Origin of the sequence: Xanthomonas sp. fls2-241-TYG-148 (genome assembly GCF_030208815.1) — a bacterium.
In the GTDB taxonomy this organism is placed as follows: Bacteria; Pseudomonadota; Gammaproteobacteria; order Xanthomonadales; family Xanthomonadaceae; genus Xanthomonas; species Xanthomonas campestris.
The window spans coordinates 1-114,598 of sequence record NZ_JARVTE010000002.1 but is presented as its reverse complement, the minus strand read 5'-3'; the positions used below and the strand labels follow the sequence as shown (position 1 = coordinate 114,598).

The 114,598-nt window shown below is 65.1% G+C and carries 95 protein-coding genes, 3 other RNA genes and 1 pseudogene; 53 read left to right on the top strand and 46 right to left on the bottom strand.

The window, feature by feature from the left end:
• Positions 1 to 537 precede the first annotated feature (537 nt).
• The 9 genes from QRM60_RS05290 to QRM60_RS05250 form a co-directional block, all read right to left on the bottom strand.
• Positions 538 to 1,068: a DUF4189 domain-containing protein gene (locus QRM60_RS05290; protein ID WP_285445756.1), complete on the bottom strand. Its 531-nt coding sequence runs from the start codon at positions 1,066 to 1,068 to the stop codon at positions 538 to 540.
• Positions 1,069 to 1,088: 20 nt separating this feature from the next.
• Positions 1,089 to 2,249 carry a type IV secretion system protein gene (locus QRM60_RS05285; protein ID WP_285445758.1) on the bottom strand — a complete coding sequence of 387 codons (1,161 nt, stop codon included), beginning with the start codon at positions 2,247 to 2,249 and terminating at the stop codon, positions 1,089 to 1,091.
• A 25-nt stretch (positions 2,250 to 2,274) separates the two neighbouring features.
• Positions 2,275 to 3,624: a DUF6792 domain-containing protein gene (locus tag QRM60_RS05280; RefSeq protein ID WP_285445755.1), complete on the bottom strand. Its 1,350-nt coding sequence runs from the start codon at positions 3,622 to 3,624 to the stop codon at positions 2,275 to 2,277.
• Positions 3,621 to 4,280: a hypothetical protein gene (locus QRM60_RS05275; protein WP_285445754.1), complete on the bottom strand. Its 660-nt coding sequence runs from the start codon at positions 4,278 to 4,280 to the stop codon at positions 3,621 to 3,623. Before QRM60_RS05275 ends, QRM60_RS05280 begins: the two co-directional genes overlap by 4 nt.
• On the bottom strand, positions 4,277 to 4,792 hold the full coding sequence (locus QRM60_RS05270) for a hypothetical protein (protein WP_343237646.1): 516 nt from the start codon (positions 4,790 to 4,792) through the stop codon (positions 4,277 to 4,279). The genes QRM60_RS05275 and QRM60_RS05270 overlap by 4 nt, the downstream gene beginning before the upstream one ends.
• A 366-nt stretch (positions 4,793 to 5,158) precedes the next feature.
• Positions 5,159 to 5,677: a DUF4189 domain-containing protein gene (locus tag QRM60_RS05265; RefSeq protein ID WP_285445752.1), complete on the bottom strand. Its 519-nt coding sequence runs from the start codon at positions 5,675 to 5,677 to the stop codon at positions 5,159 to 5,161.
• 47 nt (positions 5,678 to 5,724) lie between these two features.
• Entirely contained in the window at positions 5,725 to 6,849 is a 1,125-nt protein-coding gene (locus tag QRM60_RS05260; protein ID WP_285445751.1) for a type IV secretion system protein, read from the bottom strand.
• A 47-nt stretch (positions 6,850 to 6,896) separates the two neighbouring features.
• The gene (locus QRM60_RS05255) at positions 6,897 to 7,658 is read right to left on the bottom strand and encodes a hypothetical protein (RefSeq protein WP_192883985.1); all 762 of its coding nucleotides are present in this window, start codon (positions 7,656 to 7,658) and stop codon (positions 6,897 to 6,899) included.
• Between the two features lie 580 nt (positions 7,659 to 8,238).
• The gene (locus QRM60_RS05250; protein ID WP_285445750.1) at positions 8,239 to 9,495 is read right to left on the bottom strand and encodes a 6-phosphofructokinase; all 1,257 of its coding nucleotides are present in this window, start codon (positions 9,493 to 9,495) and stop codon (positions 8,239 to 8,241) included.
• Positions 9,496 to 9,654: 159 nt separating this feature from the next.
• Between QRM60_RS05250 and QRM60_RS05245 the strand changes: the two genes are divergently transcribed.
• The 4 genes from QRM60_RS05245 to QRM60_RS05230 all read left to right on the top strand — a co-directional run bounded on the left by QRM60_RS05245 (position 9,655) and on the right by QRM60_RS05230 (position 13,554).
• Positions 9,655 to 10,218: an adenylate kinase gene (locus QRM60_RS05245; protein WP_115540971.1), complete on the top strand. Its 564-nt coding sequence runs from the start codon at positions 9,655 to 9,657 to the stop codon at positions 10,216 to 10,218.
• A 355-nt stretch (positions 10,219 to 10,573) separates the two neighbouring features.
• The gene (gene mpl / locus QRM60_RS05240) at positions 10,574 to 11,932 is read left to right on the top strand and encodes a UDP-N-acetylmuramate:L-alanyl-gamma-D-glutamyl-meso-diaminopimelate ligase (protein ID WP_228418407.1); all 1,359 of its coding nucleotides are present in this window, start codon (positions 10,574 to 10,576) and stop codon (positions 11,930 to 11,932) included.
• 14 nt (positions 11,933 to 11,946) lie between these two features.
• A complete protein-coding gene (locus QRM60_RS05235; RefSeq protein ID WP_228418789.1) occupies positions 11,947 to 12,528 on the top strand; it encodes an LON peptidase substrate-binding domain-containing protein in 582 nt (193 codons plus the stop codon).
• Between the two features lie 141 nt (positions 12,529 to 12,669).
• Entirely contained in the window at positions 12,670 to 13,554 is an 885-nt protein-coding gene (locus tag QRM60_RS05230) for a bestrophin family ion channel (RefSeq protein WP_116923224.1), read from the top strand.
• A gap of 477 nt (positions 13,555 to 14,031) precedes the next feature.
• Here the strand turns inward: QRM60_RS05230 and QRM60_RS05225 are convergent.
• Positions 14,032 to 16,014 (bottom strand): annotated as a pseudogene (locus QRM60_RS05225) (VTT domain-containing protein); the annotation flags it as partial.
• A gap of 160 nt (positions 16,015 to 16,174) precedes the next feature.
• Here QRM60_RS05225 and QRM60_RS05220 point away from each other — a divergent pair.
• The 3 genes from QRM60_RS05220 to QRM60_RS05210 all read left to right on the top strand — a co-directional run bounded on the left by QRM60_RS05220 (position 16,175) and on the right by QRM60_RS05210 (position 19,357).
• The gene (locus tag QRM60_RS05220; protein ID WP_115001814.1) at positions 16,175 to 16,834 is read left to right on the top strand and encodes a serine/threonine-protein kinase; all 660 of its coding nucleotides are present in this window, start codon (positions 16,175 to 16,177) and stop codon (positions 16,832 to 16,834) included.
• Between the two features lie 125 nt (positions 16,835 to 16,959).
• The gene (locus QRM60_RS05215) at positions 16,960 to 17,775 is read left to right on the top strand and encodes an NAD(P)-dependent oxidoreductase (RefSeq protein ID WP_115556697.1); all 816 of its coding nucleotides are present in this window, start codon (positions 16,960 to 16,962) and stop codon (positions 17,773 to 17,775) included.
• 634 nt (positions 17,776 to 18,409) lie between these two features.
• Positions 18,410 to 19,357 (top strand): YiiG family protein, encoded by a 948-nt coding sequence (locus QRM60_RS05210; protein ID WP_285445749.1) that lies wholly within the window; start codon positions 18,410 to 18,412, stop codon positions 19,355 to 19,357.
• A gap of 227 nt (positions 19,358 to 19,584) precedes the next feature.
• Here QRM60_RS05210 and QRM60_RS05205 read toward each other — a convergent pair whose 3' ends face one another.
• Positions 19,585 to 20,457, bottom strand: coding sequence for an ion transporter (locus tag QRM60_RS05205; protein ID WP_012437465.1), 873 nt, complete (start codon positions 20,455 to 20,457; stop codon positions 19,585 to 19,587).
• 72 nt (positions 20,458 to 20,529) lie between these two features.
• On the opposite strand from QRM60_RS05205, the gene QRM60_RS05200 reads away from it, so the two are divergent.
• On the top strand, positions 20,530 to 21,756 hold the full coding sequence (locus QRM60_RS05200; protein ID WP_115556695.1) for an acetylornithine transaminase: 1,227 nt from the start codon (positions 20,530 to 20,532) through the stop codon (positions 21,754 to 21,756).
• A 385-nt stretch (positions 21,757 to 22,141) separates the two neighbouring features.
• On the opposite strand, the gene QRM60_RS05195 is transcribed toward QRM60_RS05200, so the two are convergent.
• Positions 22,142 to 22,759 carry an HAD-IA family hydrolase gene (locus QRM60_RS05195; protein ID WP_115006858.1) on the bottom strand — a complete coding sequence of 206 codons (618 nt, stop codon included), beginning with the start codon at positions 22,757 to 22,759 and terminating at the stop codon, positions 22,142 to 22,144.
• Between the two features lie 293 nt (positions 22,760 to 23,052).
• Here QRM60_RS05195 and QRM60_RS05190 point away from each other — a divergent pair, with 293 nt between their 5' ends.
• From QRM60_RS05190 to azu, 6 genes are all read left to right on the top strand, one after another.
• Positions 23,053 to 25,332, top strand: coding sequence for a TonB-dependent receptor (locus tag QRM60_RS05190; protein WP_285445757.1), 2,280 nt, complete (start codon positions 23,053 to 23,055; stop codon positions 25,330 to 25,332).
• A gap of 132 nt (positions 25,333 to 25,464) precedes the next feature.
• A complete protein-coding gene (locus QRM60_RS05185) occupies positions 25,465 to 27,072 on the top strand; it encodes a flavin monoamine oxidase family protein (RefSeq protein ID WP_161962788.1) in 1,608 nt (535 codons plus the stop codon).
• Complete coding sequence (locus QRM60_RS05180) at positions 27,069 to 27,494, top strand: cytochrome c (RefSeq protein ID WP_115556692.1); 426 nt, start codon at positions 27,069 to 27,071, stop codon at positions 27,492 to 27,494. Before QRM60_RS05185 ends, QRM60_RS05180 begins: the two co-directional genes overlap by 4 nt.
• 25 nt (positions 27,495 to 27,519) lie before the next feature.
• Positions 27,520 to 28,023, top strand: coding sequence for a RidA family protein (locus QRM60_RS05175; RefSeq protein WP_012437470.1), 504 nt, complete (start codon positions 27,520 to 27,522; stop codon positions 28,021 to 28,023).
• A gap of 32 nt (positions 28,024 to 28,055) precedes the next feature.
• Entirely contained in the window at positions 28,056 to 29,255 is a 1,200-nt protein-coding gene (locus QRM60_RS05170) for a pyridoxal phosphate-dependent aminotransferase (RefSeq protein ID WP_285445748.1), read from the top strand.
• Positions 29,256 to 29,416: 161 nt separating this feature from the next.
• Complete coding sequence (gene azu / locus QRM60_RS05165) at positions 29,417 to 29,866, top strand: azurin (protein WP_014508852.1); 450 nt, start codon at positions 29,417 to 29,419, stop codon at positions 29,864 to 29,866.
• A gap of 69 nt (positions 29,867 to 29,935) precedes the next feature.
• On the opposite strand, the gene QRM60_RS05160 is transcribed toward azu, so the two are convergent.
• Together QRM60_RS05160 and hemL are read right to left on the bottom strand one after the other, a co-directional pair.
• Positions 29,936 to 32,701 carry a LuxR C-terminal-related transcriptional regulator gene (locus QRM60_RS05160; protein ID WP_285445747.1) on the bottom strand — a complete coding sequence of 922 codons (2,766 nt, stop codon included), beginning with the start codon at positions 32,699 to 32,701 and terminating at the stop codon, positions 29,936 to 29,938.
• Positions 32,702 to 32,929: 228 nt separating this feature from the next.
• On the bottom strand, positions 32,930 to 34,219 hold the full coding sequence (gene hemL / locus QRM60_RS05155) for a glutamate-1-semialdehyde 2,1-aminomutase (protein WP_014508850.1): 1,290 nt from the start codon (positions 34,217 to 34,219) through the stop codon (positions 32,930 to 32,932).
• A gap of 309 nt (positions 34,220 to 34,528) precedes the next feature.
• Here hemL and QRM60_RS05150 point away from each other — a divergent pair, with 309 nt between their 5' ends.
• The gene (locus QRM60_RS05150; protein WP_285445746.1) at positions 34,529 to 37,702 is read left to right on the top strand and encodes a TonB-dependent receptor; all 3,174 of its coding nucleotides are present in this window, start codon (positions 34,529 to 34,531) and stop codon (positions 37,700 to 37,702) included.
• 800 nt (positions 37,703 to 38,502) lie between these two features.
• Here QRM60_RS05150 and thiE read toward each other — a convergent pair.
• Positions 38,503 to 39,126 carry a thiamine phosphate synthase gene (gene thiE / locus QRM60_RS05145; RefSeq protein ID WP_285445745.1) on the bottom strand — a complete coding sequence of 208 codons (624 nt, stop codon included), beginning with the start codon at positions 39,124 to 39,126 and terminating at the stop codon, positions 38,503 to 38,505.
• Positions 39,127 to 39,149: 23 nt separating this feature from the next.
• Here thiE and QRM60_RS05140 point away from each other — a divergent pair, with 23 nt between their 5' ends.
• Positions 39,150 to 39,389: a rubredoxin gene (locus QRM60_RS05140; RefSeq protein ID WP_161962035.1), complete on the top strand. Its 240-nt coding sequence runs from the start codon at positions 39,150 to 39,152 to the stop codon at positions 39,387 to 39,389.
• A gap of 97 nt (positions 39,390 to 39,486) precedes the next feature.
• On the opposite strand, the gene QRM60_RS05135 is transcribed toward QRM60_RS05140, so the two are convergent.
• From QRM60_RS05135 to QRM60_RS05100, 8 genes are all read right to left on the bottom strand, one after another.
• Complete coding sequence (locus tag QRM60_RS05135) at positions 39,487 to 40,368, bottom strand: SirB1 family protein (protein WP_014508844.1); 882 nt, start codon at positions 40,366 to 40,368, stop codon at positions 39,487 to 39,489.
• A gap of 40 nt (positions 40,369 to 40,408) precedes the next feature.
• Complete coding sequence (locus QRM60_RS05130; protein ID WP_042597587.1) at positions 40,409 to 40,858, bottom strand: DUF192 domain-containing protein; 450 nt, start codon at positions 40,856 to 40,858, stop codon at positions 40,409 to 40,411.
• Between the two features lie 131 nt (positions 40,859 to 40,989).
• Positions 40,990 to 41,637, bottom strand: coding sequence for a ribose-5-phosphate isomerase RpiA (gene rpiA, locus QRM60_RS05125; RefSeq protein WP_014508842.1), 648 nt, complete (start codon positions 41,635 to 41,637; stop codon positions 40,990 to 40,992).
• 98 nt (positions 41,638 to 41,735) lie between these two features.
• Positions 41,736 to 42,206, bottom strand: coding sequence for an EVE domain-containing protein (locus QRM60_RS05120; protein ID WP_285445744.1), 471 nt, complete (start codon positions 42,204 to 42,206; stop codon positions 41,736 to 41,738).
• The gene (locus QRM60_RS05115; RefSeq protein WP_043921936.1) at positions 42,203 to 42,793 is read right to left on the bottom strand and encodes a 5-formyltetrahydrofolate cyclo-ligase; all 591 of its coding nucleotides are present in this window, start codon (positions 42,791 to 42,793) and stop codon (positions 42,203 to 42,205) included. Before QRM60_RS05115 ends, QRM60_RS05120 begins: the two co-directional genes overlap by 4 nt.
• 281 nt (positions 42,794 to 43,074) lie before the next feature.
• A non-coding RNA gene (ssrS, locus tag QRM60_RS05110) (6S RNA) lies at positions 43,075 to 43,258 on the bottom strand.
• 97 nt (positions 43,259 to 43,355) lie between these two features.
• A complete protein-coding gene (locus QRM60_RS05105; protein ID WP_042597594.1) occupies positions 43,356 to 43,652 on the bottom strand; it encodes a cell division protein ZapA in 297 nt (98 codons plus the stop codon).
• Positions 43,649 to 43,870 (bottom strand): TIGR02449 family protein, encoded by a 222-nt coding sequence (locus QRM60_RS05100; RefSeq protein ID WP_011038363.1) that lies wholly within the window; start codon positions 43,868 to 43,870, stop codon positions 43,649 to 43,651. The genes QRM60_RS05105 and QRM60_RS05100 overlap by 4 nt, the downstream gene beginning before the upstream one ends.
• A gap of 235 nt (positions 43,871 to 44,105) precedes the next feature.
• Between QRM60_RS05100 and QRM60_RS05095 the strand changes: the two genes are divergently transcribed.
• Together QRM60_RS05095 and QRM60_RS05090 are read left to right on the top strand one after the other, a co-directional pair.
• Positions 44,106 to 44,648: a YecA family protein gene (locus tag QRM60_RS05095; protein ID WP_011038362.1), complete on the top strand. Its 543-nt coding sequence runs from the start codon at positions 44,106 to 44,108 to the stop codon at positions 44,646 to 44,648.
• A 12-nt stretch (positions 44,649 to 44,660) separates the two neighbouring features.
• Positions 44,661 to 45,992 carry an aminopeptidase P N-terminal domain-containing protein gene (locus QRM60_RS05090; protein WP_119959067.1) on the top strand — a complete coding sequence of 444 codons (1,332 nt, stop codon included), beginning with the start codon at positions 44,661 to 44,663 and terminating at the stop codon, positions 45,990 to 45,992.
• Positions 45,993 to 46,229: 237 nt separating this feature from the next.
• Here QRM60_RS05090 and QRM60_RS05085 read toward each other — a convergent pair whose 3' ends face one another.
• From QRM60_RS05085 to rph, 8 genes are all read right to left on the bottom strand, one after another.
• Positions 46,230 to 46,628: an XVIPCD domain-containing protein gene (locus QRM60_RS05085; protein ID WP_103700353.1), complete on the bottom strand. Its 399-nt coding sequence runs from the start codon at positions 46,626 to 46,628 to the stop codon at positions 46,230 to 46,232.
• A 28-nt stretch (positions 46,629 to 46,656) separates the two neighbouring features.
• A complete protein-coding gene (pepQ, locus tag QRM60_RS05080) occupies positions 46,657 to 47,982 on the bottom strand; it encodes a Xaa-Pro dipeptidase (RefSeq protein ID WP_285445743.1) in 1,326 nt (441 codons plus the stop codon).
• A 208-nt stretch (positions 47,983 to 48,190) separates the two neighbouring features.
• Entirely contained in the window at positions 48,191 to 48,535 is a 345-nt protein-coding gene (locus QRM60_RS05075) for a PilZ domain-containing protein (protein WP_011038358.1), read from the bottom strand.
• Complete coding sequence (locus QRM60_RS05070) at positions 48,532 to 50,964, bottom strand: DUF1631 domain-containing protein (RefSeq protein WP_285445742.1); 2,433 nt, start codon at positions 50,962 to 50,964, stop codon at positions 48,532 to 48,534. Before QRM60_RS05070 ends, QRM60_RS05075 begins: the two co-directional genes overlap by 4 nt.
• A 67-nt stretch (positions 50,965 to 51,031) precedes the next feature.
• Positions 51,032 to 52,189 carry a radical SAM family heme chaperone HemW gene (hemW, locus tag QRM60_RS05065; RefSeq protein ID WP_115571816.1) on the bottom strand — a complete coding sequence of 386 codons (1,158 nt, stop codon included), beginning with the start codon at positions 52,187 to 52,189 and terminating at the stop codon, positions 51,032 to 51,034.
• Positions 52,190 to 52,205: 16 nt separating this feature from the next.
• Positions 52,206 to 52,805 carry an RdgB/HAM1 family non-canonical purine NTP pyrophosphatase gene (rdgB, locus tag QRM60_RS05060; protein WP_161962786.1) on the bottom strand — a complete coding sequence of 200 codons (600 nt, stop codon included), beginning with the start codon at positions 52,803 to 52,805 and terminating at the stop codon, positions 52,206 to 52,208.
• On the bottom strand, positions 52,802 to 53,194 hold the full coding sequence (locus QRM60_RS05055; protein WP_115556682.1) for a VOC family protein: 393 nt from the start codon (positions 53,192 to 53,194) through the stop codon (positions 52,802 to 52,804). Before QRM60_RS05055 ends, rdgB begins: the two co-directional genes overlap by 4 nt.
• Positions 53,191 to 53,916: a ribonuclease PH gene (gene rph / locus QRM60_RS05050; protein ID WP_115556681.1), complete on the bottom strand. Its 726-nt coding sequence runs from the start codon at positions 53,914 to 53,916 to the stop codon at positions 53,191 to 53,193. Before rph ends, QRM60_RS05055 begins: the two co-directional genes overlap by 4 nt.
• A 112-nt stretch (positions 53,917 to 54,028) precedes the next feature.
• On the opposite strand from rph, the gene QRM60_RS05045 reads away from it, so the two are divergent.
• The 4 genes from QRM60_RS05045 (at position 54,029) to QRM60_RS05030 (ending at position 58,509) form a co-directional block, all read left to right on the top strand.
• Positions 54,029 to 54,889 carry a YicC/YloC family endoribonuclease gene (locus QRM60_RS05045; protein ID WP_043921935.1) on the top strand — a complete coding sequence of 287 codons (861 nt, stop codon included), beginning with the start codon at positions 54,029 to 54,031 and terminating at the stop codon, positions 54,887 to 54,889.
• 152 nt (positions 54,890 to 55,041) lie between these two features.
• Positions 55,042 to 55,653: a guanylate kinase gene (gmk, locus tag QRM60_RS05040; protein ID WP_011038351.1), complete on the top strand. Its 612-nt coding sequence runs from the start codon at positions 55,042 to 55,044 to the stop codon at positions 55,651 to 55,653.
• Positions 55,654 to 55,896: 243 nt separating this feature from the next.
• Positions 55,897 to 56,196 (top strand): DNA-directed RNA polymerase subunit omega, encoded by a 300-nt coding sequence (rpoZ, locus tag QRM60_RS05035; RefSeq protein ID WP_002812428.1) that lies wholly within the window; start codon positions 55,897 to 55,899, stop codon positions 56,194 to 56,196.
• A gap of 141 nt (positions 56,197 to 56,337) precedes the next feature.
• On the top strand, positions 56,338 to 58,509 hold the full coding sequence (locus QRM60_RS05030) for a bifunctional (p)ppGpp synthetase/guanosine-3',5'-bis(diphosphate) 3'-pyrophosphohydrolase (protein WP_050911301.1): 2,172 nt from the start codon (positions 56,338 to 56,340) through the stop codon (positions 58,507 to 58,509).
• 58 nt (positions 58,510 to 58,567) lie between these two features.
• On the opposite strand, the gene QRM60_RS05025 is transcribed toward QRM60_RS05030, so the two are convergent.
• Positions 58,568 to 58,642: non-coding RNA, sX9 sRNA (locus QRM60_RS05025), on the bottom strand.
• 61 nt (positions 58,643 to 58,703) lie between these two features.
• Positions 58,704 to 59,573: a LysR family transcriptional regulator gene (locus tag QRM60_RS05020; protein WP_076053964.1), complete on the bottom strand. Its 870-nt coding sequence runs from the start codon at positions 59,571 to 59,573 to the stop codon at positions 58,704 to 58,706.
• Positions 59,574 to 59,869: 296 nt separating this feature from the next.
• Between QRM60_RS05020 and kdgD the strand changes: the two genes are divergently transcribed.
• The 11 genes from kdgD (at position 59,870) to QRM60_RS04965 (ending at position 73,727) form a co-directional block, all read left to right on the top strand.
• A complete protein-coding gene (kdgD, locus tag QRM60_RS05015; RefSeq protein ID WP_076053965.1) occupies positions 59,870 to 60,787 on the top strand; it encodes a 5-dehydro-4-deoxyglucarate dehydratase in 918 nt (305 codons plus the stop codon).
• A complete protein-coding gene (locus QRM60_RS05010) occupies positions 60,787 to 62,367 on the top strand; it encodes an aldehyde dehydrogenase (NADP(+)) (RefSeq protein WP_115556680.1) in 1,581 nt (526 codons plus the stop codon). Before kdgD ends, QRM60_RS05010 begins: the two co-directional genes overlap by 1 nt.
• A gap of 114 nt (positions 62,368 to 62,481) precedes the next feature.
• Positions 62,482 to 63,846 (top strand): MFS transporter, encoded by a 1,365-nt coding sequence (locus QRM60_RS05005; RefSeq protein ID WP_343237645.1) that lies wholly within the window; start codon positions 62,482 to 62,484, stop codon positions 63,844 to 63,846.
• A gap of 19 nt (positions 63,847 to 63,865) precedes the next feature.
• Positions 63,866 to 65,221 (top strand): glucarate dehydratase, encoded by a 1,356-nt coding sequence (gudD, locus tag QRM60_RS05000; protein ID WP_285445740.1) that lies wholly within the window; start codon positions 63,866 to 63,868, stop codon positions 65,219 to 65,221.
• Between the two features lie 77 nt (positions 65,222 to 65,298).
• Positions 65,299 to 66,570 (top strand): OprD family porin, encoded by a 1,272-nt coding sequence (locus QRM60_RS04995; RefSeq protein ID WP_050912061.1) that lies wholly within the window; start codon positions 65,299 to 65,301, stop codon positions 66,568 to 66,570.
• 33 nt (positions 66,571 to 66,603) lie between these two features.
• Positions 66,604 to 68,145: a galactarate dehydratase gene (gene garD, locus QRM60_RS04990; protein ID WP_228431145.1), complete on the top strand. Its 1,542-nt coding sequence runs from the start codon at positions 66,604 to 66,606 to the stop codon at positions 68,143 to 68,145.
• A 138-nt stretch (positions 68,146 to 68,283) separates the two neighbouring features.
• Positions 68,284 to 68,664, top strand: coding sequence for a RidA family protein (locus QRM60_RS04985; RefSeq protein ID WP_011038342.1), 381 nt, complete (start codon positions 68,284 to 68,286; stop codon positions 68,662 to 68,664).
• A gap of 18 nt (positions 68,665 to 68,682) precedes the next feature.
• Positions 68,683 to 70,824, top strand: a complete 2,142-nt coding sequence (gene recG, locus QRM60_RS04980) for an ATP-dependent DNA helicase RecG (RefSeq protein WP_115571811.1) — start codon at positions 68,683 to 68,685, stop codon at positions 70,822 to 70,824.
• Positions 70,825 to 70,954: 130 nt separating this feature from the next.
• On the top strand, positions 70,955 to 71,893 hold the full coding sequence (locus tag QRM60_RS04975; RefSeq protein ID WP_042597623.1) for a nucleoside hydrolase: 939 nt from the start codon (positions 70,955 to 70,957) through the stop codon (positions 71,891 to 71,893).
• Between the two features lie 72 nt (positions 71,894 to 71,965).
• The gene (locus QRM60_RS04970; RefSeq protein WP_011038339.1) at positions 71,966 to 72,208 is read left to right on the top strand and encodes a type B 50S ribosomal protein L31; all 243 of its coding nucleotides are present in this window, start codon (positions 71,966 to 71,968) and stop codon (positions 72,206 to 72,208) included.
• Positions 72,209 to 72,437: 229 nt separating this feature from the next.
• A complete protein-coding gene (locus QRM60_RS04965; RefSeq protein ID WP_016944651.1) occupies positions 72,438 to 73,727 on the top strand; it encodes a citrate synthase in 1,290 nt (429 codons plus the stop codon).
• Positions 73,728 to 73,849: 122 nt separating this feature from the next.
• Here the strand turns inward: QRM60_RS04965 and QRM60_RS04960 are convergent, their stop codons facing one another.
• Together QRM60_RS04960 and QRM60_RS04955 are read right to left on the bottom strand one after the other, a co-directional pair.
• Positions 73,850 to 74,500: a hypothetical protein gene (locus tag QRM60_RS04960; protein ID WP_042597625.1), complete on the bottom strand. Its 651-nt coding sequence runs from the start codon at positions 74,498 to 74,500 to the stop codon at positions 73,850 to 73,852.
• Positions 74,501 to 74,939: 439 nt separating this feature from the next.
• Positions 74,940 to 77,375, bottom strand: coding sequence for a penicillin-binding protein 1A (locus QRM60_RS04955; protein ID WP_161962784.1), 2,436 nt, complete (start codon positions 77,373 to 77,375; stop codon positions 74,940 to 74,942).
• Between the two features lie 215 nt (positions 77,376 to 77,590).
• Between QRM60_RS04955 and QRM60_RS04950 the strand changes: the two genes are divergently transcribed.
• The 13 genes from QRM60_RS04950 to tkt all read left to right on the top strand — a co-directional run bounded on the left by QRM60_RS04950 (position 77,591) and on the right by tkt (position 93,953).
• Entirely contained in the window at positions 77,591 to 78,649 is a 1,059-nt protein-coding gene (locus QRM60_RS04950) for a pilus assembly protein PilM (RefSeq protein WP_016944654.1), read from the top strand.
• Positions 78,649 to 79,419 carry a PilN domain-containing protein gene (locus tag QRM60_RS04945; protein ID WP_115556673.1) on the top strand — a complete coding sequence of 257 codons (771 nt, stop codon included), beginning with the start codon at positions 78,649 to 78,651 and terminating at the stop codon, positions 79,417 to 79,419. The genes QRM60_RS04950 and QRM60_RS04945 overlap by 1 nt, the downstream gene beginning before the upstream one ends.
• The gene (locus QRM60_RS04940; RefSeq protein WP_011038333.1) at positions 79,416 to 80,081 is read left to right on the top strand and encodes a type 4a pilus biogenesis protein PilO; all 666 of its coding nucleotides are present in this window, start codon (positions 79,416 to 79,418) and stop codon (positions 80,079 to 80,081) included. The genes QRM60_RS04945 and QRM60_RS04940 overlap by 4 nt, the downstream gene beginning before the upstream one ends.
• Entirely contained in the window at positions 80,078 to 80,611 is a 534-nt protein-coding gene (locus QRM60_RS04935) for a pilus assembly protein PilP (protein ID WP_011038332.1), read from the top strand. The genes QRM60_RS04940 and QRM60_RS04935 overlap by 4 nt, the downstream gene beginning before the upstream one ends.
• A 19-nt stretch (positions 80,612 to 80,630) precedes the next feature.
• Entirely contained in the window at positions 80,631 to 82,535 is a 1,905-nt protein-coding gene (locus QRM60_RS04930; RefSeq protein ID WP_115571808.1) for a type IV pilus secretin PilQ family protein, read from the top strand.
• Between the two features lie 274 nt (positions 82,536 to 82,809).
• The gene (locus QRM60_RS04925; protein WP_115575788.1) at positions 82,810 to 83,829 is read left to right on the top strand and encodes a MoxR family ATPase; all 1,020 of its coding nucleotides are present in this window, start codon (positions 82,810 to 82,812) and stop codon (positions 83,827 to 83,829) included.
• A gap of 20 nt (positions 83,830 to 83,849) precedes the next feature.
• On the top strand, positions 83,850 to 84,821 hold the full coding sequence (locus tag QRM60_RS04920; protein ID WP_285445739.1) for a DUF58 domain-containing protein: 972 nt from the start codon (positions 83,850 to 83,852) through the stop codon (positions 84,819 to 84,821).
• Positions 84,818 to 85,273, top strand: coding sequence for a DUF4381 domain-containing protein (locus QRM60_RS04915; protein ID WP_285445738.1), 456 nt, complete (start codon positions 84,818 to 84,820; stop codon positions 85,271 to 85,273). The genes QRM60_RS04920 and QRM60_RS04915 overlap by 4 nt, the downstream gene beginning before the upstream one ends.
• Positions 85,270 to 86,277 (top strand): VWA domain-containing protein, encoded by a 1,008-nt coding sequence (locus QRM60_RS04910; protein ID WP_011038327.1) that lies wholly within the window; start codon positions 85,270 to 85,272, stop codon positions 86,275 to 86,277. The genes QRM60_RS04915 and QRM60_RS04910 overlap by 4 nt, the downstream gene beginning before the upstream one ends.
• Positions 86,268 to 88,112 (top strand): VWA domain-containing protein, encoded by a 1,845-nt coding sequence (locus QRM60_RS04905; protein WP_285445737.1) that lies wholly within the window; start codon positions 86,268 to 86,270, stop codon positions 88,110 to 88,112. The genes QRM60_RS04910 and QRM60_RS04905 overlap by 10 nt, the downstream gene beginning before the upstream one ends.
• The gene (locus tag QRM60_RS04900; protein ID WP_285445736.1) at positions 88,109 to 89,848 is read left to right on the top strand and encodes a BatD family protein; all 1,740 of its coding nucleotides are present in this window, start codon (positions 88,109 to 88,111) and stop codon (positions 89,846 to 89,848) included. The genes QRM60_RS04905 and QRM60_RS04900 overlap by 4 nt, the downstream gene beginning before the upstream one ends.
• Positions 89,849 to 90,416: 568 nt before the next feature.
• Positions 90,417 to 91,697, top strand: a complete 1,281-nt coding sequence (locus tag QRM60_RS04895) for a dicarboxylate/amino acid:cation symporter (protein ID WP_192883978.1) — start codon at positions 90,417 to 90,419, stop codon at positions 91,695 to 91,697.
• A gap of 255 nt (positions 91,698 to 91,952) precedes the next feature.
• Positions 91,953 to 93,953 carry a transketolase gene (tkt, locus tag QRM60_RS04890; RefSeq protein WP_285445735.1) on the top strand — a complete coding sequence of 667 codons (2,001 nt, stop codon included), beginning with the start codon at positions 91,953 to 91,955 and terminating at the stop codon, positions 93,951 to 93,953.
• Positions 93,954 to 94,264: 311 nt separating this feature from the next.
• Here tkt and QRM60_RS04885 read toward each other — a convergent pair whose 3' ends face one another.
• On the bottom strand, positions 94,265 to 95,260 hold the full coding sequence (locus QRM60_RS04885; protein ID WP_115557477.1) for an alpha/beta hydrolase: 996 nt from the start codon (positions 95,258 to 95,260) through the stop codon (positions 94,265 to 94,267).
• A gap of 597 nt (positions 95,261 to 95,857) precedes the next feature.
• On the opposite strand from QRM60_RS04885, the gene fhuE reads away from it, so the two are divergent.
• Positions 95,858 to 98,053: a ferric-rhodotorulic acid/ferric-coprogen receptor FhuE gene (gene fhuE / locus QRM60_RS04880; protein WP_285445734.1), complete on the top strand. Its 2,196-nt coding sequence runs from the start codon at positions 95,858 to 95,860 to the stop codon at positions 98,051 to 98,053.
• Positions 98,054 to 98,344: 291 nt separating this feature from the next.
• Here fhuE and QRM60_RS04875 read toward each other — a convergent pair whose 3' ends face one another.
• Positions 98,345 to 99,256 (bottom strand): LysR family transcriptional regulator, encoded by a 912-nt coding sequence (locus QRM60_RS04875; protein WP_285445733.1) that lies wholly within the window; start codon positions 99,254 to 99,256, stop codon positions 98,345 to 98,347.
• Positions 99,257 to 99,359: 103 nt separating this feature from the next.
• On the opposite strand from QRM60_RS04875, the gene QRM60_RS04870 reads away from it, so the two are divergent.
• Together QRM60_RS04870 and QRM60_RS04865 are read left to right on the top strand one after the other, a co-directional pair.
• The gene (locus QRM60_RS04870) at positions 99,360 to 100,121 is read left to right on the top strand and encodes an SDR family oxidoreductase (RefSeq protein WP_273671473.1); all 762 of its coding nucleotides are present in this window, start codon (positions 99,360 to 99,362) and stop codon (positions 100,119 to 100,121) included.
• Positions 100,122 to 100,451: 330 nt separating this feature from the next.
• Positions 100,452 to 100,946: a hypothetical protein gene (locus QRM60_RS04865; protein WP_115556664.1), complete on the top strand. Its 495-nt coding sequence runs from the start codon at positions 100,452 to 100,454 to the stop codon at positions 100,944 to 100,946.
• Between the two features lie 167 nt (positions 100,947 to 101,113).
• Here the strand turns inward: QRM60_RS04865 and QRM60_RS04860 are convergent, their stop codons facing one another.
• The 5 genes from QRM60_RS04860 to QRM60_RS04840 form a co-directional block, all read right to left on the bottom strand.
• Positions 101,114 to 101,848, bottom strand: coding sequence for a M23 family metallopeptidase (locus QRM60_RS04860; protein ID WP_115556663.1), 735 nt, complete (start codon positions 101,846 to 101,848; stop codon positions 101,114 to 101,116).
• Positions 101,849 to 101,851: 3 nt separating this feature from the next.
• Positions 101,852 to 102,826, bottom strand: a complete 975-nt coding sequence (locus QRM60_RS04855; protein ID WP_285445732.1) for a L,D-transpeptidase — start codon at positions 102,824 to 102,826, stop codon at positions 101,852 to 101,854.
• A 302-nt stretch (positions 102,827 to 103,128) separates the two neighbouring features.
• Positions 103,129 to 105,843, bottom strand: a complete 2,715-nt coding sequence (locus QRM60_RS04850; protein ID WP_115556661.1) for a TonB-dependent receptor — start codon at positions 105,841 to 105,843, stop codon at positions 103,129 to 103,131.
• A 133-nt stretch (positions 105,844 to 105,976) separates the two neighbouring features.
• Positions 105,977 to 107,155, bottom strand: coding sequence for a phosphatidylinositol-specific phospholipase C1-like protein (locus QRM60_RS04845; protein ID WP_285445731.1), 1,179 nt, complete (start codon positions 107,153 to 107,155; stop codon positions 105,977 to 105,979).
• 133 nt (positions 107,156 to 107,288) lie between these two features.
• Entirely contained in the window at positions 107,289 to 109,238 is a 1,950-nt protein-coding gene (locus QRM60_RS04840) for an acetyl-CoA hydrolase/transferase C-terminal domain-containing protein (RefSeq protein WP_285445730.1), read from the bottom strand.
• 130 nt (positions 109,239 to 109,368) lie between these two features.
• Between QRM60_RS04840 and QRM60_RS04835 the strand changes: the two genes are divergently transcribed.
• The 3 genes from QRM60_RS04835 to QRM60_RS04825 are packed head-to-tail and all read left to right on the top strand — an operon-like array spanning position 109,369 to position 111,613.
• Positions 109,369 to 109,734: a BlaI/MecI/CopY family transcriptional regulator gene (locus tag QRM60_RS04835; protein ID WP_285445729.1), complete on the top strand. Its 366-nt coding sequence runs from the start codon at positions 109,369 to 109,371 to the stop codon at positions 109,732 to 109,734.
• Positions 109,724 to 111,025 carry a TonB family protein gene (locus tag QRM60_RS04830; RefSeq protein WP_285445728.1) on the top strand — a complete coding sequence of 434 codons (1,302 nt, stop codon included), beginning with the start codon at positions 109,724 to 109,726 and terminating at the stop codon, positions 111,023 to 111,025. Before QRM60_RS04835 ends, QRM60_RS04830 begins: the two co-directional genes overlap by 11 nt.
• Positions 111,026 to 111,028: 3 nt before the next feature.
• The gene (locus QRM60_RS04825; RefSeq protein WP_285445727.1) at positions 111,029 to 111,613 is read left to right on the top strand and encodes a hypothetical protein; all 585 of its coding nucleotides are present in this window, start codon (positions 111,029 to 111,031) and stop codon (positions 111,611 to 111,613) included.
• 21 nt (positions 111,614 to 111,634) lie between these two features.
• Here the strand turns inward: QRM60_RS04825 and QRM60_RS04820 are convergent, their stop codons facing one another.
• The 4 genes from QRM60_RS04820 to modA are packed head-to-tail and all read right to left on the bottom strand — an operon-like array spanning position 111,635 to position 114,334.
• On the bottom strand, positions 111,635 to 112,192 hold the full coding sequence (locus QRM60_RS04820) for a flavin reductase family protein (RefSeq protein ID WP_285445726.1): 558 nt from the start codon (positions 112,190 to 112,192) through the stop codon (positions 111,635 to 111,637).
• Between the two features lie 48 nt (positions 112,193 to 112,240).
• Positions 112,241 to 112,855 carry an ATP-binding cassette domain-containing protein gene (locus tag QRM60_RS04815; protein ID WP_285445725.1) on the bottom strand — a complete coding sequence of 205 codons (615 nt, stop codon included), beginning with the start codon at positions 112,853 to 112,855 and terminating at the stop codon, positions 112,241 to 112,243.
• Positions 112,855 to 113,541, bottom strand: a complete 687-nt coding sequence (modB, locus tag QRM60_RS04810; RefSeq protein ID WP_029217231.1) for a molybdate ABC transporter permease subunit — start codon at positions 113,539 to 113,541, stop codon at positions 112,855 to 112,857. The genes QRM60_RS04815 and modB overlap by 1 nt, the downstream gene beginning before the upstream one ends.
• Positions 113,542 to 113,557: 16 nt before the next feature.
• Positions 113,558 to 114,334 carry a molybdate ABC transporter substrate-binding protein gene (gene modA, locus QRM60_RS04805; RefSeq protein WP_285445724.1) on the bottom strand — a complete coding sequence of 259 codons (777 nt, stop codon included), beginning with the start codon at positions 114,332 to 114,334 and terminating at the stop codon, positions 113,558 to 113,560.
• Positions 114,335 to 114,458: 124 nt separating this feature from the next.
• Between modA and QRM60_RS04800 the strand changes: the two genes are divergently transcribed.
• Positions 114,459 to 114,537: non-coding RNA, sX9 sRNA (locus QRM60_RS04800), on the top strand.
• Positions 114,538 to 114,598: the final 61 nt, after the last annotated feature.

The window sequence follows — 114,598 nt, the reverse complement described above, 5'->3', positions numbered from 1 at the left end:
ATCCATTTGGCCTTCTTGGCACTATTACTCAGAAGATCGTGAACAGGTTCTCAGAACCTACTTGGTTATTGTTTGCCTCAATACGGGACGGCATATACGACCCAGCCGGCTGCCCCTGTGGTCCTGGGCTTGCTGCGGCACCAAACGCCGAGTAGGCCATGAACGTGCCCATATTGGCAGGCAATCTTGGGGGTCATTGGAGATGCTTCCCCTGCCTGCGCGAATTACACAATGAGATACGCGTTTTAGACGCGAATTGTGCGATACGCGCTACTCCTGACATCGCGCCAGCGCGCCAGCCTGAATTGACAAGATCAGGAGAGGCTCAAAAGCCACCCGTCGATCAACGTGCTACAGGCGAACCCGTCATGCCTTGGAAAGCGGCAAGGCCACGGATGCATCAGTTGCCAATTACTGTGCATTACGCCGGTTGGACTCTTCGGGCCGCCGCGCCGGAGATAAAGCGGGCGTATGCAACTATCTGAGCTGACGACGTATTGAAGCAGTGAGGGTTGGCGATAGTATGGTTGGTGCGGTTCAATAATATTTAAATATTGGTTCTGAGCAGGCGCTATAAATCACTTTGCACTGGTTTTCCGGGTTCCTGCGTTCACAGGCTGTCTGTGCGGATTCAGATGCTTTCTCAATTGTTTGATCTGCAAAGAATTGTACATTTCCCGTCAAGTTAGGTTTGCCTTTAATCTGTGGTTCCCCAATAGCAATGCATTGATTTCGATAAGATAAGCCAATTTTACAATCTTTTTCGCCGTGCTTTGCACAGCGAGCGAGTGCATCACTCTCCGCTTCCATTTTTGATAGCTTTCCGGTCGTCACCCCGAAATTCCGCTCCAAGTCCAGTGATCCCATTGCAACAGCACCCCATGTTTTAATCCACTTGCCAAGAGGGCGAGGTTCCGCCGGCTGCTGAGTATTTCCTTGTGGGATGGGCGCGCATGCTGCTACTCCCTGGCCTCCGATGGGATACTGACCAGGTGGGCAGCCTTGCTCTGCTCCGGCAGTCACCGGGAAAACTAAAAATAGAACGCATACATAGAAAAGAATTCTCATCGGGAGTAAGCCTATAGGTCTTAACCGAAGCTACCATCTTTAGGACCAGCTAAGCCACGTGATCCAGATGGCTGTGAGGTTATGCCTTGATCTGGATTTCGCGTTAGATTGCTGTTGCCAACGTTTCCGCCGCTGATTTCGCTAGAAGGTCTGTTGTTATCTCTTCCAATCTGTTGCGGCATATACGACCCAGCAGGCTGTCCCTGTGGACCTGGGGATGCTGCACTATTAAACGCCGTGTACGACAGGAACGTGCCCATATTGCCCTGCCATAGCGCGGCGGCGATGGTGGGTACGGTGACGATGAGCATGGTCATGATCAGGCCGATGCCACCCTGCTGCAGGGCCTGGCTGGATAAGCCTTCGGCGCTGGCCAGGGGGATGAACTTGACCGCCCAGTAGGCGGCGGCCACCTTGGCAGTGAACTTGAGCACCATGGCAGTCACCACCGACAGCATGGACATGGAGAACAAGGTACCGATGACGTAGAACAGCCACTTCTTGAACAGGTCCTTGGTCTGGTCGAAGACCAGCGCCAGGATGAAGATCGGCCCGATACCGATCAAGAAGGCCATGGTGAACTTGAACAGCAACAGCATCGCGCCTGCGGCCATCGGTGGGCTGGCGGTACCGAAGCCTGCCATGAGCATGGCGCGCCCTTTTTTCTCCAGCACTTCCGGCTGGGCCGGATCTACGCGCACCGCATCCAGTGTGGCCATTGCGACCTGTGTGTAGGCCAGGTTCTCGTCGATGGCATCGGCGGCGGTGCCCTCATCGCCGGTGAACAGGCGATGGATTTCCTTGTCCAGGTTCTCGGTCATGGTCTGGTGCAGCATGGCGCCGTTGACCCCGAGGGCCGAGGCGATGCTGATGATGATGGCGACCTTGGCGGCCTTGATCATGGTGGCCATGGCGCTCTCACGCGACTGCCCGGTGGCGATGCGGTAACCCAAGATCAGCACCCACAGCGTGGTGACGGTCAATGCGATGGTGCTGACCCAACGCATGGCCCGCCCCATCAACTCCATGCCGAACCCCTGGATTTCCCGGTTGAAGTAATCGTTGACCAGCTTGAAGAAAACGAAGTCGCCGAGGTTGGCGTCCGCAAGCGGCTGCAGCCAGCTTGTCGCACGCGGCGCACACCGGCCTGCAGCAGTGACAGTCTGTACCGGGGCAGTCATCGGTGCGATGCGCTCGATCATGGCCTTACATTACGCGTGCAGGCGATTGCTGGGTCATGTCGGCCTGCGACCGCTGCGTATCCAGTGCCTGCGACTGACGGATGCTCTCCTGCAGGGGAGGCACGCTCTCTGATAGATCCACCTTGACCCGGAAGCCGGGTGTCTGCCCGACGATCCAGACATTGTCTTGATGCGACGTCACGCTTTGCAGCTGATCGACGCGCAGGATGCCTGCACGCTTGGCCTCGACTGTGGCGTACATCGCCTCTGCCGGCGAAGTGCCTGCGGGGAGCTTGCTGTGGATGGCCTGGTAAAGAGGATCGCTAGGTACCGATGCGGGCGTGGGCTCAACGCAGCGCTCTGGCGACCCGCCTAACGGCATCTTCCAACCTGGCGGGACATACGTCGGTTCGTGCCCGGTTTGCATCCGCTCTTGCACCTCCTGCCAGCGCGCCGCTGCCATCTCCGCATGTCCGGCGCCCGGTGCCAGCGTGCCGCGCATGTAATCAATGCCATCGGCCAGGGTCATCGCTTGCATGCTACGTGCACCGAGAGTGGCGCCAAGTCGCATAGACCCAACATCGTCGCGATACTTGTCGATCATCGGTGCATATTGCTGGGCCAACTGCAGCGCTTTGGGGTCTTCCAGCACCGAGCGGTCTGGTACGTCGTTGGCATCCACCGGCAGGAAGTTGTGCATGCGGTGCGAGTCGCCCAACTCCTTTGCAACGATAGGATTGCGTACGTCCAGAACACCGCGTGTGTTGTCGTAACCGGCCTTTTCCAGCGTAGCAATCTCCTGCTGGGTGGCGTAGAGCTTGACCTGGCCGTAATGCTTGCTGGCAGCACTGACCGCATCGCCAGCCATCACATGATTGATCACATCGGTACCGCCCTCGGGAATACGCCGGTCCAGGCTGACCGCGCCATAGGCGTTGAAGGTCTCGCCCTTGAGGCCGAAGTGGTGGGCAGTCACCTGGGCCAGATTGCCGCCGAGGGAATGGCCGGTGACGGACACGTCGAGCGTTTCGCCGTCCTTGCCGAGTTTTTGTGCATAGACCAACGCATGCTGGGTCAACTCAATGGCTTCGGCGGCCTGGCGATTGTGACGTGCTGCGACCATGCCGCCATCGGTGTAGACACCATCCTGCTTGAGCTCACGCTCAGTCTCGGTGCCGCGATGGGCGACGATGATCTCGTTGGTGTCGATCCGCTGATAGATAATGCCTTGATAGCCTGAAGGACTGTCTACATACTCAAGTCGTTTATAGGTAATGCCACCGATATCGACAGGGCGACTGCTCGCTCCAGTTTCAGGCGGTTCATCGTAGGCATCTTTCGCAAGGGCTGCATATTGTTGGCTCGTCAGGCTCATGGCATTATCTCTTCCGTGATTAGCGTAACTTTAAATATGTTTCCTCGGGCATCATTGTTGAACTGGTCCAGTCTGACTTTTCCGCTGTCTGGGAAGTTGTCAATATCTTCTTTTGGATAACGGCCTTTCCAGAAATAAGTGACTTTAGGAGCTCTGCTATGAATCTCATTTTTGAATAGAGCTGGCTCAAACCTCGTGTCTTCATGCTTTCCGGTCGCCTTGAGCGAAATGCCGACACCATCCAGCTCGAAATTACAGGTGCCTTTCCCGTAATAATCTGCATCGACCATTCCGTCGGCATAAATCTTCGCCACGTATGTTGTGTCGTTGAGTTTTTCGAAAGTGATGGGAATTCCATCTTCTTTCTGCTTTGTCGACATGCCTAATGAGGGGTCGATTGGCGTACAGCTGTTACGGTTGGTCATTTCATAGAATGCAGTGCCCGAGATCCACTCAAACGGCCCGGGCGCATCCTCGATGGTCATCGTGATCCGGTATGCCTGCGTCGGATGCGGGTTCTTGCGGTAGACCGGATCGCCGTCGGTGGTGGTCGCGCCGGTATCGTGTCTTTCAGAAGCGGCATTCATGGGATTGCACCCTGCCAAGAGAATTAGGAAAAGGCAGCCAACAATCTTGATGTTCAGATGAGCGTTCATGCGGCCATTGTGCGCTGTGCAGACCGCTCTGCGGCGGTGATCGGATCACGCAGTCGGCGAGCGTTGCGGTTGATATTTGCGCTATGCGACACCAAGGCGATCAGCAGGAAGCCAAAGACCAATCCGAGCTTGGGCAGTTGCATCACCAGGCGCATTAAAAAGGGGATGCAGGCCGCACCCACTGCCAATAGCAGCATCAAGGCGGTCATGCCGGCTGTGTTGAAGATCGTCTGGAGCAATTGTCGTAATTCTGGCGTCTGTTTGCCCTGGCTGCGCAGCTTTCCCCAGACGGAAGTTGCATGTGTAATCCGGGCTGTCAGCAGAATTAAAATGGCAAAATGCAGCGCCGCACCGACAAAGGCAGCAGAGTGTGCAAGCAACGCGGTGAATGCTGTGCGATAAGCCAGGACGAGCAGGGTGGCGGTAAGCGCAAGCGTCAAGACAACGACGATCAGGAGATTCCGAAGGCTTTCGGTGGAGCGGTGCCAGCATGCATCATGAGGGGAAAGCACTCTATCCAATGAATCGCTCCTAATGAAGTGCGAGTCACTTACTGCGCAGCACATGAGGTGCTCTGGGGCGTACCATGCCGGTAAACGACCGGGCGAATGCGAGCTAACATCTGCGCCGAGACCGCGCTGGAACAGTACTGATGGTAAAAGTGAGGGTGCCGGTGGTCGGGTCGATCGTGGCCAACAATCAGTCGGAACGCCAAGCGTGCATAAGGTAATAGTAAATAGGTGGTTGTTGTAGTAGGAAATGAACTCATAGAGCCTGCCGGTTTGGGCAGAGGCTTAAAGGGTGCTGGAGTACAGAATCGATGTTGTGAGTAATCCACGTTTTTTCATGAGGCTTCACTTACCGTGAGCATTCAGTAACTAGTAGGGTTTGAAAATGGGTTCGGAGCAAGCTTCGTAAATCACGCGGCATTCCCCTTTATTCTCTGATGAGCAAATTTCCTCGGCTTCATGCTTAATATTTTCAGGTGAAGGACCAGTCCTAAAATGCAGTGTTCCTGCTACTGATCGTCCATCTCGATATGGCTCTGCAACTGCGGCGCATTGATTTTGATATGTCGTCCAATCTCGACAGTCTTTCCCTCCCGCTTTAATACAGCCGGCAATGGCGTCTTGCTGTGCTTCACGTTTGGAGAGCTTTCCGACCGATACACCCAACGCTCCTGCGCTGGATTTATCAAGCGAAATAGCACCCCAAGTCTTAATCCATTTGCCAAGAGGGCTTGCCTCTTGAGGTCCAGAACCCGTTTGAGGAATTGGTGCACATGCTACGGCGCCCTGTCCGCCAATAGGGAATTGGCCAGGTGGACATCCCTGTTCAGCTCCTGCAGAGAATGTAATATTTAATAAAAGTAATAAAAAAATTTTGGAAAATTTCATATTTTTATGTCCGCCGAGCTTGCTAACTGTTCGTGCCGTTACTCAGCTTAACTATCAATCTTGCCCGCATTACCGCGGTAGCCAGTTATTGGAGTTGAATCAGGAGCGCCTGTCGACCCAATTGAGCGAGTTGACTGATTTGGTGCTGCCCCGAATTCGCGTTCGCTGGCTTGATTGGAGTTGCGAGCCACCTGCTGCGGCATATACGACCCAGCCGGCTGCCCCTGCGGCCCGGGGCTTGCTGCAGCCCCAAACGCCGAGTAGGCCATGAACGTGCCCATATTGCCCTGCCATAGCGCGGCGGCGATGGTGGGGACGGTGATGATGAGCATGGTCATGATCAGGCCGATGCCGCCTTGCTGCAGGGCCTGGCTGGAGAGGCCTTCGGCGCTGGCCAGGGGGATGAACTTGACCGCCCAGTAGGCGGCGGCCACTTTGGCAGTGAACTTGAGCACCATGGCCGTCACCACTGACAGCATGGACATCGAGAACAAGGTACCGATGACGTAAAACAGCCACTTTTTGAACAGGTCCTTGGTCTGGTCGAAGACCAGCGCCAGGATGAAGATGGGCCCGATGCCGATCAAGAAGGCCATGGTGAACTTGAACAGCAACAGCATCGCGCCTGCGGCCATCGGTGGGCTGGCGGTACCGAAGCCTGCCATGAGCATGGCGCGACCTTTTTTCTCCAGCACTTCCGGCTGGGCCGGATCTACGCGCACCGCATCCAGTGTGGCCATTGCGACCTGTGTGTAGGCCAGGTTCTCGTCGATGGCATCGGCGGCGGTGCCATCATCGCCGGTGAACAGGCGATGGATTTCCTTGTCCAGGTTCTCGGTCATGGTCTGGTGCAGCATGGCGCCGTTGACGCCGAGAGCCGAGGCAATGCTGATGATGACCGCGACCTTGGCGGCCTTGACCATGGTGGCCATCGCGCTCTCGCGCGACTGCCCGGTGGCGATGCGGTAACCCAAAATCAGCACCCACAGCGTGGTGACCGTCAGCGCGATCGCGCTGACCCACTTCATGGCCCGCTCCATCAACTTCATGCCGAATGTCTGAATCTCGTTGTTGAAGTAATCGTTGACCAGCTTGAAGAAAACGAAGTCGCCGAGATTGGCGTCCGCAAGCGGCTGCAGCCAGCTTGCCGCGCCATGAAAAAAAACGTCCATTGCTGTTTGCCTGTGCGTCGTGATCTGGGCTTTGGTTGCCCGCTAATTCATTTGGACAGCGCAATCTTCAATGCTGCTGCTTGCACGACCTGTCCCAGCAAATTGCCCTTGTCGCCTTCAAGCGCGCGCTTGGCCAGCAGGGTCTGGTCATCCTTGAGTCCCGCAATATAGACGTCGTAGGCTTTCATCTTGGCTTCCCAATGACTCATTTCCAGTGCATTACGTGCCGTGAAACGCTTTACTTCGTTATCGTTGGCTGCCAATGCGCCTTGTTTAGTACCCACTCTACCGCGTTGGCGCTCAATGGCCTCAAATTCGGTGTTACGTTGCACCAAGCGCTTGAGCATGGTGACCGATTCGTTGTATTGGGCATTTTGCGCCATGACAATGCGGGCGCAGACCTTCAGCTGCTCCTCCGCCATCTTCCCGCTCATCGTGGGTGCGATGGACTTGATCTGGTCGAGAATGCCCGCGATGCCGCTGGCTTGTGCTCCCGGGCAGGCGAACTCAAGGCCATAGCCTGGTTCCCGCAAGACGAACTTATCGTCCAAGGGGGGGCGCAGAAAGTTCAAGCTCGTCAAATTGATGAGTTGCTGCTTGTAATGATCCAGCTCCTGCTGGTACTGCTTGATCGTCTCGGTCCAGCGCTTGGCCTGTTCCGCATACTCCGCAATATCCTTTCCCTCTCCCGTCGGGTTAACGATGACCACTTGCGCGTTGGCGGAGCCTGCGCACAGTCCAATGGTTAGCAGCAGGCCGGTGGCGAGGCGGGAAATCGGATGGCGGAGGCGGCGGGAGCGTGCGGTCATGGCGAGTCTCGTCGATCTTTTCGGTACAGGTGGGTGGCGGGAACAGCGATAACAGAAACAGCAATGGATGGCAGATGGGCGTTAAGCGGCACGGTGCGGCTTTATAAATCATGCGCTTGTCGCGAGTGAGTGAGGCCGTTTGTGCGGACACAGCGTCCCTGGCGGCACTGGCTGACCACCGGGGAAGACTGGAGATGATTGCCTGCTGGGCCATGATCCTTATGCGCGATGAGGCAGGTTTGGTGCGAACTGTGGCACACACTTAACCAAATTTCTACTAATTAGGTAGGGCTGTATTCCCGAGGGGAGTCGCCCAGGCGCGGCCTGGCTTGTTTTGCCAGTTCTTGTAAGAGAATCCCTACAGTCGATCGCGGCATTTGCCGGCCTAGCACTCTCCTTTGCCAGGCCCGGCTACGGTCACTAGCCAGCGGGCGTGGTCTGGCGCCAGCCGGAACCAGAAGGCATTCCGGTACACGCATTCCCTGGCTTCGGTAGCCGGAATCGGCTGCATCCCTGCGCAGCTCAAGCCCAGCGCCGGCGCTGTCACAATTGCACAGGCTGGCGGCCGTCCTCCCCCTGTTCAGCCCTCCCAAGCCGGCAATTTCTTCGCTACCGCCACATTCTTCAACGTCACATACTTCGGCAGGCCATCGCTGCCGTACGCCAGCGGGGCTTCGCCCTTGATCAGTGGGGCGAAGTAGCGGCGGGCGCGTTCGGTGATGCCGAAGCCGTCCTTGCGCAGGAAGCTGGGCGGCATCTTCTTTTCGTGGTTGGCCACCTTGTGCAGCGGGGCGGGCACGATCTTCCAGCGATAGGGGGCGTCGCTGACCCGCTCGATCACCGGGATCACCGCGTTCATGCCCTTGAGTGCGTACTGCACCGCGGCCTTGCCCACGGCCTGGGCCTGTTCCCAGTCGGTCTTGGAGGCGAGGTGGCGTGCGGAACGCTGCAGGTAATCGGGTAGCGTCCAGTGCACCTTGTAGCCGAGTTCCTGTTTGACCTGCGCCGCGAGGAAGGCGGCCACGCCGCCGAGTTGCGCGTGGCCGAACGAATCGGCCGCGCCGCCGGCATCGGCGACGAATTTGCCCTGTGCGTCCTGGATGCCCTCGCTGGCCACGACCACGCACCAGCCGACCCGTTCCACCACCTGGCGCACCTTGGCCAGAAACGCGGCCTGATCAAAGGCGCGCTCGGGCAGCAGGATGATCTGCGGCGCGTCGTCCGGGCCTTGGCCGGCCAGGCCTGAGGCGGCGGCCAGCCAGCCGGCGTGGCGGCCCATCGCTTCGTAGATGAAGACCTTGGTGGAGGTGTCGGCCATGGCGGCCACGTCCAGCGCCGCTTCGCGCACCGAGACCGCGGTGTACTTGGCGGCCGAGCCGAAGCCGGGGCAGGTGTCGGTCACCGCCAGGTCGTTGTCGATGGTCTTGGGCACGCCGATGCAGTGCAGCGGGTAGCCGAACGCCTTGGCCAGCTGCGAGACCTTCAGTGCGGTATCGGCCGAGTCGTTGCCGCCGTTGTAGAGGAACCAGCGCACGTCGTGCGCGCGCAGCACCTCCAGCAGGCGCTCGTATTTGGCGCGGTCTTGCTCCAGCGATTTGAGCTTGTAGCGGCAGGACCCGAACGCGCCGCCGGGGGTCTGCGCCAGGGCAGCGATTGCTGCGGCCGATTCCTTGGAGGTGTCGATCAATTCCTCGCGTAGCGCGCCCAGGATGCCGTTGCGTGCAGCCAGCACCTTGATCTTGCGTGCGCGCGCTTCGCCGATCACCCCGGCAGCGGTGGCGTTGATGACGGCAGTGACACCGCCGGACTGGGCATACAACAGGTTGCCGTTGGTCATAGGGGGACACACTCCTCAGATGGCGACATGGCGCGGGGGACATTGCGGGGACATTCCCCGGATGCGGTAAGCTGCACGACCATACGGTCAGCGCTGGCGAAGGCTTGAGTCTAACGCCGCCCACCGCAACGCGTTTTTATTCGAAAGTGGAGTCCACTGATGCGATTGGTTCTGTTGGGACCGCCCGGTTCGGGCAAGGGCACCCAGGCGGCACGGCTCAAAGACAAGTTTCAGATCCCGCACATTTCCACCGGCGACCTGCTGCGTGCCGAAGTGGCCGCCGGTTCACCGCTTGGCCTGAAGGCCAAGGAAGTGATGGCGCGTGGCGATCTGGTGTCCGACGAGATCCTGCTCGGCATGCTGGAAGCGCGGTTGGGCCAGGCCGATGTGGCCAACGGCTTCATCCTGGATGGTTACCCGCGCAACGTGGCCCAAGCCAATGCACTGGACAGCTTGCTCAGCAAGATCGGCCAGCCGCTGGATGCGGTGGTACAGCTGGATGTGGCCAGCGAATTGCTGGTTGAGCGGATCGCCGGCCGTGCCAAGGCCGAGGGCCGCGAAGACGATAATCCGGAGTCGGTGCGCAAGCGTCTGCAGGTCTATACCGATTCCACCGCACCGGTGATCGGTTTCTACGAGCAGCGTGGCAAGTTGGCGCGCGTGGATGGCGTCGGTTCGCTGGACGAAGTGCTCGAGCGTATCGGCCAGGCCCTGGGCCGCTGAGCCGTCGGGCCGGGCGGCAGCGCCCGGTCCTTCCTGCCAGTGGAACAGTCGCTGGCGGGGCACGTGGTCGGTACCGAACCGTGCAAAAGAAAAACCCCGGTCGTACATGACGACCGGGGCGGTAATGGCGCCAGTAATGAGCTTGCTCAAAGCCCCACAGCATGAGCTCCCTGGGGATTTGGCCTCTTGGGGAGTAGGACCAAAGGGGTGCTGCGACTGGCGTTCAGCATAGTGACGGATGCAGCTACCCGCGTGTATCGGGAAGTTCCCGACAGCCCGGTAGGGGTTTCCTGACGTTTGGGTGCGGTGCGGATTCGAATATCCCGCAACTCCGGCGATCGGCGACAATGAGGCCATGAGCAAACTCCACATCCTCGGCATTGCCGGGACCTTCATGGGCGGCGTTGCCGCGCTGGCGCGCGAACTGGGTTGGCAGGTGGAAGGCAGCGACCAGGCCATCTACCCGCCGATGTCCACGCAGCTGGAAACCCTGGGCATTCGGCTGGCGCAGGGCTATCTGCCCGCCAACATTTCCGCCGATGCGCAGGACGTGGTCATTGGCAATGCGCTTTCGCGCGGCAATGCGGCGGTGGAAGCGGTGCTCGATGCGGGCCGCCGCTACAGTTCGGGCGCGCAATGGCTGGCCGAGCAGGTGCTGCCCGGGCGCGACACCCTGGCCGTGGCCGGCACGCACGGCAAGACCACCACCACCACCATTCTCAGTTATCTGCTGGAGGCCGCCGGGCGGGCGCCGGGCTTTCTGATTGGTGGCGTGGCCGAGGACTTTGGCGTCTCGGCGCGGCTCGGGCAGGGCCGGGAATTTGTGGTGGAAGCGGACGAGTACGACACCGCGTTCTTCGACAAGCGCAGCAAGTTCGTGCACTACCGCCCGTTGGTGGCGATCCTCAACAATCTTGAGTACGACCACGCCGACATCTTTCCGGACGTAGCCGCGATCCAGCGCCAATTCCATCACCTGGTGCGGACGGTGCCGGCGCGCGGGCGGCTGATCGTCAACGGCGAGGATGCGCGGCTGGCCGAGGTGTTGGCGATGGGCTGCTGGACGCCGGTGGAGCGCTTTGGATTCGATCCGGCGCTGGACTGGAGCGCGCGGCTGCTGGCCGACGATGGCAGCAGCTTCGGCGTGCTGCACCAGGGTGTGGAGATCGGCCAGGTGCAGTGGCCATTGGTGGGGCGCCACAACGTGCTCAACGGGTTGGCGGCGCTGGCCGCGGTGCAGGCGGTGGGCGTGGACCCGGCAACGGTGATGCCTGCGCTGGCGCGCTTTCAGAGTGTGAAGCGGCGGCTGGAAGTTCTGGGGCAGGCGCAGGGCATCACCGTCTATGACGATTTCGCCCATCACCCCACCGCGATCGCCACCACGCTGCAGGGGCTGCGCGCCAAGGTTGGCACTGCGCGCGTGCTGGTGGCGATGGAGCCGCGCAGCAATTCGATGCGCCTGGGTGCGCATGCGCAGGCGCTGGCGCCGTCGTTGCACGATGCCGATGCGGTGGTGTTCCTGCATCGGCCGGAACTGGCCTGGGACGCGGCGCCGATCATTGCGCAGGTGCGCGGTCAGGCGCATGTCGCGCAGGATGTGGATACGTTGTTGCGCATGCTGGGTGAGATCGCGCAGCCGGGCGACCATGTGGTGTTCATGTCCAATGGCGGCTTCGATGGTGCGCCGCGCCGCTTCCTGGCAGGCCTGGCATGACCGTGCAGCCCACGATGCCGGCCGAGATCTCCTCGTTGCCGCTGTTCCCGCTGCACAGCGTGTTGCTGCCCGGTGCGGCGATCGGCTTGCGCGTGTTCGAGCGCCGCTATCTGGATCTGGTGCGCGATTGCGGGCGGACCGGTAGCAGTTTCGGCGTGTGCCTGATCCTGGATGGCAGCGATGTGGGGGCACCGGCGGTTCCTGCGGCGTACGGCACCGAGGTGCGCATCGAGGATTTCGATGTGGGCGCCGATGGCGTGCTGGTCTTGCGCCTGCGTGGCACGCGGCGCTTTCGCGTGCAGCGCTCGCGCGTGCGAGACAACGGCCTGGTGGTGGGTGAGGTGAGCTGGTGTGAGCCGGACAGCGACGACGAGCTGCGCCCCGAGCATGGTCTGCTCGCCACCGTGCTCGAACGCATGCTGGAGCAGGTGGGCGGCGAATTTGCATCCGCCGGCCCCGGCCTGCTCGATCAGGCTGCCTGGGTGGGTTGGCGCCTGGCCGAGCTGCTGCCATTGAGCGAAAGCCAGCGGCTGTCGTTGTTGCAGGAGGACGACCCGCATCGCCGCCTGGAGCAACTGCTGGCCTGGATGCCATAACCGCTGCGGAGTGTGATGTGCGCGCGTGATTCCTCACCGCACTTGCACCGCTGCAACGGCAGACTCCGCACGCTTGAGTGCGCCAGTGTGCATCCCGCAGGGAATGCGCTTGGCGCGGTTGATTAACAACCGGGGTGTGCCGTGATCATCGATGTAAAACCGCGTGTGACCGATGTCTTCCTGCAGGTGTGGCGAACGCTGGCGGTGCTGTTCGTGTGGGACGTGCTGGTCACCATCATTTATTACGTGCTGCCGTTCCGCGCACCAGCGCTGCCGCTGACGATCTTCGGTTCGGCGCTGGCGTTATTCCTGGGGTTTCGCGCCAATTCCACCTATCAACGCTGGTGGGAAGGCCGCGTGCTGTGGGGACAGATGATCAATGCCTCGCGCAATCTGGTGCGCCTGTGCGTGAGCGTGTTGTCCGCGCCAGACGCCGCAGCAGTGGGGCGCAGCATTGCGCTGCGCCAGGTGGCCTATGTGCACGCGCTGCGCTGTCAGTTGCGGCGGCTGCCGGTGGGCGTGGAGCTGGAGCCACGCCTGGGTGCGGACGAAGTGGCTGCTGTGGTGACGCGCACCAATGTGGCCAACGGGTTGCTCGACACCACCGGGCGCGCAGTGGAACAGGCGCGGCGTGATGGCTGGATCGACAGCATCCAGCAGGCCAGTGTGGAACGCATCCTGGTGGACATTGCCAACGCGCAGGGCGGCATGGAACGCTTGAAGAACACGCCTCTGCCGTATCAATACCGGTTCTATCCGAACCTGTTCACCCGCGTGTTCTGCATCCTGTTGCCGATCGGGCTGGTGGAAACCCTGCAATACGCCACACCGGTGGGCTCCACCGTGGCCGGGCTGATGTTCCTGGCGGTGCTGAAGATCGGCGACGAGCTGGTCGACCCGTTCGCCAACACCATCCACGACCTGCCCTTGGACAGCATGTGCCGCACGGTGGAAATCGATGCGTTGCAAGCCATCGGTGAGCGCGCACCGGAGCCGCTGCAGCCGGTGGATGGAGTGTTGTGGTGAAGGAATAAGGCGCCGAGCACGTGGCTGCGTGCTGTGATGCGTTGTCTTTGGCGGTGCGGATCGCTGAGCGATTGTGTGATGGCTGCATGCCGAGCGTGCCGCATGCATGTGGATGCCAACTACACGCGCACTGCCAAAGGGCTTCGCCGAGATAGACGCGATCGCTCGGCAGCAAACATTGGGTGTCACCAAGAGCGCGACGCGGATGCTTTAGCCCAGCGCTACGTCGCCGCGCTCAACCTGCGCAGTGCAATGCGCACCTCTTACCACAGTGGTGTGCGAGAAACATCCACACACAGTGGCTCTACGATGCTGCCATCAACGTGACGCGACTGCTCGCTCAGCGCCTCCGCCTGCTTCCCACGCGTCAGCCACGCATCAGCGCGGTGACCCATCGCGCTGTGCAGCAGTCTGTTCGGACTGAGCGGCGGTGGCGGGGTGCGCGGCAGAGGGCTCACGCCGCGGGCCGCCGTGCGGTGTTGCGTCGATCAGCATCACCGGCACCTGCGAGCGCCGACGTTGTTCCACCCGATACGGCAGCGGCCCCAGTGCATCGCGCAGGGCGCTCAGCGCCGGGTCCACGCCACGCAGCGGGTACCACAGCCCGACCAGGCTGAAATGCCGGCTGTAACGCAGCGTCTGGGTGCTGCCGACCCACAGCGGTTGCGCGTCTGGCAGCAGTCGCGCGGTGGCCGGCCAGAGCCGCAACACATGCACATGGCCGGGTGCGGCCGGGCGCACCATCAGCAGGGCTTCGACCTGCGTATCCAGCGTGGCCGGCAGGATCGGCACTTCATCCGGGCGCCCGCTCACATCCAGCAGATGCAGCGCCTGCTCCCAGCCGGCTTGCGGTTGTGCCCGCCAGCCGCGCGCTTCGAGCTGACGCTGCAGCGGTGCCAGCGGGCCGGCGAGTTGCACATCCAGCGGCCAGCGCTGGTCGTCGTCGAACTCATTGCGGCGGGCCGGCAGCAGACGCCACTGGCCGCTCCACCAATCGCTGGCCTGCAATTCCATCAACAGCGGCGGTGGCGGTTCGAACTTGGCGAGTTTGGCTACCAGATTGCGCGGCGCGAACGCGATCGCGCAGGCCAGGAACACGCCGTAGAACAGCCACGACACCGGCTTGACCCAGAACGCGCGGGTGGCACGGCGGCGATAGGCGATGCCCAGCACCAGCAGCCAGAAGATGCCGAACAACATGCCGCCGACCACGTCGCTGAGCCAGTGCGCGCCCAGGTACAGCCGTGCGAATCCGATCAGCGAGACGATTGCGCCGCTGACCAGGTACGGCCACACGCGCCGCCGCCCGGGCAGCTCACGCGCAATCAGCAGTGCGAAGAAGCCGAACCCGATCGTGGCCATGGTCACCGCCACCGACGGGAAGCCGAAGCCGCTGCTTGCTGCCGGTGGGCGCACCACCTGCACGGTGGCGCCCAGCAGCTGGGTCAAGGCGAGCCCGAACGCCAGCGCGATCACCCAGTGGGTCACGGCCATCCAGCGCCCACGCCAGGCCAGGTAGCCCATCGCCGCGGCGATCGCCGGCAGCAGCACCTGCCAATCGCCCAGCGAGGCCAGCGCCACCATCGGGTAGTCGGCCAGCGGGTTGCGCAGGGCCAGCATCAGATCGTGCACGGCCAGGTCCACGCGCAGCGGCTCGCCGTGTGCCAGCACCACCATCAACAGTACGAACCAGCCCCAGCCCAGCAACAGCAGCATCAGCGCCATCATCGCCAGCGGCACCGACTCGCGGCGGCGCGGGTCGAACACGCTCACCGACCAGTTGCCCAGCACCGGGTGACGGTGCGACCACTCCAGCAGCCGTGCCAGCAGCGCGTCGAGATGGCCGGCCGACCAGCGGTACGAATACAGCACCACCGCCCAGGCCAGGCCGATCACCGCTGCCAGCAAGGCCACCACCACAAACAACCGTCCGGCCACTGCGGCCACCGCGTCATACGCAGTGCCCAACACCCAACCGGGCACCAGGAACAGCAACGCCCACGAGATGCAGGCCAGCCCGCTGGCGATCAGATAGCGTTTGAACGGCATGTGCGACATGCCGGCGATGGCCGGCACGAACGGCCGCACCGCCCCCACGTAGCGCGCGATCACGATGCTCTTGAACGCATTGCGTCGGAACAACAATTCGCCGCGCTCCAGCAATTGCGGGTAGCGGCGAAACGGCCAATAGGTGTGCAGTTGGTGGCCCCAGCGATGGCCCACCCAGAAGCTCAGCGCGTCACCGATGAAGGCGCCCAACGTGGCGCAGATCACCGCATAGGGCCCGTTGATCTGGCCAAGCCCGATCAACACGCCAATGGCGAACAACAGCGGCAACGCGGGCACGATGGCGCCCAGCACGATGACCGCATCGCAGAAGGCAATCGCAAAGATCACCACGCCAGCCAAGGTGGGGTGGTGTCCGATCCACTCCAGCGTGGCGTCGATCCATGAGTTCATCCCCGAATTATAGGTGGGCCTGGCGGCGGCTGACTTGCGTGGTCCTCACATCGGCCGGCGCGCTTCACCTGCGGTTGCGACGCTGCGCGTGAAGGCGCGCGTGCTGCGCGCAGGTGTGAGGGCGTCGCTGTGATCGTGCGAGCGCCGCCTACAATGGGGGATGCATTCAGATCCTTCCGGCGAGCTGCCACTCAAGTCCGACACCTTCGGCCGCATCCTGCTGGTGCGCGAGGGCGAGCGCATGTTCGTGCGTCGTGATCTGAGCGCTGCGCCCTGGCTGCTACGCGGCGTGGCCTGGTGGCTGGCGCGGCGCGAAGCGCTGGCCTTGCGGCAACTGGACGGGATGGCGCGCACGCCACGGCTGCTGGGATGGAACGGCCGCCAACTGGATCGCAGCTATCTGGCCGGCGATGCGATGTACCAACGCCCGCCACGCGGCGACCTGGCGTATTTCCGCGCCGCCCGCCGCCTGTTGCAGCAACTGCATCGGCGCGGGGTGGCCCACAACGATCTGGCCAAGGAAGCCAACTGGCTGGTGCAGGACGATGGCAGCCCGGCGGTGATCGATTTCCAGCTGGCGGTGCGTGGCCCGCCGCGCGCGCGCTGGATGCGTCTGCTTGCACGCGAGGACCTGCGCCACCTGCTCAAGCACAAGCGCATGTATTGCCCGGCGGCCATCACCCCGGTGGAGCGCCGCGTGCTCAAGCGCCGCTCCTGGATCCGCGAGCTATGGTTCGCCACCGGCAAGCCGGTCTATCGCTTCGTAACCCGCCGCGTGCTGCACTGGGAAGACAACGAAGGGCAGGGGCCCAAGCCCTGAGGGGCTGGGAATCGGGAGTGGGGAATGGGGAATGGGCACAGCAGAGCGTGGGCTTTGATGATGACTTGCGCACAGGGCCGAGGCGCTAAGCTCTTGCCATTCACGATTCTCGATTCCCGACTCCCATGACGTTATCCGGCAAAACCCTGTTCATCACCGGTGCTTCGCGCGGGATTGGCCTGGCGATTGCGTTGCGTGCGGCGCGCGATGGCGCGAACGTGGCCATTGCGGCCAAGTCGGCGGTGGCCAATCCCAAGTTGCCGGGCACCATCCACAGTGCGGCGGCGGCGGTCAACGCGGCGGGCGGGCAGGGGCTGGCGCTCAAGTGCGACATCCGCGAAGAAGACCAGGTGCGCGCGGCGGTGGCCGCAACCGTGGATACCTTTGGCGGCATCGACATCCTGGTCAATAACGCCAGCGCGATCTGGTTGCGCGGGACCCTGGACACGCCGATGAAACGCTTCGACCTGATGCAACAGGTGAACGCGCGCGGCAGCTTTGTCTGCGCGCAGGCCTGCCTGCCACATCTGTTGCAGGCACCCAACCCGCACATCCTTACGCTGGCGCCGCCGCCGTCGTTGAATCCGGCATGGTGGGGCGCGCATACCGGCTACACGCTGGCCAAGATGGGGATGAGCCTGGTTACCCTGGGGTTGGCGGCCGAGTTCGGGCCGCAGGGCGTGGCCATCAACGCGCTATGGCCGCGCACCGTGATTGCCACCGATGCAATCAACATGCTCCCCGGCGTGGACGCGGCCTCCTGCCGCCGGCCCGAGATCATGGCCGATGCCGCGCATGCGGTGCTGACGCGTGATGCGGCCGGGTTTCATGGCCAGTTCCTGATCGATGACACGGTGTTGGCACAGGCCGGCATCACCGATCTGTCCGGCTACGCCGTGGACCCGCAGCGTGCGCTGCTACCGGATCTGTTTCTGGAGTGACCACGGCGGGTTCACGGCCGCGTTTGCTATCGTGAGAGGCTGAAATCGTTTTCAACAAGGATGTGTGCCGGTGTGCGTGCTTGGGAAAGGAGCCGTCGTTGGAGTGTCCGTGGGCGTCAAGGTTGCGGCGCAGCCAGGTCAGCGGCATGTCAGCCCGACGGTTTCTCCGTTCGGTAGCGCAACGCAGCACCGTTGCGCTTGCGAGCGCACGGTTGTAGCAGACGCAGCCGGTTCGTTCTTCGGTCAGGCTGCGGCGCGCCGAGCTGCTGCGCGAGACGTGCGCGCGGACGAGATGCCTCTGTTGAACCCAGACATTCACGGCAGATCTCGCCGCGGCCGGCCCATCAAGGGCGCTGGCGTTTACCTTGTGGCCGCGTCGGCCCTGACGACCTCGTGGATCGGCATGCGCTCGGCAGCCTGGGCCTGCAGCGAATCTTCAGCGCTCCCCTTTCGGCAACCCACCGGTCGGGCGTGCATGGCACTGCCGCACCGGCAATCCACATGCCCGCGCTAAACGCGTGCACGCCATGAAGCATGCACCGCCATCCAATCACGGCCTCATCGGTGGGGACACTACGTCCGCCCACTGTGGCCATCGCATCGCGCATTCCTACATCAACCCCATGGAGCTCTCATGACCCCGCACTCCCGCCTTGCGCCACTCGCCACGGCAATTGCATGCGCCGCGCTGCTCGCCGGTTGCCACAAGGGCGACACCGCCGCCGCTGCCGTGGAAGGCGCCGACAAGATCAATGCCTACATCGCGTGTTTCAACGCGGTGGAGCAGCCATTGCACGAGAGCTACCAGCAATACATCGGCTGGATGAAAGACCCGGAGGCGGGCCCGACCGGCAAGGAATCGCAGATCCGCGGCCCGGGCACGGTGTTGTCGCATCGGGTCGAAGCCTGCGGCGCGCCAATGACCGCCGCGCTGGCGCAGCAACCGGCTAATGCGCAGCTGGATCCGGCGGCCAAGGCCTACCAGCAGCGCTTCACCGCGCTCAACGAGCGCATCGAAGAGGCCGCGCGTTATTACGACCGCGAGGACTATCGGCGTGATAACGCCAAGGGCATGCAGGCGCTGCACACACCGCTGATGCAGGCCTATAGCGCGTTCTTCGAGGCTGGCGAGGCCATGGACGCAGCGCTGGAGCGCAACGAAGACCAGCGCCGCAAGCAGCAGCTCGATGCGATTGAAAAGGACGAAGGCCGCAGCGCTGCCTGGTACCACCTGAAGATCATCGGCGAAGGCAAGCAGCTGGTGAACACGCTCAATAGCGACACGCCGGACTTGGCCGCCGCGCAAACGCAGCTGACCAGTTACCAGGGCATCCTGGAAGAGGCGCAGAAGGCCAAGATCGGCGACGGCGACCCGATGTGGGGCCATATGGAACGCTCCGCCGACAAGCTGGTAAGCGTGGCGGCGCGCCGCATCGAACGCGTGCGCAACAACGAGCCGTTGAGCCGCAGCGACCAGATGCTGCTGGAAAGCAACAGCTCGCTGCCGCCGGCTGGCACGCGGCAGGCACTGCTGGCGAGTTACAACGACCTGATCGACATGAGTAACCGCATGACGCGCTGAGTTGGGCGAGGACGCGCCTGATGAAATGGGCGCGTTCTTTTTGTTGCACGCATGTCCACTTTTTCTGACCGGCGGCCGTCATGGATGACGGAGCAGCCGCGCATCCTCACAGGAAGTGGCGCGGCAATTGCGCTGGAGGAACAGCACACGCTGCCGCCAGTACAGCAGGCGCGCGCACGCAGATGTCGCCGCACGCGACGGCACACCTCACCGCGTGCGCGTTTGCCTCAGTGAGTGAACGCAGCAGGGAGTGGCCCGGCACATTGCCGGCAGAACCGTGCGTCGGGCTCGTGGCCTTCCAGCCCGCAGGCCGGGCAGCCGCGCGCATCGTGGTGCTGGGCGTCGTCCTTGCGCCGCAGATTGCTGGCCAGTTCGGCGGTGTAGATGCCGGTCGGCACGGCGATGATGCTGTAGCCGATCAGGATCAGCGCCGAGGTCACGAAGCGGCCGAGCGTGGTCTGCGGAACGAGGTCGCCAAAGCCCACCGTGGCCATGGTGACGATGGCCCAATACATGCTGGTCGGGATGCTGGTGAAGCCGTGCTGCGGCCCTTCGATCACATACATCGTGGCGCCGGCGATCACGGTGATGGTGAGTACCGTGAACAGGAACACCAGCACCTTGCGCCGGCTGCGCCACAGCGCATCGAGCAACTGGCCGCTTTCTTCCACGTAGCGGGTGAGCTTGAGGATGCGGAACAGCCGCAGGATGCGCAGCACGCGCACCACCAGCAGCGTCTGCGCGCCGGGCACGAAGAACGACAGGTAGCTGGGCAGGATCGAGAGCAGGTCGATCACGCCCCAGATGCTCAGCGCATAGCGCAGCGGGCGCCGTACTACCGCCAGGCGCAGCGCATATTCGATGGTGAACACCACGGTAAACGCCCACTCCAGCGGCACCAGCCAGTGCGCGGACTGCGCGTGGATGCGCGGCACGCTGTCGATCATGATCACCACCACGCTGGTGAGGATGGTGACCACCAGCAGCAGGTCGAAATTGCGCGACGGGCGGGTGTCGTGGCGGTAGATGATGTCGAACCACTGGCGACGCCAACCGTCGGTGGTGGCGGGATTGAGCTGGGGGTCGGAAAGCGGTCGCATGCGTGCATTGTGCCGCAGGCCGGCGAATGCGCGAGAATGCCGGTCTCCCTCCGCTTCCGCGACCCCGCCATCATGAACACCGCTGCCGATTCGCCCCTGTCCCTCGCGCATTACTACCTGCCGGTGTACCGCCCGCGCCAGGTGGTGCTGGAGCGTGGCCAGGGCAGTCGCGTGTGGGACGACCAGGGCCGCGAATATCTGGATCTGTCCTCCGGCATCGCGGTCAGCGGGCTGGGGCACAACGATCCGGACCTGATGGCCGCGCTCACCGAGCAGGCCGGCAAGCTGTGGCACACCAGCAACGTGTTCTTCAGCGCGCCGCCGCTGAAGCTGGCCGAAGAGCTGGTCACAGCGTCGCGCTTTGCGCAGAAGGTGTTCCTGTGCAACTCCGGCACCGAGGCCAACGAGGCGGCGATCAAGCTGGTGCGCAAGTGGGCCAGCAGCCACGGCCGGCCGGCCGACAAGCGCGTGATCGTCACCTTCCGCGGCAGTTTCCACGGCCGCACGCTGGCCTCGGTCACCGCCACCGCACAGCCCAAATACCAGGAAGGCTACGAACCGTTGCCGGGCGGATTCCGCTACGTGGATTTCAACGATGTGCCGGCGCTGGAAAGCGCAATGGCCAGCGGCGATGTGGCGGCGGTGATGCTGGAGCCGATCCAGGGCGAGGGCGGGGTGATGCCGGCCGCACCAGGCTTTCTGGCCCGCGTGCGCGCGCTGTGCGACCAGCACGACGCACTGCTGGTGCTGGACGAGATCCAGTGCGGCATGGGCCGCACCGGCAGCCTGTTCGCGCATTGGCAGGAGCAGGTCACCCCGGACATCGTCACCCTGGCCAAGGCGCTGGGCGGCGGCTTCCCGATCGGCGCGATGCTGGCTGGGCCGAAAGTGGCCGAGACCATGCAGTTCGGCGCGCACGGCACCACCTTCGGCGGCAACCCGCTGGCGGCGGCGGTGGCGCGGGTCGCGTTGCGCAAGCTGGCCTCGCCGCAGATTGCCGAGAACGTGGAGCGTCAGTCGGCCGCCTTGCGCGCCGGCCTGGAAGCGCTGAATGCCGAGTTCGGTGTGTTTGCGCAGATTCGTGGACGTGGCCTGATGCTGGGCGCGGTGCTGGCACCGGCGCATGCCGGCCAGGCGGGCGCGATCTTGGATCTGGCGGCCGCGCACGGCCTGCTATTGCTGCAGGCCGGCCCGGACGTGCTGCGCTTTGTGCCGGCGTTGAATCTCACCGATGCCGAGCTGGCCGACGGGTTGGCACGCCTGCGCCTGGCGATCGCCGCGTACGTTGCGCAGCACTGACAGCACTGACAGCACTGACAGCAGCGACTGCGCGTTCTGCACCATCGTGGCCGGCACCGCGCCGGCCAGCGTGGGGCACTGGCTCGCGTTCTATCGCGGTACGAGAGATTACTTAGATGCGAGCCTCAGCAGTAGCTGGGGCAGTGCCTGTTGATTGCATCGCGTCGTGCGTGCAATCCGTCATGCCTCTGGTCTCTGGCAACTGATGTCAAAACCGATGCGACGCAATGACTGGCCGCTGCCGCTGCGATCGGTTTGCGGCGATCAGCTCGAGTTGCAGTGAGTGGGAAAGCTGCAGCGTGTCGTGGGGAAGTTGCGACGCGGCCTAGCAGACACATTCAGAAGTGCTAGGTAGCACGATGACGCAGAGATACACCAACCGCGCCTACGCCAGCCCATACCGCTTCAACACCCGGCGCAGTCCGCGTGCATCGCGCACGGTGTCCGCTTCCAGGCCGGCCGCGCGTGCGCCGCGCACGTTGACGAACAAATCATCCACAAACAGCGTGTGTGCAGCGCGTGCGCCCAGCTGCGCGAGTGCGCGTGCATAGACGCGTGCATCGGGCTTGCGGCCGCCCAGGGCACCGCTGCACAGCACCCGGCCGCGCAGCAGCGGGAACAGCGCCGGCACGATCTGCTCGATCGCCTCGACCATCAGTGGGCCGTTGTTGGTGAGCACGGCAACCGGGGTGTGTGCAGACACGGCAAGCACCTGCGCCACCACCGATGTATCGGCGCGGCAGGCGGCCACGCGTGCCGCCACCCAGGCCGCAGGATCGATGCGCTGGCCCACTGCATCGCTCAAACGGGCCAAGTACGTGGGCGTATCGATGTCGCCGCTGTCGTAGCTGCGCTCCAGCCCCTGCGCGAACAACACGGCGTGCACCTGCGCCGGCGTGCAGTTGGCCATCGCAGCCAGCGCCGCCATGCGTTTGGGCCGCGCATAGCTGGCCAGCACGCCATCGAAATCGAGCAATAACAGGGAGGGACGCGGGGTGGGCATGGCCGTGCTCGATGTGCAACGCGGCAGCGTCGTCGATCCGCGCATGCGCTGGCAAGTCGTCACTACCGCAGCGCACCTCCCCGCATACGGGTAGGGACATTCCAGCTTCATCTAGTTGAATTCGATAGCAGCCTACCCACCTGCGCCGCCCCTACCCTCCGCGCGCGGCATGCGCTGCGGTGGTGCTGGGTATGGTCGAGCTGTACCGCACAGCGCGGTGTCAACCGGGTTGGGGAGCTCCCGGTCATCCAGCACGTCACACGACTCCAGGGGTGGATTGCATGCGCAAGCGCTTGAAGACCGACCATCTGGCGACCTCGGTCGCCGCCGCTCTCACCACGCTCACCCGCCGCCCTGCTGCGGCCTCCATGGCACTGTTGCTGGGTGCCTCCAGCCTGCCAGCCATTGCACAGGAAGCACGCACGCTCGATGCCGTCAGTGTGGTGGGCACCGGCTCCACCCGCACCACCGCCTCCATCTCGGTGGCGGAAATCCAGGCGCAGGTGCCCGGTGTCGCCCCGCAGCAATTGCTGGCCAGCCTGCCGGGCGTAAATGTGCAGACCACCGACCCGTTCGGCCTGTACGAGTTCGGTGATTCGATGACCATTCGCGGGTTTTCCGCCAACCAGATCGGCGTGACCCTGGATGGCATTCCGATCGAAACCTTCGACACCCGCGAAGGCGGGCCGATCACCCGCTATGTGTCCAGCGAAAACCTGCTCGATGTCACCGTGTCTGCCGGTTCGGGCGATGTCACCCAGCCCTCCTACCACGCGCTCGGCGGGGCGATCCGCTACACCAGCCTGCCACCGAAAGGCGGTGATACCTGGAGTGGCAACCTCACCCAGACCATCGGCTCGGACGATCTGGTGCGCAGCTTCGTGCGGCTGGATACGCCGCAGTGGTGGGACGGTGGCCCGAGTGCCTACGTCTCGGCCTCGCGCACACAGGGTGGGGTGTGGGACATGGAGCCGGTCACGCAAAAGAGCGATCACTTCGAAGCCAAGATCCGCCAGGCCTGGGACGCGGGCAGCCTGACGCTGGGCTGGATCTACAACAACCGCAAGGACTACGACGTGCAGTCGTACAACTCCGATGGCTCGGTGTCGTGGGACCTGCACGAACGCATCACCGGCAACCCCGAGGTGGACGCCGAGCACTACAGCGAGTGGCAGAACGGCCGCCGCGATTCATTGCTCAGCCTGCATGGCGATTTCCTGTTCAACGATGCGATCGGCTTCACCTTCACCGGCTACTACGAGAACAAGCACGGCTATGGCGTTGGCGGAACTCCGCCGAGCACGGCGACGGGTCTGTACAACGACGCCATCGCCGGCACGCCGGGGCGCACCGATATCGCCATCAACGACCCGCAGATTGTGGATGCCGCTGGTAACGTGACCCGCGTTGGTGCGATGACACGGCGCGAGGAAATCATGGGCGGCGACCGCTATGGCGCGACCACCGCGGTGTCGTGGGAAACCGAGCACAACAAGCTCGAAGTCGGTGCCTGGTACGAGAACTACGATTTCGATCAGGTGCGCCCGCTGTACAACCTGGACCCGGCCACCGGTGCGTTGCTGAAAAGCGCCTTGCCGATCGTCATCTACTACGACAACCACTTCTCCACCGAAGTGAAGCAGCTCTACATCAAGGACACACTGCGCCTGCTCGATGACCGGCTCACGCTGGAACTCGGCGCCAAGGGGCTGGATGTCAAACGCGACTACAACGGCATCGCCAATCTCGACGATTTCAATGTCGGCGTGCGCCGCGATGTCACCATCAAGAACAGCGACTGGTTCCAGCCGCAGGTGGGTGCCAGTTTCCAGCTGGCCGATGGCGTGCAGGTGTTCGCCAACTATGCGGAGAACTTCAGCTCCGCACCGCGGCTGGCACTGACCTCGGGCGCGTTCAATCCGGATATCGCGCCGGAAGAATCCACCAATATCGACATCGGCATTCGCGCCGAATCCAGCCAGTGGAGCGGCTACATCGCCGCCTACAAGATCGATTACGAAAACCGCATCATCGCGTTGACCGACCCGGACCCGTTGGTGGTGGCGCCCACGGTGTACGCCAACGTCGGCGACGTGCAGACCTATGGCGCAGAAGTCTCGGGCATGTGGAAGCCGGCGCCGGGCTGGCGGCTGGGCGCCTCGCTGACCTGGAACAAATCCGAATTCCAGGACAACTATTTCGGCCCGGTCAGCGGCAGCCTGGTGCAGGTGGAAGGCAATGAAGTGCCGGATTCGCCGAAGGTGATGTTCAGCGTCAACGGCGGCTGGGAGGGCGAGAACTTCTTCGCCAACCTGGATACCAAATACACCGGCAAGCGCTACGGCGACACGCTCAATACCGATCAGGTGGATGCCACCTTCATTGTCAATGGCAGTGTCGGCTATCAGGGCGGCAGTGACGGGTTTCTGGCCGGCGGCCGGCTGCAACTGTCGGTTTACAACCTGTTCGACAAGGACGACGCGATCGGCGCGGTGTTCCCGAATGAAAGTTCCGGCTCGTATCAGCTGATTGCACCGCGGCAGGTGTTTGCGAGTCTTTCGTACAAGTTTTGACGGCGCCAACGCGGCCGGCAGTGTTGCCGGCCGCGTGTGTGAGCGGCGCTGCAGGGTGCACGCGGTCGCCGCAGGCACAGCGCACGGTAGTTGGTCGCGTCCGGTCCATGACATGCAGGGGAACACGCGTTGATGCAAGGCAAACACACTGGGGCAATGACACGCCGGCAGCTGCTGGCACGGATCGGCATGACCGCGGGCGGCGCGATGATGTATCAGGCGATGAGCAGCCTGGGTATGGCGGCCGAATCCACCTTTACCGGGCCGCTGCAGCTCGATGGTGACGCCAAGGGGGCATCGGTGCTGATTCTCGGTGCCGGCCTGGCCGGCATGACGGCGGCGTTCGAATTGCGCAAGGCCGGGTACCGCGTACAGGTGCTGGAATACAACGACCGCCCGGGCGGCCGGAACTGGACACTGCGCGGCGGCGACCGTTACACCGAACTCGGTGGCGCGGCGCAGCACTGCCAGTTCGATGAGGGCCATTACCTCAATCCCGGTCCGTGGCGCATCCCGCATCACCACCGCGCGGTGCTGAGTTACTGCAAGCAGTTCGGCGTGGCGCTGGAGGCGTTCAATCAGGTCAACTACAACGCCTTGCTGCACAGCCAGCACGGCTTCGATGGCAAGCCGCAGCGCTTCCGCGCCATCGATGCGGACTACAAGGGCCATGTCTCCGAACTGCTGGCCAAGTGCACCCAGCAACACGCACTGGACAGCCTGGTGAGCACCGAGGATCAGCAAATCCTGCTCGAATCGCTGCGCACCTGGGGCGCGCTCGACAAACGCTTTGGCTACGTCAAGGGCAAGGACAGCAGCGAGCGCCGCGGCTTTGCGCGCTACCCCGGCGGTGGTTTGTCCGGCAAGCCGAAGTTTTCCGATCCCTTCAGCGTGCAGGACGTGCTGCGGTCACGGCTGTGGACCACGCTGGCGGCCGGGAATAACTACGAAATGCAGACCACCATGTTCCAGCCGGTGGGCGGCATGGACCAGATCGGCAAGGCGTTTGCCCGCCAGCTCGGCAATGCCATCACCTATAACGCCAAGGTCACCAGGATTGATCAGGACAGCAGCGGCGTGCGCGTGTCCTGGCAGGATGCCGCGCGCGGTGGCGCCGAACAGGTGGCCAGTGCCGACTGGTGCATCTGCACGATTCCCCTCTCGGTCTTGAGCCGCATCCCGGTCACCGCCAGCGATGCGATGACCGCGGCGATCGGCAAGGTGCCGTATGCGGCGTCGGTGAAGGTGGGGCTGCAGTTCAAGCGCCGCTTCTGGGAAGAGGACGAGGCGATCTACGGCGGCATCAGCTACACCGATCTGCCGATCACGCTGATCAGCTATCCCAGTACCGGCTATCACAGCCCCGGCAAGGGCGTGTTGTTGGGCGCCTACGTCTGGGGTCTGGACGCCTACCAGTTCACCTCGATGTCCCCGGAGCAGCGTGTGCGCAAGGCCGTCGAATACGGCACGCAATTGCATCCGCAATATCCACGCGAATTCGAAACCGGCATTGCAGTGGGCTGGCATCGTGTGCCGTTTACGCATGGGTGCTTTGGCATGTGGAGCGAGGCCGCGCGCGCCGAGCATTACGCGCCGCTGTGCCAGATCGATGGCCGCCTGGCGCTGGCCGGCGAGCACGTGTCTTACATCCCGGCCTGGCAGGAGGGCGCGATCTTGTCCGCGCACGATGTCATCGGCCGCCTGCATCGCAAGGTGCTTGCCCAAGGAGCTCGCGCATGACGCTGTTCCCCCGTGTATTCGCTGCGGCAGCGGTGCTGTGCATTGGTGCATTGCTGCTGCCGCCTGGCCTGCACGATGCAAGCGCGCAGAGTTCCGATGCCACCGTGTTGTATCCGCAGAAAGGCTTTGCCACCGCCTCCGGCCAGCATGTCTACCAGGCCGTGTGCCAGGGCTGTCACATGCCCAGCGGCACTGGGGCGCAGGGGGCAGGCGAATATCCGGCGCTGGCCGGCAACCCCAAACTCGCCGCCGCGCCGTACGTCACCATGATGGTGCTCGACGGCCACGCCGGCATGCCGGGTTTCGGTGAGATGCTCACCGACCGCCAGGTGGCCGAGGTGGTGAGCTATGTGCGTACTCATTTCGGTAATGACCACGCCGAAGTGGTTACCGTCGACGACGTCAAACTGCTGCGCCACTGACCGTTTCCTCATGCAAGGAGTTGCCATGTTCCGTCCCGCCGTGATTGCCGCCACCGCCGCCGTGCTGTGGTGTGGAAGTGTTGCCGCCGCACAGGCCGCCGAGGTGATCCGCCACAAGATTCCCAACAGCGATTTCCCGATCGCCGCGGCCGTGGAGGTACCGGCCGGCAAGGCCACCGTGTATGTCAGCGGCAAGGTGCCGGCGGTGGTGGATACCACAGCGCCGAAGGGCTCGGCCGCCGCCTACGGCGATACCAAGGCGCAGACCATCAGCGTACTTGCGCAGATCAAGCAGCAGCTGGAATCGCTGGGCCTGGGGATGGGCGATGTGGTGAAGATGCAGGTGTTTCTGGTCGGCGATCCGGCCATGGACGGCAAGATGGATTTCAACGGATTCATGGAGGGCTACCGGCAGTATTTCGGCACCAAGGAGCAGCCCAATCTGCCGGCGCGCTCGGCGTTTCAGATCGCCGCGCTGGGCAACCCGTTGTACCGGGTAGAGATCGAAGTGGTTGCCGTGCGTCCTTGAGTTCGTCTTTGTCGCCTTGCTGGAGGTTCACCATGCATACCGCCCTGTCGCGCCGCAGGTTTCTGCGTGATTCCGCCCTGTTTGCCGGTGCTGCCGGGGGCGCCCTGCCGCTGCTGGCCAGCGCCGCCGAACGCTCGGCCGCCATCGCGCCTGCCACAGCGGGCGCCTTGGCGCCGGTGATGATCGGCTCCAACGAGTTTCCCGATGGCCCGTGTGCCGCGGCGATCAAGGCAATCACCCAGATTGCGCCGCAGGGTGGGCGGTATCTGCGTGAGCTGCAGATAGAACTGATGACCACCCTGGCCGCTGAGCTCAAGCTGCCGGTGAATCACCTGATGGCCTACGCCGGTTCCACCGAACCGCTCGACTACACGATGCTGGCCTTCACCTCGCCCAGTGCCGCGCTGGTCACCGCCGACCCCACCTACGAATCCGGCTGGCGCGCTGCTTCCCGCAACGGCGCCAAGCTGGTCAAGGTGCCGTTGCGCAAGGACTTCTCGCACGACGTGCAGGCGATGTGCGCAGCCGACGCCAACGCCGGCGTGATCTACATCTGCAATCCCAATAATCCCACCGGCTCGGTGACCGCACGCAAGGATCTGGACTACGCGCTGGCGCACAAGCCCAAGGGTAGCATTTTGGTGGTGGACGAGGCCTACATCCATTTCGCGCAGAGCACCCGCAGCGTGGTGGACATGGTGGCCGCGGGAGAAGACGTGGTGGTACTGCGCACCTTCTCCAAGCTCTACGGCATGGCCGGCATCCGCCTGGGCTATGCGGCAGCACGCCCGGACCTGCTGGCCAAGCTGATGTTCTACAGCGTCAACAGCCTGCCGGTGACCGCGGCCGCGGCGGGCCTGGCCAGCCTGCGCGATGCCACGCTGGTGCCGCAACGGCGCGCACGCACCGCGGCCACCCGCACCGATGTCATCGACTTCCTCACCAAGCAGGGCTATGCCTGCACCGCCTCGGAAAGCAACTGCTTCATGGTCGATGTAAAACAGCCCGCGGCCGGCTTCAAGGACGCCATGGCCACCTTCGGTGTATTCATCGGCCGCAGCTGGCCGGTGTGGCCCACCTGGTCGCGGATCACGGTGGGCACGCCCGAGGAGATGGCGCGCTTCAAGCAGGCCTTCGTGCAGGTCATGGCCGGCAAACGTGGCCCATTGCCGCTGCCCGACGCCACCGCAAGCGCGCAGGCGCCGATGGATGCCTTCTTCCGCTACGCCTAGCGCAGGGCGCCGCGTGCGACAAAAACATCGGGCAGGGGTTGCCTGCCGCGTGCCTGCTCGCGGTACTCTGACGGCGCCGACGCATGCGCGCCGCGTCAGGCATCCGGCACCGGCATCTACGTGGCCGGGCAGCGCGCAACCCTTTTTGCAGGAGTGTGTCCTTGAAGCTGCTTTCGACCATTGCCGTGCTTGCGCTGGTGTCATTGGCACCATCAGCGTGGGCGAAGACCTGTGCGGTGACCATCACCGGAACCGACCAGATGAAATTCGACCAGAGCGCGATCACGATCGCTCCCGACTGCACCGACGTCGCCGTGACGCTCAAGCACTCCGGCAAGCTTGCCGCCACGGTGATGGGGCACAACTGGGTGCTGACCAAGAGCGATGACTTCCAGGCTGTGGCCAACGCCGGCGTGCGCTCCACCATCGCCGACAGCTACCTGCCCAAGGCCGACCCGCGCGTGATCGCGCACACCAAGGTGATCGGCGCGGGAGAAACCGCCACGGTGACCTTCCCGACCAGCAAGCTGAGCAAGGGCGGCGCGTATACGTTTTTCTGCTCGTTCCCCGGCCACTGGGCCATGATGAAGGGCACGCTGCGCTTTGGGTGATGCAGTGCACGCGCTGCATCGCTCTACGCCTGTCGCGCATCCAGCCACGGCTGTGATGCGCGGCTGAACTCAGGGGGTGGTTGGCCCTGTTGGTGGGTCCATCTCGCGCAACAAGCCGCGCTGCAAGGCCTGCGCCAGTGCACCTTCGCGGCTGCGTGCATCGAGCTTGCGGTACACGTTCTTCAAGTGAAATTTGACGGTGTTTTCCGACAGGTGCAGGCAGCGTGCGATCTGCTTGTTGGAATAGCCGCGCGCCAGTTGCGCAAGCACTTCCAGTTCGCGTTCGCTAAACAGATCGTTGGCCGGATCGTCGTCGCCACTGAGCCTGTCCAGCAAGGCCTGGATGGTGAGCGCGCGGGTGGTGCCGCCCACGGTCTGCGGGTCGTGCTGGCGTAGCGAGCGCAGCATCGCTTTTGCCGGCAGCCCCAGCTCTGCAATGGCTTGCCAGCTGCGGGTCAGCGCAACGTGATCCAGCGCGCTGTACAGATACGGCAATGCCGCGGCCAGTTCGCCGCGCTGTTGCAGCACCAGGGCGATGCGTGCGCGGGTGCGTGCCAGGTGGCAGAGGTTGTCGCTGGCAAGGCAGGCCTGTTCGATCTGGCCGAGGATGGTCAGCGCCGCGCTGCTGCGGCCGGCCAAACGATGCCAGCGCGCGAGCGCGAATCCCATCGCTGCACGGTCGCGCCAGCGGTGCGGCGAGCGCAGGGTGTGCGCCAGCCCGGATTCGCCGCCGGTGCGTGCAATCAGCACATCGATGGCGGCGTTGCCCGGGTGCTCCAGCATCACCATCAAGCGCCAGGCGGCGGCCAGTTCGGACAGGCGCGCGAGCTTGCGCCCGTGGGCGATCTGCTCCACGTGTTCCAGCAAAGCGGCCGCGCTGCGACCACTGTGATCGCGCAGGCGCTCCAGCCCCAGCGCGGTGTCGTAGCCGGCGGCCAGCACGTCGGTGCTGCCGTCGTGCTGCTCCAGAATGTCCAGCGCCGGATGCAGCAGGTCGGCGGCATCGTCGTGGTGCCCGCGTTCGTAATGCAATTGCGCCAGCAGGCAGTGTGCGGTGGCCTGCAGGACGCGGTCTGGCTGCGGCGCACGCAGGCAGCCGTTGAGTGCCTGCTGATAGCACGCCTCGGCATCGCCCAGCCGGCCGCGATAGAAAAAACTCTGCCCCAGCACCAGCAGTGCATGACCGGTGCCGAGCTCGCTGCCGCCGCGTCCCATGGCCTCGCGCGCGCCATGCGCATAGCGCTCGGCCAGCGCGAAGCCACCTTGCGCGAGTGCGGTGGTGGCGCAGATGCACAGCAGCATGCCGCGGCCAAGATGGTCGTCTTCGTCCAGCGCGGCCGCCTGGCCCGCGATCTGGGTCAGGCCATGCGGGTTGCCGCAGATTTCATCCAGCCGCTCGCGCAGTGCTGCCACCACCACGGTGTAGTCGCGTTGCAACGGCTCGCGCAGCGCGGCGGGAAAATCGCGGAAGCGCTCCAGCAGCAGCCGGGCATGACTGAACTCGCCCAGCTTCATGTGCAGATGCGCCTGGGTGAGATTCAACGCAGGCGTGTCGCGGATGGTGCGGTGGTCGAAGTGGCGCAGCAGCGCACGCACCTGATGGGTGCCATGGGTGAGCAGCAACTGCCAGGTGCCGGCGCGTGCCACGTAGCTGGCGGCCAGGTCGCCGCATTCGCCGCGCGAGGCGTGGCGGACCGCGTCGGAGAGGTACTGATGTTCGCCAAACCAGCGCGCGGCACGTTGGTGGATCTGCAGCGCGCCGGCGGGGTGTTCGCGATCGAGCAACTGCTGCAGGAAATCCGCGAACAACGGGTGGTAGCGGAACCATTCGCGCTCGCCATCCAGCGGGATCAGCAAGCCATGGAAATGTTCCAGCCCAGCCAGCAGCCGGCCACTGTCGTCGCGCTGGCGCACCGCATCGGCCAGTGCTGCGTTGACCCGCTCCAGCGGGCTGGTGCGCAGCAACAGGTCGCGCGTGTCCGCATCCAGGTCGTTGACCACCTGTTCGGCCAGATACGCCGCAATCTGCGCGTTGCGCCCGGAAAACCGCATGGCCACTTCCTGCTGGCGTTGCGCGCCGACTTCCAGCCACAGCCGGGCCAGATGCAGGGCGACCGGCCAGCCTTCGGTATAGCGGCGTAGTTCGTCCACCACCGGGGCCGCCACCTGCGCACCCAGCAGCGCCTGTGCTTCGTCCTCGTCAAGCGCCAGTTGGGTACTGCCGACGCGCGTGAGCTGGGCCTGCAATTCCAGCCGCGCCAGTGGCAGGCCGGGAACGCGGCGGGTGGACAACAGCAGGTGCAGGCGGCCGCCGGCGTGTTCGATCAGCCGCAACACCAGCTCGTCGATCGCGCTGCCGCCGGGGCGGTCGTAGTCGTCCAGGATCACGCTGATGCGGCGCGGTGCCGCGCGCAGCGCGCGGATCAGTGCATTGAGTGCGTCGCGCGGATCGTGGTCGCGGCCGTGCAGGGCTGGCGCACACAGGGCAGGGTCCGCACCGGCGCCTTGCAGGGCAAGCGCGAGGTGGCCGAGAAAGCGCGCCGGCTCGGCGTCTTCTTCATCCAGCGACAGCCATGCCACGGCGCCCGGCTCGCGCGCCAGCAGCTGCGCGTGCCACTGCGTCAGCAGCGTGCTCTTGCCGAAGCCGGGTGGTGCCAGCAGCAGGGTCAGCGGCCGCGCCTGCGCCTGATCCAGCACGGCCAGCAGGCCGCCACGCACAACCGCGCCGGCACGCGGCAACGGCGGCTCCAGCTTGCTGGCGAGCAGCCAATCGGGAAGGGTGAGGTCGCGCGACGGTGACGGGCGCGGGGTGAGCAACGCAACAGGCTTGAGCATGAGGCGAGGGCGGCCGTGGCAAAGCGTTGGCCGCGTGCCAACCGACACGCCGCGCAACACGATGAAGCAGCGGCGACGGCGCGGTGATCACCGCGAACGGTGAGATCGGCTGCACTGCGCTGCTTCGTGGGTCCCCACCCATGCCCATCCCTTGGCACCTGTCAGCAAGGTATGACAGCCACAAGACAAAAGCAAAGGTGGGACCAGGTCACAGCCGCGCGCCCGGGCTCAGCGCATGACGTCGGCGAAGGCCTCGCGTGCGGCGGCCAGGGTGGCCTCGATGACGGCCTCGTCGTGGGCGCTGGACACGAAGCCCGCCTCGTAGGCCGATGGCGCCAGATACACGCCCTGCTGCAGCATCGCGTGGAAGAAGCGGTTGAAGGTGGTCACGTCGCAGGCGGTGGCCTGGGCGTAGTTCTCCACGATCTGGTCGGTGAAGAACAGCCCGAACATGCCGCCCACCTGGTTGGTGGTCACCGCTACCCCGGCGGCGCGGGCGGCGTCTTCCAGGCCTTCGCACAGCAGGCTGGTGGTCTCGCTGAGGCGGGCGTGGAAGCCCGGTTCCTGCACCAGTTGCAGCATCGCCAGGCCCGCGGCCATTGCCACCGGGTTGCCAGACAAAGTGCCGGCCTGGTAGATCGGGCCGGCGGGGGAGATCTGTTCCATCAGGTCGCGGCGGCCGCCGTAGGCGCCCACCGGCATGCCGCCGCCGATGATCTTGCCGAAGGTGGTCAGGTCCGGGGTCACGCCGTAGTGCGCCTGCGCGCCGCCCAGCGCCACGCGGAAACCGGTCATCACTTCGTCAAAGATCAGCAACGCGCCGTGGCGGGTGCACAGCGTGCGCAGGTGCTGCAGGTAGCCGGCCTGCGGCGGAATGCAGTTGGCATTGCCGACCACCGGCTCGATGATCACCGCCGCCACTTCGGCGCCGATCTCGTCGAACAACGCGGTGGCGCCTTCGAAATCGTTGAAGCTGAGCGTGGCGGTGAGCTCGCTCAGGCCTGCCGGCACGCCTGGCGAGGTGGGCACACCCAGGGTCAGCATGCCGCTGCCGGCCTTGACCAGGAACGAGTCGCCGTGGCCGTGGTAGCAGCCCTCGAACTTGACGATGCGGTTGCGCCCGGTGGCGCCGCGCGCCAGGCGGATCGCCGACAGCGTGGCTTCGGTGCCGGAATTGACCATCCGCACCATTTCGCAGGACGGCACCAGCCGGGTGATGGTTTCGGCCATGGTCACCTCGGCCTCGCAGGGGGCGCCGAAGGACAGGCCATCGCGGATGGCGCGTTCCACCGCTTCGCGCACGGCCGGGTGGTTGTGGCCGGCAATCATCGGCCCCCACGAGCCCACGTAGTCGATATAGCGGTTGCCATCCACGTCGAACAGGTACGCACCGTCGGCACGCGCAACGAAGAACGGCTCGCCGCCCACCGACTTGAACGCACGCACCGGCGAGTTGACGCCGCCGGGCATCAGGTTCTGCGCCTGGGAAAACAGGGCGTGGGAGCGGGAGTGGTTCATGAGCGCAGATCCTTGAGTGGTGCCGGTGGGGGCGTCGGCACCCGGAGCGGGGCGACGCGCCGGCCATTGTCAGGCTTCGGCCGCCCGCCGCCTACCCACCAAGGCCATCCCTACCCGTTGCGGCCAAATCCCCGGGCAGGTGCGCTGCCTATTATCGAATGCGACAGCGGCCGCGACGTTTGGGCATGAGCTGATGGCGGCAGGTCATTGGCGAGCGGTCCACGTCTTCACACAGTGTTTCTGGCAACGCCGCGTCCGGCGTTGCCACGTTGGTCGCCTTGCGACCGTTTCAGACCCCGGGGAGAGAGCATGAACCGTAGTATCCAGAGACGTGCCTTGGCAGTGGCACTGCTCGTTGCACTGGGCGCCGCGCAAGCGCAGTCCACCACCGGCAGCATCGTCGGCAGTGTCGGCGAAGGTGTCGGCACCACCGTACTGGTCGAAAACAACAGCGGCTTCAGCCGCGAAGTGCCGGTAGACGCGCGCGGCCGCTACGCCGCCGGCAACCTGCCGCTGGGCACCTACAAGGTCACCGTTAAGCGCGATGGCGCGGTGGTGGAAACGCGCGAGAACGTGGGCATCACGGTGGGCGCCAATACCGATGTGTCGTTTGCTGCCGCGGGGAGCGGCGTGCAGACGCTCGATAGCGTCACCGTCAACGCCGCCAGCCTGGCCACCATCGACGTCAGCAGCGTGGACACCCGCACCGTGGTCACTTCCGAACAGCTGGCGCAGCTGCCGCTGGGGCGCACCGCCGAAGCGATCGCGCTGCTGGCGCCGGGTGTGGTGGTCAACAGCGGCGGCTTCGACAACGGCCCGCTCGGCGGCTCGCTGCCCAGCTTCGGTGGCTCGGCCGCCAGCGAGAACGCCTATTACCTCAACGGCTTCAACACCACCGCCATCAGCAACAACCTGGGCGGCCTGACCCTGCCTTACGGCGCCATCGACCAGCAGGAAATCTTCACCGGCGGCTACGGCGCGCAGTTCGGCCGCTCCAATGGCGGCGTGATCAACCAGATCGGCAAGCGCGGCACCAACGAGTGGAAGTTTGGCGCCGCGGTGATCTGGGAACCCAACGGCCTGCGCACCAACCAGCGCGACATCTATTGGCGCCCGGATGCACAGGCCAGCACCGTCAACAATGCCGCATACCGCTATGCGCGCGCGGCCAACGGCCTGTACCAGCCCTCCAGCGAAGCCGAAGCCAACCAGACCACCTATAGCGCCTATGTCGGTGGCCCGATCATCCAGGACAAGCTGTTCTTCTTCCTGGCCGCCGAGCAGGTGGATTCCGACGGCACCCGCACCGCGACCAACCGCGACTCGGACAACGGCCGCACCGGCGGCCTGACCGACTACGACTACAAGCAGAAGCGCTGGTACGCCAAGGTGGACTGGAACATCACCGACAACCACCTGATCGAGGTGACCGGTGCCAGCGACGAAGCCGAAACCAACGGCGCCATCTACCGGTACGACTATCTGGCGCGCGAACGCGGCAGCTACTTCACCAACGAATCCACCTGGAAAACCGGCCCAACGCTGTTCACCGGCAAGTACACCGGCTACATCGGCGACAACCTCACCGTGACCGCGCTGTACGGCAAGATGCGCACGCCCGATGAGCTGACCGCCTTCAACTACGACCCGGCCGGCGGCCCGGTGATCAATAGCGCCGCGCTGCAGAATCCGGCCTACACCGGTGGCACGCCGCGCATCGGCAACCAGCTGGTGACCTCGGTCAGCTCGCCCGACCGCGAGTACAAAAAAGACAATCAGCGCCTGAATCTGGAATGGCGCGTGGGCCACCACACGCTCAACTTCGGTATCGACAACCAGAAATCCGAAGGCATCGACGTCGGCTCGGTACTGTCCGGCCCCGGCTACGCGTGGACCTATGGGCAGACCAACGATCCGAACGGCCTGGCGACTGGCGGCCTGGTCAGCCAATCGGCCAACGAAGCCGGCGGCATCGGCGCGCCCAGCCCCGGCCTGGTGGATCCGGTCAACGGTTCCAGCGGCTATTACGTGGTACGCAACATCAACACCAGCCTGTATTCGTACGAGGCCAAGCAGCGCGCCTACTACATCGAAGACAAGTGGCAGGTCACCGACAACCTGTTGCTGAGCCTGGGCCTGCGCAAGGACGAGTTCACCAACTACACCCCGTTCGGCGACCCCTATATCGAAGTCGACAACGCCTGGGCGCCGCGGCTGGGTTTCAGCTGGGATGTCAACGGCGATTCCAGCCTGAAGGTGTTCGGCAACATCGGCCGTTACTACCTGGGTCTGCCGTTGTCGGCGGTGAGCCTGTTCACGCCGGCCACCACCACCGACACCTACTACACCTACAGCGGCATCAACGCCGATGGCACGCCGGTGCTGGCGCAGCAGCTGGGGTCGGCGGTCTCGGCCAATTCGCGTTTCGGCCGCATCGCCGATGTGCGCACCGCCGTGGTCAAGGACATCGAGGGCGAAAACCAGGACGAAATCATCCTGGGCCTGACCAAGCAGCTGGATAGTGGCTGGGTGTTCGGCGTGCGCGGCACGCACCGCCGCCTCAATGCCGGCATCGACGACCAGAACTACGACGTCGCCAACACCGCGCTGATCGATGCCGCCGCCGCACAGGGCGTGACCATCGACTTCTCGCAGGTGGCTGGCGCCTCGCTGATCAACCCGGGCCAGACCAATAAGTGGGGCGTGATCGGCACCGACGGCCAGTTCCATGAAATCTCGGTCAGCCGCGAAGCAGCCGGGTTCCCGAAGTTCAAGCGCAACTATTCGGCAGTGGAGCTCAACCTGGAGCGCCCGTTCGACGGCAAGTGGTACGCCAAGGTCAACTACGTGTGGTCGCATAGCTACGGCACTACCGAAGGCCAGGTGCGTTCGGACCTGTGGCGCACCGGCGGCGCGTTGGGCAGCTACCAGGGCCAGGCCTCGGTCTCGACCACGCAGAGCTGGGACCACGCAGCGCTGATGGAGCATTTCAACGGCGATCAATCCAACGATCACCGCCACCAGTTGAAGCTGTTCGGCTTCTATCAGTTCACTCCGCAATGGGGCGCGTCGGCCAACTTCAGCCTGATCTCGGGTGCGCCGCACAACTGCCTGGGCAATTACTACGGCACCGAGTACAGCGGTCGCGATCCGGCCGGTTACGGCGGCAGCGCGATCACCGGTGGGCCGTATCACTACTGCTACAACCCGGAAACAGGCACCGGCAGTGCATCGCCTCCGGGCTCGCAGGGCCGCCTGGGCTGGATCGCCCAGCTCGACATGGGCGTGACCTACAAGCCGGCCTTCGCCGACGGCAAGCTGGCGCTGCGCTTCGATGTGTTCAACATCACCAACGAGCAGACCGCAACCAACATCTACCCGTTCTCGCAGTTGCCCGACAACACCACCAATCCCCTCTGGGACCAGGTCGTGGCCTACCAGGCGCCGCGCTCGGGCCGGGTGACGCTGAGCTACGACTTCTAATTGCGTTAGGCGACAGAGGCAAAACCAGCAGCGACGCGTAATGGCACGCGTCGCTGCTTTTTTTCGCGGTATGGGGCTCTGACCAGCTTCAATCGTCTGAATAAGACGCGCGACGCGCGACTTTTTTTTACCGGGTCGACCAACGTTCTGGGTCGGCGAGGGCAGCGCGTCCTCGGCCCACTGCGCTGTTGCCTGCATCTATCCGACGCGACGACTCGATCATTCGGTTGTCTCGAGTGGGGTGGATGATGCGGATAGATCACTTGCAGAGCGGTTGATCTGCGGTTTGGCTGCAGGGCCCTTGCCCGCCTACCATCGCGGGACACGGCGCAAGTACGTCCATGTAGCCTCTTTACGCGGCATCCATGCCGCGTAAGGTCCCGCGACGGTAGGCGGGCAAGGACCAGTCGAGATGGTCGGTATGCATGGTTGCAAGCAGGGCATGACGCGCTTTTAGTTCGTCAGCTAGCGTGTTCTGCGAACCATGCCAGCAAGCCTACGCAACTTACGCAACTTGCCAGGCAGCCAGCTTTTGATCCGGCTACCGACCAACGTCCTGGTGCGGTGTCCTCGCCGATTGCGGGACTGTGTGGCGGCATGGATGCCGCCACCGAGCCTCAACGGGCGGACTCACGGCGTGTCGCGCGGGCGGTGGGGGCACCGCGCCCTCGACTAACCAAGCTTTTGACCTGAGCTTCCGACTGCATCAGACATCGCCTACGACTCGAAATCTTGATGGTCTTGCGTCTGGCGCCATGGACAGCATGTGTCGAGGGCAACTCCGTCATCTGCCAGCAGCGCTACTGCGCAAACCCTGCGCGATACGCCTGCACTGCGGCGACCGGGTCCGCCGCCGCATACACGCCGCTGACCACCGCAATCAAGTCCGCGCCCGCAGTCACCAGCTCAGGCACCTGCGAAGGCGTGATGCCGCCGATCGCCACACGTGGCAGTCCCAACGCAGCGGCCTCGTGCAGCAATGCAGGCGTGGGACGGCGCGTGGTCACCTTGGTGGTGGTGGGGAAGAACGCCCCAAAGGCCACATAGTTCGCACCGGCCGCCGCCGCTGCGCGCGCGCGTTCGATCTCGTCGTAGCACGACACCCCGATGATGGCCGAAGCGCCCAGCAACGCGCGCGCTGCCGCCACTTCGCCATCGTCTTCACCCAGGTGCACACCGTCGGCGCCCACCTGCTGCGCAAGTGCCGCGTCGTCGTTGATGATCAATGGCACGCCCTGCGCGGTGCATGCCGCGCGCAGGGCGGCGGCCTGGGCCAGGCGCAGCGCTGCATCGGCCTGCTTGTTGCGGTATTGCAACCAGGTGATGTGCGGCAGCAGCGGCAACGTGCGCGCAAGCAACTGCGCGGTGTCGCTGGTGTCGGGGGTAATCAGGTAGACCCCGCGGGCGTTTTGGAGGGTCGGCATGGCAGCGCTTCCGAAAGCGGTGGGTGGGATGGGACAATGCAGCCCCACCGTTGCGTGACCGCGATTATCCGATGAGCGAGACATCCACGACCACCTACCGCACCTGGATGTGCGTCGTCTGCGGGTTTCTCTACCACGAGGCCGACGGCATTCCCGAAGAAGGCATCGCACCGGGCACCCGCTGGGAAGACGTGCCCGACAGCTGGACCTGCCCGGACTGCGGCGTCACCAAGGAAGATTTCGAGATGGTGGAGATCGACTGAGCCTGCATGCGCAGCGCCGCAAGGCGTCTGCGCCACCGGCCTGATGCTGTCTGCGGTGCCCTGCAGCGCTGAGCAGCGCGCAGTGCGCAGTGCGTACCTAATGCGCGCGTGAACGCTGGCTGTTCAATTCAACCAGGTGCTCATGCAGGCTTGCGGCGTCCTGCGCGCTGGGATGCAGCTGCAGGTAACGCGCCAGGTCGTGGCGGGCGCCGCTGCGGTGCCCGAGGTGCAGATACGCCATGCCGCGATCGCGCAGCGCTTCGGGCTGGTCCGGCACCAGCTTGAGAATGCGGTCGGCGCTGCGGGCGGCGCGGTCCCAATGCTCGGCATCGGCGTAGACGCCATGCAGGTTGCGCAGGATGCGGATCAGGATCGCCCGGTGCGGCGCCGGGTCCAGGATTTGCGCCAGTGCGCGGTCGTCGGGGATTTCCCCGCCCAGATGCGGGCGCGCGCGTTCACGCAGCTCGTCCACGCCCAGCGGGCGGCCGCCGTTGAACGGGTCCATCACCAGCACCCCGTCGTCTACCGGCAGGCGTACCAGGAAGTGCCCTGGGAACGACACCCCGGCCAACGGAATGCCCAGCCGGCGCGCGACTTCGATCTGCACCATCGCCAGCGAAATCGGGTTGCCCAGCCGGCGCTCGAACACTTCGTTGAGGTAGCTATTGCGGGGGTCGTAGTACTCGTCGTGGTTACCCGAGTAGCCCAGCTCGTCGAACAGATAGCGGTTCACCGCGGCCATCTTCAGCGGCCACAGATCGATTGCGTCGACCTCGCGCCGCAAGTGCTCCACATGGCTTTGCACGAGCGTGTCATACAGCTCGGCGTCCAGCTGCGGATACTCGTCGCGCGCGATCAGCAGCGCGGTGGACATCAGCGGCACCGCGTCGTCGTCCAGGCTGGCGAGCGCGGTCCAATGGGGAAGTGGGAGCATGTCGACCATGACGACAAGAGTGTCGGCAAGCGGCGCGGGGTTCAAGTCCGGCACTTCCTGACAGGAGACACCACATCGCTGTGAATCACTTCAGCTTGGGAATATCCGGGCTGAAAGTAAGCTCGGCCCCGTCCCGCAGGTCGAGCTTGGCGGCCTGGCCGGCGTTGAGCTCGAGCACGTAGCGCGCCGGTTGCTTGCTGGGGTAGGGCGGGCAGGCATCGCCGGCCGAGCACGGCGGCACGTCGCGCTGTTGCGACACCAGCCGGCGCTGGTTGTCGAAATACAGGATGTCCAGCGCGATCTTGGTGTTCTTCATCCAGTACGCCTGCGGCGTCTGGCTGTCGTGGATGAACAGCATGCCGTGGTCTTCCGGCATGGCATCGCGGAACATCAGCCCCTGCGCGCGGTCGGCATCGTTTTGCGCCAGCTCCACGCTGTAGCGGGTGCCGGCAAGCTCCACCCAGGAACTGCCGGCACTGGCGCAACCGCTGAGCGCCAACAACAGAGCCAGGCCAAACAGATGGAAAAGACGCATGGGCGATGCACCGCTGGAGGGGGAGCGCGCACCTTCTGCCAAGCGCCAGCGTGCGTCAAGCCGGTTCGGCCATCGCGCGGCTGTGGCTGCAGCCTGCGGTGTGCCCAGGCTGCGGCCGCATGCGGCTGTGCTTACAGCACGCGCGGTGGCTCGCCGCCGACGATCACCACGTCGGCCGGGCGGCGCGCGAACAGACCCACGCAGACCACGCCGGGAATCTGGTTCAAGTTCCGCTCCAGCGCCACCGGGTCGGTGATATGCAGGTTGTGCACATCCAGCACCACGTTGCCGTTGTCGGTAACCACGCCGTCACGCCAGACCGGCTGCCCGCCCGTGAGCGCCAGGATCTGCCGGGCCACCAGGCTGCGCGCCATGGGGATCACCTCCACCGGCAGCGGGAAGTTGCCCAGCACCGGCACCTGCTTGCTCGGGTCGACGATGCAGATGAAGCGCTCGCTCGCTTCGGCGATGATCTTCTCGCGCGTGAGCGCCGCGCCGCCGCCCTTGATCAGGCAGCGGTTCGGGTCGCACTCGTCGGCGCCATCCACATACAGCGACAGCGTGCCGGTGTGGTTGAGGTCCAGCACCTCGATGCCGTGCTGGCGCAGCCGCGCGGTGCTCTGTTCCGAGCTGGACACCGCACCCTTGATGCGATGGCCGATGCGGCCGAGTGCGTCGATGAAATACGCCACCGTCGAGCCGGTGCCGACCCCGACGATCATGCCGTCTTCCACGTAATCGATCGCCTTCTCGGCGGCCAGGCGTTTTGCTTCGGACATTTTGGGGCTCGGGATTGGGGAATCGGGAATCGGGAATCGCAAGAGCGGTCGGGCTGAGTCGGGATGTGCAAATCTCAATCCCGATTCTCTGCTCCCAGCTATTCCATCGCCAGCAATAGCTTCCACTGCGCCGCAGTTACCGGCAGGATCGACAGGCGGTTGCCGCGTGCGATCAGCGGAAAGCCGTCGCCCAGGGCATCGGCGTGCTGCTTGATCTCGTCCAGCGCGATGGTGCGTTTGAGTTTGCGCTCGAACGCCACGTCCACCAGCATCCAGCGTGGGTCTTCGCGCTTGGCCTTGGAGTCGTGATAGTCGGATGCCGGATCGAACTGGGTCTCGTCCGGGTAGGCGGTGCTGGCCACCTTGGCGATGCCGACAATGCCAGGCACCTTGCAATTGGAGTGGTAGAAGAACACCCCATCGCCCACCTGCATGCCATCGCGCATGAAGTTGCGCGCCTGGTAGTTGCGCACGCCGTTCCACGGCTCGGTGCCAACGCGCTCCAGGTCATCGATGGAAAACGTGTCCGGCTCGGACTTCATCAGCCAATAGCGCTTGCGGGCAGTCATGCGGGAACGGTGTCGTCTTTCAGGAAGGTGGCGTGTTCGGTGCAGATGGCATCCACCGGCACGTCCCAGGCGGCGACGGGCAAGGCGGGAACCTGCTGCGCGGCAAAGCCCACGCCGACCAGCCAGGGCGGCGGCGCCTGGCGATGCCGGAACGCGAAGCTGCGATCATACCAGCCGCCCCCCATGCCCAAGCGCCCGCAGGCGGCGTCGAAGCCGGTCAACGGCGTCACCACCAGGTCCATGTCTTCCGGGCCCAGCGTGTCGGCACGGTCCACGTCTGGCTCGGGGATGCCATAGCGGTTGCTGACCAGGCCCTGGCCCGGCTTCCACGGTGCAAAGCGCAGCACGCGCCCGTCCAGCACCGGCAGGCAATAGCGCACGCCTGGTGGCAGGCTCAGTTGCCAGCGGTGCAGCGCGATCTCGCCATCCATCGCCCAGTAGCCGGCCACCGCGCCCTGCTGCGGTGCAAACGGCAGCGCCAGCAAGCGCTCGGCCAGCGCGTCGGCGGCGGCGAGGCGTTGCGCAGCCGGCAGGCTTCGCCGCGCGGCACGTAGTTGCTGACGCAGCGCATCTCGGTCGTCGGACATCGGGATCTCGGCGCAAAGGGAAGCGGCATTGTCGGCCGCGGGCGCGCGCATGCCTAGCTGCGCGGTGTTGATGCGCGGATGACTGATCGCAACGTGCCGCGTGGAGGTGCGGTCGGCGTTCGCACCCGGTTGCGGGAGTGCGAGGCGGCGCAGGCCAAGTGACTCGCGGGAGCGCATTGAACACCAGTGAGTGCGTCACCACATCGCGGAGCGCGTGCGCACGTGACATTGGACAACGCACAAAAAGAAACGGCGCCCAAGGGCGCCGTTTCAAAAAAATTGCATTCTCCGCCATGACGATGTGTGCGAAACGACCTTGAACCCGGGGTTCAAGTGGGGACGTTGTGAGGCCATCGGGCTTCCCGCTACAAGGCGGACTTGCACACCCGGCTTCGTCGCGCCCCCGTGGTCGTAATTAAGGGACAAGGCGAATGTTTTGCACACCGTCGTTCACAGCAGAGAACGCAGGTGAATTATAGACCTCCGCGCCCCGATGGCTAGCCCATTCGTCGGTAATGCGTTCCTGGAGATTCATATTTGCGATGACAGTGCGTATTGCACTTCAACGCGGTGTATCGATCACGCCGTCTAGACGCCGATTCATGCTGTCCAGCGTGTTGGCGAGCTCGCGTTCGTACACAGCCTGCTGCTCGCGCAGCTGCTGCAACTCATGCGCCAGATTCAACGCGGCCAGCACCGCGACCCGATCCACCGCCGCCATGCGGTTGCTGCCGCGGATCTCGCGCATGCGCAGATCCAGCAGGCGCGCGGCGGCGGTGAGGCTCTCGCGTTCCTCGGCGGTGACGCCCACCGTGTATTCACGATCCAGAATACGGACGCTGACCGGCTCGTTGCTCACGTGTGCTGCTCCAGTGACTTCAATCGCACGATCATGGCTTCCACGCGTGAGCGTGCCTGTTCGTTCTTGGTCAGCAGCTGCGCGCGCTCGCCGATCAACTGTTCCTGTTGGTGGCGCAGGCTGCGGTTTTCGTCGGTGAGCCGCTGGGTGCGCTCCACCAACGCCTCCACACGGGCGGCGAGTGCGCGGAGCTGGGCGAGGGCGGCGGCGTTGTCCATCCGCCCACGATAGGGGCGCGTGCGCGCGCCGGTCAAGCGCCTGCATGCGCCGGCCGTAAACGCCGCAATCGCAGCCGCCGCAAGGGCTGGCACTGCGTTGACGGCTCATCGGGCGCACCGCGTGGAACGCGGCATGGAACATGGTAGTGGGGCGAGCGGCGGGTGCCTTGGTACACTGGGCAGTCATATCGCCGGCCCCGGGCCGGCATCTTTTCGACTCAGCCTGGATGACCTGATGGATCTGCCCGATGTAGCCGCTGTGCAACACGAAAGTCGCCAGTTGGACCTGGCTTCCTCCGCGGCGGAATTGCATGGCGGCCTGTGCGGCTGGCTGTCCGGCGGCGGCGCCGACAGTGCCGACTGGCTGGCGCGCATCCTGGCCGACACCGCGCAGGTGGCTCCCGCGCAGGGCGGCGCCTTGGACCAGATGCGGCAGGCCACCGTGGCGCAGCTGGAAGACCGCGACTTTGCCTTCGAGCTGCTGCTGACCGAAGACGGCGCGCCGCTGCCGGCCCGCACCGATGCGCTGTTCGACTGGTGCCGCGCGTTTCTGGGCGGGTTTGGCCTGGCTGCGCAGCAGCGCCCGGCACTGTCCGAAGAAGGCGAAGAAGCGCTGCAGGATCTGGCCCGGCTTGCGCAGGCGTCCAGCGACGACTTCGATACTGCCGAAGAAGACGACACCGCCCTGGCCGAGATCGAGGAATTCGTGCGCGTGGCGGTGCTGTTGCTGCATGGCGACTGCGTGATGGGGCCGCGTTTTCGCCAACGCCTGAACTGACCGCCGCACGATATGAAGAAGCTCACCGGCATTGGCGCAGCCGAGTATGCGCGCCGACGCAAGCAGCTCATGCAGATGGCCGGCGAGCAGGCCATCCTGATCCTGCCTGCGGCACCGGAGCGGGTGCGCAGCCATGACACCCATTACCCGTACCGGCAGGATTCGGATTTCTGGTACCTGAGCGGGTTTCCGGAACCGGAGGCGGTGCTGGTGCTGGTGCCAGGGCGCAAGCACGGTGAGGCGATCCTGTTCTGCCGCGAGCGCGATGCCGAGCGCGAGGCCTGGGACGGCCCGCGCGCGGGCCAGGAAGGCGCGGTGGCGCAGTACGGCATGGACGATGCGTACCCCATCGACGATGTCGACGAGATCCTGCCCGGCCTGCTGGAAGGACGCAGCCGCGTCTACTACCACTTCGGCCGCGATGTGGATTTCGATCTCAAGCTGATCGGCTGGCTCAAGCGGGTGCGCGAGCAGGTGCGCCATGGCGCGCAACCGCCGCATGAATTCCTGGAGTTGGGGCATCTGCTGCACGAGCAGCGCCTGTTCAAGTCACGCGACGAGATCGCGTTGATGCAGCAGGCCGCCGACATCAGCGTGCGTGCGCATCGCGCGGCGATGCGGTTGGCGTGCCCGGGCGTGCACGAGTATCAACTGCAGGCCGAGATCGAACGCGAATTCCGCGCCGCCGATGCGTGGCCGGCGTACGGCAGTATTGTCGGCACCGGCAGCAATGCTTGCGTGCTGCATTACCGCGCCAACAACGCGCGCAGCCGCGATGGCGAGCTGGTGCTGGTAGACGCCGGCGCCGAATACCGCGGCTATGCGGCCGACATCACCCGCACCTTTCCGGTCAACGGCCGCTTCAGCGCGGCGCAGCGTGCCCTGCACGATCTGGTCGGCGCCGCGCAGGCGGCCGCCCTGGCGCAGGCACAACCGGGCATTGCCTACGAGGCCGGTCACCTGGCGGCGGTGCAGACACTGACCGAAGGGTTGCTGCGCCTGGGGCTGCTCAAAGGCACGCTGGAGCGCAACCTTGCCGAAGGGCACTACAAGCGGTTTTATCGGCACAAGACCGGCCACTGGCTTGGCCTGGATGTGCATGACGTTGGCGAGTATCGCCTCGCGGGCGAGTCGCGCCTGCTGGAGCCGGGCATGGTGTTCACCATCGAGCCTGGGTTGTATGTCTCGGCCGACGATACGAGCGTGGACGCCAAGTGGCGCGGCATCGGCATCCGCACCGAAGACAACGTGCTGATCACCGCCGACGGCCATCGCGTGCTCACAGATGCGCTTGCGCGCAGCGCCGACGAGATTGAAGCGGAGATGGCTGGCCTCCGCGTGTAGTTGCTGACGGATCGATCGTCAGGAGCGCCAGCCGCCTTGCCGTCAGCATCCTCACAGAGACGCTGGACGCGTGGCATCGCCATGTATCACCGCAAGCGCTTAGTCGGCCGGCGCAACGTATTGCATTCAAGATGCGCGATGGGCGTGATGCCTCGGGGCCAGTGTGCGTCCAAAGCGGCGCGTGCGCGGTCGATGTGACCGTGCCTGGCGCGTCGCAAGCATGACGCGCCGCCAGTTTCATTGACCCAACTGCGGCGTCTGCATGCGTTCTGGCTGTTGCAGCGCCTCGCCAGGTGCAGCGATCTGCCGCGCACGCTCGAAGGACTGTTCCTCGGGCGTAGCCAGTGCCTGCTCGGTTTTCATGTGCGCGCGCAGATGCGCCGGGTTGGCTGGGTCGCCCTGTACCACGAACACGTTTTCGCCGCCGTGCACGCCGGTCTTGTTCGCTTCGCTCATCAGCACGTGATCCACGCGCGACAGCCCGCCTTCTTTGGCCAGGGGCAACAAGGCAGCGGTCAGTCGCGCACTGGTCTGGTCTGGGGCGCGCCCGTGCGCGGCGTCGATCCCATGCACGCCGCGTTCGATCTGCTGGTACATCGGGTGGTCGGGGTGCGAGGTCTGGCGTGGATCGTTCATGGCGATGCTCCGTGCTGTGCAGTGCGAATCAGGGTGCGGCAAACACCGGGCGGGTCAGGTTTTCCGGATCGCCGTCGGTGCAGGCCACTTCGTCTTCGATGCGGATGCCGCCGTACGGCGCGAACTGCGCCACGCGGTCCCAGTTCACGCTGGCGGCATGGCCGTTTTTCTTGACCTCGTCCAGCAGCATGTCGATGAAGTACACGCCGGGCTCGATGGTGACCACCATGCCTGGTTCGAGGACGCGGGTCAGGCGCAGATACGGGTGGCCGTCCGGGCGCTCGATGCGCCCGCCGCGATCGCTGGCTGCAAACCCGGCCACGTCATGCACCTGCAGGCCGATCAAGTGGCCCAGGCCATGCGGGAAGAATGCGGCGCTGACGCCGGTGGCCAGCGCAGCTTCGGGCGAAACCGTAATGATGCCGAAATCGCGCAGGATGCCCATCAGCGACAGGTGCGCGTCCACATGCAGTTGCTTGTAATCCACGCCGGCACGCACCGCATTGCCCATGCGCAGCTGCGCGGCATCCACCGCATCGATCAGCGCCTGGAACTCGCTGCCGGCATCGGCGGCGTAGGTGCGGGTGATGTCGCTGGCATAGCCATGCGCCGAGGCGCCGGCATCGATCAGAAAGCTGCGCAGTGGCTGCGGCGCCTGCCGGCCGAGTTCGGTGTAGTGCAGCACCGCACCGTGTTCGTTGAGCGCGATGATGTTGCCGTACGGCAATTCGTTGGCGTCCTGGCCGACTGCGCTGCAGTACGCCATGTGGATGCCGAACTCGCTCTGGCCCGCGCGGAACGCAGCCTCGGCGGCGCGGTGACCACGCACCGCCAACTGCTGCGCGAGCCGCATCACGGCCAGTTCGTACGGTGTCTTGAAGGCGCGTTGGTAGTCCAGGAAGTCGAGCACCGCGGCCGGGTTGTTGGGCACGCACGCGCCCAGCGCACTGGCGGCTTCGCCCAGGATGGCGCAGCGCTCGGTGCGGGCGGGCAGCAGCGGCAATGCGGCCTCCGGCGTGCGGATGATGTGGATGTCGCAGTGCTCCACCCACCAGCCGCTGGGCGCGTCGGGCACCACGTGCCAGTAGTCGAACGGCTGATAGAAAATCACCGTCGGCCGCTTGCCGGGCGTGTAGACCAGCCAGCTGTGCGGCATGCGGGTAAGCGGCACCCAGGCCTTGAACTGCGGATTGACCGCAAACGGGTAGTCGCGGTCGTCGAACAGCTGGTAATGCGTGGTGCCGCTGGGAATGACCAGATGATCGAAGCCGCCACGCTGCAGCGCCTGGTCGGCGCGCGCGGTGAGCGTGCGCAGGTGGTCGGAATACAGGGCGCTCAGGGATGGCTGGGTCATACGGGCTCGATCGGCGTTGCAAGGCAATGCGCAATTTTGCCGCAATCGTTGTGAGGCTGTCCTGGCGCGGCGAGCGTGAGCTGCGCAGCTGGGGGAGTTGGTTGCGTGCCGCCGCCGCCGTGCATCTGCCGGCCGGGTGCTGTCATGCATTCACCTGGGGCGCTGCAACTCCGCGCGAACGCGTCAGGCATCGGCGCGCCCCCGAGCGCTAGACCAGATGCTCTTCCGCAATCCAGGCACGCAGGCGCTGGCGGTGCGGCTCGGACATGGTCAGGAAACGGAAGCCAGCCCAGGCCTGGCCTGGCGCGTGGGCCGCTTCGGACCACAGCAGGTGCACGCCGACGTCGATTTCGGTGGCGCGGCCGGCGCGCTCGGGCAGGGCGAACCGCAGCTGATACAGCGCATCGTCGTGCAGCGGCACCGAGGCCAGTAGCAGCATGCCGGTTTCCGAGACATTGCCCAGCCGGCCGATCTGCGCCTCGCTGAGCATGTCGGTGACCGGCACCAGGTCGGTCGGCTGGCGGCGTGGGGCGCGGCGGGTGTCCTGGATCATGCGCGCGCCTCTGTGTCCGCTGCAGTGGATTGGCCGGCCAGCGTGCGCAGCGTGCGCACAGTGGCGTGCCAGGCGCGATCGATCAGCCGCGATTTTTCTTCGACCAGCAAACGCACCTGGCCGGCGGCCATCAGCCGTGCCAGGCCGTCGAGCGAATGGTCGGCCACTTTCTGCCCGCGTTGATTGACGAACAGCGCGTGGTCGGTCATCGGGCTGTACCAGGACAGCCGCTGCCGGCGCAGATCGCCTTGCTGATTGACCACGAACTCGAACCAGGTGCCGAACGGCAGGCTGCGCAGCTGCGTGTAGCAGGCGTCTTCTTCCGGGGAACGCGGCACTGCGTTCTGCTTGCGCGCCGCGCTGTCGCCTTGATCGCCCAGGCGCGTGCGTGCCTTGAGCTTGGCGGTCAGCTCGGTGCGCGAGGTCAGCGCGTCTTCGCCGCCGGGCGTGGAAAGGCGGCGCGCAATCGCCGCCGCTTCATCGCCGTGGTAGCCCACTTGCAACAGGGCAGCTTCCACCTCGCTGCCCAGCGCGGTATCGGTGGGGTGATCCTTGGTGCGGCAGGTGACCTCGGCGATCCGGGCGGTGAGCGTCTGGCGCTCGTCCCATTCCGGCGACTGTTCGCCCTGGCGCAGCAGGGTGAGCGTGAGCACATCCGACCAGGCCTGGCGCAGTAGCGATTGCACAAAGCGCGGAGGCGGAGCCGCGTCCTCGCAGACCTGTTCGATACGCGCCTGCGCCTGCTGCTTGGCCGATTCCAGCCGTTCCTTGCCGCGTGCGGCGTCCACATGGCGCCGCTCGGCCACCTCGGCCTTGCGGGCCAGCGTGCGCAGATGGGTCTGGATGTCCTCGTTGGCGGCGGCGAACACCGCTTCATCGCCCTGGTAGGTATGCACGATGCTGTCGACCGCAGTGCCCAGCTTCTGCAGTAGTTGCGGGTCGACGTCGTCTTCGCCCAGCCACACGGCGCCGGACTCGGCCACGGTGTTGAGCAACTCGCGCACCGGGTGCTGGTCGCGCACGAAGAAATGCGCATCGGCCAACGCGGCGCGCACGACCGGTACCTGCAACTTGGCCAACAACGCCTGCGCCGGGGTCTGCTCACGCACCTCGCGCTGCATCTGCGCGTACAGCAGGCCGAGCAGGTCGAAGGTGTCGGTCTCCTGCGCCGACAGCGCAGCCTGCGGCCCGTGCTGGGTACGCAGTACGTCCAACAGCTGGCGCTGGATTGCCTCGATGCCAACTGGTGCAGCGGTCGACGCGACGGCAGGCGCAGCCATGGCACCTTGCAGGCTGGCCAGTGCCGCGTTGAGCGCGGCCTTGGGCACGGCGGTAGCAGGCGGCTGCGCGCTGGCGGAGTGTCCGGCGGCCGTCGCTGCGGCGGTCATGGCGCCTGGCTGCGCGAGCGACGACGAGAGCGTTTGCACATTGCCCGACTGCGCTGCGCCCGCCTGGCCCTGGCGCGCGGACGACATCAGCCCGCCGAGCGCCTGCACCGCATCGGCCAGCGCCGGTGAGGTCGCTTGATCCTGCGCTGCGGTCGATGCCGGCGACGGCGCTGCGGACGGTTCAATCAAGGCGCTTTGCCAGGCGGTCGGCGCAGCCTGGCCGCTCCACCCGGTGGCGGGCCGTGACGCCGGCGCGCGCTTGCCCGCGCCCACGTCCTTGGTCATGCCCTGCGCAGCATGAGCGGGCCGGCGGTTTTGCACCTGCGTTGGCTTGACCAGATAGGGGTGATAGATCAGCCCCGGCAGGATGCCTTCGTGGGCCAGCGTGGCGTTGATGCGCTCGAACAGATCGCCCAGGCGCTCGATCACCTGGCGTTCGAACACGCGATACAACGTGAGCTGGCCGTCCAGACTCAGGCCCAGCGTCTCACCGCACTGGCGCAACACCCGGCACAACGCCCAGGGACCCAGCGGCACCGCTTCCAGTTCGAATTCCGGCACCGCGCCGACCACCGCCAAGCGCTGCGCCAGCAACTGCAGCACACCGGCACGTCGCGCTGTTTCGCGGCGCGCGATGTCGTTGAGCACGATGTCGCGATCGATGTCGGTGTCTTCCACCAGCGTCAACATCTGCGGATGCGTGGGCGCGTCGGCCACTGGCGCAGCGGCCTTGGGCGCGCGCAGTTCGGCCAGCGCCTGCGCCAGGTGGTGCAGGAATGCCTGCGGAAACTGCTCCACGTGCTCGCGCAATCCGCGCATCTGCGCATACGCCTCGGCCTGCTGCTGGCTGTTACGGGCGAATTCGGCCTGGTGCAGCAGTTCGCGCTCCAGCTCGACAATGGTCAGTCGCAACGGGCCACCCAGGGTTTGCGCGCATTGCGCATGCACGGTGGCCAGCAGGCGGCGGGCACGCGCAGACACCGGGGCATCGGCAATCGGGCCGGTGAGGGCGTGCGGCAGGGAAGAAGCGGGCGTGGACATCCGTGCAGGGCTCGTTTCGAAGCGTGAGCTATGTAGCACGTTTCGCCAGCGACCGCCCGCGCCCGGCTCAGGGCAGGAACAGCTCCACCACGTCGTTGGTGAAGCGCCGGCCCAGCTCGGTCGGCACGACGCGGCCATGCTGTTCGACCAGCCAGCCCTGCGCCATTGCGCGTGCCAGCGGTGCCTGCAGCACCTGCGCCGGCAGACCGGTGCAGGCTTCGAAATCGCTCAGCCGGAAGCCTTCATGCAAGCGCAGCAGGTTGAGCATGTATTCGAACGGCAGCCGCGCGGCAGGCACGTGCTCATCGCCGCCGATCGCTGCCGTGCTGCCGGCACTGGCCAGATAACTCTGCGGATGCTTGTGCTTCCAGCGCCGCAACACCTGTTGCTCGGCACCGGAACTGATCTTGCCGTGCGCGCCGGCACCAATGCCCAGATAGTCGCCAAACCGCCAGTAATTGAGGTTGTGCGCGCACTGCCGCCCGGGCTGGGCATAGGCGCTGACTTCGTACTGCGCATAGCCGGCCGCAGCGAGCAGGCGTTGGCAGTGTTCCTGCATGTCCCAGGCGTCGTCGTCGTCGGGAATGCCTTGCGGCGGGCGCGCGAAGAACACCGTATTGGGTTCCAGCGTGAGCTGGTAATGCGACAGGTGCGTAGGTTGCAGGGCGAAGGCGCGTTCCAGATCGTGCTCGGCCTGCGCCAGCGTCTGCTCGGGCAGCGCGTACATCAGGTCGATGTTGAAGTTGTCGTAGCCGGCGTCCTGCGCCAGCTTGATCGCGCGCTCGGCTTCGGCGCTGTCATGGATGCGCCCCAGGCGCTGCAATGCCGCATCGTCGAAACTCTGCACGCCGAAGCTCAACCGGTTGACCCCGGCCGCACGGTACCCGTCGAAGCGCCCGTGCTCGGCGGTCCCCGGATTGGTTTCCAGGGTGATTTCCAGATTGGGCGCAAAGCGCAGGCGCGCGGCGGCGGCCTGCAGGAAGCGATCGATCGCTTCGGGCGGAAACAGGCTGGGCGTGCCGCCGCCGAAGAACACCGAGTGCACCACGCGGCCCCACACCAGCGGCAGGTCCGCATCCAGGTCGCGGATCAGCGCATCCACGTAGTCGTCGAACGGCAGCGCGCCCTTGGCCGCATGCGAATTGAAATCGCAGTACGGGCATTTGCGCACGCACCAGGGCAGGTGCACATACAGCGCGAGCGGCGGCGGGATCAGGTCGGGCACAGCGGCGTGTCGTGGATCAAAGTGACAGGGCGTGCAGCTTGTGCTGCAGCGTGGCCAGCGCCACTGCGCGGTGGCTCAGGCGGTTCTTCAGCGCGGTGTCCATCTCGGCGGCGGTCAGGCCGTGCACCGGGTCCAGGAACACCGGGTTGTAGCCGAAGCCGCCGGTGCCGCGCGGTGCGGTGGTGATCACGCCTTCCCAGCTGCCTTCGGCGATCAGCGGTTGCGGATCTTCCGGGTGGCGCAGCAGCACGATCACCGCATAAAACCGCGCGCTGCGGCGCTCGGCCGGGATCTCGCGCATGGCCTCGAGCAGCTTTGCGTTGTTGGCGTTGGCATCGGTCGGGCTGCCCGCGTAGCGCGCGCTGTACAAACCGGGCGCACCGCCGAGTGCATCGACGATCAACCCGGAGTCGTCGGACAGTGCCGGCAAACCGGTCACCGCGCTGGCGTGGCGTGCCTTGATCAGGGCGTTCTCGACGAAGGTGAGCCCGGTTTCAGGCACATCCTCCACGCCGAGCTCGCCTTGCGCCACGATCTGCAATGGCAGATCGGCGAGCATGGCGCGCAGTTCTTCCAGCTTGCCGGCGTTGCCGCTGGCCAGGACCAGGTGTTTCATTGCTTGGGCTCCAGTAGATCCCACTTGGTGCCGTACAGGTCGCGGAACACGGCCACGGTGCCATAGGGTTCTTCGCGCGGGGTTTCCAGAAATTCCACGCCAAACGCCTGCATCGCAGCGTGGTCGCGCCAGAAGTCGTCGGTGTAGAGGAAATGATCCACACGCCCGCCGGTCTGGTCGCCGATCCGCGCTTGCTGCGCGGCGTCGGCCGGCTGCGCAAGCAGCAAGCCGGCGTCGTGCGCGCTGCCCGGGCCGATCACCACCCAACGTTTGCCCTCGCCGAGCGCGCGGTCTTCCAGCACCTGGAAGCCCAGTGCGCCGGTGTACCAGGCAATCGCCGCGTCGTAATCGGCAACCAGCAAGGTGGTCAGGGCAATGCGGCGCTTCATCCGGCGAGTGCGGCGCGTTGCAGTTCGAACAACTCGGCCACGCCCTTTTCGGCGAGTGCGAGCAGGGCGTTGAGTTCGTCGCGGCGGAAGGCATGGCCTTCGGCCGTGCCCTGCAACTCGATGAAGCCGCCACCGTCGTTCATCACCACGTTCATGTCGGTATCGCAGTCGCTGTCTTCCGGGTAATCCAGATCCAGCACCGGCTCGCCGCGGTAGATACCCACCGACACCGCAGCCACTGCGCCGATCAGCGGATGCTTCTTGATGTCGCCACGCTTGAGCAGCAGGTTCACCGCGTCGGCCAGCGCCACGTAAGCACCGGTGATGGCGGCGGTACGGGTACCGCCGTCGGCCTGCAGCACGTCGCAGTCCAGGGTGATGGTGCGTTCGCCCAGTGCATTGCGGTCGACGCAGGCGCGCAGTGCGCGGCCGATCAGGCGCTGGATTTCCAGCGTGCGTCCACCCTGCTTGCCGCGCGCGGCTTCGCGGTCGGAGCGGGTGTGGGTGGACCGCGGCAGCATGCCGTATTCGGCAGTGACCCAGCCTTCGCCCTTGCCGCGCAGGAAGTTCGGCACGCGGTTCTCCACGCTGGCGGTGCACAGCACGCGGGTATCGCCGAAGCTGACCAGCACCGAGCCTTCGGCGTGACGGGTGAAGGCGCGTTCGATGCGCACGGGGCGCAGCTGGTCGGCCGTGCGGCCGCTGGGACGGGAGAAGGACATGCGTTGGATCCGGAAGTCGGGAGGTGGTCGTCAGGCCAGTACGCGGCGGGCTGCTGCCGGCCGGCATGGCCTGCTAGGGTACCATTCGCGCTTTGCAGGCACTGGACTCACGATGATCCGAAGCATGACCGCGTTCGCCGGCGGCGAACGCATCACGCCATGGGGCACGCTCGGTTGCGAGCTGCGCTCGGTCAACCACCGTTTTCTGGAAGTGGGCGTGCGCCTGCCCGAAGAATTGCGTGCGCTGGAGCCGCTGTTGCGCGAGCGCGTGGCTGCCCGCAACAGCCGCGGCAAGCTGGACCTGGCGCTGCGCCTGCGCGCGCCTGACAGCGGTCAGACCCTGGCCGTCAACGAGGCGCTGCTGCAGGAACTGGGCGCGCTCGCCACGCGGCTGGATGCAAGCATGCCCAAGCTGCAGGTGAGCTTCACCGATCTGCTGCAATTGCCCGGCGTGTTGCAGGTGCAGGATGTCGATGCACCGGCGCTGCAGGCGCAGGCGCTGGCGTTGCTGGACGAGGTGGTGTGCGGGTTTGTGGCCGCCCGTGAGCGCGAAGGCGCCAAGCTGGCCGAGGCGATCAGCGAGCGCGTGGATGCCATCGAGCGTATTGCTGGCGAAGTGCGCACGCTGATTCCGGTGATCCGCGAAGGCCAACGCGCCAAATTGGCGGCCCGCCTGGCCGATCTGCCGCATCCGGTGGACCCGGGCCGCGCCGAGCAGGAACTGGTGCTGTGGCTGCAAAAGCTCGATGTGGATGAAGAGTTGGACCGTCTGTCCAGTCACATCGGCGAGATCCGGCGCGTGCTCAAGCAGTCCGAGCCGGTCGGGCGGCGCCTGGATTTCCTGCTGCAGGAATTCAACCGCGAAGCCAATACCCTGGGCTCCAAATCGGTGGACAGCCGCACCTCCAACGCGGCGGTGGACCTGAAGGTGTTGATCGACCAGATCCGCGAACAGGTGCAGAACATCGAGTAGCCGAGATTGGTGATTGGGGATTCGGGAGTGGTTGAGAGCAAATCCCGTGCCCCGGCGGACGGCGGCCAATACCGGTAGCATATCGACCCCGGTGGTACCGGTCCGCAGCACGTTCGCGACTCCCGACTCCCCAATCCCGAATCCCTGACCCTATGCGCGGCACCCTCTATATCGTTGCGGCCCCTTCCGGCGCCGGCAAGAGCAGCATCGTCAACGCCACCCTGGCGCGTGACCCCAAGATCGCCTTGTCGATCTCCTTCACCTCGCGCGCGCCGCGCCCGGGTGAGCGGCATGCCGAGCACTACCATTTCGTCTCTGCCGAGGAATTCCAGGGCATGATCGAAGCCGGTGACTTTTTCGAATACGCGCTGGTGCATGGCGACTGGAAAGGCACCGCGCGGCAGTCGGTGGAGCCGCAGCTGGCCGCCGGGCACGACGTGCTGCTGGAGATCGATTGGCAGGGCGCGCGCCAGGTGCGGCAGAAGGTGCCGGACGCAGTGAGCGTGTTCATCCTGCCGCCGTCGCGCCAGGCGCTGGACGAGCGCATGCGCAAGCGCGGGCAGGACAGCGAGGACGTGATGGCGCAACGCCTGGCCGCCGCTCGCGAAGAAATGCTGCATTTCGAGGAATTCGATTACGTGATCATCAACGAGACCTTCGACACCGCGGTGTCGGAGATGTGCGCGATCTTCACCGCCAGCCGGCTGCGTCGGCAGGCCCAGCAGCAACGCCATGCCGGGCTGATCCAGGCCTTGCTGGACTGAATCTGCCAGCTAGCGGGCAGGGCACCGCATGGTGCCGGGCCGCTGCTCGCCGTATCGGCCGCTTGCGGCAGGCAGCGCCAACGCGCGCCGCAGCGTCACACACCAGCTGCCGCAAGCCGCCCCAAGCGGCTGATTCCAAAGGAAACTGAATAAGCGCCGGTTGCCGCCACCGCGGCCCGGGCGTACACTCCGCCCCCTTTCCCTCATTCGATGCGCGGCCGTTGCTGGTCGCCGGGAGCCCGCATGGCCCGCATTACCGTAGAAGATTGCCTGGAAGTCGTGAACAACCGTTTTGAGCTGGTCATGATGGCCTCCAAGCGTGCGCGTCAGCTCGCCAACGGCGTGCAGCCGCTGATCGAGAACGCCGACGCCAGCGACAAGCCCACCGTAATGGCGCTGCGCGAAATCGCCGCACGCCGGATCGACAACGCACTGATCGATGAAGTCGAGAAGGCCGAGCGCGAGCGCGCCGAGCGCGAAGCCCTGGAATGGGCCGCCGCCGAAGTGGTCGCCGACGAAGACATGTCCAAGAACGACGACTGATCCAGGCGCGCGATCGCCTGCATCGTTGCGATCGATCCAAGCAGCCCGCCTTGTCGCGGGCTGTTTTCGTTTTGAGCGTGTGCAGTGAGTAAGTGCATGCAACCGTTTGCCGTCACTGCCGCGCTGGCATAGTCTTCCGCCATGAACCCAGGCCCCACTGCCCAGGCGACCGTTGCGACCGCTGCGTCTACCGACGCGGCCATTCCCGACTACGTCCTGCACCTCGAACGCGCCGCCAGCTACCTTCCCAAGGAGCAGCTGCCGATCCTGCGCCGTGCGTGGGAAGTTGGCGCCAGCGCGCATGCCGGCCAGACCCGCAAGTCGGGCGAGCCCTACATCACCCATCCGGTTGCCGTGGCCGGTGTGCTGGCCGAGCTCGGCCTGGACATGGAATCGCTGATTGCCGCGATCCTGCACGACACCATCGAAGACACGCCGCTGACGCGCGAAGAACTGGCGTCGGAATTTGGCGAGGCGGTGGCCGAGCTGGTCGATGGCGTCACCAAGCTGGACAAGCTCAAGTTCCGCGACCGCCAGGAAGCGGCGGCGGAAAGTTTCCGCAAGATGTTGCTGGCGATGTCGCGCGATCTGCGCGTGATCATGATCAAGCTCGCTGACCGCCTGCACAACATGCGTACGCTGGGCGCGCAGAGCACCGAAGCGCGCGGCCGCATCGCACGCGAAACGCTGGAAATCTACGCACCCATCGCCCAGCGCCTGGGCATGAGCCTGATCAAGTCCGAGCTGCAGAACCTGGGCTTCCGCGCGCTGTATCCGTGGCGCCACGCCATCATCGAAAAACACATCCGCAGCCAGCCGGTGGTGCGGCGCGAATCGATGGCGCAGGTGGAGGTGCAGCTATCGCAGCGGTTGGCCAAGGAAGGGCTGGAGCATCGCCTGGTCAGCCGCATCAAGACGCCCTGGAGCATCTATTCCAAGATGCACGAAGAGAACAAATCCTTCGACCAGGTGATGGATGTGTTCGGTTTTCGCCTGGTAGTGCGCTCGGTGGCCGATTGCTACCACGCACTCGGCGCGGTGCATGCCACCTTCAAGCCGCTGGACGGGCGCTTCCGCGATTTCATCGCCATTCCCAAGGCCAACGGGTATCAATCGCTGCACACGGTGCTGTTTGGGCCATACGGCTCACCGATCGAAGTGCAGATCCGTACCGAAGAGATGGACCTGATCGCCGAGCGCGGTGTCGCTGCGCATTGGACCTACAAGGTCGGCTCCGCTGCGCCCAATAGCGCGCAGAGCCGTGCGCACGACTGGATCGTGGAGCTGATCGATTCGCAACGCGCGGCCGGTTCGTCGCTGGAATTTCTGGACAACGTCAAGGTCGATCTGTTCCCGGACGAGGTCTACCTGTTCACGCCCAAGGGCAAGATCCTGGCGTTGCCGCGCAATTCCACTGCGCTGGATTTTGCCTATGCGGTGCATACAGATGTGGGCAACCGCGCGGTCGCCTCGCGCGTGGACAAGAAGCTGGTGCCGCTGCGCACCAAGCTGGTCAGCGGGCAGGCGGTGGAGATCATCACCGCGCGCTCGGCCACGCCCAAGCCGCAGTGGCTGGAATTCGTGGTCAGCAGCAAGGCGCGCACGGCGATCCGCCACCAGCTCAAGCAGCTCGAACACGAAGACGCTGTGCAGCTCGGCCACCGCATGCTCGACCGCGCGCTGGAAGCGATGGACAGTTCGCTGGAGCGGCTGCCCAAGGGACGCCTGGATGCGTTTCTCAACGAGCACCGCTACCCGCGCCTGGAGGCCTTGCTGGCCGATGTGGCGCTGGGCAACTGGATGCCCACCCAGGCAGCGCAGGCATTGATGGCCTACGCCGAGTTGCGCGGCGGCGGGCATTCCAAGCATTCGCACGAAAAGATCCTGATCGACGGCAGCGAGCGCGGCGTGATCAGTTTCGCCAACTGTTGCCAGCCGATTCCCGGCGACGAGATCATGGGCTACCACACCGCCGGCAAGGGCATCGTGGTGCACCGGCTGGATTGCCCCAACCTGGCCGAGCTGCGCAAGTCGCCCGAGCGCTGGGTGCCGATCGACTGGGACTCCAACGTCACCGGCGACTACGACACCGCGCTGGTGGTGGAAGTGGAAAACCGCACGGGCGTGCTTGCGCAGTTGGCTGCGGCGATCGCGCAGAGCCAGTCCAACATCGAGCGGGTGGATTATCTGGACCGCGACTTCAATGCGGCAGTGCTGCGCTTCAACATCCAGGTGCGCGACCGCCGCCATTTGGCCGAGGTGATGCGCCGCCTGCGCCGGCTGCACGTGGTGCAGAGCGTGGGCCGGCAGTAGCCGCGCGCGTCACTGCGGCGCAGGCAGGCGCAGCCCGCCAATGCGCCGCGCTTAGAGCGGCTAACAAACCGTAGCGAGCAGCCGTCAGGTAAGTGCGGACGGCGCGGAGAAACCGGCGTCTACGTGGGTACATGCCGATTTCGAGCACCGGCCGCGCGCGCCTGGCGGCTGCGCAGTCGTTTTGATAGCTGCTCTTAGTGGATGAAGTTGCGCAAGGCCGGGTTGTCGTTGTCCTGCTTCCAGACCAGATGCAGTTCCACGGGCGTTGCCGGCGCGTCGTCCTGCAGCGGCAGATAGACGATGCCCGCATAGCGCAGGCCACTGGCACCCTCCGGCACCAGCGCCATGCCCATGCCGCCGCGCACCAGTGCCAGCACCGAATGGATCTGGCTGACGTATTGCACCGAACGTGGCGCGATCCCGCGCGCGCCGAATAATTGCGCAAGCAGATCGTAGAAATACCGCGCTTCGTCGGGCGCGTAATTGACCAGCGGTTGCTGGTCGAAATCCTGCAGACGCAGGCTGCCGCGCTGCGCGAGCGGCGAATCTTCGGCCAGCGCGGCGATCAGCGGCTCGCGCGCCACGCACCGGCTGTGCAGGCCCGGCCGCTGGATCGGTGGACGCAGCAGGCCGATGTCCAGCCGGCCGGCATCCAGCGCATCGAGTTGCGCCAGGCTGACCATCTCCTTGAGTTGCAGATCCACATCCGGCGCCTCGCTGCGCCAGCGTGCGATCGCCTCCGGCAAGAAGCGATAGCTGGCCCCGGCAGTGAAGCCCACCGACACGCTGCCGGCGTCGCCTGCACCAATGCGGCGCGCCCGCAGCCCGGCGTTTTCGGCCAGGCGCAGAATCGCGCGCGCTTCGGCCAGCAGGCTGCGCCCAGCCTGGGTCAGCCGCACATGGCGGCTGTTGCGCTCCAGCAGCGGCGTGCCGACGTTGTGTTCCAGCAGCTGGATCTGCCGGCTAAGCGGCGGCTGGGTCATGTTCAAACGCTCGGCCGCGCGCCGGAAATGCAGCTCGTCGGCGACCGCGACAAAGCAGCGCAACTGTTGCAGATCGAACATGGCGCTATGACCTCCCGACGCTCGCTGGCGGGCAATTCGATGCTGCAACTGCAACATCGGCGGGCCCGCAATGCAGATGAATACGGCGCAGGTGACACCGACAGCCGTACTGAAAGCGGCTCACGTAATTACAGTGCCGCCAAAAACCGTTGGAAAAGCAGGTATTTGCGATGGACTAGCACCAATCGTGGCTCGATCGATTCAATTTATGTATCAAACAATACGTCCTTTGGTTTGGACCGGCAACGATGCGTCTTCCTAGCATCACTCCACCCCCGCCTAGGACCGTTCGCCTCATGAGCAGCAGATACACACCTTCGGAAATGGCCCAAGCGCTTGGTGCCGGGCTCCTGTCGTTCCCGGTGACGCATTTCGATGCCGACATGGCCTTCGACGAGCCCGCCTACCGCAGCAATCTGGACTGGCTGTCCTCGCATCCGGCCGCCGGGCTGTTTGCTGCCGGCGGCACCGGCGAGCTGTTTTCGCTGACCCTGGACGAAGTGGACCGCGCAGTGCGCGCGGCCGTGACCCAGACCGCCGGGCGCATGCCGGTGATCGCGCCGGCCGGCTACGGCACCGCGATTGCCGTGGCCATGGCGCAGGCGGCCGAGCATAACGATGCCGATGGCATCTTGCTGTTTCCGCCGTATCTCACCGAATGCGATGCCGACGGTGTGGCCGATCATGTCGAGCGCGTCTGCAAGGCGACCTCGCTGGGCGTGATTGTCTACGGCCGCGCCAATGCCCGGCTCGATGACGTGGCGCTGGCGCGGGTGGCCGAGCGCTGCCCCAACCTGGTGGGCTACAAGGACGGCATCGGCGATGTAGACCGCATGACGCGTATCTACGCGCGGCTGGGCGATCGCCTGCTCTACGTCGGCGGGCTGCCGACGGCCGAAACCTTTGCGCTGCCGTACCTGGAAATGGGGGTGACCACGTATTCGTCGGCCATCTTCAATTTCCTGCCGGAATGGGCGCTGTCGTTCTATGCGGCAGTGCGTGCGCGCGATCACGCCACCATCTATCGCGAGCTCAACGACTTCGTGCTGCCGTACACCGTGCTGCGGAATCGCCGCGCCGGCTATGCGGTGTCGATCGTCAAGGCCGGCATGCGTGCCGTGGGTCGCCCGGCCGGCCCGGTACGTACGCCGCTGGCCGATCTGACCGAAGACGAATTCGCCCAGCTCACGCAGCTCATCGGAGGGCGCCGCTGATGCACGCGATCCTGGGTGAATCGTTGATCGGCCAGCGCAGCGTGCAGGGCGCCGGCGTTGCCTTGCAGGGCGTGGACGCGACCACGGGCGAGGCGCTGCAACCGGTGTTCGGCTCGGCCACCGCGCCGGATGTGGAGCAGGCCTGCGCGCTGGCGCAAGCGGCCTTCGATCCGTACCGCGAGACCACGCTGGAGGCACGTGCGCAGTTTCTGGAGACCATCGCCGAGCAGATCCTGGCCTTGGGCGATGGCCTGATCGAACGGGCCATGCGCGAAAGCGGCCTGCCGCGTGCACGCCTGGAAGGCGAGCGTGGGCGCACCGTGGGCCAGCTGCGCCTGTTCGCCAGCGTGGTCCGCGAAGGCAGCTGGCTGCAGGCGCGCATCGACCCGGCACTGCCGCAACGCACGCCGTTGCCGCGTGCAGACCTGCGCCAGCGGCACATTGCGCTGGGGCCGGTGGCGGTGTTCGGCGCCAGCAATTTCCCGCTTGCGTTTTCGGTGGCCGGCGGCGACACCGCCTCGGCGTTGGCGGCCGGCTGCCCGGTGGTGGTCAAGGCGCACAGCGCGCATCCGGGCACCTCCGAACTGGTGGGCCGCGCGATCCAGGCGGCGGTGGCGCAATGCGGGTTGCCGGAGGGTGTGTTCTCGCTGTTGTTCGATGCCGGGATTGAGATCGGCGCGCAACTGGTCGCCGATGCGCGGATCAAGGCGGTGGGGTTCACCGGCTCACGAGCTGGCGGCATGGCGCTGGTCAAGATTGCCTCCGCACGCCGCGAGCCGATTCCGGTGTATGCGGAAATGAGCGCGATCAACCCGGTGTATCTGCTGCCGCAGGCGTTGCAGGCACGCGCACCGGATCTGGGCAAAGCGTTTGTCGGCTCGCTGACCTTGGGCTCCGGCCAGTTCTGCACCAATCCCGGTCTGCTGCTGGCGATCGATTCGCCGGCGCTGGATGCGTTCATCGCATCGGCAACGCAAACACTGCAGGCGGTGTCGCCGGCAGCAATGCTCACCGCAGGCATCGGCCAGGCCTATGCGCAGGGCGTGCAGCGTCTGGCCGCGCATCCGAAGGTCAGCACACTGGCACGTGGTGCCGCACCGGAAGCCGGGCGCTGCCCGGCGGCATTGTTCGGCACCGATGCCGACGCATTTTTGGCCGATGAAGCGCTGCAGGCCGAAGTGTTCGGCGCATCCTCGCTGCTGGTGCGCTGCAAGGACGGCGCGCAGTTGCGTGCGCTGAGCGAACACCTGGAGGGGCAACTCACCGCCACCGTGCACATGGCGGCGGACGACATGGCGCTGGCCGCATCCCTGCTGCCGGTGCTGGAGCGCAAGGCCGGCCGCATCCTGTTCAACGATTGGCCCACCGGTGTGGAGGTCTGCCACGCCATGGTGCACGGCGGCCCGTTCCCGGCCACCTCCGACAGCCGCAGCACCTCGGTGGGCACGCTGGCGATCGACCGCTTCCTGCGCCCGGTCTGCTACCAAGACCTCCCGGCCGAACTGCTGCCCGCGGCCGTGGCAGATGGCAATCCACTCAAGTTATGGCGACGCGTCGATGGCGCGCTGGGACACGACTGAGCACGTTGCACACGCCCATGCCTGAGGCATGCCGGAGGAGGGTCCGGCACGCCATCCCCAGGCGCCCTGAAGTATCGAAGCGCATTGCGCTTCCATCGTCATAGGTGAGGAACGATGATGGCTCCCGATTCGAAGACAGTTCCGCGCAGGCGTTATCTGATCTTGCTGATGTTGTTCGTGGTGACCACGATCAACTATGCGGACCGCGCCACCTTGTCCATTGCCGGCTCCGCCGTGCAGGACTCGCTGGGCATCGATGCACTGCAGATGGGTTTCATTTTCTCGGCATTCGGCTGGGCCTACGTGGCCGGGCAGATTCCGGGAGGCTGGTTGCTCGACCGCTTCGGCTCACGGCGCGTGTATGGCCTGTCACTCCTGACCTGGTCGCTGTTTACCGTGCTGCAGGGATTCATCGGCTGGGTGCCGGTGGCCTGGGCGGTCACCACCTTGTTCGTGCTGCGCTTTCTGGTGGGCATCGCCGAAGCGCCCTCGTTCCCCGGTAATAGCCGCATCGTGGCGGCGTGGTTTCCCACGGCCGAACGCGGCTTGGCCGCCTCGATCTTCAACTCCGCACAGTACTTCGCCACCGTGGCCTTCGCGCCGCTGATGGGCTGGCTGGTGCATGCCTGGGGCTGGGAGCACGTGTTCCTGGTGATGGGCGCGGCCGGCGTGCTGCTGGCCGCGCTGTGGAGAAAGACGATCTATGCACCGCGCGAGCATCCGCGCTTGTCGGCGCAGGAACTGGAGTACATCCAGCGCAACGGTGCATTGGTGGACATGGAGCAACGCAACACGCCTGGCCAGCACGTCAAGGGAGCGCAATGGCATTACGCCAAGCAACTGCTGGGCAATCGCATGTTGCTGGGCGTGTACATCGGCCAGTACTGCATCACTACGCTGACGTATTTCTTTTTGACCTGGTTCCCGGTGTATCTGGTCAAGGAGCGTGGCATGTCGATCCTGGAAGCAGGCTTCGTTGCCTCGCTGCCGGCGGTGTGCGGCTTCATCGGCGGCGTGCTGGGCGGTTACGTGTCCGATCGCATGGTGCGGCGCGGCTATTCGCTCACCGTGGCGCGCAAGACGCCGATCGTGGTTGGCATGTTGATGTCGGTGACGATGATCGGGTGTAACTACGTGCAGGCCGAATGGATGGTGGTCGGCTTGATGGCGCTGGCGTTCTTCGGCAAAGGCATCGGCGCGCTCGGCTGGGCGGTGGTGGCCGATACCTCGCCCAAGGAAATCGCAGGGCTCTCGGGCGGCCTGTTCAACACCTTCGGCAACATGGCCGGCATCACCACGCCGATCGTGATCGGCTACATCGTCTCCACCACCGGCACCTTCGAGTGGGCCCTGGTGTTCGTTGGATTCAATGCCTTGCTGGCGGTGGTGTCTTACCTGGTGGTGGTCGGCCAGATCAAGCGGGTGGAGCTGAAGGCGCCGCCCGGCGGCCCGTCCATGCCCCTTCCTGCAGCGCTGTGACTCACGCGGAGATCCTTCAATGAACATCCATTCTTCAAGTGCGCGCAGCAGCGCGACACCACGCATCACCGACGTGCGCGTGGTGCCGGTCGCCGGGCAGGACAGCATGCTGTTGAACCTGAGCGGCGCGCACGCACCGTACTTCACCCGTAACGTGCTGGTGCTACATGATTCCTCCGGGCGCATCGGCGTGGGCGAAGTGCCGGGCGGCGAGGCGATTGCCGCGCTCTTGCGCGAGGCCGCCGGGTTGATCCTTGACCGGCCCATCGCCGACTACCAGCGCATCCTCAACCAGGTGCGCTCAACCTTTGCCGACCGCGACAGCGCGGGCCGTGGCCTGCAGACCTTCGATCTGCGCATCACCATCCATGCGGTCACCGCGATCGAGTCGGCATTGCTGGACCTGCTTGGGCAATCTCTGGAGCAACCGGTGGCCGCGTTACTGGGCGAAGGCCAGCAACGCGACGCGGTGGATGTGCTTGGCTATCTGTTTTTTATCGGCGACCGCCGCAAAGCCAGCGTGGCCTACCGCGATGGCAGCGGCGCGCGTGATCGCTGGGAATCGCTGCGCGACGAGGAAGCGTTGACCCCCGAAGCCGTGGTTGCACTGGCGGAGGCGGCCTACGACAAATATGGCTTCCGTGATTTCAAGCTCAAGGGCGGCGTGCTGCGCGGCGAGCAGGAGATCGAGGCCATCCGCGCCTTGCATGCACGCTTCCCGCAGGCGCGTATCACGCTCGACCCCAATGGCGCGTGGTCGCTGGAGCAGGCCATCGCGCTGTGCCGCGATCTGCACGGCGTGCTGGCGTATGCCGAAGACCCATGTGGTGCGCAGGATGGGTATTCCGGGCGCGAAGTCATGGCCGAGTTCCGGCGTGCCACCGGCCTGCCCACAGCCACCAACATGATCGCCACCGACTGGCGCCAGATGGGCCACGCCATCCAGCTGCAATCGGTGGATATTCCATTGGCCGATCCGCATTTCTGGACGCTGCAAGGTTCGGTGCGTGTCGCGCAAATGTGTCGCGATTGGGGCCTGACCTGGGGTTCGCATTCCAACAATCACTTCGATATTTCGCTGGCCATGTTCACCCACGTGGCCGCCGCCGCACCCGGGCGCGTAACGGCGATCGATACGCACTGGATCTGGCAGGACGGTCAACGTCTGACGCACGCGCCGTTGACAATTGCAGGGGGCCAGATCCAGGTGCCTGCCAAACCGGGCCTGGGCATCGAGCTGGACATGGACGCACTGGATGCGGCGCATCGCACCTATCAGAGCCTGAGCCTGGGTGCCCGCGACGACGCGGCAGGCATGCAGTGCCTGATTCCAAACTGGGCATTCGACAACAAGCGTCCGTGCCTGGTGCGCTAGCTGTGGCGTCGCAGGCCAACACGGGTGCATTGCGCCAGGTTGCATGCACTGCTTCACCACCGCGGAGGGCGGTTGACATGAAACACGTACTGGCACTCGGCAGCGCCGCGCTGCTGGCGGTTGGTGCCGCCGGGCGCGCACGCGCACAGGCACCGGACGATGGGTTCTGGGATGGCGCGGGCGTGGACGTCACTGCGCTCAACTTCTATTACAACCGTGACTTCCGCAGTGGCGAAGGGCAGGGCAAGCGTGCCGAATGGGCGCAGGGCTTCGTGGTGGATGCCAAGAGCGGCTATACCCGCGGTCCGGTCGGTGCCGGCCTGGATCTGCTCGGCATCGGCGACTTCAAGCTCGATGGCGTGCGCGCCGAGGGCGGCACCGGCTTGCTGCCCAATAACGACGATGGCACTGCGCAACACGCGCTGATGCGGGTGGCGCCCACACTCAAGCTGCGCGCCTCGCAAACCGAATTGAAGTGGGGCAGCTTCATTCCCAACGAGCCGCTGGTACGCGCCAGCATCACCCGCATCATGCCGGAGACGTTTCAAGGCGTGACGCTGGAATCCAAGGACGTGCCCAAGCTCGATCTGCTGCTCGCGCGTTTCACCAGTGCCTGGTATCGCGACGGCGATTCACGCGTGCCGATCACCTTGACCAACAAGAACCGCCGTTTTCTGGGGACCCCGGATGCGGATGCGTTGAATCTGGTGTCGGCCACCTACAGCGTTGCGCCCGGCACGCAGCTGCGCTATCAGGGCGCGCTGATGGAAGACATCTACCGCCAGCAGCTCTACAACCTGATCCAGACGCACGCCTTCGGCAAGGATCAGTTGCGTGTAGACCTGCGCTATTTCCGCACCGATGACGTCGGCCAATCGCGTGCCGGGCCAATCGACAACCGCATGTTCAGCAGCATGGTGTCCTGGCGCACTGGCGGGCATGAATTCGGCGCCGGCTATCAACGCCTGTCCGGCCCCAGCGCCATGCCCTGGCCAGGCGGTACCGACGGCAATGTCTTCAACTGGACCTTCATCAACGACTTTCTCGAACGCGGCGAGCGCAGCTGGCAGTTGCGCTACAGCATCGATGGCAAGAGCATCGGCATCCCCGGGCTCAGCGTCATGGCGCGCTACATCCACGGCGATGACGCGCGGCCTGCGACCTATGCGGGCGAAGGCCGCGAGTGGGCGCGTGACGTGCTCACCACCTACCGGTTTCAGAGCCCGCGTCTCAAGCATTTCAGCGTGATCTGGTTCAACGGCACGTTTCGCTCCAACTACCAGCGCAACGTCGACGAGAATCGATTGATTCTGCAATACAAGCGCCAGTTCGATACGCCTGGCCAGTGATGTTCCTCCCCCTGTTTGCAAGGTAAGCCCATGATGTCCGCCACCCAGCAACTGCCGCGCTGGCTCAGTCTGCAAGCGCATCCTCAGGACAACGTCGCCATCGTCGTCAACGATGGCGGTGCGCCGCCGGGCGCCACGTTCCAGGACGGGATGACCGCGATCGAGCACATTCCGCAAGGTCACAAGATTGCATTGCAGGCGCTGCGCAAGGGCGCGGCAGTGCGCCGCCTGGGCGCGGTCATCGGCACTGCGGCCGACGACATCGCACGCGGCGCCTGGGTCAGCGAGCAGTTGCTGGAGATGCCCACCGCACCGGAACTGGCAGCACTGGATCTGACGCCGCAGCCACCGGCTGCCGCCGCGCCGCTGGAGGGGTATACGTTCCAGGGCTATCGCAATCGCGATGGCAGCGTCGGCACCCGCAACATTCTCGGCATCATGACCAGCGTGCAGTGCGTGGTGGGGGTGCTGGGCCATGCGGTTGCGCGGATCCGCGCCGAACTGCTGCCCAAGTATCCCAATGTCGATGACGTGGTGGCGATCAATCATGTCTACGGCTGCGGCGTGGCCATCACCGCGCCCGAGGCCATCATTCCCATCCGCACGCTGCGCAATATCGCGCGCAGCCCCAACTTCGGCGGGCAGGCGTTGATCGTGGGCCTGGGCTGCGAAAAACTCGCGCCCGAGCGACTGCTGCCGGACGATGCCAGCGCCGACGACAGTGGCATCTATCGGCTGCAGGAGGCCAGCCTGGGCTTCGCCGACATGGTTGGCTCGATCATGCAGATGGCCGAAGAACGGCTGCGCCACCTCGACACCCGCCGCCGCGAAACCGTGCCGGCCAGCGAGCTGGTGGTGGGCATGCAATGTGGTGGCAGCGATGCGTTTTCAGGCGTCACTGCCAACCCGGGCCTGGGCATCGCGGCCGACCTGCTGGTGCGTGCCGGCGCGACCGTGATGTTTTCGGAAAACACCGAAGTGCGCGATGGCATCCACCTGCTGGTGCCACGCGCCGCCAATGCCGAGGTCGCCAAGGCGCTGGTGCGCGAGATGGCCTGGTATGACGCCTACCTGGCGCGTGGCCAGGCCGACCGCAGCGCCAACACCACCCCGGGCAACAAGAAGGGCGGGCTGGCCAATATCGTGGAAAAGGCGATGGGCTCGATCGCCAAGTCCGGCTCGTCACCCATCAACGGCGTGGTGCCGCCAGGAGAGCGCGTCAAGGGGCGCGGCTTGCAGTACTGCGCCACGCCGGCCAGCGATTTTGTCTGCGGCACCTTGCAGGTGGCCGCCGGCATGAACCTGCACGTCTTCACCACCGGGCGTGGCACGCCGTACGGGCTGGGCATGGTGCCGGTGATCAAGGTAGCCACGCGCACCGAGCTGGCGCAGCGCTGGTCCGATCTGATGGATATCGATGCCGGTGGGGTGGCGAGCGGGGCCAAGACACTGGACCAACTCGGCTGGGAACTGTTCCAGCGCTATCTCGATGTAGCCAGCGGGCAGCGCACCTGGACCGAGCAACACCGCCTGCACAACGACCTGGCCTTGTTCAATCCGGCGCCGATCACCTGAGCGCCGGCTGCCGAGGACGGCCGATGGCCGCCGAGCGCTGCCGCGTAGGGCGCGTCGGCGGCGGGGCACGCTGCCATGGCCCGTGCCTGGCGTGCGCCGATACAATGGGCGTTCGTTTTCAGTGTTGACGGAGTTCCCATGTCCCAGATCATCCATACCGATCAGGCGCCTGCCGCCATCGGTCCGTATTCCCAGGCCGTGCGTGCCGGCAACACCGTGTATTTTTCCGGGCAGATTCCGCTGGACCCGGCCACCGGCGAGATCGTGCCCGGCGACATCGGCGCGCAGGCGCGGCGTGCGTTCGACAACCTCAAGGCCGTGGCCGAAGCGGCGGGCGGCTCGCTCGACAAGATCGTACGTTTGGGCCTGTACCTGACCGATCTGGGCCAGTTCGCCGCCGTCAATGCGGTGATGCAGGAATACTTCCAGGCGCCGTTCCCGGCGCGCTCGACCATTGAGGTGTCGGGCCTGCCCAAGGGCGCCGGCTTCGAGGTCGACGCAGTGATGGTGCTCGACTGACCGAAGGCGCGATTCGCCGTGCCGCGCGCGCGTTCCGTCACCCCAAGCCTGGCCGTCGCTGGCCAGGCGCCGCTTTCCAGCTTGCCCGGGGTCGGCCCGAAAGTGGCCGAGAAATTTGCCGCGCGCGGCATTCTCAGCCTGCAGGATCTGTGGCTGCACCTGCCGCTGCGCTACGAAGACCGTACCCGCCTGACCACCATCGCGCAGTTGCAGGGCGGGGTGCCGGCGCAGATTGAAGGGCGTGTGGAGGCAATGGAGCGCGGCTTCCGCTTCCGCCCGGTGTTGCGCGTGGCGATGTCGGACGACTCGTACGGCACGCTGGTGCTGCGCTTCTTCCACTTTCGCGCGGCCCAGGTTGCGCAGTTTTCCCCGGGCACGCGGTTGCGCGTGTTTGGCACGCCCAAGCCCGGCCAGAATGGCTGGGAAATCGTCCACCCCAGTTACCGCGTCCTGGCGCCGGATGAAGATGCGGGCCTGGGCGATTGCCTGGACCCGGTGTATCCGGTGCTGGAAGGTGTCGGGCCGGCCACGCTGCGCAAGCTGATCGGCCAGGCCTTGGAGCGCTTGCCGCCGGAGGCCGCGCTGGAACTGCTGCCGCCGCACTGGCTGCAGGACGAACAGCTACCGTCGCTGCGCAGCGCGCTGCTGACCATGCATCGCCCACCGGTGGACACCGACCCGCAGCAACTGCTGGCCGGCGGACATCCGGCGCAACAGCGATTGGCCATCGAAGAACTGCTGGCGCATCAAGTGAGCCTGCGCCGTCAACGCATCGCGCTGCAGCGCTTCTGCGCACCGCAGTTGCACGGTGGCCGCTTGGTGCAGCAGTTACGCAAGGCCTTGCCGTTTCAGCTCACCGGCGCGCAGCAGCGCGTGTTCGAGCAGATTGCCCACGATCTGGCGCAGCCGGCACCGATGCTGCGGTTGGTGCAGGGCGATGTGGGCAGCGGCAAGACCGTGGTGGCGGCGCTGGCCGCGATGCTGGCGGTCGAACACGGCAAACAGGTGGCCCTGGCCGCGCCCACCGAGTTGCTGGCCGAGCAGCATCTGGCCAACCTGCGTGGCTGGCTGGAACCGCTGGGCGTACGCATCGTCTGGCTGGCCGGCAAGGTCACCGGCAAGGCGCGCGCCGCGGCGATGGCCGAAGTAGCCTCCGGGCAGGCACAGGTGGTGGTGGGCACGCATGCGCTGATGCAGGACGCGGTGGTCTTCCACGATCTGGCGCTGGCCATCATCGACGAGCAGCACCGCTTCGGCGTGCATCAGCGCCTGGCGCTGCGCGACAAGGGCGCGGCTGCCGGCAGCGTGCCGCATCAACTGGTGATGACCGCCACGCCGATCCCGCGCACGCTGGCAATGGCGGCCTACGCGGATCTGGACGTCTCGGCCATCGACGAACTGCCGCCCGGCCGCACGCCGGTGCAGACCATCGTGCTGAGCGCCGAGCGCCGGCCCGAGCTGGTGGAGCGCATTCGCGCGGCCTGTGCCGAAGGCCGGCAGGCGTACTGGGTCTGCACCCTGATCGAAGAAAGCGAAGACACCGACAAGGGCGCGCAGAACGGCCCACCGCGCATCGAAGCACAGGCCGCGCAGGTCACCTTCGAAACGCTCTCGGCGCAGCTGCCGGGCGTGCGCGTGGCGCTGGTACACGGGCGCATGAAGCCGGCCGAAAAGCAGCAGGCCATGCTGGATTTCAAGCAGGGCCGCACCGATCTGCTGGTCGCCACCACCGTGATTGAAGTGGGCGTGGATGTGCCCAACGCCTCGCTGATGATCATCGAGAACGCCGAGCGTCTCGGCCTGGCCCAGTTGCACCAGTTGCGCGGGCGGGTCGGGCGCGGCGCGGCGGCGTCCAGCTGCGTGCTGCTTTACCAGGGCCCGCTGTCGCTGATGGCGCGCCAGCGGTTGGAGACCATGCGCCAGACCAACGATGGCTTCGTGATTGCCGAAAAGGATCTGGAGCTGCGTGGCCCCGGCGAGTTGCTGGGTACGCGCCAGACCGGCCTGGCGAGTTTCCGCATCGCCGATCTGGCCCGCGACGCCGGCCTGCTGCCGCGGGTGCAGGTGCTCGCGGAGCGCTTGCTCGACGAAGCGCCGGAGATCGCCGACCGCGTGGTCGCACGCTGGATCGGTGGCGCAGTGCGGTATGCGGCCGCCTGAGTGGCGGGGATTGGGGATTTGGGAGTGGGGATTCGTCAGAGCGGAGGCTGCTGCGGCCTGTGCGTTCGCGTGGCCGGCCGATCCTTGCGAAGATGCGACAACGAATCCCGAATGACCAATTCCGAATCCCATGACAAAAAAGATACCGCTGCTGATCGACACCGACCCGGGCGTGGATGACGCGCTGGCGCTGCTGATGGCGTTCAACGACACCCGTCATGACGTGGTCGGCCTGACCATCGCCGCGGGCAATGTCGGTCTGGAGCACACCGTGCGCAATGCGCTCAAAGTGTGCGAGGTGGCCGGTCGCGCCGATGTGCCGGTGTATGCGGGCTGCCCGCAACCGCTGCTGCACCCATCGGTGGACGCGGCGCATGTGCATGGCATCGACGGCTTCGGCGATGTCGGCCTGCCGCCGGCCGCGCGGGCTGCGGACGCCGAGCATGCGGCGCTGGCCATCCTGCGGCTGTCGCACGTGCATGCAGGCGAGTTGCTGCTGGTGGCACTTGGCCCACTGACCAACCTGGCCCTGGCGCTGACGCTGGACCCGACCCTGCCACAGCGTGTGGCGCGGCTGGTGGTGATGGGCGGGGCGCTGACCGGGCACGGCAACATTACCGCCGCGGCCGAATTCAATATCGGCTTCGACCCGGAGGCGGCGCATATCGTGTTCCGCGGGTTTCCGCAGTTCGATGTGGCCGATTGGGAGGCGACCGTCGCGCACGGCCTGCTGCACCGTGATGTGGAGCAGTGGCTGGCGGCTGATTCGCCGCGTGCACGCTTCTACGAAGAAATCTCCCGCAAGACCCGGCTGTGGTCGGAGGACAGTCGTGGCGAGTACTGGTATGCCGCAGACGCGTTGGCGATGGCCTTCGCTCTGCACCCGGACGGCGCGCAGCGCCTGGAGCAGCGGCCGGTGCATATCGAACTGTCGGGAACGCACACCCGCGGCATGACCCTGGTGGACTGGAACCGGCAGGGCGGGGCGGCCGACAACGCCACCCTGTTGCTGGACTACGACCGCCAGCGCTTCTACGGCCTGGTCGGGCAGGCGCTGGCGGCCGGCTAGGTCCCGGCTTGCACCGGGTGCCGGGCGGTGGCTATAATGCCCGGCTTACCCAGGCAGCCCGGCGCCAAGTCCATGAAAGATAACGTTCATCCCAGCTACAACGACGTCGTCTTCCACGACGTGACCTCGGATTTCAAGATCCTGACCCGTTCCACCATGAGCTCGAAAGAGACCGTGAAGTGGGAAGACGGCCAGGACTATCCGCTGATCAAGGTGGAAATTTCCTCCGCATCGCACCCGTTCTATACCGGCAAGCACAAGGTGATCGACACCGGCGGCCGTATCGACAAGTTCCAGAAGCGCTACGCGCGCTGAGCTTGCAGGACGGGCTGTACCGGCAACGGCCGCGCATTGCGCGGCCGTTGTTTTTTGGGGAATTCCCGCTTCGCTTTTGCGCCCCTGACGGGTGCGTCTACGACTTCTGTCCAAGCGACGGCCAAAATGCTGCTGTGCGATAATGACGTGATCCGAGGCGATGCCTTGGACTTCCATCACGTGCCTGCCCATGTGGGATCAGGCGCCTTCCACTGAAGGAGCGTACACAGTGTCCGATCTTGATCAGGTCACGCTCAACGCCGGCGACAAGTCGGTCGTTCTGCCGGTTCTCAAGCCCACGTTGGGCAATGATTGCGTCGATATTTCCAAGCTGACCAAAGAAACCGGTCTGTTCACCTACGACTCGGGCTTCACCGCCACCGCCAGCTGCAAGTCGGCCATCACCTACATCGATGGCGACAATGGCGTGCTGCTGTACCGCGGCTACCCGATCGAACAGTTGGCCGAGAAGTCCAGCTTCCTGGAAGTTTCGTATCTGCTGATGAACGGCGAACTGCCGACGGCGGACGAATTCAAGAAGTTCGACCACGAAGTGACGCATCACACGATGATGCATGAGTCGCTGAAGAACTTCCTCGGCGGTTTCCGCCACGATGCACACCCGATGGCCATGCTGGCCGGTTCGGTGGCCTCGCTGTCGGCGTTCTACCACGACACCCTGGACCTCAACGATCCGGAGCAGCGCCGTCAGGCCGCCATCCGTCTGATCGCCAAGGTGCCGACCCTGGCTGCTGCGGCGTACCGTTACTCGATCGGCTGGCCGATCCGCTATCCGCGCAACAACCTGAACTACGTCGACCGCTTCCTGCACATGATGTTCGAAGTGCCGAGCGAGCCGCTGGAGATCAACCCGGTCGTTGCCAAGGCGCTGGATCTGCTGTTCATCCTGCACGCCGATCACGAGCAGAACGCCTCGACCTCGACCGTGCGTCTGGTCGGTTCGACCGGTGCCAACCCGTACGCGTCCGTGGCAGCCGGTATCACCGCGCTGTGGGGCCCAGCACACGGTGGCGCCAACGAAGCCGTGCTGAAGATGCTGGAAGAGATCGGCACCGCTGACAACGTCGAGTCCGCCGTGGCCAAGGCCAAGGACAAGAACTCCTCGTTCCGTCTGATGGGCTTCGGTCACCGCGTCTACAAGAACTTCGACCCGCGCGCCAAGATCATCCGCGAGATGACCCACAAGGTGCTGGGCGAGCTGGGTGTCAACGACCCGCTGCTGGAAGTTGCCCTGAAGCTGGAAGAAGCCGCGTTGAAAGACGACTACTTCGTGCAGCGCAAGCTGTACCCGAACGTGGACTTCTACTCGGGCCTCATCTACAAGGCGCTCAATATCCCGGTGGAAATGTTCACCGTGATGTTCGCCATCGCACGCACCGCCGGCTGGGTGTCGCATTGGCTGGAGCAGCAGGTGGACCCGGAGATGAAGATCGGCCGTCCGCGCCAGATCTACACCGGCTACGACAAGCGCGACTATACCGACGCCGGCAAGCGCTAAGCGCCCCGGAGTTGGTTGTTTGACCAAACGCCCCGCATTGCGGGGCGTTTTGCGTTGCGGCCTGGAGTGCTGTGGGCAGTGCCGGGCCGGTCCTGGCGCGATGCAATGGTGCGGTCTGCTGCTTACCGCAGTGGCTGCACGTAACCCTGGATCTCTTCGTCCGCCAGCAACTGCCGCAACTGCGCTGCAGAGGCGCGTGCCATCGGTTTTTCGTCCAGCTGCGATAGCGGTGCCTGGCGCAGCGCGTCGTAGGGCAGCACGGTCAGGTCGAATGTCAGCTCTTCGGCACTGAACAGCCAGACCGGAAAGTCACCGCTACGTTCGCGATCCAGGCGCAGGCGCCGCGTGCGCGCCTCGGCAGGGATGCGGTGTTCTTCCAGAAAGCGCTGTACTGCATCGGCATCGTCACTGTGCAACTGCACTTGCACCGGCGCATTGGCATCGGCGGTGCCGTCCAGTACCGGGCCGGTCAGCCGTGGCTGGAATGGGCTGAGGAAATCCAGCGCGCGCAGTGCGGCCTCGCGCCGTTGCCGCAAGCGAACGCCATGCTCGGGGCCGGCGAACAGACGTTGATACTCACGCAGCGCGTCTTCGATCTCGCGGTTGCGTGGCAGTGATGCATCGTCGTGGATGCCGAGCCGGCTGGCCGCCTTGAGTTTGGCTTGATGGAAATCGCGGATGCCGCCTTCGGCCATCAGTCGGGCGGCCTCATGGGCGAGCCGGTGACGGCGCTCTCGGGTACGCGTGTCGGCATGTTGGCGTGCGTGATGCATGGCCGGGCTCCCCTGTCTGAACCTGACTTCGACTCTACACGAGCGTAGTGAAGTTGCCGATGACAATCGTTGGGGCGGTAGCGCCGCCTGGACGCGGCGTTGGCAGGTGATCGGCTACCGCGCTCTGGCATCGCATGGGCGCTGCGCGCGGCGGCGATGAAACCATCCGGTGCGGGTCATACAAGGCGTGGCGAACGCTGGCGTCCGCAGCACGGATAGGAACTGTGGGGCGTCGCGCAGACGTTCAGTGCCGGCACTGAGTTGGCCCAGGTAGCGTGCATGTCCTGGGCGTCGATAACGCAGCGAGATGCGGCATGGCGGAGGAGGCCATCGCAACCGATCAGCAACGCCCAGCATCACGCCGCATCAATCGCTTGCCCAAAAAAAACAGCGGAGCCACCTGGGCTCCGCTGCTGGCATCACACCGCCTGGAACAGCTTTAGAAGATGTCGAACGCTTTTTCGTCCTGCTGTTCCTGCAGACCGTAATCGTAATCCTGCAGACGGTCGAGGTCTTCGTTCTTGACCCACTCCACCGCGCCATTGATGGTCGCCTGTGTCATGCCATCGGGCGGGTCGTTGGCCGCGATCGGCTTGTCCTTCAAGGCCACGCGCATGTAGTCGATCCAGATCGGCAGCGCGGCCTTGCCGCCGTATTCGCGATACCCCAGCGAGCGGAAGTCGTCGCGACCAACCCACACCGTGGTGGCGTACGGGCCGCCAAAGCCGGAGAACCAGGCGTCGCGGTGATCGTTGGTGGAGCCGGTCTTGCCACCCACATCTTCGCGTCCCAGCACCTTGGCCGCGGTGCCGGTGCCGCGCTGGACCACGTCGCGCATCATCGAGACCAGCTGATACGCAGTGCGCTCGTCGATGGCGCGGGGCGCGATCTTGGTTTCGGCGGTGGCTGCGGGGGTAGTTTCCGCAGGCGTGGCAGGCGTGGCAGGCGTCGCGGCGGCTGGCTCGATCGACTTGGGCAGCGCGGGCGCGCCGAAGTTGAAGCCGTCCACCACCTGGCTGACCGGGGCGGCGGTGCCGCCCTGTGTAGCGCAGGTGCGGCAGGCCACGGCTGGCACTTCCTTGAAGACCACATTGCCGTCGCGGTCCTTCACCTCGTCCACGATCCAGGTGTCCACACGTGAGCCGCCATTGGCGAACACCGCGTAACCGCGTGCCACCGACAGCGGCGTCAGCGATGCGGTGCCCAGCGACATCGACAGGTTGGGCGGCAGCTCGGCCTCCTGAAAGCCGAACTGGCTGATGTACTTGCGCGCGAAATCGACGCTGATCGCATCCAGCAAACGCACCGACACCAGATTGCGCGACTGCACCAGCGCCTCACGCAGGCGCATCGGCCCACGGAAGCCGCCGCCATCGTTCTGCGGCGACCAGGTCTTGCCGCGGCGGTCGCGGAACACCACCGGTGCATCCAGCACAATCGAGGCCGGGTTGAAGCCCTTCTCGAAGGCCGCCGCATACACGAACGGCTTGAAGCTCGAGCCCGGCTGGCGCCGTGCCTGGGTGGCGCGGTTGAACTTGTTGCCGGCAAAGCTGAAGCCGCCGACCAGGGCGCGCAGCGCGCCACTGTTGGCGTCCAGCGACACCAACGCGGCCTGGCCGCGCGGCAGCTGATCGATGATCCACTCGCCGTCCTTTTCGCCGGCACGAATCCGGGTCAGGTCGCCGCGGGTCAACAGCTTGGCCGGGGTCTTGTTGGTCCAGCGGCTGGCGCTGACCGGCAAGGTCAGCTCGGTCTTGTCGCTCTGCACGACGGTCACACCGCCGTCGGCGTTGGTGCGCGCCACGATCACGGCACGCAGGCCGCCTTGGGTGAACACGCCCGACAGATGCTTGGCCAGGGCTGGCGCATCCGCATCGGCGGCGACATCGAAATGCTGCTCCACGCCGTGCCAGCCATGGCGGTGGTCGTACAGGCGCAGGCCTTCGGCAACTGCCGCATCGGCGCCGATCTGCAAGGTGGAATCGATGGTGGTGGTGACGTGGTAGCCCCTGTTGAGCACGTCGCCGCCGTACTTGGCGATCATTTCCTGGCGCACCAACTCGGCCACGTATGGGGCATAGACCTCCACCGGCGGCTCGTGCGGCTTGGCGTGCATCGGCACCGCCTTGGCCGCGTCGGCCTCGGCCTGGGTGACGAAGCCCAGGTCGGCCATGCGCTGCAGCACGTAGTAGTCGCGGCGTTCGCGCGCGCGCTCCGGGTTGCTGATCGGGTTGCCGCTGGACGGGAACTTGGGGATGCCGGCCAGCGATGCCATCTCGTCCAGGCTCAGGTCGGCCATCTTCTTGCCGTAGTAGTACTCGGCTGCAGCACCCACGCCGTACGCGCGGTTACCGAAGAAGCTCTTGTTCAAATACAGCTCGAAGATCTCGTCCTTGGTCAGCTCGCCCTCGATCTTGCGCGCCAGCAGGATCTCGGCCAGCTTGCGGGTGTAGCTGTATTCGGAATTGAGGAAGAACTGCCGAGCCACCTGCTGGGTGATGGTCGAGCCACCCGGCACGCGCTTGGCGTCGGTACTGGCCAGCAGCCACACCGCGCGGGCGATGCCCTTGTAGTCCACGCCGCCATGCTCGTAGAAGCGCGCATCCTCGGTGGCCAGGAACGCCTGCTTGAGCCGCTCCGGAACCTCCTTCATCTGGATGGGGTAGCGGCGCGTCTCGCCATAGACGGCCATCAGCCGGCCATCGCTCGAGTACACGTACATCGGCTCCTGCAGTTCGACCTGCTTGAGCGATTGCACGTCCGGCAACTTGGAGGAAATGGCGTAGTACAAGCCGCCGGCGGCAATAGCACCAAGCACGGCAAGCACGACGAGCGTGGCCAGGATCCAGCCCAGCCAACGGCGAATACGGGGCATGTAAGAGAGATTCCGATTGCAGATTTCTTGGTCACAGAGTATAGATGACGCCGGGTTTGGCTGGGGCCGAACTCTGGGGATCGCAGAAGACACCACTGGGGTCACGTCATGGGGCTATTGCTTCGTGCGTGAAGGGGTTGTCAACTGTTAAAATTTGATTATTAATGCGAGGACGCAACACATGCGTCCAAGTGCCCGTCGGCAGGGGAGTTTCCGTGGGGCTTTTACCCAAGAGTCAGTCGCCACTTATTGGTGTCGACATCAGTTCCACTGCGGTCAAGCTATTGCAGCTGTCGCGCAGCGGAAATCGTTTTCGCGTGGAACATTACGCTGTGGAACCGTTGCCGCCGAATGCGGTGGTGGAAAAGAACATCGTCGAAGTCGAAGCGGTGGGCGAAGCCATTCGCCGTGCCATCAACCGTTCCGGCAGCAAGGCCAAGAACGCGGCAGCGGCCGTGGCTGGCTCGGCGGTGATCACCAAGCTGATCCCCATGCCGGCGGATCTGGACGATAGCGATCTGGAAGCCCAGGTCGAGCTGGAAGCCACCAACTACATCCCGTACCCGATCGAGGAAGTGAATCTCGATTTCGAGGTGCTCGGCCCGATGCCCAACAGCCCGGACATGGTCCAGGTGCTGCTGGCGGCGTCGCGTTCGGAAAACGTCGAGCTGCGCCAATCGGCGCTGGAGCTCGGCGGCCTGGTCGCCAAGGTGATGGACGTGGAGGCATTCGCGGTCGAGAACGCCTTTGCCCTGGTTGCCAGCGAATTGCCGGTCGCCGCCGATGCGGTGGTGGCGCTGGTGGACATCGGCGCGACCATGACCACGCTGAGCGTGCTGCGCTCCGGGCGCAGCCTCTACAGCCGCGAGCAGGTGTTCGGTGGCAAGCAGCTCACCGACGAAGTCATGCGCCGCTACGGCCTGACCTATGAAGAAGCTGGCCTGGCCAAGCGTCAGGGCGGCCTGCCGGAGAGCTACGAGGTCGAAGTGCTGGAGCCGTTCAAGGAAGCGACGGTGCAGCAGATCAGCCGCCTGTTGCAGTTCTTCTATGCGGGCAGCGAGTTCAATCGCGTCGATTGCATCGTGCTGGCAGGCGGCTGCGCCGCGTTGTCGCGTCTGCCCGAGATGGTGGAAGAACAGCTGGGCGTGACCACCGTGGTCGCCAACCCGCTGGCACAGATGACGCTGGGCCCGAAGGTTCAGGCCCATGCGCTGGCGCTGGATGCGCCTGCATTGATGATCGCCACCGGCCTGGCCCTGAGGAGCTTTGACTGATGGCAAGAATCAATCTATTGCCCTGGCGCGCCGAGCGCCGGAAGGCGCGCGAGCGTGAGTTCTATTCGATGCTCGGCTTCGCCGCGCTCGCTGGCGTGGTGTTGTCGGCGTTGATCTGGTTCTACTACGACGGGCAGATCAGCGGGCAGACCGAGCGCAACGCGTTCCTGACCACCGAGATCGACAAGGTCAAGGCGCAGAACGAAGAGATCAAGGAACTCGACAAGAAGAAGGACCGCCTGCTGGCGCGCAAGAAGGTCATCGAGGAACTGCAGGCCAATCGCTCGCAGATGGTGCACCTGTTCGATTCGCTGGTGCGCACCATTCCCGATGGCGTGGCGCTGACCAACATCAAGCAGGATGGCGACATCCTCACGCTGGAAGGTCGCTCGCAGTCCAACGCGCGCGTCAGTGCCTACATGCGCAACCTGGAAGGCTCGGGTTGGATGACCAATCCGGACCTGTCGATCATCGAGGCCAAGAGCCAGGACAAGGCCGCCGGCCAGCCTGTGGCTTCGTCGATGGACACCAAGACCTTGCCGTACGTGTTCACGCTGAAGGTCAAGCTGGCCAACCCGAACGAGGCCGACAAGAACGGTACCGCGCCGGTTGACGGCCAGGCACCGGGGGCAACCCCGGCGGCCACGCCGGCCGGCGCAGCGCCTGCGCCAGCAGCGACACCGGCGACAACGCCTGCGCCGGCCGCACCTGCACCCGCACAAGCGGCACCGGCGCAAGCCACCCGGCCGCAGGAGGGGGCGGCGTCATGAGTAAGAAATCATTCAAGCTCAGCGATCTGGACTTCAACAACATCGGCGGCTGGCCGCAGCAGGCGCGCATCGTGTTCTGCGTGGTCGTCGGCCTGTTCATCATGGTGCTGGCCTGGTTTCTGTTGATCAGCAGCAAGCGCGATGAACTCGAAGGCCTGGAAGGCACCGAAACGCAGTTGCGCACCGAGTTCGAGACCCAGCAGGGCCGTGCGGTGAATCTGGAGCCGCTCAAGCAGCAGCTCGCGCAGATGGAGCAGGTGCTGCAGCAGATGCTGCGCCAGCTGCCCAGCAAGACCGAAATGCCGGACCTGATCATCGACATCTCGCAGACCGCGCTGTCCAGCGGCCTGTCCAACGAGCTGTTCCAGCCGGGTCCGGAATCGCCGAAGGAGTTCTACGCCGAGAAGCCGATCGCCCTGCGCATGGTGGGCAGCTACCACCAGTTCGGCGCCTTCGTCAGCGGTGTGGCCTCGCTGCCGCGCGTGGTGATCCTGACCATGCACGACATCAACCTCAAGCCCAAGGACGCCAAGGCCGGCATCACCCCACGGGGGGCGCTGGAGCTGTCCGGCACGGTCAAGACCTATCGTTATCTGGACGATGAGGAAATGGCCGAGCAGGAAAAGGCTGCGGCCGACGCGGCGAAGAAGGGCGGCCAATGACCATGAAATTGCTCAAGATCCTGTCCTGCGTGGCGCTAATTGCAGTGCTGCCGGCGTGCACCCGCGGTGTGACCAGCACTCCGGGCGATGCGCCGAATCTGGAAGCCTGGGTGGCCGAAGTGCGTGCGCGTCCTGCGCCGCCGCTGGAGCCGTTGCCGGTGATGCAGCAGTTCGAAACGTTCGAATACGCGGCGCAAGTGATGCGCGACCCGTTCAGCGATGCCTGGGTCAGCGCGGAAGGCGGCAATGGCACGCGACCGGATCCGAACCGGCGCAAGGAGCCGTTGGAAGCCTTCCCGCTCGACGCCCTCGACATGGTGGGGACCATTGGAGGTGGCTCGGGCCTGATCGCATTGGTCATGGCGCCTGACAAGGTGACCTACCGGGTGCGGCCGGGTGTGTATCTGGGACAGAGCGATGGCCGGGTGACCGGGGTCTACGAAGACCGCATCGAGCTGATTGAACTTGTACCGGACGGTGCGGGTGGATGGCTGGAACGGCCTGCCGCGCTCGCATTGGATGATCAATAAAGTGATAGGGGATAGCACGATGACTTTTTCCAACGCCCAGCGCCTGCGTCCGGTCCGGCGCCAGGCAATGCTCCGGGCCTGCGCGCTGGGGTTCGCGCTGGCGCTGGCGAGCGGCAGTTCGTTTGCCGCCGCCGCGCTGGCCCAGCCTGCGCAGGATCCGGCCAAGACCGCTCCGGCCAGCCTGGCGGTGTCCAAGATCGACTTCAAACGCGGCGATGACGGTGCAGGCCGCCTGATCCTGCAGTTCGACGGCCAGGGCGCCAGCCCCGACCTGCGCACCCAAGGCGACAACGTGCTGGTCGACATCAGCAACGCCCGCCTGCCTGCCGAACTGCAGCGCCCGCTCAACGTCACCGACTTCGCCACCCCGGTGCAGCGCGTCGAGGTCAAGCCATCCGGTGGCGGCTCGCAGCTGGTGCTGTCGACCAAGGGTGCATTCGACTCGCTGGCTTACCAGACCGGCAACGAATACGTGGTGGAAATCACCCCGCGCAAGGGCCAGCCGGCCGTTGGCGGCGTGAGCGCTAGCGCGGTGACGCAGGCTGCCGCGCAGATCGCCGCGCGCGGCTACAGCGGCCGCCCGGTGACCTTCAACTTCCAGGACGTGCCGGTGCGCACCGTGCTGCAGCTGATCGCCGAGGAATCCAACCTCAACATCGTGGCTTCCGATACGGTCCAGGGCAATGTCACGCTGCGCCTGATGAACGTGCCGTGGGACCAGGCACTGGACATCGTGCTGCGCGCCAAAGGCCTGGACAAGCGCCGCGATGGCGGCGTGGTCTGGGTTGCCCCGCAGCCGGAGCTGGCCAAGTTCGAACAGGACAAGGAAGACGCCCGCATCGCGATTGAGAACCGCGAAGACCTGATCACCGATTATGTGCAGATCAATTACCACAATGCCGCGGTGATCTTTAAAGCGCTGACCGAGGCCAAGGGCATTGGCGGCGGCGGCGGCGGCGGCCAGGGTGGTCAGGGTGGTGCCGGGCAGCAGGATAATGGCTTCCTCTCGCCGCGCGGTCGCCTGGTAGCCGACGAGCGCACCAATACCTTGATGATCAGCGATATCCCGAAGAAGGTCGCGCAGATGCGCGAGCTGATTTCGCATATCGATCGTCCGGTGGATCAGGTGCTGATCGAAAGCCGGATCGTGATTGCGACCGATACGTTCGCGCGGGATTTGGGGGCGCGTTTTGGTATCGCAGGCCGTCGTCAGTATGGTGACAATACCAGCGTTATCAGTGGTAGTACTTCGAACAATGTGTCCATCATCAACGACGGTATTCACAATGTTCCCAATGGATTGAACTTTAATCTTCCCGCAGGCGGATTGTTCACAACTAATACGCCAGGTGCCATCGCATACACCCTACTGGGGCGTAACTTTGCTTTGGATATGGAACTGTCCGCAATGCAGGAGGAAGGGCGAGGAGAGGTCGTCTCCAATCCGCGCATCGTCACTGCAAATCAACGTGAAGGTGTGATCAAGCAGGGCCGTGAGATCGGCTATGTAACCATTACTGCTGCAAGCGGCGGCGGTCAATCGCAGGCGAATGTGCAGTTCAAGGAAGTGTTGTTGGAACTCAAGGTCACCCCGACCATCACCAATGACAATCGTGTGTTCTTGAATATGAACGTCAAGAAGGACGAGGTTGCGCGTTTCATCGTGCTCGATGGCTATGGCACGGTGCCAGAAATTAATCGACGTGAAGTCAATACCGCGGTGCTGGTTGGCGACGGTGAAACAGTTGTCATCGGTGGCGTATACGAATTCAATGATCGTGAAAGCATCGCAAAGGTACCGTTCCTCGGCGATATCCCGTTCCTCGGCAACCTGTTCAAGAAGCGCGGTCGCAGTAAAGAAAAAGCGGAGCTGCTGGTTTTTGTGACGCCCAAGGTGCTGCGCGTTGCTAACGCCGGTCAATAATTGGTACTGCATGACTGCCAAGAAAGAGGCCGCGCAAGCGGCCTCTTTCTTTTAATGCTGGTTAAAAGATAGATGCGGGGCTTGGCTGTGAAATGAGTGGCGATTGCTCTACTCGGCTGAGACTCCTGCCGTTTCCTGAGAACGCTGGATGCATCGGCGAGTCATGTCGGCCGGTCTGCCGATGAGTTGCTCAGAATCACGATTCATATCGCCTACTGAACATCTTCCGCCTGCACAGTGAACCAATCGCGTTCGAATCGGTCACACTGGGTCTATGAACGCTCCGCCGCTCCTTCCGCCAGAAGCCGCCGCCGCGCCCGCCGAGGACCGGCTGCATGGTCAATTCACCGCGCTGCGCGAGTCGCTGGCGCAACGCATCGTGGGGCAGTCCGCGTTGGTCGAGCGGCTGCTGATCGCCTTGCTGGCCGACGGCCACCTGTTGGTGGAGGGCGCGCCCGGTCTGGCCAAGACCACCGCCATCCGCGCACTGGCCTCACGGCTGGAAACCGATTTTGCGCGCGTCCAGTTCACGCCGGACCTGCTGCCGGCCGATCTGACCGGCACCGAGATCTGGCGGCCGCAGGAAGGGCGCTTCGAGTTCATGCCCGGGCCGATCTTCCATCCAATTTTGCTCGCCGATGAAATCAACCGTGCGCCGGCCAAGGTGCAGTCGGCGCTGCTGGAGGCGATGGGCGAGCGGCAGGTCACGGTGGGCCGGCATACCTATGCCTTGCCGCAGCTGTTCCTGGTGATGGCCACGCAGAATCCGATCGAGCAGGAGGGCACGTTCCCGCTGCCGGAGGCGCAGTTGGACCGCTTTCTGATGCATGTGCGGATCGGGTATCCGCAGGCCGATGCGGAGGCCGAGATCCTGCGGCTGGCGCGTGAAACCGCACGCGATACCCTGGAAAAGCATGCGGCGGTGCCGGACAAGATTCCGCTGGAGGATGTGTTCGCCGCACGCCGCGTGGTGCTGGATGTGCATCTTGCGCCGCAGCTCGAGCGCTACCTGATCGAGATCGTGCTGGCGTCGCGCGATGCGCAGCGTTACGACCCTGCGCTGGCGCGGCGTATCGCCTGGGGCGCAAGCCCGCGTGGATCGATCGCGCTGGAACGCTGCGCGCGCGCGCGCGCGTGGTTGGCCGGCCGCGATTACGTGACCCCGGACGATATCCGCGCCATCGCGCCGGACGTGCTGCGCCATCGCGTGCTGCCCAGCTACGAAGCCACAGCCGAAGGCTGGGATGGCGAACGTCTGGTCGCCGCGCTGTTGGAAAAGATTCCGCTGCCCTGATCGGGTAGCGTCGCTGCGGTATGCCGCCCTTTCGCCCGAAGCCGATCGCCTCGATGCCGTCCTCGCCGTCTGCTGCTGCCCCGTTGTCCGTCGCTGGCGATGGCGTGCGTCCGCAGCTGGCCGAGTTGATTGCGTTGCGCGGTGCCGCTCGCCAGCGGCATCAACCGGGCCGTGGCCGGCATGGCCTCGTGGGTCCGGTGCCGGCGGCAACACGCGGGCGTGGCATGGAATACGCCGAGTCGCGCGATTACGTGGCCGGCGATGATGCGCGGCATATCGACTGGCGCGTCACCGCACGCACCGGACGCGCGCACACCAAGTTGTTTCAGGCCGAACGCGAGCGGTTGAGCCTGATCGTGGCCGATACGGCGCCTGCGCTCTTCTTCGGCACCCGGGTGCGCTACAAGTCGGTGCAGGCGGCACGCGCCGGTGCCGTGGCGGCCTGGCTGGCGCAGCGGCAGGGCGACCGGATTGCCGCGTTGCGTGGCACCGCGAGCGAAGCGCCGATTGCGCCGCGCGCTGGGCAGCGCGGGGTGTTGCCGGTGCTGGATGCCTTGGCGCGGTGGTATGCGCAGCCGCCGGCTGATGATGCCGGGTTGCAGGTCGGGCTCGACCATGCGGCACGTCTGTTGCGCCCGGGCGCACGCCTGACCGTGCTCGCCGATGCACGTAGTGCCGCCGCGGTGCCCGAGTCGCGCTGGTCGGGGCTCGCCCTGCATCACGAGGTGGTGGTGATCGTGCTGGTGGATCCACTGGAGCTGGCACCGCCCGCGCGTGCGCTCACTTTCGACGCGGGCGGGCAACGGATCACCGTGGACCTCACCACGCAGGCCGGGCGCGCGCAGTGGAATGCCGAATTCGTCGCGCCGCTGGAACGGTTGTCGACGCTGCTGCAGGCCCGTGGGGTGCGCCTGCACCGTCTGTCCACGGCCGATGCCAGCGATGCCTGGCTGGGCGGCGGCATCTCTTCGGTGCGGGAGTCATCGCGATGACGCCCGACACCCTTGCGCTGCGCGATGTGCACCTGCCGCCGTCACCGTCGTGGTGGCCGCTGGCCTTGGGCTGGTGGCTGGTGATCGCGGCAATCGTTTTGGTGCTGGGCACGCTGGCGTGGTGGTGGTGGCGTCGCCGTCGGCGTGCCCAACGCTGGGCGGCGACCTTCGACGCTGCGCTGCAGGCGGCCAGCACGCCGGCGCAGCGGCTGGCGGCGCTGTCGGCGTTGCTGCGGCGTGCCGCGCGCACGGTCGACCCGCAGGCCGATCGGCTGCAGGGCGAGGCCTGGCTGCAATTGCTGGATGGCCGCAAGGGCCATGCGTTTTCGCAGGGCCCCGGCCGTGTGTTGCTGGACGGTGGGTTTCAACGTGACCCGGCAGTGAGCGATCTTGCGGCGGTGGAGCAGCTGGCACGCCAACGCTTCCTTCGCCTGATGCAGGGGCGGCGATGAACTGGCTGCAGTGGTCGCAATGGCAGGATGCGCTGGCGCACTGCGCGTGGCCGTGGGCGTGGTGGTTGATGCCGCTGCCGTTGCTGATGTGGTTCTGGCCGCAGCGGCGCACGCAGGCATCCGCATTGCGCGTGCCGTATGCCCAGCAACTGCGTGCGATGGTAAGTGCGCCACGCATTCCATCGCTGCGTGCACCGCGCTGGCTGGCGTGGCTGGGATGGTTTTTGCTGTGTGCCGCGCTGGCGCGTCCGCAACAACTGGGCGAGGTGATCCAGCCGCCGCGGGAGGCACGCCAGATGATGCTGGCGGTGGACCTGTCCGGCAGCATGAGCGAACCGGACATGGTGCTGGGCGGCAACGTGGTGGACCGCCTGACTGCGGCCAAGGCGGTGCTCTCGGACTTTCTGGACCGGCGCGAAGGCGACCGGGTGGGCCTGTTGGTATTCGGGCAGCGTGCCTATGCGTTGACGCCGCTGACCGCCGACCTCACCAGCGTGCGCGATCAGCTGGCTGACAGCGTGGTGGGCCTGGCCGGGCGCGAAACCGCGATCGGCGATGCCATTGCCTTGTCGGTCAAGCGTCTGCGCGAGCAGCGCCAGGGCCAGCGTGTCGTAGTGCTGCTCACTGACGGCGTCAACACCGCTGGTGTCCTCAACCCGCTGAAGGCGGCCGAGCTTGCCAAGGCCGAGGGCGTGCGCGTGCACACCATCGCCTTCGGTGGCAGCGGGAGCTATTCGTTGTTCGGTGTGCCGATTCCAGCCGGTGGTGGCGACGACATCGACGAAGACGGCCTGCGCAAGATTGCCGAGCAGACCGGTGGGCGCTTCTTCCGTGCCCGCGATACCGAGGAGCTGGCCGGCATCTACGCCGAGCTGGATCGCCTGGAGCCGGTGAAGGCCGCCGGGCCATCGGTGCAGCCGAAGGTCGAGCGTTATTACTGGCCGTTGGGAGCGGCACTGCTGATTGGGTTGCTGGCCTACGCATTGCCGCGGAGATGGCGATGAACACGCTGAGTACTGCGTTGCACACGCTGCATCTGCTGCGTCCGCAACTGCTGTGGGCGCTGGTGTTGATCGTGCCAGCGGCAGTGCTGTGGTTCCTGCGCCAGCGCGACGCGGACGTGTGGCGGCAAAGTGTCGATGCGCATCTATTGCCACAGCTGCTGGTGACCGGCGGCCGCCGTGGGTGGTTCGGTTTTGTGCTTGCGGTTGTGGCCTACAGCGTGGCGGTCGTTGCGATGAGTGGGCCCAGTTGGCGGCAAACCGAGCGGCCGGTGTATCAATCCAACCGGCCGTTGGTGGTGGCGTTGGATCTGTCCTCCAGCATCAACGCCAACGATTTGCCGCCCTCGCGGTTGCTGCAGGCACGCGCCAAGCTGGCCACGCTGTTGCGCGAACGTGCCGGTGGCGATATGGCGTTGCTGGCGTACGCGGGCGAGAGTTTCACCGTGGCGCCGCTGACCGAAGATGCGGCCAACGTGGCCTTGTTTCTGGATGCGTTGTCGCCGTCGGTGATGCCGGTGGATGGCAAGCGTGCCGATCGCGCCATCGAAGCGGCGGTGCAGCTGCTGTCGCAAGCTGGCTTCAAGCAGGGCGACATCCTGGTGATGAGCGACAGTGCCGATGAGTCGGCCGAAAGCGCGGCGCGGGTCGCGCGCTCGCGCGGCTTTAATGTCTCCACCTTGGGGGTGGGCAGCGCGCGTGGCGCGGCCTACCGCGCCGCGTCGGGTGAGATCGCGCAGGCGCGGCTGGACGAAGCGAGCTTGCGCGATCTCGCCGGCCAGGGCGGTGGTCGTTATGCACCGCTTGCCGCTGACGATGCCGACCTGCGTGCGCTGGGCGTGCTGGACCCGGCACAACAACCCGCGGCCGACGAGGCCGCCGCCGCCGCGAACGGCAGCAAGACCTGGCTCGATGAGGGCTACTGGTTGCTGTTCCCGGTGATGGCGCTGGCGTTGTTGGCGTTCCGCCGGCGCGCCGCGGTGATGGTGCTGGCGTTGTTGTGTTTCGGGCCCTTTGTCCAACCGGCGCAGGCGGCGGAAGGGACGTTGTGGCAGCGCGCCGACCAGGTGCAGCAGCAACGCCTGGACGCCGGCGTGCAGGCCTACCGCAAGGGCGATTTCGCCGCCGCGCAGAAGGCCTTCGAGGCCGTGCCCACCGACCAGGGCTGGTACAACCTTGGCAATGCGCTGGCCCGTCAGGGGCGTTACGACGATGCGATTGCCGCCTATGACCGTGCGCTGCGGCAACAACCCCAGCTGCAGGACGCCATCGCCAACCGCGCCGCGGTGGACGCGGCGCGCAAGCGTCAGCAGCAGAACAAGGACGGCAAGGGCAAGCCGCCGCAGGACCAGAACAAGGGCGACAAACAGCAGGATCAGAACACGGACGGGCAGGGCAAGCCGGAACAAACTGCCGGCAAGGACGGCAAGGACGGGAAGGATGGGAAGGATGGGAAAGATGGCAAGGGCGGCCGGGACGGCAAGCCGTCTTCGCAGCCGCCCAAGGACGGCCAGACGCCGGGCCAGCCGTCGCCAGCGGGGCAGGGCAAGCAAAAACAGCCCGACAGCCCGCCGCAGACGCCGGATGCCCAGGCCCAGCAGCAGGCCGATGCAGCGCAACGCCGCAAGATGGAACAGGCCATGGCGCAGGCTGGTGCCAAGGGCGCGCCCACCAAGGAGCAGCAGGCCGCCGCCGCGGCCGCGGCAGAAACGCCGGAGCAGCGCGAGCAACGGCAGGCGGTGGATGCATGGATCCGGCGCGTGCCGGACGATCCGGGCAGCCTGTTGCGCGCCAAATTCAGGCTGGAACACGAACGCAGGCAACGGGACGGACAATGACGGGCAACGGGCACTGGCGCCGTGTGGCGATATGGCTGCTGAGCAGCAGCGTGGCGATCCTGGCGTTGCCCGCCGGCGCGGTGACGCGCGCCTGGCTGGACCGTGACAGCATCGATGCGGGCGATGCGGTGACCTTGAACATCGAGACCGACCAGCGCGGCGCCGAACCCGATTACGGCCCGTTGCGCGGTGGGTTCGGGCTGGGGGCCAAGAACGCCAACCAGCAGATGCAGGTGACCAATGGTTCGGTGACCATCCGGGCGTTGTTCAGGGTGGTGATCACACCACGCCAGACTGGCGAGATCATCGTGCCGGCGATCCGGGTCGGCAACGAGCGCACCGAGCCGCTTCGGCTGCAGGTGGTGGCTACGGCTGTCGATGCCGGTGCTCCGGGGCCCGCTGGCGCAAGCGCGGCGCGCGGCAACGAAGAAGCGTTCGTCGAAACCCAGTTGGACGACCCGCAGCCCTACGTGCAGCAGAGCGTGGGCGTGGTGGTGCGGCTGTACTACGCCACCCAGCTGGCCTCCGGCGAATTGGATCTGCAAGCCCCCGATGGCGCGTCGCTGCAGCGCGTTGGCGATGACGTGAGTTCGGCCAAGGCGGTGAACGGGCGGCAGTACAACGTGGTGGAACGGCGCTACCTGCTGGTTCCCGAGCGCAGCGGCCGCCTGGTGGTGCCGCCGGCCCGCTTCAACGGGCGCGCGGTGGGTGGGTTCTTCGACGATTATTTCGGGCGCGGCAATGGCGAATTGAACGCCCGCAGCGCCAGCATTCCGCTGCAGGTGCGCGCGCAGCCGGCCAATGCACCGCAGCCGTGGTTGCCGTTGCGCAGCCTGACGCTGCGCTACACCTCCACGCCGCAGCGGGCCACCGCCGGCGAGGCAGCGCAGATCGTGGTGGAAGCCAGCGCACGCGGCGCCACCCAGGCGCAGTTTCCGGAGCTGCCCACGCCCAGCGTGCCGGACGCGCAAGTGTTTGCCGAACCGGCGCAGTACGAGGAGCGGTTTGTCGATGGCTCGCCACAGCTGCGGCTGACGCGGCGCTATTCGATCGTGCCCAATCGTGCAGGCCCACTGTTGATTCCTGGCCTGCAGGTGGCGTGGTGGGATGTGGGCGCGGCAGCGGCGAAGACCGCATCGCTGCCGGACCTCACGCTGGATGTGGCGGCAGGCAGCGGTGCATTCGCAGCGCCCGCAGCGGCGCCTTCGCCTGCCAGCCAGCCAGCTGGCGAGGCCGTGGCACCTGCGCCGGCGGCCAGCACGCTGCGCCTGCAGGGCGCCCCTGCGGCCTCGCGTCCGTGGGGCTGGATCGCGGCGGCGGCGGGTTTCGCGGTGCTGTGGATTGCCACCCTGGTCTGGGCGCTGCGTCAGCGTCGCGTTGGAGCGCGCACGGTGGCCGCCGGTGCTGGTGCTGCTGCGCCGGCGCCCGGCAGGCGCGCCACCCATAGCGTGGCCGACCTGCGCCGTGCGCTCGATACCGGTGGCATGGACGATGTGGCCACGGTACTGTGCGGCATGGCCGGCGTTGCCGACATCGACAGTGTGCTGGCAGCCTTGAGCGACCCGGCTCAGCGCGCGGCGGTGGCACAGATGCAACGCGCCCGTTGGGGTGGCGATGGCGATGTGACTGCTGCGCGCGCTGCCTTGCGCGAGGCGTTCGCCAATGGCCCGCGCTGGCATCACGCCACGGCAGCAGAGCCGGAGGTGCTGGCACCGCTCTATCCGCCGGCGCGTTGATTGCTTGCGCTGCCGCGACAGCGACACGACAGACGAGCCACGGCAAGGTTAAGTCGGGTGCGCAGGACCTGGCCGCTGCCAGCGCTACTGCGTGGTCTTGCGTGATGACTGATTGCGTTTCGGCTGCGTACGGCATAGGTGTGCGGGATGAAGAGCGCGCAGAGCGTTATGGCTGCGGGGCTGCTGCAGGGCCCTTGCCCGCCCACCATCGCGGGACACGCCGCAAGTACGTCCCTGTAGCTCTTTGGCGGCATCCATGCCGCCAAAGGTCCCGCGACGGTGGGCGGGCAAGGGCCTGGCACGCTGGTCGGTGCGTCGTTTCAACACCGCAAATAGGTTGGGGTAGTGCGCGCCCGCGCTGATGCAGGTGCTGCTTGCGCCTTTGGGTGGCTGCGCCTTGACGTCGTGCAAGATGAGCGCCGTTTGCTGCCGTTCCAACGTCTGCAGCACATGGTGTCGAGAGGCGGGCCTACCCTAAGGATGGGCGCATGGCGCGCCTTGGGTAGGTGGCCGCGCCGATGGTGTTTGTTAAGCTCCGGCCTTTGTGTCCAGACCAAGGCCTGTCCCGATGACCGCATCCCCAGCCGCGCGCCGCCCAGGCCTGCCCCTGCATTGGAAGATGGGCATTGGCTTCGCCATCGGCCTGGTGCTGGGTCTGGCCGTGTACTACTTGGCTGGGAGCGACGCCGAGTGGGTGCGGCTGGTGACCAAGTACGTCACCACGCCGTTCTCGCAGATCTTCCTCAATCTGATCTTCATGCTGATCGTACCGCTGCTGTTTTCGGCGCTGGTGGTCGGCATTGCGGAAATGGGCGATATCCGCGCGTTGGGCCGGGTGGGCTGGCGCACGCTGGGCTACACGGTGGTGTTGTCGGGCATTGCGGTGTTGCTGGGCTTGGTTTTGGTCAATGTGCTCAAGCCCGGTGCAGGCGTGGACCCGCAACTGGCCAACCAGTTGATCCAGGAAAATGCCGACCGCACCCGCGAGATCATCTCCAGCTCCGGCACTCAGCCGCAGGGCATGGACATGCTGCTTTCCATTGTGCCGAACAACGTGATTGCGGCGGCCTCGAGCAATGGCGCGATCCTGTCGCTGATGTTCTTCGCGGTGATGTTCGGCGTGGGCATGGTGCTCACCGCCGATGAAAAAGTGGCCACGCTCAAGCGTGGCATCGAAGGCATCTTCGAGATCTCGATGACCCTGATCGGGCTGGTGATCCGCCTGGCGCCGTACGCGGTGGCCTGTTTCATGTTCAATCTGGCTGCGTTGTTCGGCTTCGATCTGCTGATTCGCCTGGGCGCCTACGTCGGCGTCGTGGTGCTGGCGCTGGGCCTGCACATGGTGGTCAGCTACGGGCTGGCGGTGAAGTTCGCCGGGCGTTCGCCGATCGGCTTCTTCCGGCAGACGCAGGAGGCCACGCTGATGGCGTTCTCCACCGCTTCCAGCAACGCGACCCTGCCGACTGCCTTGCGCGTGGCCGACGAGATGGGCTTGCCACCGCGGGTCTCGCGCTTCGTGCTCACCGTGGGCGCCACCGCCAACCAGAACGGCACCGCGCTGTTCGAAGGCGTGACGGTGATCTTCCTGGCGCAGTTCTTCAATGTGGACCTGAGCATCGGCCAGCAATTCATGGTGATGATCGTCTGCATTCTGGGCGGCATCGGCACCGCCGGCGTGCCCTCCGGCTCGCTGCCGGTGGTGGCGCTGATCTGCGCGATGGTCGGGGTCAACCCGGTCGGCATCGGCATGATCCTGGGCGTCAATCACTTCCTGGACATGTGCCGCACCGCGCTGAATGTCACCGGCGATCTGGCGTTGACGACGCTGGTGGCTAAGGGTGAGAAATAGGTTGGGGATTTGGGATTCGGGATTTGGGATTCGTTGAAGCGGGCTGTTGCGCGTGTTGCGATACGTGGCAGGCATGAGCGCCGTAATGTGCTCCGCCTCAGGTCGCATCTGGACACACGGACGAGGCCGAACCGGCCAAGCGCCGGCTTCACCAATCCCGAATCCCCACTCCCGAATCCCGCCCCCTAACACGCTCTGTGGGAGAATACGGGTCTCCGCTTCCAGCGGTGTTCCCCTCCGCTTCCATAGACGCCCATGACCCAGCCCACCCGCCGCCAGCTGGCCAACGCCATCCGTTTCCTCGCCGCCGATGCGGTCGAAGCCGCAAAGTCCGGCCACCCCGGCATGCCCATGGGCATGGCCGATATCGCCGAAGTGCTGTGGAACGATTTCTTCCGGCACAACCCGAACAATCCGCAGTGGTTCAACCGCGACCGTTTCGTGCTGTCCAACGGACACGGGTCGATGCTGCAGTACGCGCTGCTGCACCTGTCCGGCTACGACCTGCCGATCGAGCAGCTCAAGCAGTTCCGTCAGTTGCACAGCAAGACCGCCGGCCACCCTGAGCGCAGCGAAACGCCTGGGGTGGAAACCACCACCGGGCCGCTGGGGCAGGGCTTTGCCAATGCAGTCGGGTTCGCGCTGGCCGAGAAGTTGCTGGCACAGCGCTATAACCGGCCCGAACTGGAAATCGTCGACCACCGCACCTGGGTGTTCATGGGCGACGGTTGCATGATGGAGGGCATCTCGCACGAGGCCGCCTCGCTGGCCGGTACCTGGGGCCTGGGCAAGCTGGTCGCGTTCTGGGACAACAACCAGATCTCGATCGACGGCAACACTGCCGGCTGGTTCAGCGACAACACCCCGGCACGCTTCGAAGCCTATGGCTGGCATGTGATCCGTGATGTGGACGGGCACGACGCCGACAAGATCAAGGCGGCCATCGAGGCGGCGCTGGAAAACAGCGACAAGCCCACGCTGATCTGCTGCCGCACCAAGATCGGCTTCGGTGCGCCCACCAAGTCCGGCAAGGAATCCTCGCACGGCGCACCGCTGGGCAAGGAAGAACTGGAAGGCGCACGCAAGGCGCTGGAGTGGCCGTACGGCCCGTTCGAAATTCCCGAAGAGATCTACGCCGGCTGGCGCGCAGGCGGCACCGGCACGCTGCGTCAGGCCGAGTGGGAGCAGTTGTTCGACAAGTACGGCAAGCAATACGCGGCCGAAGCTGCCGAACTGACCCGTCGCTCGCACGCCGAGTTGCCGGCCGACTTCATCGCCCAGGCCGATGCCTACATCGCCAAGGCGCAGGAAGACGGCCAGACCATCGCCTCGCGCAAGGCATCGCAGCTGGCGATCGAAGCGTTCGCCCCGCTGCTGCCGGAACTGGTCGGCGGCTCGGCCGACCTGGCGCATTCCAACCTCACCTTGTGGAAGGCCAGCAAGTCGGTCGCCACCGACGACCCGAACGCCAACTACGTGTATTACGGCGTGCGCGAATTCGGCATGACCGCCATTGCCAACGGCCTGGCGCTGCATGGCGGCTTCATCCCGTTCGACGCCACCTTCCTGGTGTTCAGCGACTACGCGCGTAACGGCGTGCGCATGAGCGCGTTGAATCCGGCGCATGCCATCCATGTGTACACGCACGACTCGATCGGCCTGGGCGAAGACGGCCCGACCCATCAGCCGGTGGAGCACCTGGCCTCGCTGCGCTACATCCCCAACAACGATGTGTGGCGCCCGGGCGATGCGGTGGAGTCGGCGGTGAGCTGGAAGGCCGCGATCACTCGCAAGGACGGCCCGAGCTGCCTGGTGTTCAGTCGCCAGAATCTGCAGCACCAGCCGCGCAGCGCCGAGCAGATCAAACTGATCGAACGCGGCGGTTACGTGTTGGCCGATGCCGAAGGCGGCACGCCCGACGTGATCCTGATCGGCACCGGCTCGGAAGTGGGCTTGGCGGTGGAAGCGAAGAAGACGCTGGATGCGGCCGGGCTGAAGACACGCGTGGTGTCGATGCCGTCCACCGACGTGTTCGATCGCCAGGATGCCGCGTACCGCGAGCAGGTGCTGCCCAATGCCGTGCGCAAGCGCGTGGCGGTGGAAGCGGGCGTGACCGGCTTCTGGCGCAAGTACGTGGGCCTGGACGGTGCGGTGATCGGGATCGACACGTTCGGCGCGTCGGCACCCGCCGACCAGCTGTATGCGTACTTCAAGATCACCGCCGAGCACGTGGTCGAGGCCGCCAAGGCGCTGTAATGCGTTGTAGTGTTGATTGAAAAAAAGCCGGCGAAAGCCGGCTTTTTTCTTGGAAGGTCTGCGCGATGGGTGATGCTGCGGGCAGGCAGCATGCACCGCCACGTGCAGTTCAAGACGTGGCGGCGTGGTGAATCACTGGCGGTGCATGTCGGCGACGCAGAGGTCGATCTGGCGCACACAGGCGGCGGCCCAGATCCATGCATCACTGCGTGGAGGTCACTAGCTGCACAGCGGTGCAAACGCGTAAAAACAAGTGCACCCGATAAAGCCGGGCGCAGAGGTGCAAGCGTCTTGGCCCGGCATTGACGGGATCAGCGCGCGTCGTTCGCCACTGCCTGCGCACGGACCCGGGTGGTCAACACCTGCAACTGCGTGTCCATCATGGTCGGGTTGGGGTCGTGGCCAGTGCGCGGCAGGATCAGGAACTCCTTGGTCGGCGCTGACAGCATTTCGAAATACGCTTTGCTGACCGTCAGCGGCGTGACCAGATCCTGGTCGCCTTGCAGCAGGTAGACCGGCATTGCGAAGGCCGGCCCGAGTGCGCGCAGGTTGATCTGCGGCCCCATGCCATTACCCGCCAGCCCGACAAATTGCAGGAAGGAATAGTCCTCGCCGGCCTCGTAGGCCGCGCGATACTCGGGCGTGTCGTACTCGGCAGAAAATCTGAACCAGTCGATCGGCGCCGGCTCGGTCCGCAACGCTTCGTACTTGCGGCTCACGCGCCGCAGAATCCCGAAATTGCGCGGGTTGGTCCACGGCGGCGGGCCGATCTGTTCGAGCTTGCCGAGCGCATCATGATCGTTGGCTGCCTGCACCATCTGCATGGTCGCGGCATAGCCGGCCGCCACGTCGTCCTGGTAGTTGACCAGCTGCGCGGTGCCGACATACGCATGGAACAGCTCAGAGTTGGCCTTGGCCATGTGGACGGCCAAGGCCGAGCCCCACGAGCCACCCATAAGGATGACCTTGCGCTTGCCGAGCTGTTGCATCGCATGGCGCGCCACCTCAACACCGTCTTGCGTCAGCCGTTGCATGGTCAGCGCTTCGCCCTCGGCAGGCTTGTTGGCGGCGTAGGTCTTGCCCGAGCCGCGCTGATCCCATTGCACGATGGTGAAGTCGCGCGTCCAACTGCCGAATAGGTGCTGCGCGAATGGGGTATTGGGGTTGCCCGGCCCGCCATGGACGATCAACACCACCGGATTGCGGCAGTCGGCGCCCTCGACCGTCACCCATTGCTGGATCCCGCCGATCTGTACAAGGCCTGCCTCATGGACCGGCGCACCGGGCACCCGGCAGGTGTCGGCCAGTGCGGATTGTTTTGGTGCTGCCACGCCTACCACAGGCGCGCACAGCGCCAGTAATGCAAACACCTTCCAAGAGTTGTTCATATGCTCCCTGGTGCGCAGGCGCCCGGCATGCGCTGGGCGACGGTCCGTTGTTCCGCTGGTGCGCGGCATCCGCGTCGAGTGTTGCGCATGGGCGAACTCGGCCGCAATGGCTGTGAGTACTGATCTGCCTGGGCGGACAAGCGCGTCGCAAGCACGCGTGCGCCATGCGGGCTTTGTTTGCTCGATAGCCGCAGGATCACGTAACGCCGCCATGCGGATCTGCAGAGCGGATCCAGTGAAGACACTGCGCCATGAGATCGTGGACTCGACCGCCGTGGCGGGTCGCTGGCACCGGCACCGTGCCGGACTGACGCGCTCCAGCATGGTACGAACCAGCCTCAGGTAGCGCTCGCTTCACTAGCTGGGATGCCAAAACAGGTCTGATTTGCTATTTAAAATGTGAATCATTCCCATTAAAATAGCGCACTGCCGGTGGTATGGCACTCGTTCCTCCCCCCTTTTGTTGCCGGCGCTGCGATCGCGTGCGGCCCAATCCGTCTGCGTTGGAGTCCCCCGATGAACCGTAGTACCCAGATGCGTCTTCCTTACGTGGGCGCGCGCCGCCATGTCCTGCCGCGCGCGCTGTTCGCGGCGCTGTGCACGATGACGGCCGGCCAGGCCCTGGCCGAAGCGCCCGCTGCTGAGGCCGCCGCCGCCGCCGATGCCGAGGTCACCACGCTCGATGGCGTGAACGTCACCGGCGAGCGCGGCTACACGGTGGAGAAAACCACCGCCGGCACGCGCATGAACCTGTCGCTGCGCGAGATTCCGCAGTCGGTCACGGTCATCACCCGCGACCGCATGGACGACCAGAACCTGCAGAGCATCACCGATGTGCTCAACAACGTCACCGGCATTTCGGTGGCGCAGAGCGACAGCGAGCGCCTGGAGTTCTACGCGCGCGGTTTCTACATCGACAACTATCAGTTCGATGGCATCCCGGCCTACATGGAGCAGGCCTGGAGCTACGGCGACTCGGCGCTGGACGTGGCCTTGTACGACCGCGTTGAAGTGGTGCGCGGGGCCACCGGCCTGCTCACCGGCTCGGGCAATCCGTCCGCCTCGATCAATCTGGTGCGCAAGCATGCGGTGAGCCGCGAGTTCACCGGCACCGTGTCGGTGGGCGGCGGCGATTTCAACAAGACCCGCAGCGTGGCCGATGTCACCGTGCCGCTCAGCCCCGGCGGCAATGTGCGCGCGCGCGTGATCGGCGTCTACCAGGACGGCGAATCGGACATGGACCGCTACAACCTTCGCAAGAAGATCGGCTCGGCGATCATCGATGCCGACCTCACCGATAGCACGCTGCTGAGCGTTGGCTACGAGTACCAGAAGAAGGAATCGGACGACGTCACCTGGGGCGGCTTCCCCCTGTTCTTCAGCGACGGCACGCGCACCAATTACGACCGCTCGTTCAATCCGGCCGCCGATTGGACGTTCTGGGATACGCGTCTGCAGCGCACCTTCGCCAGCCTGCAGCAGGGCTTCGATAACGGCTGGACGCTCAAGGCCAATGTCAGCCATGAGAAGACCGAAGCGGCCAATCATCTGTTCTATCCGTTCTATACGATCTTCGGTTTCGACCGCGCCACCGGCGGCGGTGTCGTGCCGTATTCGGGTAACTACCTCACCGAGCGCAAGGCCGACGGCGCCGACGTGTACGCGGAAGGCCCGTTCCAGCTGTTTGGCCGCGAGCATCACCTGGTCGCCGGCGCCAGTTACAACCGCCGCGAATTCACCAACAACGGCACCTTCGATTTCCCGGCGCCGCTGGATACTTACTTCGGTTGGAATGGCGCGTATCCGGAACCCAACTGGAGCCCGCGCACGGTGCAGAGCACCGGCACGATCAAGCAGAAGGCTGCCTACGTGGCGGGCCGTTTCTCGCTGGCCGACCCGCTGACGCTGCTGGTGGGCGCGCGCTACACCGACTGGCAGATCGATGGCGGTAACTTCGATGCCGCGCAGGGGCTTGTACCGTTCTCCGACACCCAGACCGAAGTCACCCCGTACGCCGGTCTGGTCTACGACATCAACGACGTGTGGTCCACCTACGTCAGCTACACCGAAATCTTCAACCCGCAGACCTTGCGCGATGCCAACGGCGGCTACCTGGATCCGTTGACCGGCAAGGGCTACGAAGCCGGCGTCAAGGCTGCCTGGTTCGACGACAAGCTCAACGCCTCGCTTGCGGTGTTCCGCATCGAGCAAGACAACCTGGGCGTGGCCACCGGCGGCTTCGTTCCCGGTAGCAGCGAATCGGCGTATGAGGCCGCCAACGGCGTGGTCAGCGAAGGCTTCGACTTCGAGATCTCCGGCCGTGTGACCGCCGGTTGGAACACCACCTTTGGTGCCTCGCATTACACCGCCCGCGATGACAGCGGCACGTCGATCAATACGCAGCTGCCGCGCACCACCCTCAAGCTGTTCAACAGCTACACCCCGCAAGGTGCGTGGAGCGATCTGACCGTGGGCGGCGGCGTCAACTGGCAGAACCGTTCGTACTACGTGGACCCGGTGTACGGCGCGTTCCAGCAGAGTGCCTATGCCCTGGTCAGCGCGTTTGCGCGCTATCGCCTGTCACCGCAGTTCTCGGTGCAGCTCAATGTCGACAACCTGCTCGACAAGCGTTACTACGCGCAATTCAATGGCGGCTACGGCGCATGGGGCGCATCGCGCAACGGCATGCTGACCTTCAACTACACGTTCTGATCGACGCACGCCTGGGGCGTTTCACCGTCTGATGGGCTTGGCAATCACACAGGCATCTCGCAGAGATGCCTGTGTTTTTTGTGCGGTGCTGATCTGTAAATATCGTTCTCTTGCGACTGCGACGACGTTTTCCACGTAGCCAGGAACAAGGATTGTTTGCGTTGAGATTCTGCGAGACGCGAACGCTTGCGACACTGTTGCCACTTAAAGCAGTGACAGATTGGCATGCCGACGCCCGTCTACATGGCGCGCGCGCCGGCGCTGTAGCGCCACACCAGCGCCGACGCTGATTCAAGGCAAATGCGGCTCCAGATGCGGCGCCATCACTTGCGCAATCCAGTCCATGAACAGACGCACGCGCTGCGGCAGATGCCGGCGCTGCGCATACAGCAGCGTGACCGGCATCGGCTCCGGTGCCATCTGCGCCAACACTTCCACCAACGCGCCACTGTCCAGATGCGCCTGCAGCGGGCTGGCCGGTGCCTGGATGATGCCCAGCCCCGCACGTGCGGCGGCAAGGTAGGCATCGCCGTTGTTCACCGTCACCGGGCCGCGCATCGGCAGCCAGTGGTACTGCGCACCGTCGTGGTATTCGAACCCGGGCGAGCGTTGGCCCAGCGTGGAGACGTAGTGCACCAGATCGTGCTGCGCCAGATCCTCAAGCGTCTGTGGCACGCCGCGTTGCGCCAGGTATTGCGCGCTGGCCACATTGATGATGCGCAGCACGCCCAGCGGCCGCCCGACCAGGCTGGTGTCTTCCACGCTGCCAACCCGCACCACGCAATCGAAGCCCTCGCGCACCAGGTCCACGCGGCGATCGGTGCCGCTGATTTCGATCTCCAGCTGCGGGTGCTGGGCAAGAAAGGCCGGCAGCGCGGGAATCACGAACTGCCGCGCGATGCCCGCCGACATGTCCACGCGCAGACGCCCGCGCAACTGGCTGTGGTCGCGCTGGAACATGCCCTGCAGTTCGTCCATGTCGTCGAGCAGATCGCGGCTGCGCTGGTAGAACGCGGTGCCGTCGGCGGTGAGTTGCACGCGGCGGGTGGTGCGATGCAGGAGCTGGGTGCCCAGCGAGGCTTCGAGCCGCTGCACGGCAGTGGAGACGCTGGCCTTCGGCAGGCCCAGCGTTTCGGCGGCACGGGTGAAGCTGCCGAGTTCGGCAACGCGGAGGAAGGCGCGGAGCGTGTCCATCGTGTCCATGGATTGGTCGCTGAGAGTGAACGGTGCAATCAGGATGTGGCGATTTATGTCATGCCGCAAGGCTAATAGCCTGCGTCCTATCCATTCACTCCCGGAGCACGGCATGCACAGCACCACGCCCATCACCCTGATCACCGGCGGCAGCCGCGGCCTGGGCCGCAACGCCGCACACGCACTGGCCGCCGCCGGCCACGACATCGTGCTGACCTATCACCGCCAGGCCGACGACGCGGCCGCAGTGGTGGCCCACATCCAGCAACTGGGCCGCCGCGCGCATGCGCTGCAACTGGATACCGCAGATGTGTCCACGTTTGCCGACTTCGCTGCGCGGCTCAAAGACGTGCTGGCCGGTTGGGAGCGCACCCAGTTCGATGCGCTGGTCAACAACGCCGGCACCGGCTTGCACGCGCCCATCGCCGACACCACCGCGGACCAGTTCGATGCGCTGGTGAACATCCATCTGAAAGGGCCGTACTTCCTGACCCAGACCCTGTTGCCGTTGATTGCCGACGGCGGGCGCATCCTCAATGTCTCGAGTGGTCTGGCGCGTTTCGCGCTGCCGGGGTCTTCGGCCTACGCCATGATGAAGGGCGGCATCGAAGTGTTCACGCGTTACCTGGCCAAGGAGCTCGGCGCACGCGGTATTTCCGCCAACACCCTGGCGCCGGGCGCGATCGAAACCGACTTCAACGGCGGCAGCGTGCGCGACAACGCGCAGGTGAACGCGATGGTGGCCTCGGTCACTGCATTGGGCCGGCCGGGGCAGCCGGACGATATCGGGCCGGTCGTGGCGGCGCTGCTGGCGCCGGGCACCGGTTGGATCAATGCGCAGCGGATCGAGGTATCGGGTGGGATGCTGATCTAGTTCGGGTGGTTGCTTGGTCAGGCAATACCTGGAGTGGCAAGGCAAGAGAATTTCAACAAAACATGTGGATTCAAATCAGCTGTTTAAATTTTGATATCTTTTAAAGCGATAGTTGAAATGTCTTCGTATCGGGTGAGTCGAGATCTGTTGACCGTCAGCACCTTCGCGCACGGTACTGATAAGGCTCTACTCAACAGAGGTATGTTTATTGATTTATTCTTTCATGGCTGTTGATCCAAGTGATCTGGATTTTCAGCGAAAAGCACTTGCGCTATGCGTTTTTGTGGACGTAAATTTTTACCGCCAGTCCGGCCAGGATAAGGGAATTCCATGTCGATCCAGCTCAGGTTTCTGCTATTTATCTCAGTGTTGTTCGCAGTTTTTGGTGCAAATCAAACCGGCGCTACGGAGAAAAAGCTAAATCCTTTAAACGTGATTCGTGGGATGGGTGAGCGAATTCCAGCGGGCGCAAAGAATATCAGTCTGTCCCCATTGTTCAAGGTTTACTCGTTCGAAAAAGATGGGCTGAAATATGTCCAGATCAACTCATTGAAAGATGAGGTGCTGACGGTCATTGTGGTAACGCCTGGTGCCCAGCAACAGCTTCCGCTTGGCTCGGCCGCTGAGACGCCAATGGTTCTTGTCGATGATGCAAATGCTAAACCACTGGGGATGGTGACCGCTTCAGCGACCTGTCCTTGCAGTAGCCAGGTCGTCTATGACGATGCTTACGTTCGCATCGTGGTCGTGTACGGGGCAAATGGCGAGTACATCCAAACCATCACGATCAACAAGGGGCGAACACCAAGCCCTCCTGCAACCTGATGTTGCTTGGCCATTCTTGCTCATTGACCGCTCGGCATGACCGAGCGGTTTAGTATTTGAAAGGCAAGAGGGCATGATAAGGACACACTTGGAGAATCGTTCGTCACAAGATTTTTTGAGTCGGTATTGCGATCAGAGCGCATGGTAATCAATAGGTACCTGCGATTTCATCGTAAGGGCTGATCGCCATGCAGGATGGGGTAGGGGTTCAACGCCTCGCCCTTCCACCACTGCTTTTCCGGGCCGAGGCGGTGAATCTCGAAATGCAGATGCGGTGCGGCGGGATCGGCATTGCCGGTGCTGCCGACGTAACCGATCAGCTGCCCGCGCTTGATCACCTGCTTTTCGGCCAACCCGTCCGCATAGCGCTGCAAATGCGCGTAGTAGTAGCAGTACCTGCCGCCGGGCTCGAACTGGTAGACCGTCAAGCCGCCGCGTTTGCTGTCGAACAACTTCTCCACGGTGCCGTCGGCCACCGCGAGCACCGGCGTGCCGGCTGGCGCCAGGATGTCGATCGCATCATGCACGCGGCCTTCGCTGCGCGCGTCGGTGAAGGTGTCCTGCAACTGGCTGCTGGTGATGCCTTGCACCGGGATCAGCAAGGCCACGTTGTTGCTTGCCGATGCCTGCTCTGCCTGTGCAGCGGACGGGCCACCGACCGGTGCCGCCATCGCGCTCGCCGCCTGTGCCGGCTCAGGTGCCGCCGCTAGCGGTGTAGCAGCAGTCATCGCCTCAGGTGCTGCTGATGTAGGCGTGCTTTGCGCAGCAGGCGCAGATGCCGTGGCCGGCGTCGCCAGCGACTGTGATGCAGCCACAGGATCGGCGGCGTGGCGCAGGTCCAGCCACCAATACCCTGCCGCACCGATCAGCACGCCCACGATCAGCATCATCAGCGTCTTCATGGCTTACTCCTGCATCACCACGGGCACCGAGGCGTCCACCACGCTGGCCAGGTTCACCACGTCCCAGTTGGTCAGGCGTACACAGCCATGCGATTCGGTCTTGCCAACGTGGCCAGGCTCCGGTGTGCCGTGCAGACCGTAATGCGGCTTGGACAGATCGATCCACACGCGGCCCACCGGGTTGTTTGGGCCCGGCGGCAGCGTGGCCTTGCCTTCGCCGGGCTTGGCATCCCAGAACAGCTTGGGGTTGTAGTGGAACTTGGGGTCGCGGGAAATGCCCAGGATCTTCCAGCGCCCAATCGGCAGCGGATCGTGCTTGCTGCCCGAAGACACCGGGAACTGCGCGTATACCTTGCCCTCTGCATCGAACAGCCGCAGCGTCGAATCGGATTTGTCGATCACCAGTTTGGCCGGCTTGCTCAGCGCAGGCACACCGTCCACGTTGGGCGCCTGGATCACGCTGCCGGCCTTGCTCAGGTCAACGCCGGGGTTGAGCTGGCGCAGCAGGTCCGGGTCGGCGTGGAAACGCTCGCCGAGCGCTTCTTCGATGGAGACATAGCCCAGCGTCGGCAACTTCGCCTGCTCGGCGGGGCGGTCGGGAATCGGCTGGAACGGGCCGGCCACGTCGGCATCGGTCAGCGTGTACTGCACCAGTGCCGGCGTGGTGTCGGCCTGCAAGGCCTGCCAGGTGGCGTCATCCAGCTCGCCGGTGACCTTGATGCGGTGCGCGGCCTGGAAACCGGAGATGGCGCGCTTCTGGTTCGAGCCGCGCTGGCCGTCGATCTGGCCGGGCGAAAAATGGGCGCGGTCCAGCAGCACCTGGGCGTGCAGGTCCGAACGTGGTCCGGTGCCTACCGTGGTCGGTGCGCTGATCGGTGCAGGTGCGGCGGCCGCCTGCTGGGCCTGCGCAACCGAGGACAGCGCCGCGCCCAGGGCCAGGGTCAACAAGCAGGCGCGAGCATGAAAACGTGAGGGCATGGGTGGTTCCAGAGAAGGCGTGCACGCACCTTGCCGCAGTGGGCTGCGTACCCGCCGTGAAATCCCTGCACCCGGAGTAACTGCCATAAATCAACGACGCCTGCGACGCGCGCGTGCGGCAATGCGCCCGTTGCCCAAGCACTGCCGCCAAACAACGCGCGCTCAGGTTGATTGCCGCGATCAGTGGCATGCACGTGCGGCGCGCGGCGGCGCAGCTCTACATTTCCACGCAGACCATTGCCGTGGCCACCGCACGCACGAAGGCGGGAAGACCAGCGCTGCGTCTTCCCGTCGTCGCTCGGTCAATAGGTGTATCCCACCGTCAGCATGTACGCCCGCCCGATCTGCACGTAGGCGCCGTCGGCACCGGGGTCGTAGGCCATGTAGCGTTTCGATGTGCCCTGCGTTTCGTAGAACGTTGCCGCATTGAGCAGGTTCTTCGCCGACACGCCCACGTCGACATGGTGGGGCAGGTGATAGGTGGCGTTGAAATCCAGCGACTTCACCGGCTGCAGATAGTAGTTGAGCCGATCGGTGGTCAGCCCCAGCAATTGCAGGCCGGCGTAGTTGTAACTCAGGTCGGTACGCAGATGGCTGTCGTCGTAAAACAGATCCAGGTTGTAGATGCGCTCCGGCGCGCGCGGCAACCAGGTCTTTTCCGGTTGATCCGCCCGTTTGCTGTCGGCTGCGCTGTGCTGCAGGGTGAGATTGGCATTGATGCCGAAGTGGCTCCAGATGCCGGGTAATGCCAACAGCCGTTTGCTCGCCGCCAGTTCCAGGCCGTAGAGCGTGGCGGTGCCGCCGTTCTGCGGCATGGTCACCGGTACGCCGTTCTCGAAAGTGGTGCCGGTCGGCACCAGCCCGCCGAGCGTGTTGTCGTTGCTGGTCGCCGACTGCGAGGTGTAGATGAAACCGGTGATGCGTTTGTAGTAGGTGGATGCACTGAGCACGCCGCCGTCATGGTCGTAGAACTCGGCAGACAGGTCGGCGTTGTCTGCCTTGCTTGGCTGCAGATCGGGATTGGGTTTGGAGATGCCGACCACGGTCTGGGTGTCGTCGATCGAATACACGGTTTCGCCGGAAATCAGCCCGAATGCCGGCCGGCTGAAACTGCGCCGCAGCGAGGCGCGATACACGGTGAGGTCGTCGGGCCGGTAATTGATGCTGATGCCGGGTAGAACCTGGCCATAAGTGCTGCCTGTCCCGACAAACTCACCGGTGCTGCCATCGCCACGCGATTGCCAGGAATCTGCCGCGTAGCGGGTCAATTCGTAGCGCACACCGGGCAGCACGCTCACCGAGCCGATGTGCAGCGCCGCCATCGCATAGCCGGAATAGATTGCTTCGGTGCTGGCGGTGGTGTTGGCGTTGTAATCGTTGGCGGTGTAGACGCCGGCGCCGGTGGGGTCGTTGAGGTACTTGTAGGGCAGGGCTTGGGCCAGCATCCAGTTGCGGTCCAGCAGCTTGAACGGCCCGGCGTAGTGGCCGTTGAAGGCGTTGCCGGTCATGCGTCCGGGGATGGCGCTCAGCGGCGGGCCACCGGCCGTGGGAAACGCATAATTGGGGCCACCGAAGTACGGGCCGTTGGTGACGAAGTTGCCATCCTTGTGGAAGAACGGATGGTCGTAGGCGCCGCGGTCGGAGTGGTCGGCAGACAGGCCGAGTTTGACGCTGTCCAGCAGGTCGCCATCGACCTGGTAGGCGATATCGGTGTGTGCGTTGACGCGGTTGTCGTGGCTGCCGGCATCATGGCCCTGCACCTTCCACAGCAGCGACGCGTCCAGGTCGTAGAAGAACGCTTTCAACGCAGCGGCGCTGGGGCCGATGCTCGGATACGTCGGGTCGCTCAGATCGAAGGCGAAGCTGCCCGGGGTAAAACCGTACAGGCTCGCCGAGACGTAATCCGGGCGGCTGCGGGTGCCGCGCCCGACAGAGGCGCCGTAGTCCACATGCAGGCGATCCAGCGTGGTCTTGCCGCCCAGTTGCAAGGTTGCCAGTGTCTCGTCGATGTCGTGCGTGTTGAAGTAACCGCCACGCACGGCAGTGGGTTGGTTGCGATAGCTTTCCAGGCGCGCGCTGGACTGGTCCTGCTGGCCGGTGACGCCGTAGCTGCCGTAGATGGCACGTGCGTAGAGCGCACTGGTGTCGCCCTGCCAGTCGAGCGAGAGATTGCCGCCGTAGCGTTCGATCTGGCTGGTGTAAAGGCTGTACTTGTAGCGGGTGCTGATCAAAGGCCCTGCAGTACGCAGGTCGGTCGCATTGGCCAGCGCCGGATCGGCAGGCACGTATTTGCTGTTGGGCGCAGGCGCCTGCGCCATGTTGTTGTTCTTGCCGTAGTAGGCCGATGCGTAAACCCCGAACGCATGGCCATCGCCAAATTTCCAGGCCAGTTCCTGCTGCAGCGTACCGCCGCTGTCCTTGCCGCCCAGCGTGGAAGCCAGCGCGTTGAACTGGCCTTGCGCGGTGGTCTTGGCGTAAAGGTCGCGATCGAAGTCGAAGGCATTGGGCGTGCGCATGTCGATCGCACCACCGATCGAATCGCCCGGCATGTCCGGGGTGGGCGACTTGGACACCTGGACCGACTGGATGCCGAACGGCGCCAGCATGTTCAACGAGATCGCGCGCGTTGAAGAGTCGGTCTCTGGCATGCCGACACCGTTGAGCGTATAGGCGTTGTAGCTGGCATCCATGCCGCGGATGCTCACATACGCATTCTCGCCGGTGGTGGCCTGGCCCAGGTGCATGTCGCTATACGCGGACAACCCCGGCATGTGCGCCACCACATCGGCAATGCCGCCCGAGGGGATGGCATCGATCTGCTGTTTGCTCATCACGCTGTTGACGCTGCTGGACAACCGTTGCTCGTCGAACGAGCCGGGTGTGGCGACGTGCTTGGCCTGCACGGTGACCGCATCCATCGTCGTGGTGCTGAGTACAGGCGTTTCGGCGAACACGGGTGCGGACAGTGCCAGCGCAATGGCGCAGCTCAGGCGGCGGGCGGAACGGGGATGCTGCATGCGGTAGCTCACAAGGTGGAGAACGAGAGGGCGCCTGGCCCGATCACGCGGGCACAGGCAATGCATCGCCGACGCTGTCCATTGCGACCGATGACATGCCACTGCGGTACTGCTGCCGGGCAGGCAGCGCCGGTCAGTGGGTGAGATCGACACCCTCGCAGTGCGCGCGCGGCAGCTGCGGTGCGCAGCGCGCAACCGCATCGCCATCGAAGCGCACCACATAGCCGTTGCTGGCCGGCTCGTGTGCAGGGAAGTCCGTGCTGAGCAATTGCGCCCCGCTGGCCAGCATGGCGTCGCGGCGGCGGGTGTCGCCACGTGCAGGCTCTTTCAGATCGGCATCGGTGCGTGTGCGGACCAGGTAACCGGCTTGCACCAGGCGGGTGATCTCCTCGGCGGGGCCGTCGTTGCGTTCGGTGAACGCGGCATCGTCCTGCCCGGGCTCGGCGTTGGTGAAGCACACGCGGCCGCGCAGCGACGGGTGCCCCGGCAGATAGATGGCGCCGGCCGCGCGTTGATCGAGCAGGAACACCACCTTGCCGCGCGTGGCGCGCAATGCTGGCCAACCGTGCGCCAGCACCGCGGCGTTGAGGGTGCGTGCAGTGCCGCGGACAGCATCCGGGCTCACGTACTCACCCGGTTGGAAGACCGAGCGCAGTTCGGCATCCAGCGCATCCATGGCTTTGCGATCGAAAGGCTCCGGCTGCACCGTGGGAAACGACAGCTGCACCGGTGACTGCTTGGTTTCCAGCAGGATGAAGATCGGCAGATGTCCCGGATGTTGCTGCGACCACGCGCGCACTTCCTGCAGGCAGGCAATCAGTGGCTGACAGGTGCTGCGTTGGTCCACGTCCTGCACATGCAACACCTTGAAGCCGGGTTTACTCATGACGCCGGCGGGTGCGCTGGCCGGTGCCGGTGGCAGCCCGGCCTTGGCGATTTGTTCCACGATCGCCGGATGCGCATAACGCCCGCCGTGCGCATCGGCAAACACATCCAGCTCCAGTTGCCTGACGCCATCGTTCAACTGTTGTATCAATGGCGGATGGCGATAGTCCAGCGTTGCGAACGCAGCGGGATCGTGTTGCTTCAGCAGCGCTGCTTCGCTGGGTGCGAAGCCGGCGTGGTAGCTGTTATGGCTTCCGAGGTACTGCAGGTCGGTGAGCCGCGGCTCTGCCTGCGCCGCCACGCTGGCAAGCAGTAACACGCCAAACGCGGCTGTTTTCAGCGTGATTCTTCGCTTCGCGGGCAACTGCTTCGCTTCAGTGTCATTGCCTGCATTCGGGGCAGAAAACGCATCATGAAAAGAGTGCATGCAGCGGTGCCGGAAAGAAGGTGGTCGCCATCATCCCGGTCGCGCTTGACGCAATGCTTTCCACCGTGTGTCCGTCTTGCGTCAGCGGTCACAGGGCCAGCGTCGATGCAGTCGCAATCTCAGGGCTGCGTCATCACTGCTGCCTGGTCTGTTGTAGCGCATAGGCCAGGAGCTTGGCCTGCACGCGGTCGCCCAGGCTGCGCGGTGTGGCCAGGTCCATGCGCTGCAGGCAGGCGGCATCACCTGCAGCGCGCGACAGCAGCGCGCGCATCAGCGTTGCCAGCGCAGCGGTCTTTCCGGTGGTGGCGCTTTTGAGCCAGCCAAGCGCCGGCAACAGGCGTTGCTCGGTCTCGGTGAAGTCGCTGCCGAGCGGATAGTCGGGCAGGCTGCCATCGCGGCGGAACGGCGCCAATGCCGCTTCCAGCGCCTGCGGCGTGTTGCGTTGCGCGCGTGCGGCCTGCTCAGGAACATCCCGCAGTTTGCGTGACTGCCTTGCCTGGGCAAGTAACGCGGTCTGAAAGCGCGCATCGCAGATACCAGCCATTTCCAGCACGCAGTCCTGATCGGTCTTGTGGCGCAGATCGGCGATGCCGTATTCGGTGATGTAGAGATCGCGCAGATGGCGCGGGATGGTGGTGTGCCCGTAGTTCCAGCGCACGTTACTGGCAGCGTCCTTGCCCGACGCGCGGGTGGCACGCAGCATCAAGACGCTGCGTGCCTGCGGCAGGGCGTGCGCCATCGCCACAAAGTTGTACTGCCCGCCCACGCCGGAGACCACGCGCCCATCTTCCAGGCCATCGGAGACCGCCGCGCCCAGGGCGGTGGCCATCATGCACGAGTTGAAGAAACGCGCATCGCGGCGTTGCAGCCGCTCCAGCGCTTCGTTGCCGCCGTAGAGCTGGTTGATCTCGCTGATGCGGCGCATGCCAATCGCACTGCGCAGCTTGGGGTCCAGTGCGCGCAGCCAGGCGTAGAACGCCGGCGAGCCAAGATAGAACGCGCCATGCAGGAATTCGCCTTCGTCCGCCAATCGCGCTGCATCGGCAGCGTCGGCGGTGCCGTCGGCCAGGCGCTGCATCAAGCCCAGATCGTCATGGACCTTGCGCCGGATCACACCGCTGTCCACCAATTGTTTGAAGCCTTCGTTGAGCATTTCGCTGCAGCCGTACAGGCCGATCGCAAATGGCTCCAGGCCGCCGCTGGCCTGCACCGCCGGATGCGATGTCAGCGTTGGATCCAGCGCCTGCAACACGCGCCGGTAGGTGGCGTTGTCGGTATGTCGCAACACCAGCGCGTGGCTGAGTGCATCGGCGAGCGTGCCGATGCCGATCTGCAACGTGCCGCCATCGCGAACCAGCGTGCTCGCATACAGGCCGATGGCGTAATCGGTGCTGGTGACCGGCTGGCGCGGCAGCCCGAACAGTCGCGGTGACGGGCCGGGTATCTCCAGCACCAGGTCGAAGAACGAGGCATCCACAGCCGCAGTGCCGCCGATCCACGGCAGCTCCGCATCCACTTCGGCCACCAGTAGCGGACGTGGCAAGCCAAGTGCGGCGACCGCATCCAGCGTGTCCTGGGTGATGTCGTTGTTGCACGACAGCGACAACCGCGTGCCACCGGGTTCGCGCGCAACTTTCTGCACGATCAGGTTCGGCGCGCGTTGCGCCACCGCAGCAGCGGCATGGGTGTAATTGAGGCTGGTGTAGTCGGCCTGCGCCTGGGTGGAGTGCAGCAGCCCGCCGGACTGCATGTAGAACTCTTCCACCTGCACATGCGCGGGCAAGGCATCGTGCAGCATGGCATCGACATAGGCCAGGCGCGGGAAGTCATCGCCGAAATGCCGCGAAATAAACGGCCCGGCAAAGCGCGCGGCCAGACCGCTGCCCGGCTTGGGCGGATTGAGCGACAACGCGGTGTACAGCGCAAGCGGACGCGATGGGTGGTCCACCACGTGCGCATACAGCGCATTCAAAAGCCGATGCGGTTTGCCGATGCCCAAGGGCGCGCCCACCCGCAGCGGGCCGTCGATGCGTTGCAGGATCCACGCCACCGTGGCGCTCAGATCGGTCAGATGTTCAGTCATCCAGCCAGGGTAGCCGAGCCGGATGCGGTGCGTCCGGTGATTTGCAGTATGTACCGGACAAGCCAACCGATCAGGCTTGACAGGGTTTGAAATTACATGCGTAATCGAGAAAAATTACGGGTGTAATCGCATGGCGATCAGTGAGTCCGAAGCGATTGTGATGCAGGTGCTGTGGGAGCGTGCGCCGCGCACGGCCGAGGAGGTGGTGGCCGCCCTGGCCTACACCGGCTGGGCCGAGCCCACCATCAAGACCTTGCTCAACCGGTTGCTCAACAAGGGGGCGGTGGCGGCGCACAAGGATGGGCGCAAGTATCACTACGCGCCGGTGCTGCTGCGCGAGCACTGGGTGCAGCAGCAGAGCGAAGGACTGTTGCAGCGGGTATTCGGCGGCCGTGTCGCGCCGCTGGTGGCGCACTTCAGCGCGCGCGGCAAACTCAGCGCGTCCGATCTGGCAGAACTGAAACAGCTGATCAAGGACCTCGATGATGCTCACTGACCTGAGTGCATTCGCCTGGCGCGTTGCCGTGGCGACCACCATCGCGGTGATCGTGTGCCTGTTGCTGCGCCGGCCGGTGCGCGCGTGGCTAGGCGCGCCGGCGGCGTACGCGGTGTGGAGCTGCGTGCCGTTGGCGATCGTGGCGGCGGCGGTGCCCGGCCCACCTGCCGCCACTGCCGCGTTGTCGATGCCCCTGTTGCGCATCCTTCCGCAACCGCACGGCACGCCCGTCTTCGCGCCCGCATGGGAAAGCGCGCTGGGCATTGCCTGGCTTGTGGGCGCCGTGGCAATGGCCGGGTGGCTGTGGTGGCAGCAGTCGCGCTTTGTGCGCAGCCTCGGGCTACTCCGGGCGCAGGGCAACGCGGTGTGGTCGGCCAGTCATGACTGCGGCCTGCCGGCATCGCTCGGTGTGTGGCGGCCGCGCATCGTCGTGCCGGCCGACTTCGCCACGCGCTACAGCGGCGTGGAGCGTCAACTGATCGTGGCGCACGAGCGGCTGCATCTGCGCCGTGGCGATCTGCAGGCAAACCTGTTCGCCGCCGCGTTGCTATGCCTGGGCTGGTGCAATCCGTTGGTGCACCTGGCGTGGCGCGCGTTTCGCCTGGATCAGGAGCTGGCCTGCGATGCCGGCGTGCTGGCACGGCATCCACGATTACGCCGCCGCTATGCCGACGCCATGCTCAAGACCCACTTCGGAAGCGCTGGGGCGGCGACGGTGTGCCACTGGACCACGCCGCATGCGTTGGTGCAGCGTATCGCCGCATTGCGCGCGCTTGCACCGCGTGGCCGCACGGCCGGTGCAGCACTGCGCCGGTGGAACACGCCCTTGGTGATGCTGCTGGCGCTGCTGGCCAGCGCCGCTGCGTGGGCCGCGATTCCCACGCACACGCCTGCCGTCACGCACGCCGGATCAACGCCACGTCCACCGCTGGATTACGCAACGTTGATGCCACCGCGATACCCGAAAGATGCGATGGATGCCGGGCTCGAGGGCAGTGTCGAATTGAAGATCCGCATGGATGCGAGTGGTATACCGCAACAGATCGTCATCCTGCGCAGCCAGCCTGCCGGTGTGTTCGATGCCGCGGTGCTCGCTGCCGCCAGGCAGTGGCGCCTGGTGCCCGACAAGGTGCACGGCAGGCCGGTGCCAACCACCGTAAAGGTGCCGGTGCAGTTTGCGTTGGACCCGCCCGACGAAGTCGCTGCACCACCAGGCACTGATGCGCACGCTGCAGCGGGCGCGCAGCCTGCGCGCTGCGCCGCGTCCGCATGCGCTGCGAAGAAGGGCTGACAGATGCGGCAGTCTCTTGTCTATGTCTCAGTGATGCTCGTCGCGATCACCGGCTGCGCAAGCCGGCCCGTGCAGATCACCGAACAGACCCAACGCGAAGCCTCGGTGGATCAGCGCATGCTGGCGGCGCAACCGCCGGCAGAGGGTGCGGCTGCCATTGCCGCTTATGTGCTGGCACCGACGCAGCGATTTCGCATGCCGCGCGCATTGCGTAGCGACGCTCCCCAATTGGCGCACGATACCGCGCGGACCAGCCTGCCGCCGACCACGGTGTGCGCGCACGTCATTCTCGACGCCAGCGGCACTGTGCAGCGTGTCGATCCGATGTCCGATCGTGACGCCTGCGCTGCCGGCTTGCTGCCAGCCAACGCAGATCTGCTGCAGGCAGTGCGTGCGACCGTGCAGCAGTGGCAGTTCGTGCCTGCGGCGCTGTGCGCTTTCGCTCCCGGTGTTGCGCAGCCGGCCGACATGGACGATTGCACCGGCGCCGAGCGCCAGGAGCCTGTCCCGGTGACGTTGTCATTTGCCTTCACCTTCGAGATCCGGCAGGGCAAGGTCAGTGTGCAGACCGGCAAGGTCGGCCGCTGACGGCAAGCCGCTTCAAGGCGGCTAGAGCATCTCCGGTTTGAACAGGCGCCGCCGCGATACCTCGGCGCCAGAGAGCATGAAACGCCCATCGCCACGGTAATGCACGGTCTTCGGTACCGCAGGCCGGCGCGCCACATGCGCGTGCACCACTTCCCACACAAACAGGTTGTGGCGGTTGATCTGCCGCCCGTCATGCAGGCGGCACTCGAAGCTGGCATAACATTCGGCGATGCCCGGCGCGTCCACCTGCGTGCTTGCCGCTGCAGTCAGCCCGAAGTGCGCGAACTTGTCGATCTGCGCACCACTGCTGTTGCCGATCGCAACCACGGTGTCCAGAAGCTCGGCCGTCGGTAGGTTGATCACGCATTGCTTGCTGCGACGGACCAGTTCAAAGCTGTGGTTGCCGCGCGCGATGCAGCACGCAATCAGCGAGGGCGAGAACTCCAGCACCATGTGCCATCCCAGGGTCATGATGTTGCGCTGGCCGCGGTGCGCCGAGCTCACCAGCACCACCGGCCCTGGCTCGAGAAAACGGCGGATCTGGTCGACTGGGAAATCCTGCTTCTGATAGCGTTTCATGCGTGCTCCGCGTGATCTTCCCAATGCGCGTGTGGCGCGTTGGCTGCGTTAGTCCAGCGCATGCACGCTGGAGGCAATGCGCTGCACTTCGTCGGGGTTGTGGCTGACATACAGCATCGGCAGGCCGATCTCATCGCGCACGCGCTGCAGATAGGGGATCAACTCCTCGCGTCGCGCCTGGTCAAGGGCCGACAGCGGCTCATCGAACAACAGGATCGCCGGCTGCGACAGCAAGGCGCGGCCGATTGCCACGCGTTGCGCCTCGCCACCGGACAGATTGCGCGTGCGCCGCTGCAGCAACGGCGCAATCCCGAGCAACGCCACCACATCGTCGAAACCGAAGCGCGCCGCAGCGCCTGCGTGGCGCCCGTAATCCAGGTTGCGGCGGACATCCAGGTGTGGAAACAGGCGCGCATCCTGAAACACGTAACCGATGCGCCGGCGGTGAGTGGGCAGATCCACGCCGCGTTGATGGTCGTACAGGCAACGCCCGTCGATATGGATATGCCCCGCCTGTGGGCGCATCAGCCCGGCGATCGCATTCAGCACGGTGGTCTTGCCCGCACCCGAGGCGCCGACCAGCGCCACCACGCGCTCGTCGTCCTGGATGACGATGCGTCGGTTGAACTGGCCACGTTGCAACTGCAGATCGATATCCAGCATCAAACCTCCTCGCGCGGATGCGGCCGGCGCACCAGCCACTCGGAGAGCAGTAGCGCGGCCAGCGAGATCGCCAATGCCACGCCGGCCAGCCGCCACACGCCCGATTCCATGCCGGGCACCTGCATCAAGCCATAGATCGCCGACGACAGCGTCTGCGTTTCGCCGGGGATATTGGACACGAAGGTGATCGTTGCGCCGAACTCACCCAACGCCTTGGCGAACGCCAGCACCACACCGGCCACCAGGCCCGGCCAGGCCAGCGGCAGGGTGATGCTGAAGAACACCCGCCAGGGGCCGGCACCGAGCGTGGCAGCCGCCGCTTCCAGGCGGCGGTCGGTGGCTTCGATCGACAACCTGATCGCCCGCACCATCAACGGGAAGCCCATCACCGCGCAGGCCAGCGCCGCGCCGGTCCAGCGGAACGCGAACTGGATGCCCAGGTGTTCAAGCAACCAGCTGCCGACCGGGCCCTGCGTCCCCAGCACCACCAGCAACGCGTAACCGGTCACCACCGGCGGCATTACCAGCGGTAGATGCAGCAGCGCGTCCAGCAGCGCCTTGCCCGGGAAGCGCCGCCGCGCGAGCAGCCAGCCGCAGGCAATGCCGGGCGGCAGGCTCGCCAACGCCGCCACGATCGCGACCTTGAGACTCAGACCGATCGCGGTCAGCTCTTCCGGGGTGAACATCGCCACGCGGACTGCCTCAGTCCTTCAGCGAAAAACCGCGACGCACGAAGATCGCCTTGGCCGGTGCACTGCCCAGCCACTGCACGAAGGCCGCGGCCTTGGGACTGCGGCTGTTTTTCAGCGCTGCCACCGGGTAGACGATGGGCTCATGGCTGTCGGCCGGGAACGTGGCGACCACACGCACCTTGGGCTCGGCGCGTGCATCGGAGCCATACACGATGCCCAGCGGCGCCTCACCGCGCGACACCAGCATCAACGCGGCACGCACGCTTTCGGACTCGGCCAGATGCGCACTGACACCCTCCCACTGGCCCAGCGCACGCAGCGCGGCGGCGGCGTACTTGCCGGCCGGCACACTGGCGGTCTGGCCCACTGCCAGTCGGCCGTCACTGCCCAGTGCCTTGGCGATCGCGCCGGGCTGGCGCGTGTCCACGCGCACCTTGCTGGTTGCCGGTGCGATCAGCACCAGGGTGTTGCCGAGCAGGTTGCGGCGTTGCGCAGGCAGCACCTGCCCACGTTGCTGCAGATAGTCCATCCATTCCAGATCGGCGGAGAAGAACACATCCGCCGGTGCGCCTTGTTCGATCTGTCGCGCAAGCGCGGAACTTGCGGCATAGGACACGCGGACCGGCGTGCCGGTCGCTTGTTCGTAAGCGGCCGCGGCCTCATCCATCGATTCCTTCAGGCTCGCCGCAGCGAACACCGTCAATGGCGCGGTCTGCGCGCTGGCAAGCACGGGCAGGGCGAGCAGCACGGCGCAAAGGGTGCGGCGCCAGAAACCGGTCATGCGCATCGGGAACTCCGGATGGGGGAAGCCCCCGATCATAACGGCAGGGCGTGCCGCGCCGCGTGCGTGTGGGGGGCTGGCGGCTTTCACTGGACGTGCCAGCAGCGGTGCTGCCAGACGTGCCGCAGTGATGCAGCCGCGCCTGGAATCCACATGTACCCCGCGCCATCCACACCCAGCTGACGATTGCTCGCTATGTTGTGTTAGCCGACCTTAGAACCTGTTCACGATCTTTTCTGATCAGTGCAGACTATGCGGATGCGCCAAAAG

What these genes read in the sequence shown, in the direction of transcription:
- modA (WP_285445724.1), bottom strand. Translation starts at nt 114,334, where the DNA reads ATGCGCATGACCGGTTTCTGGCGCCGCACCCTTTGCGCCGTGCTGCTC.
- QRM60_RS05130 (WP_042597587.1), bottom strand. Translation starts at nt 40,858, where the DNA reads ATGCGTCTTTTCCATCTGTTTGGCCTGGCTCTGTTGTTGGCGCTCAGC.
- QRM60_RS04925 (WP_115575788.1), top strand. Translation starts at nt 82,810, where the DNA reads ATGAACGCTCCGCCGCTCCTTCCGCCAGAAGCCGCCGCCGCGCCCGCC.
- QRM60_RS04855 (WP_285445732.1), bottom strand. Translation starts at nt 102,826, where the DNA reads ATGCCCTCACGTTTTCATGCTCGCGCCTGCTTGTTGACCCTGGCCCTG.
- mpl (WP_228418407.1), top strand. Translation starts at nt 10,574, where the DNA reads ATGAGCAAACTCCACATCCTCGGCATTGCCGGGACCTTCATGGGCGGC.
- kdgD (WP_076053965.1), top strand. Translation starts at nt 59,870, where the DNA reads ATGAGCAGCAGATACACACCTTCGGAAATGGCCCAAGCGCTTGGTGCC.
- QRM60_RS04900 (WP_285445736.1), top strand. Translation starts at nt 88,109, where the DNA reads ATGACGGGCAACGGGCACTGGCGCCGTGTGGCGATATGGCTGCTGAGC.
- QRM60_RS05075 (WP_011038358.1), bottom strand. Translation starts at nt 48,535, where the DNA reads ATGATCCAGGACACCCGCCGCGCCCCACGCCGCCAGCCGACCGACCTG.
- QRM60_RS04935 (WP_011038332.1), top strand. Translation starts at nt 80,078, where the DNA reads ATGACCATGAAATTGCTCAAGATCCTGTCCTGCGTGGCGCTAATTGCA.
- QRM60_RS05265 (WP_285445752.1), bottom strand. Translation starts at nt 5,677, where the DNA reads ATGAAATTTTCCAAAATTTTTTTATTACTTTTATTAAATATTACATTC.
- QRM60_RS05215 (WP_115556697.1), top strand. Translation starts at nt 16,960, where the DNA reads ATGACGTTATCCGGCAAAACCCTGTTCATCACCGGTGCTTCGCGCGGG.
- QRM60_RS05170 (WP_285445748.1), top strand. Translation starts at nt 28,056, where the DNA reads ATGCATACCGCCCTGTCGCGCCGCAGGTTTCTGCGTGATTCCGCCCTG.
- QRM60_RS05245 (WP_115540971.1), top strand. Translation starts at nt 9,655, where the DNA reads ATGCGATTGGTTCTGTTGGGACCGCCCGGTTCGGGCAAGGGCACCCAG.
- QRM60_RS04845 (WP_285445731.1), bottom strand. Translation starts at nt 107,155, where the DNA reads ATGCACTCTTTTCATGATGCGTTTTCTGCCCCGAATGCAGGCAATGAC.
- tkt (WP_285445735.1), top strand. Translation starts at nt 91,953, where the DNA reads ATGACCCAGCCCACCCGCCGCCAGCTGGCCAACGCCATCCGTTTCCTC.
- thiE (WP_285445745.1), bottom strand. Translation starts at nt 39,126, where the DNA reads ATGCCGACCCTCCAAAACGCCCGCGGGGTCTACCTGATTACCCCCGAC.
- QRM60_RS04870 (WP_273671473.1), top strand. Translation starts at nt 99,360, where the DNA reads ATGCACAGCACCACGCCCATCACCCTGATCACCGGCGGCAGCCGCGGC.
- QRM60_RS04995 (WP_050912061.1), top strand. Translation starts at nt 65,299, where the DNA reads ATGAAACACGTACTGGCACTCGGCAGCGCCGCGCTGCTGGCGGTTGGT.
- QRM60_RS04865 (WP_115556664.1), top strand. Translation starts at nt 100,452, where the DNA reads ATGTCGATCCAGCTCAGGTTTCTGCTATTTATCTCAGTGTTGTTCGCA.
- QRM60_RS05055 (WP_115556682.1), bottom strand. Translation starts at nt 53,194, where the DNA reads ATGAAGCGCCGCATTGCCCTGACCACCTTGCTGGTTGCCGATTACGAC.
- QRM60_RS04910 (WP_011038327.1), top strand. Translation starts at nt 85,270, where the DNA reads ATGAACTGGCTGCAGTGGTCGCAATGGCAGGATGCGCTGGCGCACTGC.
- QRM60_RS05005 (WP_343237645.1), top strand. Translation starts at nt 62,482, where the DNA reads ATGATGGCTCCCGATTCGAAGACAGTTCCGCGCAGGCGTTATCTGATC.
- QRM60_RS05280 (WP_285445755.1), bottom strand. Translation starts at nt 3,624, where the DNA reads ATGAGCCTGACGAGCCAACAATATGCAGCCCTTGCGAAAGATGCCTAC.
- rph (WP_115556681.1), bottom strand. Translation starts at nt 53,916, where the DNA reads ATGTCCTTCTCCCGTCCCAGCGGCCGCACGGCCGACCAGCTGCGCCCC.
- QRM60_RS05235 (WP_228418789.1), top strand. Translation starts at nt 11,947, where the DNA reads ATGCCGGCCGAGATCTCCTCGTTGCCGCTGTTCCCGCTGCACAGCGTG.
- QRM60_RS04985 (WP_011038342.1), top strand. Translation starts at nt 68,284, where the DNA reads ATGTCCCAGATCATCCATACCGATCAGGCGCCTGCCGCCATCGGTCCG.
- QRM60_RS05120 (WP_285445744.1), bottom strand. Translation starts at nt 42,206, where the DNA reads ATGACTGCCCGCAAGCGCTATTGGCTGATGAAGTCCGAGCCGGACACG.
- QRM60_RS04820 (WP_285445726.1), bottom strand. Translation starts at nt 112,192, where the DNA reads ATGAAACGCTATCAGAAGCAGGATTTCCCAGTCGACCAGATCCGCCGT.
- QRM60_RS05180 (WP_115556692.1), top strand. Translation starts at nt 27,069, where the DNA reads ATGACGCTGTTCCCCCGTGTATTCGCTGCGGCAGCGGTGCTGTGCATT.
- QRM60_RS05285 (WP_285445758.1), bottom strand. Translation starts at nt 2,249, where the DNA reads ATGACTGCCCCGGTACAGACTGTCACTGCTGCAGGCCGGTGTGCGCCG.
- QRM60_RS05030 (WP_050911301.1), top strand. Translation starts at nt 56,338, where the DNA reads ATGAACCCAGGCCCCACTGCCCAGGCGACCGTTGCGACCGCTGCGTCT.
- QRM60_RS05185 (WP_161962788.1), top strand. Translation starts at nt 25,465, where the DNA reads ATGCAAGGCAAACACACTGGGGCAATGACACGCCGGCAGCTGCTGGCA.
- QRM60_RS05090 (WP_119959067.1), top strand. Translation starts at nt 44,661, where the DNA reads ATGAAGAAGCTCACCGGCATTGGCGCAGCCGAGTATGCGCGCCGACGC.
- QRM60_RS05255 (WP_192883985.1), bottom strand. Translation starts at nt 7,658, where the DNA reads ATGACCGCACGCTCCCGCCGCCTCCGCCATCCGATTTCCCGCCTCGCC.
- QRM60_RS05175 (WP_012437470.1), top strand. Translation starts at nt 27,520, where the DNA reads ATGTTCCGTCCCGCCGTGATTGCCGCCACCGCCGCCGTGCTGTGGTGT.
- QRM60_RS04850 (WP_115556661.1), bottom strand. Translation starts at nt 105,843, where the DNA reads ATGCAGCATCCCCGTTCCGCCCGCCGCCTGAGCTGCGCCATTGCGCTG.
- QRM60_RS05250 (WP_285445750.1), bottom strand. Translation starts at nt 9,495, where the DNA reads ATGACCAACGGCAACCTGTTGTATGCCCAGTCCGGCGGTGTCACTGCC.
- QRM60_RS04960 (WP_042597625.1), bottom strand. Translation starts at nt 74,500, where the DNA reads ATGCATCACGCACGCCAACATGCCGACACGCGTACCCGAGAGCGCCGT.
- rpoZ (WP_002812428.1), top strand. Translation starts at nt 55,897, where the DNA reads ATGGCCCGCATTACCGTAGAAGATTGCCTGGAAGTCGTGAACAACCGT.
- QRM60_RS04945 (WP_115556673.1), top strand. Translation starts at nt 78,649, where the DNA reads ATGGCAAGAATCAATCTATTGCCCTGGCGCGCCGAGCGCCGGAAGGCG.
- QRM60_RS04835 (WP_285445729.1), top strand. Translation starts at nt 109,369, where the DNA reads ATGGCGATCAGTGAGTCCGAAGCGATTGTGATGCAGGTGCTGTGGGAG.
- QRM60_RS05195 (WP_115006858.1), bottom strand. Translation starts at nt 22,759, where the DNA reads ATGCCCACCCCGCGTCCCTCCCTGTTATTGCTCGATTTCGATGGCGTG.
- QRM60_RS04905 (WP_285445737.1), top strand. Translation starts at nt 86,268, where the DNA reads ATGGCGATGAACACGCTGAGTACTGCGTTGCACACGCTGCATCTGCTG.
- QRM60_RS05200 (WP_115556695.1), top strand. Translation starts at nt 20,530, where the DNA reads ATGAACACCGCTGCCGATTCGCCCCTGTCCCTCGCGCATTACTACCTG.
- hemL (WP_014508850.1), bottom strand. Translation starts at nt 34,219, where the DNA reads ATGAACCACTCCCGCTCCCACGCCCTGTTTTCCCAGGCGCAGAACCTG.
- QRM60_RS04970 (WP_011038339.1), top strand. Translation starts at nt 71,966, where the DNA reads ATGAAAGATAACGTTCATCCCAGCTACAACGACGTCGTCTTCCACGAC.
- fhuE (WP_285445734.1), top strand. Translation starts at nt 95,858, where the DNA reads ATGAACCGTAGTACCCAGATGCGTCTTCCTTACGTGGGCGCGCGCCGC.
- QRM60_RS05085 (WP_103700353.1), bottom strand. Translation starts at nt 46,628, where the DNA reads ATGAACGATCCACGCCAGACCTCGCACCCCGACCACCCGATGTACCAG.
- QRM60_RS04920 (WP_285445739.1), top strand. Translation starts at nt 83,850, where the DNA reads ATGCCGCCCTTTCGCCCGAAGCCGATCGCCTCGATGCCGTCCTCGCCG.
- rdgB (WP_161962786.1), bottom strand. Translation starts at nt 52,805, where the DNA reads ATGAAACACCTGGTCCTGGCCAGCGGCAACGCCGGCAAGCTGGAAGAA.
- QRM60_RS05160 (WP_285445747.1), bottom strand. Translation starts at nt 32,701, where the DNA reads ATGCTCAAGCCTGTTGCGTTGCTCACCCCGCGCCCGTCACCGTCGCGC.
- QRM60_RS04955 (WP_161962784.1), bottom strand. Translation starts at nt 77,375, where the DNA reads ATGCCCCGTATTCGCCGTTGGCTGGGCTGGATCCTGGCCACGCTCGTC.
- QRM60_RS04875 (WP_285445733.1), bottom strand. Translation starts at nt 99,256, where the DNA reads ATGGACACGATGGACACGCTCCGCGCCTTCCTCCGCGTTGCCGAACTC.
- QRM60_RS04975 (WP_042597623.1), top strand. Translation starts at nt 70,955, where the DNA reads ATGACAAAAAAGATACCGCTGCTGATCGACACCGACCCGGGCGTGGAT.
- QRM60_RS05045 (WP_043921935.1), top strand. Translation starts at nt 54,029, where the DNA reads ATGATCCGAAGCATGACCGCGTTCGCCGGCGGCGAACGCATCACGCCA.
- QRM60_RS05205 (WP_012437465.1), bottom strand. Translation starts at nt 20,457, where the DNA reads ATGCGACCGCTTTCCGACCCCCAGCTCAATCCCGCCACCACCGACGGT.
- QRM60_RS04825 (WP_285445727.1), top strand. Translation starts at nt 111,029, where the DNA reads ATGCGGCAGTCTCTTGTCTATGTCTCAGTGATGCTCGTCGCGATCACC.
- QRM60_RS04860 (WP_115556663.1), bottom strand. Translation starts at nt 101,848, where the DNA reads ATGAAGACGCTGATGATGCTGATCGTGGGCGTGCTGATCGGTGCGGCA.
- QRM60_RS04840 (WP_285445730.1), bottom strand. Translation starts at nt 109,238, where the DNA reads ATGACTGAACATCTGACCGATCTGAGCGCCACGGTGGCGTGGATCCTG.
- QRM60_RS05010 (WP_115556680.1), top strand. Translation starts at nt 60,787, where the DNA reads ATGCACGCGATCCTGGGTGAATCGTTGATCGGCCAGCGCAGCGTGCAG.
- QRM60_RS05150 (WP_285445746.1), top strand. Translation starts at nt 34,529, where the DNA reads ATGAACCGTAGTATCCAGAGACGTGCCTTGGCAGTGGCACTGCTCGTT.
- QRM60_RS04830 (WP_285445728.1), top strand. Translation starts at nt 109,724, where the DNA reads ATGCTCACTGACCTGAGTGCATTCGCCTGGCGCGTTGCCGTGGCGACC.
- QRM60_RS04895 (WP_192883978.1), top strand. Translation starts at nt 90,417, where the DNA reads ATGACCGCATCCCCAGCCGCGCGCCGCCCAGGCCTGCCCCTGCATTGG.
- QRM60_RS05260 (WP_285445751.1), bottom strand. Translation starts at nt 6,849, where the DNA reads ATGGACGTTTTTTTTCATGGCGCGGCAAGCTGGCTGCAGCCGCTTGCG.
- rpiA (WP_014508842.1), bottom strand. Translation starts at nt 41,637, where the DNA reads ATGTCCGAAGCAAAACGCCTGGCCGCCGAGAAGGCGATCGATTACGTG.
- QRM60_RS05220 (WP_115001814.1), top strand. Translation starts at nt 16,175, where the DNA reads ATGCATTCAGATCCTTCCGGCGAGCTGCCACTCAAGTCCGACACCTTC.
- QRM60_RS05210 (WP_285445749.1), top strand. Translation starts at nt 18,410, where the DNA reads ATGACCCCGCACTCCCGCCTTGCGCCACTCGCCACGGCAATTGCATGC.
- QRM60_RS05070 (WP_285445742.1), bottom strand. Translation starts at nt 50,964, where the DNA reads ATGTCCACGCCCGCTTCTTCCCTGCCGCACGCCCTCACCGGCCCGATT.
- QRM60_RS04940 (WP_011038333.1), top strand. Translation starts at nt 79,416, where the DNA reads ATGAGTAAGAAATCATTCAAGCTCAGCGATCTGGACTTCAACAACATC.
- QRM60_RS05095 (WP_011038362.1), top strand. Translation starts at nt 44,106, where the DNA reads ATGGATCTGCCCGATGTAGCCGCTGTGCAACACGAAAGTCGCCAGTTG.
- garD (WP_228431145.1), top strand. Translation starts at nt 66,604, where the DNA reads ATGTCCGCCACCCAGCAACTGCCGCGCTGGCTCAGTCTGCAAGCGCAT.
- gmk (WP_011038351.1), top strand. Translation starts at nt 55,042, where the DNA reads ATGCGCGGCACCCTCTATATCGTTGCGGCCCCTTCCGGCGCCGGCAAG.
- QRM60_RS04815 (WP_285445725.1), bottom strand. Translation starts at nt 112,855, where the DNA reads ATGCTGGATATCGATCTGCAGTTGCAACGTGGCCAGTTCAACCGACGC.
- QRM60_RS05020 (WP_076053964.1), bottom strand. Translation starts at nt 59,573, where the DNA reads ATGTTCGATCTGCAACAGTTGCGCTGCTTTGTCGCGGTCGCCGACGAG.
- QRM60_RS04930 (WP_115571808.1), top strand. Translation starts at nt 80,631, where the DNA reads ATGACTTTTTCCAACGCCCAGCGCCTGCGTCCGGTCCGGCGCCAGGCA.
- modB (WP_029217231.1), bottom strand. Translation starts at nt 113,541, where the DNA reads ATGTTCACCCCGGAAGAGCTGACCGCGATCGGTCTGAGTCTCAAGGTC.
- QRM60_RS05115 (WP_043921936.1), bottom strand. Translation starts at nt 42,793, where the DNA reads ATGTCCGACGACCGAGATGCGCTGCGTCAGCAACTACGTGCCGCGCGG.
- QRM60_RS05275 (WP_285445754.1), bottom strand. Translation starts at nt 4,280, where the DNA reads ATGAACGCTCATCTGAACATCAAGATTGTTGGCTGCCTTTTCCTAATT.
- gudD (WP_285445740.1), top strand. Translation starts at nt 63,866, where the DNA reads ATGAACATCCATTCTTCAAGTGCGCGCAGCAGCGCGACACCACGCATC.
- QRM60_RS05100 (WP_011038363.1), bottom strand. Translation starts at nt 43,870, where the DNA reads ATGGACAACGCCGCCGCCCTCGCCCAGCTCCGCGCACTCGCCGCCCGT.
- QRM60_RS05290 (WP_285445756.1), bottom strand. Translation starts at nt 1,068, where the DNA reads ATGAGAATTCTTTTCTATGTATGCGTTCTATTTTTAGTTTTCCCGGTG.
- QRM60_RS04915 (WP_285445738.1), top strand. Translation starts at nt 84,818, where the DNA reads ATGACGCCCGACACCCTTGCGCTGCGCGATGTGCACCTGCCGCCGTCA.
- pepQ (WP_285445743.1), bottom strand. Translation starts at nt 47,982, where the DNA reads ATGACCCAGCCATCCCTGAGCGCCCTGTATTCCGACCACCTGCGCACG.